We start from the raw sequence: 115,343 nt of genomic DNA, 5'->3' as shown, positions 1-115,343 counted from the left end.
ATACGCTCGCGAGCGTCCGCAAGGTCGCCTGCCGGACAGCAAGGACCCGACCACCGCACCGGTTGCCATCATCCAGCACGCCGATGTGCGCCGCATGCTGCTGACCCAGAAGGCCTATGTTGAAGGCGCCTTCGACCTGGGGCTGTATGCGGCGCGGCTGTTCGATGACACCACCACCCTGGCCAGCGAGGCCGAGCGCCAGCAGGCCCATGAACTGCTGGACCTGCTGACGCCCATCGTCAAGTCCTGGCCTTCGGAGTTCTGCCTCAAGGCCAACGAGCTGGCGATCCAGATCCTCGGTGGCCACGGCTACACCCGGGAATACCCGGTGGAGCAGTACTACCGCGACAATCGCCTGAATCCGATCCATGAAGGCACCCACGGCATCCAGTCCCTGGACCTGCTGGGGCGCAAGCTGGCGCAGAACGGCGGCGCCGGGCTCAAGCGCCTGATCCGCCTGATCGCCGAGACGGGCGAGCGGGCCCGCGCCCATGCGTCGCTGGATGCCCTGCGCCTGCCTCTGGAGCAACTGGTGACGCGCCTGCAGAGCGTGACCCTGGGTCTGCTGGGCGACCTGGCCAGCGGCAAGGTCACGGCGACCCTGGCCAACTCGGCGCTGTATCTGAAGGCCTTCGGCCACGCGGTGATCGGCTGGCGCTGGCTGGAACAGGCCATCAGGGCCGAGGAAGGACTGGCGCGAGGCCATGCCGGGGACCGGGATTTCTATCACGGCAAACTGCAGGCCGCGCGCTACTTCCTGACCTGGGAAGTGCCGGGCTGCCAGCATGAACTGACCCTGCTGGAAGCACGGGACGCCACCTGCCTGGAGATGCAGGACGCCTGGTTCTGAGGCCGAGGCGGCCTGTCACACCGCAGCGCTATTCGCTGGCAAGCCAGCTCCTAGCAGAAGACTCACTCCACACCTGTGGGAGCCGGCTGCCGGCGCAAGCCTCAGGCCTGGCACAGCGCACAGGCGGTTCGCTGCCAGGCCCGCGCCCCTTCGCTCAGTGCAGCTTGAAACCACCCACCTGGCGCGCCAGGTCTTCGGCCAGGCGCTGCAGGGTCTGGCAATCCTCACGACAGGTGTGCACTTCAGCCGCGGTGGCCCGGGCCAGTTCGGAAATGCCCTGAACATTGCGGTTGATCTCTTCGGTCACCGCCGACTGTTCTTCCGTGGCAGTGGCGACCTGCTGATTCATGTCGCTGATACGCTCCACCTGCCCGGTGATCGCCGTCAGTGAGGCCCCGGTCTGCTGGCTGGACTGAACCCCGGTGCCGGTGGCCGATTGCCCCGCATGCATCGAGGACACGGCGTTCTCCGCCCCCTGCTTGAGGCCCTGGATCATCTGCTGGATCTCATCGGTGGAGGTCTGGGTACGCTGGGCCAGGGTCCGGACTTCATCGGCCACCACCGCAAAGCCACGGCCCATTTCCCCGGCCCGAGCCGCCTCGATGGCAGCGTTGAGGGCCAGCAGGTTGGTCTGTTCGGAAACCCCGCGGATCACCGCCAGCACCTGATCGATGGAGGCCACCTGTTCCGCCAGTTCGCCCACGGCACCGGCGGCCAGAGCGATTTCACCGGACATGCTCTCGATATGCCGAATCGAACCGCCTACCACGTCCTGGGCCTGCTGGGCTTCATCCCGGGCCGCCTGGGAAGCGTCCGCCGCCTGCCCGGCATTGCGCGCAATGTCCTGCACGGTAAGCCCCATCTCATGTACCGCAGTGGCCACCATGTCGGTCATTTCCTGCTGCCGGCCGGAGCGCTCGGCGGTGTTCTCCACCACCGCCGCCACCTGGCTCACTGAGGAACGCAGGCGTTCGGTGGTGGCCAACACCTCACCGATCATGCCGCGCTGGCTGTCGAGAAAACGGTTGAAACCCCGGGCCAGATCCCCCAACTCGTCGGCACGGCTGGCATCCAGGCGCAGGGTCAGGTCGCCACCGCCGCTGCCGATGGCCACCAGTCCTTCGGTCACCTGTCGCACCGGACGTACCAGGCCACGGGCCAGCAGTACAACCAGCAGTAGGCAAACGCCGGCGATGCCCAGGCCGATCAGACTGGTGAGCCAGATCGCCCGGTGCGCCTCGGCGTAAATCTGCGCCTGCGGTACCTCGGCCACCAAGCTCCAGCCAAAGCCGCGCAGCGGCAGGCTCAAGGCCAGGTAGTCTTCGCCGTCACGCTCGAAATGACTGCTGGTCAGCCCCTCGTGTCCCATCAACGCCTCGGCGGCGCTCGCGCCGATCTGCTCGGACAACTGTCGCTTGCCACTGAATTCAGCGTCCGGATGCACCTGGATCAAACCATCGTTGCGCACCAGGAACACCCGGCCACGCTCGCCAAAGCTGTAGTCGTGAATCAGTTGCGACAGCTCGGTCATGCGCAAGCCCAGGCCGGTGACCCCCACCAGCTCACCGTCTTTCTCGACCCGGTAGTTGATGAACAGCGCCAGCTCGCCACTGGCAACATCGACATCGATGTTCAGCACCCGCGGCTTGCCGCTGTCGATAAAGCGATAGAACCAGACATCCTTCGGATTATCCCGACTCAGGGTCCGGTCCAGGCCTTTCTGGTTGTAATAGTGATGGCTGAGCGGGCTGGCCATCATGGTGGTGAAGGCCTGGTTCTCGGCGCGGATGTCTTCCAGGTAGCTGATGAAGCTCTGCGCCCGGGCCGGGTCTTCGCCTGCCGCCAGCCAGTCGCGCAGCATGCCGTTGCCGGCCAGGTCACGGGCGGCGGTCAGAGGTTGGGTCAGAATGCGCTCGATATCGTTGCGCATGGCTTCGATGCTCGAAGGCAGCGCCCTGTCCACCAGGTAGCTCTGGGTCAGGTGATTGATCAGCACCGTGTAGATCGCTACGACCACCAGCAGACTGACCAGCAGGGCCGAACCCATGCTGAGGATCAGTTGCCATTGAATACTGCGTCGCCAGAATTGCATGGAACACCTCTTTCTTATGGTTATAAGAGGCTGAGATACCGCGCCAGCCGCGGGAAGTTGTATACAAACAATGCCTCTGCTTGTCCAACCCATTACCCGTCAGCTGTGTGCACTTCCATCAATTCTGTTGAATGGTCTTGGCGATCACCTCGACGGTGGCGCTCACCTGCTCCTGATAACGCTCAAGCGCCTGGGCGTGCTGCTTTTTCATTTCGATCTGCTGCGAACACAGGTTCATCGCTGCCAGCACCAGCAGGCGCTCGCCAATCAGCGTCGGGTATTTTTTCTTGGTGTCGGCCAGGGCCGCCTTGAGCATCAGCGCGGCGTCCATGAGGGTCTGTTCCTCACCGGCCGGCGCCTTGATCGAGTAATCCTCGCCCAGGATCGAGACCACCTTCACCCCATCGATGTGATGTCTCATGGGTTGGCCGGGCTCGCACTGACGCGCTCAACCAGAGCCTGGATGCGGGCGGCGGTAGCGCCCTGTTTTTCTTCCTGTTCCATGAGGCTCAACTGCAGGCTTTCGTTTTCATCCTTGGCCTGGGCCAGTTGCTCCTTGAGGGTTTCGTTCGTGCCGAGCAGCTCCTGGTTCTGTACCACCAGGTCACTGACCAACTGTTCCAATTGGCTGAGGGATGCTTCCAACATTTTGATCTTCCGGGCTGTTTGCAAAGGGCGCGTACGATAAAGAAAAGTCACCTTGGATACCAGGGATATCCAGGCGCAAGGCCTTGATTTTACTGGCGATGACCCTCACGCGAGAGCTGTTAGAGACTGTCATTCGCGCCTCGGGTTCCTGACGTTCGGTCGGATGCTTCGGACTTTTACGAATTATCCCAACAGGTGATCAGACTTTTCTGAAATCACTCCCGGCGATTCAAGAAGCATTTTTTCAACGCGATAGCACAGGTACTTCCCAGACCCAATCGCGCAAGCCGCGCACATCCGAGGTAGGTTCAATGTCCCTGCGCACCCTGAATATCGCTCCGAGAGCATTCCTCGGCTTTGCCGTGATCGGTTGCTTGATGCTGTTTCTCGGGATCTTCGCTCTGAGTCAAATGAGCAAGATCCGCGCAGCCACCGAACGCATCACCCAGGACACCATTCCCAGCATCAAGAGCGTCGACGATTTCACCCAACTGAGCCTGCGCCTGCGGGTCCAGGCCTACCGGCTGCTGCTCAACCGCGACCCCGAGGAACAGCAAAAGACCCTGGACTCCATCCGCCAGCGCAACCAGAAAATCGATGAAACCCGGGCCCGCTACCAGGAGCTCATCAGCAGCCCGGAGGAGCAGGCCGCTTACGATCAGTACATGGAACTGCTGACCCACCACCGCCAACTGGAAGGCCAGTTGATCGAGCTGTCGCACAACAACCAGCTCGAAAGCATGCAGCAGCTGCTGAACACCGAGCTGATGGCCAGCGCCGAAAAGATCAACGCCCTTCTCAATCAACTGGTGGACATCAACACCCACTACTCCAGCGCCGCCGATCAAGAGGCGGCCGAGCAATACGCCACCGCCTTCAATCTGGTGGTGACGCTGCTGGTAATGGCCACCGCCCTGACCCTGGTGTTCGCCTGGCGGCTGATTCGCAGCATTACCCTGCCGATCGACAACGCCCTGCATGCGGCCGAAGCGATCGCCGAAGGCAACCTGACCCAGCCGATCACCGTGGATGGCCGCGACGAAGCCGGCCGCCTGCTGCAGGCCATGTTGACCATGCAGGAAAAACTGCGGGACACCCTGCAGCGCATTTCCGGTTCCGCCGGCCAACTGGCCTCGGCCGCCGAGGAGCTCAACAGCGTCACCGACGAAAGTGCTCGTGGCCTGACTCGACAGGACAATGAAATCGAGCAGGCGGCTACCGCGGTCAATGAAATGACCAGCGCCGTGGAAGAAGTGGCGCGCAATGCAGTGAGCACTTCCGAAGCTTCGCAAAACGCCACCCAATCCGCCGGGGACGGACGGGACAAGGTGCAAGAAACCGTCTCGGCCATCGAACGCATGACCGGTGACGTGCAAGACACTGCCAGCCTGATCGGCGAGCTGGCCAACGAGTCGAGGGACATCGGCAAGGTACTGGACGTGATTCGCGGCCTGGCCGACCAGACCAACCTGCTGGCCCTCAACGCCGCCATCGAAGCCGCCCGTGCCGGCGAGGCCGGCCGCGGCTTTGCCGTGGTCGCCGACGAAGTCCGTGCCCTGGCGCACCGCACCCAACAGTCCACCAGTGAAATCGAACGCATGATCGGCAGCATCCAGAGCGGCACCGAGCAGGCGGTGGAGTCGATGCGCAACAGCACCGAACGTGCCGATTCGACCCTGAACATCGCCCGCAGCGCCGGCCAGTCCCTGGACACCATCAACAGCGCCATCAACGAAATCAACCAGCGCAACCTGGTCATTGCCAGCGCCGCCGAAGAACAGGCCCAGGTGGCTCGGGAAGTGGATCGCAATCTGGTGAACATCCGCGACCTGTCGGTGCAGTCCACCACGGGTGCCAACCAGACCCGCTCCGCCAGCAGTGAACTGTCGATCCTGGCCGCTGACCTGAACAATCTGGTGACCCGCTTCCAGCTGTAAACGCCCTTCTCCCGGCTCCAGGGCTCTATTACGGGCCTGGGGCCGATGCAGTCAGCCATTGACACTCCCGGCCCGGTGCGTAGCCAAAAGGCTAAATCCACGGCGCGACTCAAGACTTTAGTCGTACGACCGATAAGTCACGGTAGATCAGTCTCAAGCCCCCGCACGGATGCGCCCTTTTTGGTACTCACCATGTCCCTACGCAATATGAATATCGCTCCGCGGGCCTTCCTCGGCTTTGCCATGATCGGCGGCTTGATGCTGATCCTGGGGGTGTTCGCCCTGAACCAGATGAGCAAGATCCGCGGCGCCGCCGAGGACATCACCCAGAACAGCGTGCCGAGCATCAAGAGCCTCGACGAGTTCACCCAGCTGACCCTGCGTCTGCGGGTGCTGTCCTATCGTTTGCTGGTCAACCGTGAACCCGATGTCCAGCAAAAGACCATCGAACTGCTGGACATGCGCAACCAGCAGATCCGCGCCGCCCAGGTCACCTACGAGAAGTTCATCACGAGCCCCGAGGAAAAGACCGCCTACGAGCAGTACGTCCAGTTGCTGACACAGTACCGGCAGATCGAAGAGCGGATGAGGTCCCTGTCCCGCGGCAATCAGGTGGAAGAGCTGCGCAACCTGCTCAACACCGACCTGCTGAACAACTCGGAAGCCATGAACACCGTGCTCAACCGCCTGATGGAGATCAACACCCAGCAGACCGTCGACACCAACCAGCAGGCCGCCGAACAGTACTCCTCGGCCTTCAACCTGGTGGTGGCCCTGCTGGTGCTGGCCACCGGCCTGACCCTGCTGTTCGCCTGGTTGCTGACCCGCAGCATCACCGTACCGATCGCCAACGCCTTGAGCGCCGCCGAAGAAATCGCCGAAGGCAACCTGACCCGGCCGATCAAGGTCGACGGCAATGACGAAGCCGGACGCCTGCTGCGCGCAATGGCCAAGATGCAGGAAAAACTGCGGGACACCCTGCAGCGCATTTCCGGCTCCGCCACCCAACTGGCATCGGCAGCCGAAGAGCTCAATTGCGTCACCGAGGAAAGTGCCCGTGGCCTGACCCAGCAGAACAACGAAATCGAGCAAGCCGCCACCGCAGTCAATGAAATGACCAGCGCCGTGGAAGAAGTGGCACGCAACGCCGTGAGCACCTCGGAAGCCTCGAAGAACGCCACCTCCTCCGCCGGCGACGGTCGCGATCTGGTGCAGGAAACCGTGTCCGCCATCGAGCGCATGAGTTCCGACGTGCAAGGCACCGCCAGCCTGATCGGCGACCTGGCCAACGAGTCGCGGGACATCGGCAAGGTACTGGACGTGATTCGCGGCCTGGCCGACCAGACCAACCTGCTGGCCCTCAACGCCGCCATCGAAGCCGCCCGTGCTGGTGAGGCCGGTCGTGGCTTTGCCGTGGTCGCCGACGAAGTGCGTGCCCTGGCGCACCGCACCCAGCAGTCCACCAGCGAAATCGAACGCATGATCGGCAGCATCCAGAGCGGCACCGAGCACGCCGTGGACTCCATGCGCAACAGCACCGAGCGCGCCGAGTCGACCCTGAACATCGCCCGTGGCGCCGGCCTGTCGCTGGACACCATCAACAGCGCCATCATCGAGATCAACGAACGCAACCTGGTGATCGCCAGCGCCGCCGAAGAACAGGCCCAGGTGGCCCGGGAAGTGGACCGCAACCTGGTGAACATCCGCGACTTGTCGGTGCAGTCGGCCACCGGCGCCAACCAGACCAGTGCAGCCAGCAACGAGCTGTCGCGACTGGCCGTGGACCTCAACAGCATGGTCGCGCGCTTCAGCCTCTGAAGCCGCTCGCCAGCCCCGCAACACGCCGGTAAATCGGCGCCGGAATTCACACCAGAAAAATCCGCCACTGTCATCAAAAGCTTTTTGACAGTGGCGCATTTCAACAGGTTAGAATCGCTGGCACGCAGACTGCATGGTCAGTTTGTGCCCGCCTTTTTCGCTCTGGAGTACTGCCTTTGAATGCGACGACCATCAACAGCCTGTTCTTGATCGGCGCGTTGCTGGTAGGTGCGAGCATTCTGGTGAGCTCACTTTCATCCCGTCTCGGCATCCCGATCCTGGTGATCATCCTCGCCGTGGGCATGAGCGCCGGAGTCGACGGCGGCGGCATCATCTTCAACAACTACCCGACCGCCTACCTGGTGGGCAACCTGGCCCTGGCCGTGATCCTGCTGGACGGCGGCCTGCGCACCCGGGTCGCGAGTTTCCGCGTGGCCCTGTGGCCGGCGCTGTCCCTGGCCACGGTGGGGGTGTTGATCACCACTGGGCTGACCGGCATGGCTGCCGCCTGGCTGTTCGACCTGAACCTGATCCAGGGGCTGCTGATCGGTGCCATCGTCGGCTCCACCGACGCCGCGGCGGTGTTCTCCCTGCTGGGGGGCAAGGGCCTCAACGAGCGGGTCACCGCCACCCTGGAGATTGAGTCCGGCAGTAACGACCCGATGGCGGTGTTTCTCACCGTGACCCTGATCGACATGCTCGCCAAGGGCCACACCGGCTTGCACTGGAGCCTGCTGGGGGACCTGATCCGCGAATTCGGTATCGGCGCGTTAATCGGCCTGGGGGGCGGCTGGCTGATGCTGCAACTGGTCAATCGCATTCATCTGGCCAACGGCCTGTACCCGATCCTGGTGGTGGCCGGCGGTCTGGTGGTGTTCGCCCTGACCAACGCCCTGCACGGTAGCGGTTTCCTCGCCGTGTACCTGTGCGGCCTGGTGATCGGCAACCGCCCGGTGCGCAGCCGCCACGGCATCCTGCACATGCTCGACGGCATGGCCTGGCTGGCACAGATCGGCATGTTCCTGGTGCTGGGGCTGCTGGTCACCCCACACGATCTGCTGCCCATCGCCCTGCCGGCCCTGGGCCTGGCGCTGTGGATGATCCTGTTCGCCCGGCCGCTGTCGGTGCTGGTGGGCCTGGCGCCGTTCAAGGCCTTCCACGGCCGGGAAAAGGCCTTTATCTCCTGGGTCGGCCTGCGTGGCGCGGTGCCGATCATTCTCGCGGTGTTCCCGTTGATGGCCGGGCTGCCCAACGCCCAGCTGTACTTCAACCTGGCGTTCTTTATCGTGCTGATCTCGCTGCTGGTCCAGGGCACCAGCCTGCCGTGGGTGGCCAAGTGGCTCAAGGTCACGGTGCCGCCGGAGCCAGCACCGATTTCCCGGGCGGCCCTGGAGGTTCACGTCACCAGCGAGTGGGAACTGTTCGTCTACCGCCTGGGGGCGGAAAAATGGTGCATCGGCGCCGCCCTGCGGGAGCTGAAAATGCCCGAAGGCACACGGATCGCGGCCCTGTTTCGCGGCCAGCAACTGCTCCATCCGTCGGGTAGTACCGTGCTTGAGGCCGATGACCTGCTGTGCGTGATCGGCCATGAACACAACCTTCCAGCCCTGGGCAAACTCTTCAGCCAGGCGCCGGAGCGCGGGCTGGACCTGCGCTTCTTCGGCGACTTCGTTCTTGAAGGCGACGCCCAGCTGGGCGCGGTGTCGGCGCTCTACGGGCTCAAGCTCGACGGCCAGGACGCGGACATGCCCCTGGGCGCGTTCATCGCCCAGAAGGTCGGCGGTGCACCGGTGGTCGGCGACCAGGTGGAGTGGAACAACACCATCTGGACCGTGGCGGTGATGGACGGGAACAAGATCGGCAAAGTGGGCGTCAGATTCCCCGAAGGAAGTCGCCCCGGCCCCGGCCTCTTCCTCTAAACTGCGGAGCGCGTCAGACCTGGTCGCGACGCGTCCCCCCCCATTTCTAGTTGCTTGACCGACTTCTATGCCTAACTTGCGTAAATTTTTCGCTGTTGCCCTGCTGGGCCTGAGTCTCTCTGTCGGCGCCGCACAGGGCGGCGATCCGCCCAGTGCCGAGTCGGTCCAGCAAAGCCTGGACAAGATCGCCGAACGCAAATTGCCGGAGGCCGATCAGAAGGCCCTGCAGACCCTGCTGCAAAACACCCTGAATCACCTGAACAACAAGCAGGACTACGAGCGGCGCCTCAACGACCTGCGCCAGCAATTGAGCAACGCGCCGCGCCAGACCACGGAAAACCAGCGCGAGCTGGCACGCCTGAAGGCCAGTAAAGTCGTACCGGTGGCCCAGCGCTATGGCTCGCTGGCGGTGTCGCAACTGGAGCAACTGCTGAGCGAACGCACCACCTTGCAAGGCGAGCTGCAAAAGGCCCTGGCCGACGCCAACACCCTGACCATCACCGCCCAGACCCGCCCCGAACGGGCCCAGGCGGAAATCAGCAGCAGCCAGACCCGCATCCTGCAGATCAACGCCGCACTCAAGTCCGGCAAGGACGGCGGCAAGCTGCTCGGCGCCGATCAACGCAATCTGCTGAATGCCGAACTGGCGGCGATCAACGCCCTGATTCCCCTGCGCCGCCAGGAACTGGCGGGCAACAGCCAGTTGCAGGACCTGGGCAGCAGCCAGCATGACCTGCTGATGGAAAAGACCGCGCGCCTGGAGCAGGAAATCCAGGATCTGCAAACCCTGATCAACCAGAAGCGCCTGGCCCAGTCCCAGGAAACCGTGACCCAGCAGTCCATCGAGGCGCAGAAGGCCGGCAGCAGCAGCCTGCTGACCACCGAAAGCGCCACCAACCTCAAGCTCTCCGACTACCTGCTCAAGAGCACCGACCGCCTCAACGAACTGACCCAGCAGAACCTGCAGACCCGACAGCAACTGGACAGCGTGACCCAAAGCGACGCGGCCCTGGACGAGCAGATCAACGTGCTCAAGGGCAGCCTGCTGCTGTCGAAGATTCTCTACAAGCAGAAACAGGCCTTGCCACGCCTGAAGCTGGATCGCGACCTGGCGGACGAAATCGCCGATATCCGCCTTTATCAATTCGAGGTCAACCAGCAGCGCGAATTGCTGGGCAGCCCCAGCACCTACGTCGACAACCTGCTCAAGAGCCAGCCGCCGGAGCAGGTCACGCCGCAACTGCGCCGGACCCTGATCGAGCTGGCCATGACCCGCGTCGATCTGCTGGAGCGCCTGAACCGCGAGCTCAGCGCCCTGCTCAATGAATCCATCACCCTGCAACTGAACCAGAAACAACTGTTGAGCACGTCCCAGAGCCTGCGGGCGACCCTCGACGAGCAGATGTTCTGGATTCCCAGCAACAAGCCTCTGGACGCCGAGTGGCTGCAGGACGTCCCTCAGCGCCTGGAGAAACAGATCACCACCCTGCCCTGGGCCTCCAGCCTCAGTGAGCTGACCGACGGTCTGGCGCAGCGGCCGCTGCTGTTCCTGCCCCTGGCGCTGCTGATCGGCGCCCTGCTGTGGCGGCGCAAGAACCTCTATGCGCGCCTGAACAAGGTGCACAAGGACATCGGCCACTTCAAACGCGACAGCCAGTGGCACACGCCCCTGGCGATCCTGGTGAACATTCTTCTGGCGATGCCGGTCACCCTGGCCCTGGCGCTGTGCGGCTATGCCCTGCAGATCGATGCCCGGGGGCAGAACGCCAACCTCGGTGCGGCGCTGCTGCAGATCGCCCAGGCCTGGCTGGTGTTCTACACCGCCTATCGGATACTCGCCCCCGGCGGCGTGGCCGAACTGCATTTCCGCTGGGAAAAACCCCAGGTGGAATTCCTCCAGGGCTGGGTCCGGCGCCTGGGGCTGGTGGTCCTGGCGCTGGTGGCCGTGGTGGCGGTGGCCGAGCACCAGCCCGCAGCCCTGGCCGATGACGTGCTCGGCATCGCCGTGGTGCTGACCTGCTACGGGCTGATGGCCTGGCTGCTGAGCCGCCTGTTGCTGAGCAGCCCGGCCCACGAGAATGCCTCGTTGTTCCGCAAGGCGTTGGGCCTGCTATTCACCCTGCTGCCAATCGCCTTGTTCATCGCCGTGTGCTTCGGCTACTACTACACCGCGCTGAAGCTCAGCGACCGCCTGATCAACACCCTGTACCTGCTGATGTTCTGGCTGGTGATCGAGGCTACCTTCGTCCGCGGACTCGGCGTTGCAGCACGGCGCCTGGCCTACCAGCGGGCCCTGAGCAAACGCCAGGCGGCCAAGGAAGCCGGGGAAAGCGGCGACGCGGTGGTCGAAGAGCCGACCATGGACATCGAGAAGGTCAACGAACAATCCCTGCGCCTGATCCGCCTGGCCCTGCTGGGCGGCTTCATCGCCGCGCTGTACTGGGTCTGGTCGGACCTGATCACGGTGTTCTCCTACCTGGACAACATCACCCTCTACGAATACACCAGCGGCACCGGCGCCAACATGAGCATGGTGCCCATCAGCATCGGCGACGTGATCGGTGCGCTGATCATTGTCGGCATCACCCTAGCCCTGGCGCGCAACCTGCCAGGCCTCTTGGAAGTGCTGGTGCTGTCCAAGCTGAATCTGGCCCAGGGCAGCGCCTACGCCACCACCACCCTGCTGTCCTACGCCATTGCCGGAATAGGTTTCGTCTCGACCCTGGCCACCCTCGGCGTCAGTTGGGACAAGCTGCAGTGGCTGGTGGCGGCCTTGTCGGTGGGTTTGGGTTTCGGCATGCAGGCGATCTTCGCCAACTTCATCTCCGGCATCATCATCCTGTTCGAGCGGCCGGTGCGCATCGGCGACACCATCACCATCGGCAACCTGTCGGGCACGGTGAGCAAGATCCGCATCCGCGCCACCACCATCACCGACTTCGACCGCAAGGACATCATCGTCCCCAACCAGACCTTCATCACCGGGCAACTGATCAACTGGTCGCTGACCGACACCGTGACCCGGGTGACCCTCAAGCTCGGCGTCGACTACGGCTCGGACCTGGACCTGGTCAAGGAGCTGCTGCTCAAGGCCGCCCGGGACAACCCGCGGGTGCTCAAGGAACCGGAGCCTCAGGTGTACTTCCTCAACTTCGGTGAAAGCACCCTGGACCACGAACTGCGCATGCACGTGCGCGAGCTGGGGGACCGCAACCCGGTGGTGGACGAGGTCAACCGCTTCATCAACCGCGAGTTCAAGAAGCAGCACATCAACATCTCGTTCCGGCAGATGGAGGTCTACCTGAAAAACCTCCACGGCCAGGAATACAAGATGGTGCCCATCGAGCCGGAGGCCAAGACCATCGTCCCGGTGCCCGGGGGCAAGCCGCTGCAGGAACCGCCGCCCGGCAAACTCGACTAAGGCCCCTATCCCTAGCAGAATGCTCGGACATTCTGCTGGGAGATGGCCGTTGAAAGCCCTCGACGAACTGACCTTCGACAACCGCTTCGCCCGCCTGGGCGACGCCTTCTCGACCCACGTACTGCCCGAACCCCTCGACAACCCCAGGCTGATGGCCGCCAGCCCGGCGGCCATGGCGCTGCTGGACCTGGACCCGGCCGTGGCCGAAAGCCCGGTGTTCGCCGAACTGTTCGGCGGGCACAAGCTGTGGGCCGAGGCCGAGCCCCGGGCCATGGTCTATTCCGGGCATCAGTTCGGTTCCTACAACCCGCAACTGGGGGACGGTCGCGGACTGCTACTGGGCGAGGTCTACAACCAGGCGGGAGAACACTGGGACCTGCACCTGAAGGGCGCCGGGCAGACGCCGTATTCCCGCATGGGCGATGGACGTGCCGTATTGCGCTCGTCGATCCGTGAATTCCTCGCCTCCGAGGCCCTGCATGCCCTGGGCATCCCCAGCAGCCGCGCCCTGTGCGTGATCGGCTCGGACACCCCGGTATGGCGCGAGAAACAGGAGCGCGGGGCGATGGTCCTGCGCCTGGCGCCGAGCCATGTCCGCTTCGGGCATTTCGAGTACTTCTACTACACCAAGAAACCCGAACAGCAGAAGCAGTTGGGAGAGCATGTGCTGGCCCTGCATTTCCCCGAGTGCCTGGAGCAGCCTGAACCCTATCTGGCGATGTTCCGCGAGATCGTCGAACGCAACGCCGAACTGATCGCCAAATGGCAGGCCTACGGTTTCTGCCACGGGGTGATGAACACCGACAACATGTCGATCCTGGGCATCACCTTCGACTTCGGCCCGTTCGCCTTTCTCGATGATTTCGACGCCCACTTCATCTGCAACCACTCCGATGACCAGGGCCGCTACTCCTTCAGCAACCAGGTGCCCGTCGGCCAGTGGAACCTCAGCGCCCTGGCCCAGGCCCTGACGCCATTCATCAGCGTCGAGGCGCTGCGTGAGGCCCTGGGCCTGTTCCTGCCGCTGTACCAGGCCCATTACCTGGACCTGATGCGTCGGCGCCTGGGCTTCACTCAGGCCGAGGACGACGACCAGAAGCTGGTGGAACGCCTGCTGCAACTGATGCAGAACAGCGGCGTCGACTACAGCCTGTTCTTCCGCCGCCTGGGGGAGCAAGCGCCGGACCAGGCGCTGGCCCGGCTGCGGGACGATTTCGTCGACCGCGACGGCTTCGATGCCTGGGCCGAGCAATATCGGCAACGGGTCGCCCGCGATCCGCTCCAGGGCCAGGACCTGCGCCGGGAGCGCATGCACGCGGTCAACCCGCTGTACATCCTGCGCAACTATCTGGCGCAGAAGGCCATCGACGCCGCCGAGTCAGGCGATTACTCGGAGGTGCGTCGCCTGCATCAGGTGCTGAGCCGGCCTTTTGAGGAGCAAGAGGGCATGCAAGGGTATGCCGAACGTCCGCCAGAGTGGGGCAAGCACCTGGAAATCAGCTGCTCGTCCTGACTCAGGCGAAGGTCTCCATCGACAGCTTGAAGCGCTCGGCCAGCCAGCGGATCTGCCGCAGGTTGAGCTGGCGCTTGCCGCTGAGCACTTCCGAGACCACCGACTGCGCGCCCACCCCGGGCAGGTCGCTTTGAGTCAGGCCATGTTCACGCATCAACGAACGTAGAACCTCCACTGCGCTGACCGCCGGCATCGGATGGTGCTCTTCGTCGTAGGCCTCGATCCAGTCACCCATGATGTCCACCAGCGAAGCCAGTGGGTGCGATTCGTCTTCGCCCATGATGTCCAACAGCTCATCGAGTGCCAGGGCCAGCGCGTCGTAATCGGCCTCGCTCTTGGGTTTGCGCAATATGGGCGCAACGAACGGCCAGTGCTCCGCCGCTTGCTTAACCTGAAGACTCATTGTGATTCCTCCTTCCACAGCCCCTTGTCGTATTCGCCGTGATCCAGCACATGCCTGATACAGAGGCGCTGCCCCCCATAGCGCACGATTGCGATCAGCCTCAGTTTGTTGCCGCCAAGGTCGAAAACATGAAAGCCCCCGACCTTGTCTAGCGCCGGGAACAAGGCCTTCATGTCGGCGAAATCAGCCGGCCTGGCGCCTTTGGCCTTGCGATACCAGGTATCCAGCGCCCGCGCGACTTGCGGCCATTGCTCCTTGGCCTGCCGGATACGTTTTGCGGTGACGATGTGCATGCAATGTCCCTATCGCATAGTGCTATTAACGTTAGATGCGAGCATTAGATATCTCAAGATGCTATATCCGCGGTCAGTCCAGCGGTGCTCACGTGCTTCAAGCCTAGACAGCCAACGAACGGGCTTGCCGAGCAGTGTGTGAGCGATTGCGACGGACTCATGAGCTTCGACCAACGCCTCAGCCGTCGTGCACAAAAACGCCAAACACAAGATTGCGCATGGACCCGTCGACAGCGGATACGGATAATGCGCAACCCTGACTTCCAGTACCTGCAAGGATGCGCATGAACCTGTTCCTGACCCTGGTCGCCGGAGTCTTCACCGCCATTGGCCTGGTGTCGGCGATCATCTACCTGAGCCGCCGCGCCAAGTACCGCATGAACCTGCAGGACCTGCGCCTGCACGGCAAACCGCACCGCACCATCACCCAGGTCGAACTGGACGAACTGGCCAAACAGACCGCCAGCCTGCAGCGAATCCAGGGCCGCGGCGGCATGTCTTACCAGCCGGTCAGCGACCACGTCTACCTGATTGGCGGCGGCGCCGGGAGCGACAGCATCGAGCTGCAGTCCCAGACGCTGAAGCACATGTCGATCGGCGGCATCCCCGTGGAATTCCCCTACCCGATGGAAAATTTCCTGACCACCAAGAACCAGGCCGAAGTGGTGATCGCCAAGAAGTTCGCCGTGGTCATCGCCCTCAACGGGCATCGCCTGGCCCAATGACACACAGAAGGCCTGGCTGCCACTTTCACCGCTCGCCCCTGCCACTAACCCCGTCGATGCCCTGCAAGAGTCCACCATGAAAACTCGCTACCTGCTGCTGTTACCCCTGCTGCTCTGGCTGACCGGGTGCAAGGAAGACTTCGCCACCCTGCACTTCCAGGACTCGGTGCGCTCCGATCCCAAGGCCGGCCCGCAATTCTCCGACCAGTTGGTGCACGAGGCGTACAAGCAGAGTATTTACACGGCGCTCAGCGCCCAGGGCCTGGACCCGGATGCCATCGCCCTGGAGCGCGACAAGGAGGATGACAAAGTGATCCACCTGCGCCTGCTGGACTACTCCCTGAGCCCGGAACAACGGGGCCGCCTCAAGGCCGTCTTCGAGCAGGTCACCCGCGCGCGCAATGCCAGTTCCATGAACCTGCACCTGGAGTTGGACAACGCCCAGGCCAGCGTTACCCCATCCGGCCCCAGCGGCCTGCCGCACAGCATCGATGCCACCCTCAAGTTCGACCCGACGTTCGAGATGCTGCTGGACCGCAGCTACGACGACAGCCTGCGCGCCATCGTCAACCGCAGCGAAATCGAAGGCCCGGTCAGTTGCAAGATCACCGCACACCTGACAATGCCCACGCGCTTGAAATTGATCGGCTACGAAGCCCTTGAACAGGACAACAGCGAGCGCGGCCTGATCTCCTTGCTGACCCGCAGCGGCAGCATCGCCAAGGTACCGCTCAAGGTGCATTTCGATGACCCGGACCTGAACCGGCACATGCAGCAAAAAACCATCCAGGCCTGGCCTTCCAGCTCGAAAAGCACCCAGCCCGCGCCGGTGCCCCTTGACGAATTCGCCATCGTCATCGGCTCCATCGGTGTCCAGACCCTGACCTCAGCCCTGCCCTTCGACACCCGCAAGGACGAGCTGCAAGCGCTGTGCGATCAAAAGATGCAGGCCCTGGGTCGGCCATTCACCTTTCAAATAGGCCGGACCCTGGATCGCTTGACCCGCGTCGACTACCGCTAAGCGCCATTGCGTAACAAGGACCTCCATTGAACCGACGCCTCTACACCGCAGCCCTGCTGCTGATGCTGCTGACCGGCTGCAAGCAGACCTACCTCACCCTGCACTTCCAGGACACCGTGGGTAACCCCAAGCAGGCCCAGATCGTGCCGTACTTCGCCGAAACCATCACTCAGATGGCCGCCGGGATCGGCATCGAGCCTGACCAGATCGGCCTGGAGATGGACCGCAAGGACGACAAGACCCTACATATCAGCCTGGACAGCGCCGTGCCCGAAACCCAGCGCCAACGCCTGCAGGAGCTGTTCAGCGAGATTGTCGAGGCGCGCGCAGCCGGCACCTTCGAAGCCGTTCTGGAGATCGCCCCGGAAATCGGGAAATACACCAACCCCGAGTACCGCAAAAGAGCCATGGCCTTGCCGCGGCGCTTCTCGCTGGCGCTGGAGCCGGTGAAATACGCCGATGTGCTGTTTCATTACTCGATGGAGGAATTGATCAGCGGCAAGCTCTCGGCCACCGGCACGCCCAACGAGGCGTTTTGCCAATACCAGGCCACCCTCCAGGCACCGGGCATGCCGTTCAGCCAGATGGGCAGCAAGGCCGGGAGCGGACCAGGGGATTACAACGTGTATCTGGAGTGGAAAGACAACAAGCGCGAACCGGCGCAGTTCTTGTTCGGCAACATCAGGTTCGCCAACCCCACGCTCAACCAGATGCTGTTCGACAACCGCATCCAACTGTCCGCGATCAAGACCTCCTGGGGCACGCGAGTGGATCGCCGGGCCGACCGCGTCGGCTTCAGTGTCGGTTCCCTGGGCTTGCAGTACCACGAGGATGGAGAGATTTCTCCGTTGCAACACATAGGCTTCATGGGCAAGTGCGAGGGCATGGCCATGGACCTGGGCCGGCCCTTTACCTTTTACATCGGCCGCTCCATGGATCGTCTGGTCAGCGTCGAGCTGGCCCCGCCCAGCACGTGAAGCCATGGCGGCGCCGACTTGATATTCACCCTGGGCGCCGCCATTTAAGGCGCTCTACCCTGTTTGCGGAGCCCAACCATGTCCGAGCCACTGCTGATTCCCTGCCCGCACTGCAACGGTCTGAACCGTATCCCCGGCGAGCGCCTGGGCGATCAGCCCAAGTGCGGGCGCTGCAAGGGTGAGGTGTTGCTGAGCCAACCCTTTGACTTGCAACAGGGCGACTACGCCAGCCAGATCAAGGGCGACCTGCCGTTGCTGGTGGATGTGTGGGCTGACTGGTGCGGACCGTGCAAATCCTTTGCGCCGATCTTTGCGCAGGCCGCCGCGCAACTGAGTGGCAAGTGCCGGCTGGCCAAGCTGGACAGTGAAGCCAACCCTCAGCTCTCGGGGCAATTGGGCATTCGCTCGATTCCCAGCCTGATCCTGTTCAAGAACGGCCGGGAAGTGGCCCGCCAGAGCGGCGCCCTGCCCTTGCCGCAACTCTTGGGCTGGTTGCGCAGCCAGGGCATCTGAACACGCCCTGACAGGAGACTTGCACTCCTGCCACCGCGGCGCCGAGTTCAGGCGTTTTCCAGCAGGTTGTGCAGATCGACGAATTGCTGGGTCAGCTTGTGTCGCGAATCGAGATAGATCAGCGGCAGGCTGGCCTGGTGGGATTCACGCATGCGCACCGAGCTGGCCAGGTACACCGGCAGCACCGGCAACCCCTCGCTGATCAGTTCGTCGAGCATCTGTTGCGGCAGGCTGGCCCGCGCCTGGAACTGATTGACCACGATCCCCTCGACCTGCAGGTCCTCGTTGTGGTCTTCCTTCAACTCTTCGATCTCCGCCAGCAGGCCATACAGCGCCTGACGGGAAAAGCTGTCGCAGTCGAAAGGAATCAATACCCGATCAGCGGCGATCAACGCCGAAACCGCATAGAAATTCAGGGCCGGCGGGGTGTCGAGATAGATCCGGTCATAGTCCTCGGCCAATTCGTCCAACAACTTACGCAGCTTGTTGATCTTGTGCTTGGCCTCAAGCTTGGGCTGCAGATCCGCCAACTCGGCGGTGGCGGTCACCACATGCAGGTTGTCGAACGGCGTCTCGTAGATATCCACCTGGTTCTTTTTCGAGAAGGGCCCGGAAGACAGGGTCTGCTTGAAGAAATCGGCAATGCCCATGGGAATGTCATCGCCGGTCAGGCCGGTGAGGTACTGGGTCGAGTTGGCCTGGGCATCCAGATCCACCAGCAAGGTGCGATACCCCTCGCTGGCGCTGACCGCCGCCAGATTGCAGGCAATACTGGACTTGCCCACGCCACCTTTCTGATTGAACACCACTCGCCGCATGTCTAAACCTCCGTGTATCAAAGATCACCGAGTGTAGTAGTCCTGCGCGCCCGTTAGCTACCTCGGCAACACAAGAGTTTCCCAACCTCCGCCACCCCTGGAACAGGCGACGCAAAGCCTCGGCGCCGAGGGATCGGGGCGCAAAGGAAACTCGATAGTGGCAAATAGACACCCATGATCGCGGCAGATTCGACGCTTTTGCGACCAACAGCCCAAGCAGCATTTGCTACAAGCCAGTCGCACCGGGATAATGCGCGCCACTGACGCCTTCGCGTCATCCAGGTCAATCGCCAATCGAAGCGATACACCGCGTCAAGGAAGCCCGCAGGGGCGGGATGAAATCAAGTGATCAAGTTCAACATCGCTCAATGGCGTGCATGGGCCCCTGGGCTCGAAAGCGTGGACGCCTGGCAGGCCTGGAGCCGTCAGCCGACCCTGCCCGAGAGCAGCGATGCCGCTCCCGATGTGTCTTTTCTGCCCGCCATGCAGCGCCGCCGTCTCAGTCGCCTGGCGCGCATGGCTTTCAGCGTTGGCTGGCCCCTGGCCGAAGGCCTCGAGCAATTGCCGCTGGTGTTCATTTCCCGGCACGGCGAAACCCCGCGAACCTTCGAGATCCTCAGCGACCTGGCCGCCGAGCAGCCGCTGTCGCCCACCCAGTTCAGCCTCTCGGTGCACAACGCGGTGATCGGCCTGTGGTCGATCATGCGCGGCGAAACCAGTGAAATGACTGCCCTGGCCGCCGCCGGCGACGGCCTGGAACACGGCCTGCTGGAAGCCGCCACCCTGCTGGCGGACGGCGCTCCCCATGTACTGCTGGTGATCACCGAGGAACAGCCGCCCGAGGCCTACGCCAGCTGGATCGACGACGTGCCGTTTCCCTATGCCCTGGGCCTGTTGCTGACCCCAGGCGACGACTGGCAACTGTCCCTGGACAGCCACGACGGTCAAATCCCCAAGACCCAGTGGCCCCATGCCCTGAACCTGCTGCGAACCCTGCTCGGCTCGCAGACCTTTTGCCAACATGCCTGGATGAATCGTGTATGGACCTGGCAACGCAACCACTGAGCGCCAAGGGCCGCAATGCCTACTACTGGCGCCTGCTGGCCACCGGTCTGAGCTTTGCACTGTTCGGAATAGGTGGTTTGTGCCTGCGCCTGGTGATTTTCCCGCTCCTGGCCTGCCTGCCCGGCGACGCCGCGAGCCATAGCCGGCGCGCACGCCGGACCGTCAGTCGGCTGTTCTGGCTGTTCATCCGTTTCATGGCCAAGAGCGGCGTGCTCACCTACGAAGTCCAGGGCGCCCACCTGCTCGGCCGTCCGGGGCAGATGATCATTGCCAATCACCCGTCGCTGATCGACGTGGTGTTCCTGATCGGCCTGGTGCGCGATGCCAACTGCGTGGTGAAGCAAAGCCTGTGGGACAACCCCTTCACCCGCAGCCCGGTGCGCGCCACCCAGTACATCAGCAACGACGGCAGCATGGACATGCTCGACAGCGCCTCCGGGGCGCTGCAAGCAGGCCAGACCCTGATCGTCTTTCCCGAAGGCACCCGTACCCAGCCGGGCGCCGCTCCCGCCTTTCATCGGGGGGCCGCGGCGATTGCCCTGCGGGGTGCGAAAATCATTACCCCGGTGGTGATCAAGGTCAGCCCCACCACCCTGACCAAGGCCGAGCCCTGGTATCGCATTCCGCAACGCCGTGTGCACTTCAGTTTTCACGTCGGTGCCGATATAGACCCACAGACCTTTGCCGCCCAAGGCCCCGCGCCTCAGGCGTCGCGCAAGCTCAATGAGCACTTGCACCACTATTTCATCAAGGAGCTCGCCAGAGATGAGCGATACACACCCGGATCTGATGCTTGAAATCAAACTGCTGATCATCGACGCCCTGGGCCTCGAAGACATCAGTGCCCAGGACATCGGCAACGATCAGACCCTGTTCGGCGAAGGCCTCGGCCTGGACTCGGTGGACGCCCTGGAACTGGGGCTGGCGATCCAGAAAAAGTACGGCATCAAGATCGATGCCGACGCCAAGGACACCCGCAACCACTTCAGTAACGTGGCGAGCCTTGCGGCGTTCGTCACTGCAAAACAGGCAGCTTGAGAACCGACCATGCAAACCCGTGACGACATCTTCAACACCCTGCGCGATGCCCTGGTCGAACTCTTCGAGCTTGAGCCTGACAGCATCAGCCTGGATTCCAACCTGTACCAGGACCTGGAAATCGACAGCATCGACGCCGTCGACCTGATCGACCACATCAAGCGTCAGACCGGCAAGAAAATCGCCGCCGAGGAATTCAAGTCGGTGCGTACCGTCAATGACGTGGTCGAGGCGGTCTACCGTCTGGTCCAGCCGGCCGCATGAGCCGGCTGATCGGCCTGGGCTTGTTGCTGGCCGGCCTGCTTTACCCCTTTGCGGTGTATTTCGGTATGGAGCACTTCGCTCCGTGGCAATTCGGCCTGCTGCTGGGCGGCCTGTGGCTGGCCCGGGCACTGACCGGGGAACGTCGTCCCGGCAGCTTGTGGATGGCAGCCGCGGCGCTCGTCTTCTGCCTGCTGCTGGCGTGGTTCGACCACCCGGCGCTGCTGCGCTGGTACCCGGTGCTGATCAGCAGCTTCATGCTCGGCCTGTTCGGCCTGAGCCTGAAGTACGGCCCGCCGGTGGCGGAGCGCCTGGCGCGCCTTGGCGAGCCGGACCTGCCGGAAAAAGCCATACGTTATACCCGCCAGGTGACCATCGCCTGGAGTGTGTTTTTCCTTTGTAACGGAGTAATCGCCGCGGCCCTGACCCTCTGGGCACCGCTGAGCTGGTGGACGTTGTACAACGGCCTGATCGCCTACGGGCTGATGGGTTTGCTGTTTGCCATTGAGTGGCTTTTACGACAACGGGTACGAGGCCGTAGATGAACTGGATTGCCCTTGAGCGGCTATTGCTCAGGACCCAAGCACCGCGGGTGGTCAGCGCCCATCCCGATATCCACCTGGAAGGCTTGCAGACCCGGGCCCTGGGCTTGGCCGCGGCCTTGCAAGCGCGCGGCGTGCGACGCCTGGCGCTGCACCTGGAAGATGCCGTCGACCTGGCCGTAGCCCTGCTGGGTGCCTGGCGCGCCGGGGTCAGTGTGTTGCTGCCCGCCGACCTGCAGGCCCAGACCCGCCAGCGCTGGGCGACGGACGTCGACCTGTGGCTGACCGACCAGGACCCGCCCTTGCAGCCACTGCAGGCTGCGCCGCTGGAACCGGCGGAGCTGGACCTGGACGCCTGCCAACTGAGCCTGTGCACCTCAGGCTCCAGCGGCGAACCCAAGCGCATCGAGAAAAACCTGCGCCAGCTGGCCAACGAGGTCAGCGCCCTGGAACAGCTCTGGGGCACCGACCTGGGCCCGGCCTGGATCATCGGCAGCGTCGCCACCCAGCACATCTATGGCCTGCTGTTCCGCGTGCTCTGGCCGCTGTGCGCCGGGCGTCCCTTCGTGCGCCGTCAATTGCCGTTCCCCGAAGACCTGCAACGGGCCAGCCGCGAATGCCCGGCATTCGCCTGGGTGGCCAGCCCGGCCCTGCTCAAGCGCATGGGCGACAACCTCGACTGGCCGGCCCTGAGCCCGGTGCGCCGGGTGTTCTCCTCCGGCGGCGCCTTGCCTGCCGAGGCCGCCAGCGGGCTGCAACAGCGCCTGCAGCAATGGCCGACGGAGATCCTCGGCAGTTCGGAAACCGGTGGTATCGCCTGGCGCCAAGGGCCAGAGCTGTGGCAGCCCTTTGCCGAGGTGCACCTGAGCCAGGACAGCGACGGCGCACTGCTGATCGCCTCGCCCTACCTGCCGCCCGGGCATGTCGAACACACGGCCGATGCCGCGCGCATCGCCGCCGACGGCCGTTTCGAGCTGTTGGGCCGCCTGGACCGCATCGTCAAGCTGGAAGAAAAACGCATCTCCCTGCCCATGCTCGAACAGGCCCTGGAGCAGCACGACTGGGTCGCGGAAGCACGCCTGGGGGTGATTGAAGACAACCGCGCCTACCTTGGCGCCCTGCTGGTACTCAGTGAGTCCGGCCTGCATGCCCTGCGCAACCAGGGCCGACGCCACCTGACCCAGGCCCTGCGCCAGCACCTGGCCGGGCATTGCGAAGCCCTGGCCCTGCCCCGGCGCTGGCGCCTGCTGCGGCAGATGCCCCTGAACAACCAGGGCAAGCTGCCCCAGGCCGAAGTGCAGGCCCTGCTGCTGGCGCCACGCCCACAAGCCCCGGAAGTGCTGGAGCAAGTGCAGCACGCCGACGAATGGCAACTGCAACTGGCAATTCCACCAGACCTGGCCTACTTCAGCGGGCACTTCCCCGCCACACCGGTGCTGCCGGGGGTGGTGCAAGTGGACTGGGCCCTGGCCCTGGGTCAGCAGTTGCTCGATCTGCCGGGCCGCTTCGCCGGCATGGAAGTGCTGAAGTTCCAGCAACTGGTGCGCCCCGGCGACTGCATCCAGCTCAACCTGCGCTTCGACGTCCAGCGCCAGAAACTGTATTTCGCCTTCCTGAATGACGGCGCCCCCTGCTCCAGCGGGCGGATCATCCTGGAGGCCAGCTGTGGATAACGCTTCCCACTTCGCGGTTGTAGGCGCTGGCTTGCCAGCCAAGGGTTCAGCGCCGACCCACAAGCCCTGCGCCGTCATTCCGGTCTACAACCATGAAACTGCCGTGCCCGCCGTGGTCGACGCGCTCCTGGCCCGGGGCCTGCCCTGCGTATTGGTGGACGACGCCAGCAGCCCGGCCTGTGCGGCGGTGCTGGAACAACTGGCCGAGCGCGAGCAGGTATTCCTGATTCGCCTGGCCATCAACCAGGGCAAGGGCGGCGCGGTCATGGCCGGCCTGCGCGAAGCCGCTCAGTTGGGCTTCAGCCACGCCTTGCAGGTCGATGCCGACGGCCAGCACGACCTGGCGGATGTGGATCACTTCATCCAACGCTCACAGGCCCATCCCGAGGCGCTGATCTGCGGTTATCCGCAGTACGACGCCAGCGTGCCCAAGGGGCGCCTGTACGCCCGCTACCTGACTCACGTCTGGGTCTGGATCAACAGCCTGTCGCTGCAGATCCCGGACTCCATGTGTGGCTTCCGGGTCTATCCCCTGCCCGCCACGTTGGCCCTGCTGGACTCGGTGCAACTGGGGCGGCGCATGGACTTCGACCCGGAGATCCTGGTGCGCCTGTCCTGGCGCAACCAGCCCATGCACTGGCTGCCGACCCGGGTGCACTACCCCCAGGACGGCCTGTCGCACTTTCGCCTGTTCCACGACAACGCGCTGATTTCCAAGATGCACGCCAAGCTGTTCTTCGGCATGTTGCTGCGCCTGCCGCTGATTCTCTGGCGCCGGTGGCGTTCATGAGCCTGGAGCAACCCAAGGAGCCCGGCAGCGAACACTGGGCCGGCCATCAGGAGCGCGGCAGCTTCTGGCTGATGAAGCTCACCGCCTTCGGTGTACGAGTGCTGGGGCGCCGGGTGCTGAGCCCGGTGCTGTACGCCATAGTCTTCTACTTCTTCCTGTTCGGCCGCCGCGCCCGCCGCAGCATCTGGCAGTACCAGCAGCGCCTGGCCCAATGGAGCGGGCGCGACGAATTGCGCCCCAGCCACTGGCGGGTGTTCGGCCAGTTCATGGCCTTTGCCGATGCCCTACTGGACAAGCTCGATGTGTGGAACGGCAAGTTGCGCATCGAACAGATCGAAATCGTCGACCCGGCGCAGCTGCGCCATCAGCTGCGCGGGGAACGCGGACAGCTGCTGGTGGGCGCGCACCTGGGCAACCTGGAAGTCTGCCGGGCCCTGGCCGAGCTGGGCGAGCAAGTGACCATGAACGTGCTGGTGCACACCAAGCACGCCGAACGCTTCAACCGCCTGCTGGGCGAGGCCGGGGCCAGCAACCTGCGACTGATCCAGGTCAGCGAGCTGGACCCGGCGATCATGCTGCAACTGAGCCAGCGCCTGGATCGCGGCGAGTGGCTGGCGATTGCCGGCGACCGCGTACCGCTGCACGGCGGGCGCAACGTGCGGGTGGATTTCCTCGGCCATCAGGCCGCTTTTCCCCAGGGCCCCTGGCTGCTGGCCGGGCTGCTCAAGTGCCCGGTCAACCTGCTGCTGTGCCTGAAACAGCAGGGCCGCTACCAGGTGATCCTCGAGCCCTTCGCCGAGGCCGTGCAGTGGAAGCGCAATGACCGCCAGCAGGTGATCGCCCAGTGGACCGCCCGCTACGCCGAGCGCCTGGGCCAGTACTGCCTGCAGGCACCGCAACAATGGTTCAACTTTTACCCATTCTGGAAGACCGATGACGACCTCGACCCATGAGCCGGTAACCTTCGGCGAACACCCCCTGCGCATCGAAGACGTGCTGGCCCTGGCCAACCGCCAGGTGCCGACCCGCCTGCAAGACGACGCCGCCTGGCGCCAGCGGATTGCCAAGGGTGCGCAGTTCCTCGACTCCCTGCTGGACAAGGAAGGGGTGATCTACGGCGTGACCACCGGCTACGGCGACTCCTGCGTGGTGGCAGTGCCGCTGCAGCATGTCGAGGCCCTGCCGCGTCATCTGTACACCTTCCACGGCTGCGGCCTGGGCAAGCTGCTGGACGCCCAGGCCACCCGCGCTGTATTGGCCGCACGCCTGCAGTCGCTGTGCCACGGGGTTTCCGGGGTCCGAGTGGAACTGCTGGAGCGCCTGCAGGCCTTCCTCGACCAGGACATCCTGCCGCTGATCCCGGAAGAGGGCTCGGTGGGCGCCAGCGGCGACCTGACGCCGCTGTCCTACGTGGCGGCCACCCTGTCCGGCGAACGCGAGGTGCTGTTCCGCGGCGAGCGTCGTGAGTCCGCCGACGTGCACCGCGAGCTGGGCTGGGAGCCCCTGGTGCTGCGGCCCAAGGAAGCCCTGGCGCTGATGAACGGCACCGCAGTGATGACCGGGCTGGCCTGCCTGGCCTTTGCCCGGGCCGATTACCTGCTGCACCTGGCCACCCGCATCACCGCCCTCAACGTGGTGGCCCTGCAAGGCAATCCGGAGCACTTCGACGAACGCCTGTTCGCCGCCAAGCCGCACCCGGGGCAGATGCAAGTGGCCGCGTGGCTGCGCCAGGACCTGGCCATCGACGCACCGACCGCGCCCCTGCACCGCCTGCAGGACCGTTACTCGCTGCGCTGCGCGCCCCATGTGCTCGGCGTGCTGGCCGACAGCCTGAACTGGCTGCGGGGCTTTATCGAAACGGAACTCAACAGCGCCAACGACAACCCGATCATCGACGCCGAGGCCGAACGCGTGCTGCACGGTGGGCACTTTTATGGCGGGCATATCGCCTTCGCCATGGACAGCCTGAAGAACCTGGTGGCCAACGTCGCCGACCTGCTGGACCGGCAGTTGGCGCTGCTGGTGGACGTGCGCTACAACCACGGCCTGCCGAGCAACCTGTCCGGCGCCAGCGCCGAACGCGCCATGCTCAATCACGGGTTCAAGGCGGTGCAGATCGGCGCCAGCGCCTGGACTGCCGAAGCCCTGAAAAACACCCTGCCGGCCAGCGTGTTCTCCCGTTCTACCGAGTGCCACAACCAGGACAAGGTGAGCATGGGCACCATCGCCGCCCGCGACGCGATCCGCGTGCTGGAGCTCACCGAGCAAGTGGCCGCCGCCACCTTGATCGCAGCCAACCAGGGCGTCTGGCTGCGCCGCCAGGAAGCCGACGCCCGGCCGTTGCCGCCGGCCCTGGATGCCATGCACCAGCAACTGGCCGCAGACTTCCCACCGGTGATCGAGGACCGCGCCCTGGAGCGCGAGCTGCGCCTGTGCCTGCAACGTATCGCCGAACAACACTGGAGGCTGCATGCGCAGTAAGGGAGTGATCCACGCCGACACCCAGGTCCAGGTGCCGTTCTTCGACGTCGACACCATGCATGTCGTCTGGCACGGGCACTACGTCAAGTACCTGGAAGTCGCCCGCTGCGCCCTGCTGGACAAGCTCGGCCACAACTACAACCAGATGCTCGAATCCGGCTACGCCTGGCCGGTGATCGACCTGCAACTGCGCTACGTGCGCGGCGCGGTGTTCGGCCAGACCCTGAACGTGCGCGCCAGCCTGGTGGAATGGGAGAACCGCCTGAAGATCAACTACCTGATCACCGACCTGGCCAGTGGCGAGCGCCTGACCCGCGCCAGCTCGGTGCAGGTGGCCGTGGAGATCGCCAGCCGGGAGATGCAACTGGCCTCGCCCAAAGTCTTCACCGACGCCGTTGCCAGGGCCCTGCCATGAGGGTAGGAGCGAGCTTGCTCGCGAAGATCGTGGGTCTGTCGGCCAATTGCATGATGCCAGGCACCCTGGTGCGGCGGTTCGCGAGCAAGCTCGCTCCTGCGCTACTGGTGTTGCTGGTGATACCGGGGTTGGCCCAGGCCTTCGATCTGCAACAACTGAGCGACCAGCTGTCGCGGCCGGAGGTGATCCACGGTCGCTTCATCCAGGAAAAACACCTGCGCGCCCTGCCCCAGCCTTTGACCAGCAAGGGCCACTTCGTCCTGGCGAAAAACCATGGCCTGCTGTGGCTGCTGCAGACCCCGTTGCAGCAGGACTACCGCATCACCGCCGCCGGCATTGCCCGGCGCGATGCCGGCGGCTGGCAGATGCTTCCGGGCAAGAGTGCCGGTGCCGAACAGAACCGCCTGTTCCTCGCCGTGCTGCAAGGCGACAGCAGTGGCCTGCAGCGTGACTTCGAACTCAAGCTGCAAGGCAGCGCGCAGAACTGGCAGTTGCAACTGATCCCCCGCTCCCTGCTGCTGAAACAGATCTTCAACCAGATCAACATCGACGGCGGCGAGCTGGTGCAACGCATCGAACTGCTGGAAGCCCAGGGCGACCGTACCTTGCTGATCATGCAGGACAGCAGCAGTGCCCAACCCTTGAGTGAAGCGGAGCAACATGACTTTGCCGAGTGAACGCTGGCTGCCGCGATCCTTCCTGATCCTGCTGGCCCTGGTGCTGGCCTTGGGCGCCTGGCAATGGCGCCACGGTGCGCCCCTGTCCGCCAACCTGATGGAACTGGTGCCCGGCACCGCCCCGGACGCCCTGGAGCTGCTGGCCGAACAGCGCATGCAGGAACCGCTGAACCGGGAAATCCTGGTGCTGGTGGGGCATGCCGAGCGCGAAAAAGCCGTGGCCATGGCCCGGCAACTGGCCGAGCAATGGCAGGCCAGCGGGCTGTTCGAGAAGGTCCAGTGGAACCTGCAGGCCGACCTGCCGGCCTTGCGCAAGCAACTGCTGCAAGGCCGCCTGGCCATGCTCTCGGCCCCTGACCGCGAGCAGTTGATCAACCAGCCCCAGGCGTTCATCGAGCAGCGCGTGCAAAGCCTCTTCGACCCCTTTGCCGGCTTCTCCCTGGTGCCGAGCCAGAATGACTGGCTGGGCCTGACCGGACGTATTCAGAACAGCCAGCCGCAACACGGCGCGGTGCAATTGGACATCGGCAGCGGCGCCCTGGTGGCCGACGCCGATGGCAAACAATGGGTACTCCTGCGGGCCCGCACCAACGGCAATGCCTTCGACATGCAATTGCCCTTGCAGGTGGCCGAACTGCTGGACCACAGCCGCGAACAGGCCGGCCACAGCGATGTACAGCTGCTGGCCGCCAGCGGCTTGCTGTACGCCGCCAACGGCCAGCAGCAGGCCAGCCGGGAAATCACCTGGGTCGGCGGAGGCGCCACCCTGGGCATCCTCTTGCTGCTGCTCCTGGCCTTCCGCCGCTGGCGCGCCTTGCTGGCCTTCGTCCCGGTGCTGGTGGGCATGCTGTTCGGCGCCGTGGCCTGCGTCGCGCTGTTCGGGCGCATGCACGTCATGACCCTAGTGCTGGGCTCAAGCCTGATTGGCGTGGCCGTCGACTACCCCCTGCATTACCTGTCCAAGAGCTGGAGCCTGAAACCCTGGCGCAGCTGGCCGGCCCTGCGCCTGACCCTGCCCGGGCTGAGCCTGAGCCTGATCACCAGTTGCATCGGCTACCTGGCCCTGGCCTGGACCCCATTCCCGGCGCTGACCCAGATCGCCGTGTTCTCCGCCGCCGGCCTGCTGGGGGCCTACCTGTCGGCGGTGTGCCTGCTGCCGGCCCTGCTCAAGGGCGTCGAACTGCGTCCGGCGCAATGGCCGCTGCGGGTCGCCGAAGCCTTGCTCGGGGTGCGTGCCGCGCTGCTCAAGCGTGTGCCGAGCCCGGCGTTGCTGGCCCTGTTGGCGCTGTTCTGCGCCGCTGGTTTGTGGCAGCTCGAGAGCAAGAACGACATTCGCCAATGGGTCGGCGCACCGCCGCAACTGATGCAAGAGGCCCAGGCCATTGCGCGGATCACCGGCTATCAACCCACCAGCCAGTTCTTCCTGGTGCGCGCGACCGATCAGCAGCAATTGCTGGAACGCCTGCGCGCCCTGGACCTGCGCCTGCAACAACTGGTGAGCCTGGGCAAGCTCAAGGGCTACCTGTCCCTGGACCAACTGGTGAGCCAACCCGCCGAGCAGCAACAAGTGCGCGAGGCCCTCAAGCAACTGCCGGGCGTCTGGCAGCCGCTGCTGGCGCTGGGGGTGCCCCTGCCGGCCCTGCAAGCGGAGTTGAAACAACTGCAGGACCTGCCCGTGGCCGACATTGATACCGCGCTCATCGGCCCCCTGGCCGAGCCTTATCGCCCGTTGTGGCTGGGCAGCAACGCCAGCGGCGTAGCGGCCATGGTCAGCCTGCAAGGCCTGAACGACGCTGCCCTGCTGCGGGTCCAGGCCGATGACCTGCCAGGGGTGCAACTGGTGGATCGCCTGGGCGAGCTGAACCGCGTGTTCGCCGCAACCCAGGTCAGCGCCGCCGAACTCAAGCTGGCGTCCTGCGTGCTGATCGTGCTGCTGCTGATCCTGCCCTTCGGTTTCGGTGGCGCCTTGCGCCTGGTGGCCCTGCCGCTGCTGGCAGCCTTATGCAGCCTGGCCAGCCTCGGCTGGCTGGGCCAGCCGCTGACCCTGTTCAGCCTGTTCGGCCTGCTGCTGGTGACGGCCATCAGCGTCGACTACGCGATCCTCATGCGCGAGCAGATCGGTGGCGCCGCCGTGAGCCTGCTGGGCACCTTGCTGGCGGCCCTGACCACCTGGCTGTCGTTCGGTCTGCTGGCGGTGTCCAGCACCCCGGCGGTGAGCAACTTCGGTCTGGCGGTGAGCCTGGGGCTGGCCTTCAGCTTTATCCTCGCGCCCTGGGCCGGCCACACGCCGCATCCGACGCCAGCCGCAGAGAACCCGCCATGCTGATCCTGCTGTTCTGGCTGCTGGCCCTGGCCCTGTTCGCCCTGGCCACCTACATCGGGCGCCACCTGGGCCTGATTCCGATTGTCAGCCAACTGCTGCTGGCGACCTTCGGCCTGCCGTTACTGATGCTGCTGTGGATCGAGCCGCACTGGCAGCTGGGCGGCGCGCAGCTGGTATCGCCGCAATGGCTCAAGTTCCTCTACGGCCTGAGCTTCGCCCTGCTGCTGGGGCACATCCTCAGTGATGTGATCGACCTGCGCCTGGACCGTCAGAGCCTGAAGATCGCCGTGCCGAGCTTCTGCATTCCCTTTGCCTGTGGCCTGGCCACGGCCTTCTGGCTGCTGCCGGCACAACCCTGGATCAGTTCCCTGGCGGTGGGCCTGCTGTTCGCCATTACCGCAATCCCGGTGCTTTACCTGTACCTGCGACACATCCAGTACCCGCCCGCCGCTACCCGGCGCCTGGTGCAGACCGCGATCCTCATCGACCTGACCTGCTGGACCCTGTTCGCCCTGGCCCAGGGCAGCCTGCAGGTGAGCAGCCTGCTGCTGCCCCTGGCGGGCGCCTGCCTGCCCCTGGTGCTGCGGGTCCTCGGCCTGCGCCAGCCCCTGCTGCACAGCCTGGGGTTCTTCGGCCTGCTGGTGCTGGCCGAGCACTACAAGCTCAATGCGCTGATCTTTGGCATCGGCTACCTGTTGTGCATGGCCGCCCTCAAGCTGCCGCTGGTGCTGCCGTTAAAGGCTGCCTGGATGAACCGCTTGCAGACCTTGGTTGCCATTCCGCTGATCCTCACGTTCGGCATCGTGCAGATCAACGTGCACAGCGCCATGGACAGCCTCGGCTGGGTGCAACTGACGGCGCTGCTGTTGCTGCCGATTGCCAGCAAGCTGCTGGGCAACTGGCTGGGCCTGAGCTGGGCCGGCGCCTCTTTCGAGGGCGCCAGCCGCTGGCGGGAAAGCCTGCTGCTGAACATTCGCGGCTTGAGCGAGATCGTCTTTCTCAACCTGCTGCTGCAACAACAGTTGATCAGCCCGGCGCTGTACTTCGCGCTGATGCTCATGGGCCTGATCGCCACCCTGCTGCCGGCCCTGGCCGGGATGCACCGAACGCCTGCGGCCGCGGTAAACGCGGCCCCCCTGAACCTGAACATCGCCGAACCGGCAAGGAGCCCCAGTGCCAACAGTTGAAATGCAACGTCGCCAGGTCGTGGTGATTGGTGCCGGCCCCTCGGGGGCCATCGCGGCCGCGCTGCTCAAGCGCCAGGGCCACGACGTGCTGATCGTCGAGCGGCAACATTTCCCGCGTTTCTCCATCGGTGAAAGCCTGCTGTCCCACTGCCTGGATTTCGTCGAGGAAGCCGGCATGCTGGAGGCAGTGCAAGCCGCCGGTTTCCAGCTCAAGAACGGCGCAGCCTTCGCCTGGGGCGAGCACTACAGCGCCTTCGATTTTGGTGACACCTTCAGTAACGGCAAGCCCACCACCTTCCAGGTGCAGCGCGCCGACTTCGACAAGCTGCTGGCCGACCAGGCCGCCCTGCAAGGGGTCGAGATCCGCTACGGCGAAGAGATTGTCGCCGTAGACGTGGAACGGCCGTTGCCGCAGCTCGACTGCCGCCGTGAAGACGGCAGCCAGTACCGCATCGAAGCCGACTTCATCCTCGACGCCAGCGGCTACGGCCGGGTCCTGCCACGCCTGCTGGAACTGGAGGCACCGTCGAACTTCCCGGTGCGCCGGGCGGTGTTCACCCATGTCGAGGATCGCATCGACTGCGAGCATTTCGACCGCAACAAGATCCTTATCACCACCCACCCGGAACACCGCGACATCTGGTTCTGGAGCATCCCCTTCAGCAACGGCCGCTGCTCGGTGGGCGTGGTGGCCGCCGACGAACACTTCGCCGGGCGCGATGGCGACCTGGACGCCTGCTTGCGCGGCTTCATCAACGAAACCCCGAGCCTGGCCAAAGTCCTGGAAAACGCCGAGTGGGACACCCCGGCGCGGACCATCGGCGGCTACTCGGCCAACGTCACCACCCTGCACGGCCCGGGCTTCGCCCTGCTGGGCAATGCCGCGGAATTCCTCGACCCGGTGTTCTCCTCCGGCGTGACCATCGCCATGCGTTCATCGAGCATGGCCGCCGCGGTGCTGCACCGTCAGTTGCAAGGCCAGAGCGTCGATTGGCAGAGCGAGTTCGCCGAACCGCTCAAGCGTGGCGTCGACACCTTCCGCTGTTACGTCGAAGGCTGGTACGCCGGCACTTTCCAGGACGTGATCTACCACCCGGGCAGCTCGCCGGAAATCCGCCGCATGATCAGCTCGATCCTCGCCGGCTACGCCTGGGATGAGCGCAACCCCTTCGTCAGCGAGCCCAAGCGCCGGCTCAAGGCCCTGTCGCAAGTCTGTGCGAGGGAGGTGGCATGAGCGAGCAAAGCGGCCAATACCTGAGCCCCAGCTACGTCGAGGAAACCCGCTTCGGCTTCTGGTTCCTGCGCAGCCACACCTGGCAGCACCATGTGCTGCGGGTGGCGATCAACGACCTGCGCTCGCTGTTCGACGGCGAGCCGCCCGCCCATCCGGTGCTGCTGGATGCCGGCTGCGGCCAGGGCAAGTCGTTCCAGTACCTGCGCCAGGTGTTCGCTCCGCAGCGCCTGATCGGCCTCGACGCCGACCCCCACAGCCTCGAGCTCAGCGCCGAGGAAGCCCGGCGCCAGCAACTGCAGGTGGAACTGATCGGCAGCGACTGCGCGACCCTGGAGCTGGCGGACGCCAGCGTCGACCTGTTGTTCTGCCACCAGACCTTCCATCACCTGGTGGAGCAGGAAAAGGCCCTGGCCGAGTTCTACCGGGTGCTCAAGCCGGGAGGCTACCTGCTGTTCGCCGAATCCACCGAGGCCTACATCGATACCTGGGTGATCCGCTGGCTGTTCCGCCATCCGATGCATGTACAGAAAAGCGCCGCCGAGTATCTGCAGATGATTCGTCGGCAGGGCTTTGAGTTCGGCCCGCAGAACGTGTCTTATCCTTACCTGTGGTGGAGCCGCGCCAAAGACTTCGGCCTGTTGGAGCGCCTCGGCCTGCGCCAGCCGCCGCCGGTGGGCCAGCGCGAGGAAACCCTGGTCAATGTGGTGGCCCGCAAGCCCCTGAATCCCCCGGTCGCCGAGGAAGGTCTGCCCGCATGATCCGCGCTCTGCTGCTCGGTTGTGTCCTGTTGCTGAGCGCTTGCGTCAGTCAGGCTCCGCTGCCCGAGCGCACGCCTTCCCTGGTGTTGCCGTTGCAGTTGCATGTGCAGCGCCAGGCGGATGGCCAACGCCAGGACTGGCTGCTGGTGATCCAGGCTGAAGGCGCGGACCTGCGCTGGTCGCTGATGGACCCATTGGGCATTCCCCAGGCCCGTCAGCGCCTGGTGCATGGCCAGTGGCAGGCCGATGGCCTGCTGCCCCCCAACCCGGAGGCCCGGGAGCTGTTCGCAGCGCTGCTGTTCGCCCTCACACCCGAGGCGGAACTGGCCGCCAACTACCCGGGCGCTCGTCAGCAAGGCGCCCAACGTACCCTCGGCCCACGCTGGCGGATTGACTATCAACAACTTCTGGATTTCGAGTTGAACCTGCCTCAAGGCCCGCACTACCACATCACTGCACTGAGTACCGAGGCCACCCCATGACGGCCTACCTCAATGCCCTCGGGGTGATTTGCGCCCTGGGCCGCAATCGCCAGGAAGTCGCCCGCAGCCTGTTTGCCGGCGACTGTTCAGGCATGCGCGACGAAAGCCACTGGGTGCCCGAGCGCACCTTGCCGGTGGCGGCGGTGCGCGGTCCACTGGCCCCCATGCCCAGTGGCTTCCAGGCGCAAAACAGCCGCAACAACCAATTGCTGCTGGAGGCCACGCTGCAGATCGAGGACGACATCCGCCAGGCGATCCAACGCTATGGCCGTGGCCGCATCGGTATCGTCCTGGGCACCAGCACCTCGGGCATCGACGAAGCCAGTCGCGGCATTGCCCGTTATCTGCAGGACCGGCAATTCCCGGCGGATTACGACTACCGCCAGCAGGAGCTCAGCGCGCCGGCAAACTTCCTCGCCGACTGGCTGCAACTGTGCGGCCCGGCCTATGTGATTTCCACCGCCTGCACCTCCAGCGCCCGGGCCCTGATCAGCGCCCGGCGCCTGCTGGACCTGGGCCTGTGCGACGCGGTGCTGTGCGGCGGGGTCGACAGCCTGTGCCAGCTCACCCTGAACGGTTTCACCGCCCTGGAGGCGGTGTCCGCTCAGCGCTGCAATCCGTTTTCCCGCCACCGCGACGGCATCAACATCGGTGAAGCGGCGGTGCTGTTCCTGATGAGCAAGGAACCGGGCCGTGACTCGCCCATTGCCCTGCTGGGCGGCGGTGCCAGTTCCGATGCCTACCATATTTCCGCCCCGGCCCCCGACGGTCGAGGAGCCTTGCAGGCCATGAAACTGGCCCTGCACAGTGCCGGCTTGCAGCCACAACAGATCGGCTACCTGAACCTGCACGGCACCGCCACCCAGCACAACGACGCCATGGAGAGCCTGGCGGTGGCCCAACTGTTCCCCGAAGGCGTGCCCTGCTCATCGACCAAGCCCATGAGCGGCCACACCCTGGGGGCCGCTGGTGCCCTGGAGGCCGCGTTCTGCTGGCTCAGCCTGAGCGCCGAGAACCCCGCCCAGGCACTGCCGCCGCACCTCTGGGACGCCCAGGCCGACCCGGCCCTGCCGGCACTGCGCTGGGTCACCCCGGCCGACCGCCTGGACCCGCATGCCCCGCGCCGCCTGATGAGCAACTCCTTCGCCTTCGGCGGCAACAACGTCAGCCTGATTATCGGAGACGCCCCATGATTGACTGGCCGCTCGCCGAGTTGCTGCCCCATGCCGGGGACATGATCCTCATCGATCAGGTCCTGGCTTTTGATGAAGAACAGATCCGCACTCGCCTCCAAGTTCGCCCCGGCGGCCTGTTCAACCGCGCCGATGGCAGCCTGCCGGCCTGGGTCGGCATCGAACTGATGGCCCAGAGCGTCGCCGCCTACGCCGGTTGCCGCGCCCGCCAGCAGGGCTTGCCGGTGGAGCTGGGTTTTCTTCTGGGCACCCGTAAATTCGAGTGCAACGTTGAACATTTCCCCGTCGGCAGCACCCTGGAGATCCACGCCCTGCGCTCCCTCGAAGACGACAACGGCATGGGCGTGTTCGAGTGCCACCTCAGCGGCCCCGGCATTGCCGCCAGCGCGCGCCTGAATGTGTTCCGTCCGCCCCAGGCCGCCGACTATCTGCATGAAACACCTGCCTCTTCTACAGGAACCCCGTCATGACTGACTCCGTACTGGTCACCGGCTCCAGCCGTGGCATCGGCCGTGCCATCGCCCTGCGTCTGGCCCAGGCTGGCTATGACCTGGTGCTGCATTGCCGCAGCGGCCGCAGCGAAGCCGAAGCCGTCAAGGGCGAAGTCGAGGCCCTGGGCCGCAGCGCCCGCATCCTGCAATTCGACGTGTCGGACCGAGCGGCCTGCAAGGCCGCGCTGGAAGCCGACGTTGAGACTCATGGCGCCTATTACGGCGTGGTGCTCAATGCCGGGCTGACTCGCGACGGCGCCTTTCCGGCCCTCAGCGAAGAGGACTGGGATCAGGTGCTGCGCACCAATCTCGACGGTTTCTACAACGTCCTGCACCCGGTGATGATGCCGATGATCCGCCGCCGCGCCGCCGGGCGCATTGTCTGCATCACCTCGGTGTCGGGGCTGATCGGCAACCGTGGCCAGGTCAACTACAGCGCTTCCAAGGCCGGGTTGATCGGCGCCGCCAAAGCCCTGGCCATCGAGCTGGGCAAGCGCAAGATCACTGTCAACTGCGTGGCCCCGGGCCTGATCGACACCGCCATGCTCGACGAGAACGTGCCGGTGGACGAGCTGATGAAGATGATCCCCGCCCAGCGCATGGGCACCCCGGAAGAAGTCGCCGGCGCGGTGAACTTCCTGATGTCCGCCGAGGCCGCCTACATCACCCGCCAGGTGCTGGCGGTGAACGGGGGCCTGTGCTGATGAAACGCGTGGTCGTCACCGGCATGGCCGGCATCACCTCCCTGGGCAGCGACTGGGCCAGCATCGCCGAGCGCTTCGCCGCCAACCGCAGCGGCATCCGGCGCATGGACGAGTGGGACAGGTTCAGCGAACTCAATACCCGCCTGGCCGGCCCTATCGACGACTTCCAGGTGCCCGGCCACTGGACCCGCAAGCAACTGCGCAGCATGGGCCGGGTTTCGCGCCTGGCCGTGGGCGCCGCCGAGCAGGCCCTGGCCGACGCCGGGCTGCTGGGCGACCCGTCGATCAAGGACGGGCGCATGGGCGTGGCCTGCGGTTCTTCCACCGGCAGCACCGACGAGATCAAGGCCTTCGGCAACATGCTGCTGAATTCGGTGGCCGAAGGGCTCAACGCCAACTCCTACGTGCGCATGATGCCCCACACCACCGCGGCCAATATCAGCATCTTCTTCGGCCTCACCGGGCGCCTGATTCCCACCTCCAGCGCCTGCACCAGCGGCAGCCAGGGCATCGGCTACGCCTATGAAGCGATCAAGTTCGGGCGTCTGCCGCTGATGCTTGCTGGCGGTGCCGAAGAGTTGTGCCCCACCGAGGCCATGGTGTTCGACGCGCTGTATGCCACCAGCCTGAAAAACGATGCGCCCCACACCAGCCCGCGGCCCTACGACACCGACCGCGACGGTCTGGTGATTGGTGAGGGCGGCGGCATGCTGGTGCTCGAAGAACTGGAACATGCCCTGGCCCGCGGCGCGCGCATTCACGCGGAAATCGTCGGCTTCGGCAGCAACGCCGACGGCCAGCACACCACCCGTCCCGAGCAGAGCACCATGCGCCGGGCCATGGAGCTGGCGCTGGAGGATGCGGCCCTGTTCCCGGCGGCCATCGGCTACGTCAACGGCCATGGCACGGCCACCGAACAGGGCGATATCGCCGAGACCCAGGCCACCAGCAGCCTGTTCGGCAATCGCATGCCCATCAGCTCGCAGAAGAGCTTTCTCGGCCACACCCTGGGCGCCTGCGGCGCGCTGGAATCCTGGTTCAGCATCGAGATGCTCAACCGCGACCTGTACGTGCACACCTGCAACCTGGATCAGGTCGACCCGCGCTGCGGCGAGCTGGACTACCTGCAGGGCGGTTTCCGGGCCATGAGCCACGAATACGTGATGAACAACAACTTTGCCTTTGGCGGCGTCAACACCTCGTTGATCTTCCGCCGCTGGTCCTGATGCCTCACCTCACTGGAGAAATGGAATGTCTTCCCTGTTTCGCGCCACCCTCATCGTCCTCGCCCTGCTGAGCGTCACCGCCTGCACCAGCAAGCGCATGTACACCCCCAACCGAGTGATCCCGGCCACCATCCAGGCCGACCAGGAGCAGGTCAAACAGGCGATCCTGAAGAACCTGGTGGCCCGCAAGTGGACCGTGCAGCGCATCAGCCCGGAGCTGATCCAGGCCGAGATCACCGTGCGTGAGCAGTTCCACGCCGAGATCGATATCCAGTACTCCGCCAGCTACTACAAGATCGTCTACCGCGACAGCCGCGACCTGGATTACAAGGACGGCAAGATCCACAAGAACTACATCCGCTGGGTACGCCTGCTGGACAAGGGCATCCTGCGCGAGCTGCGGGACAACCAGAACGAGCGGACCGCGCAACAGCTGTCCGACGCCGCGGCCAAGAGCTTCCCGGCCGCGCAATGAGCCTCTCCCTGTGACCCCGGTCACAGGGCTGCTTCACCCCCTTTAATGTCATGGAGAATGCGATGCGTTTGAAGACACTGGCGGCCACCGCCACCCTGCTGCTGTGCACCCTGCCCGGCATCAGCCAGGCCCGCGATACCACCCTGTTCCTGCCTTTCGACAAGGTGGTGGCCGAGGCCATCAGCACCGGCAAGATCGATGGCAGCGTGAAGTTCTACCTGGCGGGCAACAAGCCGGCCGGCAAGGTCAGTGTGCTGAGCCCGGGCGCCGTGACCAACAAGAAGACCAATGCCTTCGGCAAGGCCGACCAGGTGGCCTGCGAGTGGGCCTTGCAGTCGGCGCTGATCACCCTGCATGAAGCGGCGAAGAAAGTCGGCGCCAACGCCGTGACCGACATCGCCAGTTTCTACAAGAGCCGTGAGCGCAAGGACGCCACCACCTATGAGTGCCATGCTGGCGCCATCATGGCTGGTGTCGCACTGCGCGGGGATCTGTCCAAGGTCCAGTGAGCTGCGGCTGACAATGAAAAGGGCGCCCCACACAGCCTGGTGGGGCGCCCTTTTTGTTTCCGGGATTTTTTCGGGAGCCCGGCCAGCGCCGTCTACACTCGCAACAGCAGGCCGGGCCACCGTCGCCTGCGGGAGCCAAGCGCTGCGACTGGACCTGGGCCGGCGCGACGCTAGCTCTTCTTTCACGTCCGTCAAGGAGCCGACCATGCAAGTGAAAGCGCTGATTGCCCTGGCCCTGCTAGCCGTCCTGAGCCCCACCAGCCAGGCCACCAACCTGATGTACATGCCCTTCGAAAAAGTCGTGGCCGACGCCGAGCGCGCCGGGCGCCTGGATGGCAGCGTGAGCTTCCACCTGGCCGGCAACCCGCTGCCACCGGTGCTCCAGGTGCGGCTCACCGAAGTGACCACCCACAAGAAGACCAATGCCTCCAACAAGAGCGATATCGCCGCCTGCGAGTGGGCGTTGCAGTCGGCGCTGATCACCCTGCAAGCCGCAGCCAAGCGGGTCGGCGCCAACGCGGTGACCAACATCGTCAGCTACTACAAGCGCCACGTACGCAAGGACCTCAACACCTACGAATGCCGCGCCGGGGTGCTGATGGCGGGCGTCGCCCTGCGCGGCGACCTGGTCATCCTGCAGCCCCCGGTGCGCCCCAACAGCCCCTCAGGACGTGGCCCCGGTCTTGCGCGTCAGTAGCTCGACAAAGGCCTTGGCCATGGGCGAGGCCTGGTCCTTGCGCTGTACCAGCCACACCGCCGACATGGCCTCCGGGTCCAGCAGCCGACGATAGACCACGCCGTCGATGCGCATGCGCTGGTAGGACGCCGGCAGTACCGAGACCCCCAGCCCCGCTGCGACCAGGCCGATGATGGTCATGGCTTCACCCGCCTCCTGGGCGAAATGCGGGGTAAACCCGGCCTCCCGGGACAGGCTCAGCAACTGGGCATACAGGCCGCTGCCATAGCTGCGGGGGAAGAACACAAAAGGCTCCTGGGCCAGCGCCGCCAGGTGCAAGCCCTCTTCACTGCCGCTGGCCAGCGGATGCTTGGCGCTGAGCACCGCCACCAGCGGCTCGCGCAGCAGCTCCACCACCGACAAGGAGTCCGGCAAGGGCAAAGGCCGCATGATGCCCACCTGGATCGTCTGGTCCACCAAGGCTTCGGCCACCTGGGTGCTGCTCATTTCCTTGAGCTTGAGGTGCACCGCGGGAAAGCGCTGGCGAAAGGCAAAGATGGCCTGGGGAATGGTCGAGTTGAAGGGGGCTGACGAGGTGAAGCCGATCTTCAGTTCGCCCAGTTCGCCCAACTGCGCGCGCCGGGCCACGTCTGCCGCCTTGTCCACCTGAGCCAGCACCAGGCGCGCCTCTTCGAGGAACAGGCGCCCGGCCTCGCTAAGCTCGACCCGACGATTGGTACGCTCGAACAGCCGGGCGCCCACCTCCTGCTCCAGGGCCTGGATCTGCTGGCTCAGCGGTGGCTGGGAGATACCCAGCACCTGGGCCGCGCGGCCGAAGTGCAGCTCTTCGGCGACGGCGATGAAGTAGCGCAAGTGACGCAATTCCATGGGCGATTCCATTGAGTCGTTAAAGCTATCAAACAGGTCGAACAATATATTGGAAATGATCATTAGCCAGCTATATGCTTTTTTCCATTGCCTGACCGGCTGCGTCCCCCCGAGGTCCCCGTGAAAACCGCTGTTGCCCCCCTTGCCCACACCCTCGCCGCTACGCCCCTGGACGAGGTGGTCGCCCAACTCAACGAGGTCTACATCGAGAAAGGCACACCGCTGTTCATGCGCACGGTGCTGGCGCTGTTCTCCGGGGGCTTTGCCACCTTCGCCCTGCTGTACTGCGTGCAACCGATGATGCCGCTGCTGTCCCGGGAGTTTTCCATCAATGCGGCCCAGAGCAGCCTGATTCTCTCGGTGTCGACGGGCATGCTGGCCATCGGTCTGCTGATCACCGGGCCCATTTCCGACCGCATCGGCCGCAAGCCGGTGATGGTAGCGGCCTTGCTCGCCGCCGCCCTGTGCACCATCGCCAGCGCACTGATGCCCAGCTGGCACGCAGTGCTGGTGATGCGGGCGCTGGTGGGGCTGTCCCTGAGCGGGCTGGCAGCGGTGGCCATGACCTACCTCAGCGAAGAGATTCACCCCCAGCACATCGGCCTGGCCATGGGCCTGTACATCGGCGGCAATGCCATTGGCGGCATGAGCGGGCGACTGATCACCGGGGTGCTGATCGACTTCGTCAGCTGGCACACAGCGATGCTGGTGATCGGCGGCCTGGCATTGATCGCCGCCGCGGTGTTCTGGCGCATCCTTCCCGAGTCGCGCAACTTCCGCCCCCGCTCGCTGCACCCACGCAGCCTGCTGGACGGCTTTACCATGCACTTTCGCGACGCCGGCCTGCCCTGGCTGTTTCTTGAAGGTTTCCTGCTGATGGGGGCCTTCGTCACCCTGTTCAACTACATCGGCTACCGCCTGCTGGCCGATCCCTATCAGCTGAGCCAGGCCTGGGTCGGGATGCTGTCGGTGGTCTACCTCTCGGGGATCTACAGCTCGGCGAAGATCGGCGCCCTGGCGGACCAACTGGGCCGACGCCGAGTGCTCTGGGCCACCATCGTGCTGATGCTGGCGGGGATCGCCCTGACCCTGCTGACGCCGCTGTCCCTGGTGCTGATCGGCATGCTGCTGTTCACCTTCGGCTTCTTCGGTGCCCACTCGGTGGCCAGCAGCTGGATCGGCCGCCGGGCCACCAAGGCCAAGGGCCAGGCCTCATCGCTGTACCTGTTCAGCTACTACGCCGGTTCGAGCATTGCCGGCACCGCTGGCGGGGTGTTCTGGCACCTGGCGGGGTGGAACGGCATCGGCCTGTTCATCAGTGCGCTGTTGCTAGGCGCGTTACTGATCGCCATGAAGCTCGCAAAACTTCCCCCTCTGACCCGCAGCGAAGCGGCCTGAGCGCGCCAAACCTTCAGCAACGAAAACGCCCGGCATTGCAGGCTGTGTGAAAACTACTGCGTTTGGCAATACTGCGTTAAAAACAGGCTCGGAATGCTCATTTACAGCCAGTAAACTCCGCTTCCTCGCCTGTTTTTGCCTTGTCTTGCCTTCACTCGTGACGTTTTCACACAGCCTGCATTGGCCGGGCGTTTTTGATGGGGTGGCGCTTACACGTGGTATTGCGCCGACAACTCGTGCACCGCTTCCAGGAAAGCACCGGCATGCTCCGGCTTCACTTCCGGGGTGATGCCGTGACCCAGGTTGAACACGTGGCCGCTGCCGGTGCCGTAGCTGGCGAGGATGCGCGCGACTTCGCTGCGGATCGCCTGCGGATTGGCGTAGAGCACGGTAGGGTCCATGTTGCCTTGCAGGGAAACCTTGCTGCCGACACGTCGACGGGCTTCGCCAATGTCGCAGGTCCAGTCCAGGCCCAGGGCGTCGGCGCCAGCATCGGCAATGCTTTCCAGCCACAGGCCGCCGCCCTTGGTGAACAGGATCACCGGCACCTTGCGCCCCTCGTGCTCGCGGATCAGGCCGCTGACGATCTTGCGCATGTAAGCCAGGGAGAATTCCTGATAGGCCGCCGACGAAAGGCTGCCGCCCCAGCTGTCGAAAATCTGCACCGCCTGGGCACCGGCCAGGATCTGCCCGTTGAGGTAGGAAGTGACCGACTGCGCCAGCTTGTCCAGCAGCAGGTGCATGGCTTGCGGGTTGTCGTAGAGCATGGCCTTGGACTTGCGGAAGTCTTTCGACGAACCGCCTTCGACCATGTAGGTGGCCAGGGTCCAGGGGCTGCCGGCAAAACCGATCAGCGGCACGCGGCCATTGAGTTCGCGACGAATGGTGCTGACCGCGTCCATCACGTAGCCCAGGTCCTTTTGCGGATCGGGGATCGGCAGGGCTTCGATGTCGGCCAGGGTGCTGACCACTTTCTTGAAGCGCGGGCCTTCACCGGTCTCGAAGTACAGGCCTTGGCCCATGGCGTCGGGGATGGTGAGGATGTCGGAGAAGAGGATCGCCGCATCCAGCTGTGGATAGCGGTCCAGAGGCTGCAGCGTGACTTCGCAGGCGAACGCCGGGTTCATGCACAGGCTCATGAAGTCACCGGCATTGGCACGGCTGGCGCGGTATTCAGGCAGGTAGCGCCCGGCTTGCCGCATCATCCACACCGGGGTGACATCTACGGGTTGCTTGAGCAGGGCACGAAGGAAACGGTCGTTCTTCAGGGCAGTCATGTCGGCATCCGGAAAAAAAGTGGGGGCATTTTCTCAGAGCGCGACACAAAAGGCACGGCAAGAGCCGTGCCTTTTATGTATCAGGTCAATTTGTCGCGGACTACAAGCAGTTGTTTATGCGTCGCGAGCGAAGGCAAGGCAAGGCGAAAACAGACGAGGAAGCGGAGTTGACTGCTGTCAATGAGCATTCCGAGTCTGTTTCTGCGTAGCGCCGCAGGCGTGCAGCGCGCAGCATTGCCGAGCGCAGCAGCTTAAACGCCCAGGTAGTCGAGGATGCCTTCGGCGGCGTTACGCCCTTCGAAGATCGCCGTCACCACGAGATCGGAACCGCGGACCATGTCGCCACCGGCAAAGATTTTCGGGTTGCTGGTCTGGTGCTTGTACTGGCCTTGCTCCGGCGCCACGACGCGGCCCTGGCTGTCGGTCTGGATGCTGAACTGCTCGAACCACGGCGCCGGGCTCGGGCGGAAACCGAAGGCGATGACCACGGCGTCGGCCGGGATGATCTCTTCGGAGCCGGGAATCGGCTCGGGGCTGCGGCGGCCACGGGCATCCGGTTCGCCGAGACGGGTCTCGACCACCTTCACGCCTTCGACCTTGTCTTCACCGACGATGGCGATCGGCTGGCGGTTGTAGAGGAACTTCACGCCTTCTTCCTTGGCGTTCTTCACCTCTTTGCGCGAGCCGGGCATGTTGGCTTCGTCACGGCGGTAGGCGCAGGTCACCGACTTGGCGCCCTGGCGAATCGAAGTGCGGTTGCAGTCCATCGCGGTGTCGCCACCGCCCAGTACCACCACCTTCTTGCCCTTCATGTCGACAAAGTCTTCCGGCGACTTTTCAAAGCCCAGGTTGCGGTTGACGTTGGCGATCAGGAAATCCAGGGCGTCGTACACACCCGGCAGGTCCTCACCGGCAAAGCCGCCCTTCATGTAGGTGTAGGTGCCCATGCCCATGAACACCGCATCGTATTCGGCAAGCAGTTGCTCCATGGTCACGTCCTTGCCCACCTCGGTGTTGAGGCGGAACTCGATGCCCATGCCGCTGAAGACTTCGCGACGATTGCTCAGCACGGTCTTTTCCAGCTTGAACTCGGGAATGCCGAAGGTCAGCAGACCGCCGATTTCCGGGTTCTTGTCGAACACCACCGGGGTCACGCCGCCACGCACCAGCACGTCGGCACAGCCCAGGCCCGCCGGGCCCGCACCGATGATCGCCACGCGCTTGCCAGTGGGCTTGACCTTGGACATGTCCGGGCGCCAGCCCATGGCGAAGGCGGTGTCGGTGATGTACTTCTCCACCGAGCCGATGGTCACCGCACCAAAGCCGTCGTTGAGGGTGCAGGCACCCTCGCACAGCCGGTCCTGGGGGCACACCCGGCCGCAGACTTCCGGCAGGGTGTTGGTCTGGTGCGACAGCTCGGCGGCGGCGAGGATGTTGCCCTCGGCCACCAGCTTGAGCCAGTTGGGAATGAAGTTGTGCACCGGGCACTTCCATTCGCAGTACGGGTTGCCGCAACCCAGGCAGCGGTGGGCCTGGTCGGCCGACTGCTGGGGTTTGAAGGGTTCGTAGATCTCCACGAACTCTTTCTTGCGTTGACGCAACAGTTTCTTCTTCGGGTCTTTGCGCCCGACCTCGATGAACTGGAAGTCGTTATTGAGACGTTCGGCCATGTTCAGGAACCTCTTTACGACAGCCTCAAGCGACGAGCTTCAAGCTGCAAGACAATCACATTAAGTCGGCACACCGCGCACGAGCTTCAAGCTTGCCGCTTGAGGCTCGTAGTCTGCAGCTGCGTTACTGCGGATTCGCACGAGTACTGGAGAGCAGAGACTTCAAGCTCGCCGCCTTGGGCTTGACCAGCCAGAAGCGACGCAAGTAGTCGTCGAGGTTCTCAGCGAGGTTACGACCCCATTCGCTGTCGGTTTCCTCGACATACTCGTTCAGCACACGCTGCAGGTGGCTGCGATAGGCTTCCATCGCTTCGCCGCTGATCCGCTGGATTTCCACCAGTTCGTGGTTGACCCGGTCAACGAAAGTGTTGTCCTGGTCGAGCACGTAGGCGAATCCGCCGGTCATGCCTGAGCCGAAGTTGTAACCGGTCTTGCCCAGGACGCAGACAAAGCCACCGGTCATGTACTCGCAGCAGTGATCGCCAGTGCCTTCCACCACGGTGTGGGCACCGGAGTTACGCACGGCGAAACGCTCGCCCGCGGTGCCGGCGGCGAACAGCTTGCCGCCAGTGGCGCCATACAGGCAGGTGTTGCCGATAATCGCGCTGTCCTGAGTCTTGTAGACGCTGCCCTTGGGCGGAACGATCACCAGCTTGCCGCCGGTCATGCCCTTGCCCACGTAGTCGTTGGCATCGCCTTCCAGGTAGAGGTTCAGGCCCCCGGCGTTCCACACGCCGAAGCTCTGCCCCGCAGTGCCCTTGAAGCGGAACGTGATCGGTGCCTGGGCCATACCCTGGTTGCCGTGCAGCTTGGCAATTTCACCGGAGATCCGCGCACCGATGGAACGGTCGCAGTTGCAGATATCCAGGGCGAAGTCGGCACCGCTCTTGTCGTTGATCGCCGAACGCGCCATCTCGACCATTTTCTCGGCCAGCAGGCCCTTGTCGAAAGGAGGGTTGCGGTCCACCTGGCAGAACTGCGGTTTGTCCACCGGGATATGGTCGCTGCCCAGCAACGGGGTCAGATCCAGGTGGTGCTGCTTGGCGGTCTGGCCTTCGAGGATTTCCAACAGATCGGTACGACCGATCAGTTCCTCCAGGGAGCGCACGCCGAGCTTGGCCAGCCACTCACGGGTTTCCTCGGCGACGTAGGTGAAGAAGTTCACCACCATGTCGACGGTGCCGATGTAGTGATCCTTGCGCAGCTTCTCGTTCTGCGTCGCCACGCCAGTGGCGCAGTTGTTCAGGTGGCAGATGCGCAAGTACTTGCAGCCCAGGGCGATCATCGGCGCGGTGCCGAAGCCGAAGCTTTCAGCGCCGAGGATGGCCGCCTTGATCACGTCGAGGCCGGTTTTCAGGCCGCCGTCGGTCTGCACCCGGACCTTGCCGCGCAGGTCGTTGCCGCGCAGGGTCTGGTGGGTTTCCGCCAGGCCCAGTTCCCACGGCGCACCGGCGTACTTGATCGAGGTCAGCGGCGAAGCGCCGGTGCCACCGTCGTAGCCGGAGATGGTGATCAGGTCGGCATAGGCCTTGGCCACACCGGCAGCGATGGTGCCGACACCGGCTTCCGCCACCAGCTTCACCGAAACCAGGGCCTGAGGGTTGACCTGCTTGAGGTCGAAGATCAGCTGCGACAGGTCTTCGATGGAGTAGATGTCGTGGTGCGGCGGTGGCGAGATCAGGGTCACGCCGGGCACGGCGTAACGCAGCTTGGCGATCAGGCCGTTGACCTTGCCGCCGGGCAGTTGGCCGCCTTCGCCGGGCTTGGCGCCCTGGGCCACCTTGATCTGCAGCACTTCGGCGTTGACCAGGTATTCCGGGGTCACACCGAACCGGCCAGTGGCCACTTGCTTGATCTTGGAGCTCTTGATGGTGCCGTAGCGCGCCGGATCTTCGCCGCCTTCACCGGAGTTGGAACGCGCACCGAGGCGGTTCATGGCTTCGGCCAGGGCTTCGTGGGCCTCGGGGGACAAGGCGCCCAGGGAAATGCCCGCGGAGTCGAAGCGCTTGAGGATCGACTCCAGGGGCTCGACTTCGCTGATGTCCATCGGCGTGTCCAGGGTCTTCACCTGGAACAGGTCACGGATCATCGACACCGGGCGGTTGTCCACCAGCGCGGTGTATTCCTTGAACTTGGCGTAGTCGCCCTGCTGCACGGCGGCTTGCAGGGTGTTGACCACGTCCGGGTTGTAGGCGTGGTATTCGCCGCCGTGGACGAACTTCAGCAGGCCGCCTTGCTGGATCGGCTTGCGCGGGCTCCAGGCTTCGGCCGCCAGGGCTTTCTGCTCGGCTTCGATGTCGACGAAACGTGCGCCCTTGATCCGGCTCGGCACGCCACGGAAGCTCAGGTTGCAAACTTCCTCGGACAGGCCGATGGCTTCGAACAGCTGCGCGCCACGGTAGGAGGCGATGGTGGAGATGCCCATCTTCGACAGGATCTTCAACAGGCCCTTGGTGATGCCCTTGCGGTAGTTCTTGAACACCTCGTAGAGGTCGCCCAGCACTTCGCCGGTACGGATCAGGTCCCCCAGCACTTCATAGGCCAGGAACGGATAGACCGCCGAAGCACCAAAACCGATCAGCACCGCAAAGTGGTGCGGATCGCGGGCGGTGGCGGTTTCCACCAGGATGTTGGAGTCGCAACGCAGGCCTTTTTCGGTCAGGCGATGGTGCACCGCGCCCGTGGCAAGGGAGGCGTGGATCGGCAGCTTGCCCGGCGCGATATGACGGTCGCTGAGGACGATCTGGGTGCGGCCGGCGCGCGCGGCTTCTTCAGCCTGGTCGGCGACATTGCGGATTGCCGCTTCCAGACCGACGCTCTCGTCGTAGTTGAGGTCGATGACCTGGCGCTCGAAGCCCGGGCGATCGAGGTTCATCAGCGAACGCCACTTGGCCGGGGAGATCACTGGCGAGCTGAGGATCACCCGCGAAGCGTGCTCAGGCGACTCCTGGAAGATGTTGCGCTCGGCGCCGAGACAGATCTCCAGGGACATGACGATGGCTTCGCGCAGCGGGTCGATCGGCGGGTTGGTGACCTGGGCGAACTGCTGGCGGAAGTAGTCGTAAGGAGTACGCACGCGCTGGGACAGCACCGCCATCGGCGTGTCATCGCCCATGGAGCCCACCGCCTCGTAGCCCTGTTCGCCCAGCGGACGCAGCACCTGGTCACGCTCTTCGAAGGTGACCTGGTACATCTTCATGTACTGCTTGAGCTGGTCGACATCGTAGAAGGCCGAACCGTGGTCGTTGTCTTCCATGGTGGCCTGGATGCGCAGAGCGTTCTTGCGCAGCCATTGCTTGTATGGATGACGGGATTTCAAGCGGTTGTCGATGGCGTCAGTGTCGAGGATCTGCCCGGTTTCGGTGTCCACGGCAAAGATCTGCCCTGGCCCCACACGGCCCTTGGCGATCACGTCCTCGGGCTGGTAGTTCCACACGCCGATTTCCGAAGCCAGGGTGATGAAGCCGTTCTTGGTGGTGACCCAGCGCGCCGGGCGCAGGCCATTGCGGTCCAGCAGGCAGACGGCGTAGCGACCGTCGGTCATGACCACACCGGCCGGGCCGTCCCACGGCTCCATGTGCATGGAGTTGTATTCGTAGAACGCGCGCAGGTCGGCGTCCATGGTCTCGACGTTCTGCCACGCTGGCGGAATGATCATGCGCACGCCGCGGAACAGGTCGATGCCGCCGGTGACCATCAGCTCCAGCATGTTGTCCATGCTCGAAGAGTCGGAGCCCACGCGGTTGACCAGAGGGCCGAGCTCTTCCAGGTCCGGGATCAGGTCGTTGGCGAACTTGGTACGCCGGGCCACGGCCCAGTTGCGGTTGCCGGTGATGGTGTTGATCTCGCCGTTGTGGGCGAGGAAGCGGAATGGCTGGGCCAGCGGCCATTTCGGCAGCGTGTTGGTGGAGAAGCGCTGGTGGAACACGCAGATCGCGGTTTGCAGGCGCGGATCACCCAGGTCCGGATAGAAGGCGGCGAGGTCCGCCGGCATCATCAGGCCTTTATAAATGATGGTCTTGTGGGAAAAGCTGCAGATGTAGTGATCGGTGTCGGCGGCGTTGGCCACCGAGGAGCGACGACGGGAACTGAACAGCTTGATGGCAAAGTCCTGGTCGCTCAGACCCTGGCCGCCGATGAACACTTGTTCGATCTGTGGCAGGCGCTCCAGGGCCAGACGCCCGAGCACACTGGTATCGATCGGTACTTTGCGCCAGCCCACCAGCTGCAGGCCGGCGGCCAGGATCTCGCGGTTCATGTTTTCGCGAGCGGCTTCGGCTTTCACCGGGTCCTGGTTGAAGAACACCATGCCCACTGCATATTGCTTGGGCAGTTCGACGCCGAAATGCTCCGTGGCGACGGCGCGCAGGAACAGGTCGGGCTTTTGCATCAGCAGACCGCAACCGTCGCCGGTCTTGCCGTCCGCGTTGATCCCACCGCGGTGGGTCATGCAGGTCAGGGCCTCAATGGCCGTTTTCAACAGGGTATGACTGGGTTCGCCCTGCATATGGGCTATCAGGCCGAAACCACAGTTATCCTTAAACTCATCTGGTTGGTACAGACCTGCTTTCATAGACACTTTCTCACCAGGCTGCCTCTTATCGAGACAAATTTCTTTTCAATTCAACCACTTACCGTCCACGCCGAACGTACGCCAGCTTTGCGGGGGCAAAAGGGAGGTCATTGTACACACCGACACAAAGCCCCACAAATTTGACGACGATCTGTCGCAAATTCATGTCGCATTTATGAACGTTTTAAAGCGATATGCTGTGCTAGTCAAAAAGTTTTGCTTTTGACTGCCGCGACTCAAAAACTACTGTGACGCAGACACCACAAGGCACGCGGCCGGTAAGGCAGCATGCCGATGCGGAAATTTGAGGTTGCCGGGAGAGGCGGCCTGGGTAAGGCCGCCGAATCTTCAGCGAGTTGTTGCCAGTTCTTGTTGAACGCTAGCGACAGTGCGAGGCCAAGGTTTACCAGCCTGAACCTTCGCTGGCAAGGATTTGATGGCGCTGACCGCTGCATCGCGGCTTGCGAAGTTGCCGTAGGTGATCACATACAGCGGCTTGCCGTTGAGGACTTTCTTGAAGTAGCGGTATTCACCGCCCTGTTCCTTAACAAAATTCTGCGCGGCGGCTTCCGAGCTGGTGCCGAGAATCTGCACCACGTAGTTGCCTGGCGCTTGTCCGGCGTACCAACTGCCACCGGCAGCCTTGGCTACAGTGACCGGCTTTTCCGCTGGCTTGGCGGCCGGAGCCGGCTTGGCAGCAACCGGTTTCTCTACCGGCTTGGGCGCAGGGGTCGGCTTGGCGGTGGCGACCTGGGTCGGGGCCGGAGTCGGAGTCGGTGCAGGGCTGGCCACTGCACCAGCAGGCGGCGCGGTGGTGGTCACGGTTGGCGGAACGGCACTGGAGCCTTCCACAGGAACCCCATCGTCGCCCTCGGTGATACCGCCTGCAGCTTCAGCCAGAGGACCGCGCATGACCGGTTGCGACTGGCCGACCAACGGCAGCGGCATCGGCTGAGACGAGCCGGCAAATTCCACCGATGGACTGCCATTGGCATTCGGTGTCGGTGTCTGCCCGAGGGGCAGTTGCGCTTGCTCGCTGGCCGGAGCCCCGGTGGTTGGCGCCTTGCTGCGACCCGGCATCAACCAGGCTGCAGCCACGGCCACAACCACTACAGCGGAAATGGCCAATACGTGTTTCTTCGGCATGTTGAACCCCATACTTGGACGCTTGACCGCGGAGCGGCTGGCGATCATGGCTTCGATCATTGCATCCCTGGCGACCTGGTTGATGTTGCCCGGCCAGCCATCGGAGCTTTCGTGAATATCACTGATCTGATCTGCGGAGAAAAGTTCGATGCCCTGACCCGCACCCTCGAGGCGCTGAGCCAGATATTCACGGGTTTCCTCTTCGGTGTATGGCTGCAATTCGATGACGTGGAAGCGCTCTTCCTCGGTGCTCAACTGATCCAGGGACGCGATCAGCGACGACTCGCCGAACAGGAATACATGAGGGCGACCTTCCGGAGCGCCCGCCGCCAGGGCCAGCAGGGCCTCAAGTGCAGACTCGTCAAGCTGCTCGGCATCATCCACCAGCAGGTAGACTTCCTGACCGGTCAGGGCCAGTTGCACCACTTGGGCGAGGATTGCGCCGATCTCGGCCTGGGCCACGTTCAAGGCCTGGGCTACCTGGTGCAACACTCCGGCAGCATCGCTGGCGCCACGGGCGGAAACCACCACGCTTTGCACCGATTGCTTGTTGGTACTGGCGACCAGAGCCTGACGCAACAGCGTCTTGCCACTGCCCTGAGGGCCGGTGACTACCAGCAGCAGCTGACTGTAACGTGCCAGGTGATGCAACTGCCCCAGCACAGGCTTGCGTTGGGCAGGAAAGAATTTGAAGCCAGGGACCCGGGGAGCGAAAGGATCATGGCTCAACTGGTAATGGCCGAGGAAAGCCTCGTCGGCGTGCAAACTAGTCATCGGGATCTTATTAACCTTTAAGCTGAGCCAGGGCGCGGTAATCCGCTCCCAGCGTGGCCTGTAAAATCTCTTTCGGATAATCGTCGGTCACTACGGCTTCGCCCATGCGGCGCAACAGCACCAGACGCAAACGACCGTCGATCACTTTCTTGTCAATTGCCATATGTTCGAGGAAGTCCGCTTCGGTCATCTCTTCAGGCGGGATGACCGGCAAGCCCGCGCGCTGGAACAGACGAATACCGCGGTCACGCTCCTGGCTGGTGATCCAGCCCAGGCGCGCGGACATTTCCAAGGCCATTACGGTGCCAGCAGCTACCGCCTCACCATGCAGCCAGACACCGTAGCCCATATGAGTCTCGATCGCATGGCCGAAGGTATGGCCCAGGTTGAGGGTGGCACGCACCCCCGATTCACGCTCGTCGGCACCGACCACCGCAGCCTTGGCCGCGCAGGAGCGTTCGATGGCATAGGTCAGCGCCTGCTGGTCCAGGGACCGCAGGCGATCGACATTCTCTTCCAGCCAGGTCAGGAACGGCTCGTCGCAGATCAGGCCGTACTTGATCACTTCCGCCAGGCCCGCCGACAGTTCACGGTTCGGCAGGGTATTGAGGCTGGTGGTATCGATCAGCACCACGTTCGGCTGATAGAAAGCGCCAACCATGTTCTTGCCCAGGGGGTGGTTGATGCCCGTCTTGCCACCCACCGAGGAGTCCACCTGGGACAACAGGGTGGTAGGAATCTGGATAAAGTCCACGCCGCGCTGATAGCAGGCGGCGGCAAAGCCGGCCATGTCGCCGATCACTCCGCCGCCGAGGGCAATGATGGTGGTCCGACGGTCGTGGCGCGCAGTGAGCAGGCCGTCGAAGATCAGTTGCAGGGTTTCCCAGTTCTTGTAGGCCTCGCCATCGGGCAGGACCACCGAAATCACCGAAAACTGCGCCAGACTGCGGGTCAAACGCTCAAGGTACAGCGGCGCAACGGTCGCATTGGAAATGATCGCCACTTGCCGCCCGGCGATATGGGGCACCAGCAGCTCGGGCCGGTCCAACAGTCCTTCACCAATGTGAATCGGGTAGCTGCGCTCGCCTAGATCGACCTTAAGTGTCTGCATGTGTCCCCACAGTGAAGATGGAAGCAGGCGTTGTGCCTTGTATTGACGATGGGCCTCGTCTGGTCTTCTGACGCTGCCCGATAGCTCTGCGCCACACCTTGGCGGTCGTGGCGCGACGCCGAGAATAGCGCATTTCGCTCGACGCATTAACGGGGTGGCAGCTGCTGCAGGCGCTCGAGTATGTCCAGCACCACCATTCGTGGCGGCCGCTCATCGGTTTCCACCACCAGGTCGGCGATTTCCCGATAAAGCGGATCACGGATTTCCAACAGGTCGCGCAGGGTCTTGGCCGGATCGGCGGTGCGCAGCAAGGGACGATTGCGGTCCCGGGCGGTGCGCCCTACCTGCTGTTCCACCGAAGCGTGCAGATAGACCACTCGTCCACCGGCATGCAGCGCCCGACGATTGGCTTCGCGCATCACCGCACCACCGCCGGTAGCCAGGACCACGCCGTCGGTGCCACAGAGCTCGGCGATCATCGCCTGCTCACGATCGCGAAAGCCCGGCTCGCCTTCTTTATCGAAGATCCACGGAATATTCGCGCCTGTACGCAGTTCAATTTCCTTATCGGAATCTTTGAATGGCAGGCGCAGCTCTTTGGCCAGTAAGCGGCCTATGGTGCTTTTTCCAGCCCCCATCGGCCCAACAAGAATCAAATTTCGCACAGAATCAACGACTCACAGCAATCGCCTGGTTGTTCATGATACGCGGAGTGAGAAATACCAGCAGCTCGGATTTTTTCTCCGACACCACGTCACGCCGGAAAAGGCGGCCAAGATACGGCACATCGCCAAGAAATGGCACTTTATCTACAACCTTGCTTTGGGTATTGGAGAAAACCCCACCGATGACGATGGTCTCGCCATCAGTGACCAGGACCTTGGCATTGACCTCGTTCTTCTTGATCGGCGGCACATCCTGAACCTTGTTCAGGTAATCCGGCTCATCCTTGGTGACCTTGACGTCCATGATGATGCGGTTGTCCGGGGTGATCTGCGGCGTCACCTCAAGAGACAGCGAGGCCTCCTTGAACGACACTGAAGTGGCGCCACTGGAACTGGCTTCCTGGTAGGGAATTTCGGTGCCCTTGAGAATCCTCGCGGTTTCCTTGTCGGAAGTGACCACCTTGGGCTGGGACACGATTTCACCATTGCCGGTCTTCTCCATGGCGGTCAGCTCCAGGTCCAGCAGCACGCTGTCAGTGATGTAGGCAACGCCGATGCCCGAGGTGTTGGCCGTGACACCCAGATCGACGAAGGGCGAATTGCTGCCACTGCTGCCCGGGGTGCCGATGGTCGAAGAGCCTTTGGCGCCGCTCTGCACCCCGGAAGCATTCCAGTTGCCCCTGTTTTGCACCGAGCCGCCCCAGCGCACGCCCAGGCTCTTGTCGTAGTCGATGTTGGCCTCGACGATTCGCGCCTCGATCATCACCTGACGCACCGGGACGTCCAGCTGAATGACCATGCGCCGCAGCTCATCGAGGCGCTCCTGGGTCTGGTAGGCAATGATGTTGTTGGTGCGCTCATCCACGGTGATGGAGCCACGTTCGCCAACCTTCTCCTCGGTACCGGTCACGGACTGGAACAGCCTGGCGATATCCGCAGCCCTGGCGTAATTGACCTGCAGCAGATCCCGGCGCAAGGGCGCCAGGTTTTCCAACTGCGTCTGCAACTCCAGCTCCTGGCGCTCGCGGGCCGCGATCTCATCCGCCGGAGCCACCAGCAAAACGTTCCCGACCTTGCGCTTATCCAGCCCCTTGGTCTTGAGTACCAGATCCAGAGCCTGGTCCCAGGGCACGCTCTGCAAGCGCAAGGTGATATTGCCTTGCACGGTATCACTGGCCACCAGATTGAGCCCGGTGAAATCGGCGATCAGTTGCAGCACCGCGCGCACCTCGATGTCCTGGAAATTCAGCGAAAGCCTTTCACCGGGCAGACGCGTTGCGCCCTCACCTGAAACCCCAATGTTTTCCGGCTCAAGCGGGGGGCTGCTGGCAAATCGATTGTGCTCTTCAGAGGCGAAGGCCCTGAGCGCGGTGGCGCCAACCAGCGATGCCAGCAGCACTATCCATAGCGCCACACCGAAGGCTGAAACAGTCCTGTTCATTTTGCAGATTCCACTTAAGAGTGTTTTTTCAGAGACAGTGTTCGCGGCCGCTCCTGCCAGGCTCCCGCTCCATCGGCGACAATTTCCACCACGTCCACCCGGGACTCGCTGATGGCCACGATCCGGCCCTCGTTTCGCCCCAGGTAATCACCGACCTGCAAGGGAAAGACACCGCCTGCGCTGCGCAACAGCGCAAAGCGGCCGGAGGCACGGGACAGAGTCCCGACCATTTGCAACTGCTCGATATCGAAGCCCTCAAGATGTTGCCGGACCCGCCGCGAATTGGGCCGGACAGCACTCGCGCCCTGTCGAGCAGTGATCTGCTCGACTCTTTGGGGTGGCTGAAATGGGCTGCGCAGCGCGCTGGCGCCATAAGTGACCGAGGGGTAGTAGCGCATGACCGGAGGCGGATCAATCGCCCCCGGTGATTGCAGGTGCACCTCACTCATGTAGGCATCCAGGTCGGCAAAGTCAGCGCCACCTTCACATCCCAGCAGTGCCATACAGAAACAACCGAATACCCAGCAACGCGAACCGATCATGAGTGAGGCTCCCGACTGTCATACCTGTAGGTCCGCGCCTCGATGCTCATGCGCAGTTGTGTGGAATTGCCCCTGTCCACGGGCTTGATCTGAAAATCATGCAAGGTGACGACTCTCGGCAGACCGGCGACGCCACTGACGAAAGTCGCCAGGTCGTGATAGGCACCAGTGACCGCGATCTGAATTGGCAGCTCGACATAAAACTCCCGGACCACCTCCGGTTGCAGCTTGATCTCCTCGAACACCAGGCTGCTGTCCTGCCCCATGCGACTGATGTCTTCCAGCAGTCCTGGGACCTCGGTCTCGCTGGGCAACTGGCGCACCACCAGAGAGAAGCTGTCCTGCAGGGCCCCAAGCTGCTCACGGTAGCGCTCAAGATTGGCGACCTTTCCAGCTTTGTCAGCGAACTGCAGCTTGAATCGATGCTCCTCCTGGCGCAGTTGCCCCAGCGTCTCCAGATGCGGACTCAGGTAAAAGCTATAGCCCGCCACCTGGGGCAGTAGCAGAAGCAAGACCGCCAGCAGCGCCTTGATCGGCCCGGGCCAGCAACCGAGGTTGCTCAGTTCCAGCTCCCGTAGATCGGTACTACGCAACTGCGCCAACCAATGCCCCAGGCTCATCGCGGGGCCTCCTGCGGCAGCAAGGGCATCCACCCAACGTTGAGCCGAAACAGATTGCCCAACCCCTGATCCGCCGCCACAACATGCTTCACCTCGGTCAGACTGGGTGCGGCAAACCCCTCGGCGGACTGCAGATTGCGCATCAACTCGGACACCCGCTGATTGGACTCCGCGGCCCCACTAATGCTCAGGCTCTGCCCCAGCAGACCCACCTCGGTAAAGTACAAGCCAGCGGGCAGGCTGCGGGCCAATTGCTGGAAAATCCGCACACTGGCCGAGCGGCTGCCTTGCAGGTCCTCAATGACCCCCATGCGCTCCACCAGTTGCTGACGCTGGACCTTGAGTTGGTGAATGGTGGCAATTTGGTTATCCAGGCCAGCCGTCGCCTGCCTCAGATATTGGTTGCGAGCCTGTTGCCGACCGATCAGCCGGTCGATGCAGGCATCGGCCAGGAGCACAAGCCCTACACCCAGCACCAGCATTGCCGCCAATGCCTGGAGGAAACGTCGGCGGCGCAACGCTCGTGCGGCCTCGCGCCAGGGAAGAAGGTTGATGCCAGCCATCAATCAAACCCTCGCAGGGCCAGACCGCAGGCACGCAGCAGGTACGGCGCCTGTTCAGCAAGCGCTCGGGCATCCACATGGGGAGCAATGGACATGCTGACGAACGGATCGGCGATGACTGTGACGACTCCCACTTGTTCTGCTAGCCGACCATCAAGACCGGTCAAGCGGCTGCCGTCACCGGCCAGCAGCAACCGCTCAACAGGCTGTTGTTGCGGCGATTCGGCAAACAGTCGCAAGGAACGATGCGCCTGCTGCAACAACACTTGCTCGAACGGCCGCAGCGTGTCCTCGGCACAACCTTGGGGCAAACAGCCCTGGCGCTCGGCCAGCAACGCCTGATCCAGGGTCAGCGCGTAGCGGCGCTCCAACGCCTGGGTCAGCTGTCGACTGCCAAACAACTGCTCCCGGCTGTAGATGATTCGCTGGCCGTGCATCACGCAGAACGTGGTCATATCCGCACCTATGTCCAACAGCGCCACGGCCAAGGGCGATGCAGACGGCAACGACTCCGTCAGCATTGCCAGACAACGCTGCAGGGCAAGGGGCGCGGTATCCACCACCCTTGGCGTCAGGCCTGCCAGGTTCATTGGCGCTTCCAGGGCTTCGACATCCTCGTTGCGACAGGCCACCAGCAGCACCTGAACCCGCTGGGGATCACCGGGCACGGCGCCCTGGACCTCGAAATCAATGGCCACGTCCTCAAGGGGATAAGGAATGTACTGGGCCGCCTCCAGCTGGAGCTGATGTTCCAGCTCATCGTCGCCGAGCCCGGCCGGCATCTCGATCAGCTTGCTGATCACTGCCTCGCCCGACACCGCCACAGCCACATCCCGGCGACGGCTGCCGCTCTTGAGCCAGGCCCGGGACAACACCCTGGCCAGCGCCTCGGGATCGGTCCCGAACGGGTCCGAAGCCAGGTCTTCCCTGGCATAAGCCTCGACTCGATAGCTGCGCCGCTGGTGACTCAGAGCCAGAAGCGTGACCGATGTCGCACTGATGTCGATCCCCAGCAGGGAACCCGACTTTTTGCTGAAGAGTCCAAGCACGATCATTTCCCTATGACTATCCGTAACTTACGAACTTCCTGAGCTCAATTGCACTCGTTCGCCACGTCTTGACAGACGGGCAAATGACGCTCTCGGCGGAAAATGCTTATAATGCGCAGCGTTTTTTTTCCGCTTTCCTGCTGCGTAGGTCGGTCCCTGAATACCTTGAATGCCCTGACGCCTAATTCATTCCTTTCTCTGGAAATCCAAAAGCCTTGATTCGTCTGCTGAAGTTTTTCGGGTGGTCCATCGTCGCTGTGTTCTGCGGGCTGCTTCTCGCCCTCTCCGGTGCGTTTCTCTATCTTAGTCCCGGCCTTCCCTCGGTTGAGGCCTTGAGAAGTATCCAGTTGCAGATTCCTCTGCGGGTGTACAGCAGCGACGGCAAGTTGATCGCAGAATTTGGCGAAATGCGCCGTACCCCTATACGTTTCGCCGAAATTCCCCCCAACTTCATCAATGCGTTACTAAGTGCTGAAGACGACAACTTCGCTAACCATTACGGAGTTGACCCCAGCAGCCTGATGCGCGCTGCGACCCAATTGGTCAAAAGCGGACACATCCAGTCCGGCGGCAGCACCATCACCATGCAGGTGGCGAAAAACTTCTTCCTCAGCAGCGAGCGCAGCTTCTCGCGCAAGACCACCGAAATCCTCCTGGCCCTGCAGATCGAGCGGCAGTTGACCAAGGACGAGATCCTCGAGCTGTACGTCAACAAGATCTATCTGGGCAACCGCGCCTATGGCATCGAAGCTGCGGCCCAGGTGTATTACGGCAAGTCCATTCGCGACGTGAGCCTGGCGCAGATGGCGATGATCGCCGGCCTGCCCAAGGCCCCATCGCGCTTCAACCCCCTGGCCAACCCGGCGCGCAGCAAGGAGCGTCGTGACTGGATCCTGGGGCGCATGTACAAGCTCGGCAAGATCACTGAAGCGGCCTACACCGAAGCCATCAACGAGCCGCTCAACGCCAGCTATCACGTGCCGACACCGGAAGTGAGCGCGCCGTACATCGCCGAGATGGCCCGTGCCGAGATGGTTGGCCGCTATGGCAGCGACGCTTATACCGAAGGTTTCCGAGTCACCACCACGGTGCCCAGCGATCTGCAGGAAATGGCCAACACCGCGGTCCATGAAGGCTTGATGACCTACGACCAGCGCCACGGCTATCGCGGGCCCGAGTCCCGCCTGCCAGGCAAGACTCAGGCGGCCTGGGCCACCGAACTGACCAAGCAGCGGACCATCAGCGGCCTGGAACCGGCGATCGTCACCCAGGTCGAGAAGAACGGCGTACAAGTGCTGACTCGCAACGGCGAGGAGCACGTGGCCTGGGACACCATGAAATGGGCCCGGCCGTTCCTCAACACCAACAGCATGGGCGCCGTCCCTCGCCAGCCGGCGGACGTGGCTCAGGTCGGCGACCTGATTCGCGTACAGCGTCAGGCGGACAATTCGCTGAAGTTCAGCCAGATCCCGGTCGCCCAAGGCGCCTTGGTGACCCTGGACCCGAAAAACGGCGCGATCCGTGCGCTGGTGGGGGGCTTTGCCTTCGAGCAGAGCAACTACAACCGTGCGATGCAGGCCAAGCGCCAACCCGGCTCGAGCTTCAAGCCGTTCGTCTATAGCGCAGCCCTGGACAATGGCTACACCGCGGCCAGCCTGGTCAATGACGCCCCGATCGTGTTTGTCGATGAGTACCTGGACAAGGTCTGGCGTCCGAAGAACGACACCAACACCTTCCTCGGCCCGATCCGCATGCGTGAAGCGTTGTACAAGTCGCGCAACCTGGTATCGATCCGCCTGCTACAGAGCATGGGTGTGGACCACACCATCGACTACATCAGCAAGTTCGGCTTCAACAAGCAGGACCTGCCGCGCAACCTGTCCCTGGCACTGGGCACCGCGACTCTGACGCCCATGGAGATCGCCACTGGCTGGAGCACCTTTGCCAACGGCGGCTACAAGATCACCCCATACATCATCGACAAGATCGAAAGCCGCAACGGCGAGATGCTGTTCAGCGCCAACCCGCCCAGCGTCCCCACCGGGGATACCACCAGCAGCGGCATTGCGGCGCCGGAACACAGCTTCACGGTCAATACCGTGGCGGGCGAAAATCCGATCCAGGCCCCCGTGCAGACCCCCGCGGTCGCCGAGCGGATCATCGACGGGCGCACCACCTACATCCTCAACAGCATGCTCCAGGACGTGATCAAGCTGGGCACCGGACGTCGGGCCCTGTCCCTGGGCCGTACGGACCTGGCCGGCAAGACCGGTACTACCAACGAATCCAAGGACGCTTGGTTCTCCGGCTACAACGCTGACTACGTGACCACCGTGTGGACCGGCTTTGACCAGCCGGAAAGCCTGGGACGCCGTGAGTACGGCGGTACTGTGGCTCTGCCGATCTGGATTAACTTCATGGGCGCCGCCCTCAAGGACAAGCCGGCGCACACCCAGGCTGAGCCGGAAGGCATCCTCAGCCTGCGGGTCGACCCGGTCAGCGGCCGCGCGGCTACCCCAGGCACACCGAATGCCTATTTCGAGCTGTTCAAGAGCGAAGACACTCCGCCCTCAGTCAACGAGCTGGGCAATGGGGTCGCTCCGGGCAGCCCGTTGCCGGCGGACGAGGCGGCACCGATCGATCTGTTCTAAGCCTGCAGGAGCCGGCTGGCCAGCGAAGGTCGATGGGTGTCTTACCTGGTTTACCGGCCTCTTCGCGGGCAAGCCCGCTCCTACGGCAAGGCCATGACAGGGTACAAAGCGCCCACAAAAAAGCCCCGGCTCGCGAGAGCCGGGGCTTTTTGCATGACGCTACAACAGCTTAGCCGTTGAACACATCATCCACGCTTTTGAGCGGGTAGTTCTTCGGATACGGCAGGGTCGCAACGCCGGTCTCGATGGCAGCCTTGGCCACGGCATCGGAGATCACGGTGATCAGGCGGGCATCCATTGGCTTCGGAATGATGTACTCACGACCGAATTCCAGCTTGATGCCGCCGTAGGCGTCGCACACTTCCTGAGGCACTGGCAGCTTGGCCAGTTCACGCAGGGCGTTGGCTGCAGCGATCTTCATTTCTTCGTTGATACGCTTGGCGCGAACGTCCAGGGCACCACGGAAGATGAACGGGAAGCCCAGAACGTTGTTCACCTGGTTCGGGTAGTCCGAACGGCCAGTGGCCATGATCACGTCATCACGGGTGGCGTGAGCCAGCTCTGGAGCGATTTCCGGATCAGGGTTCGAGCAGGCGAACACGATCGGGTTCGGCGCCATGGACTTCAGGCCTTCAGCGCTCAGCAGGTTCGGACCGGACAGACCCACGAACACGTCGGCACCTTGCAGGGCATCGGCCAGGGTGCGCTTGTCGGTCGCGTGGGCAAACACGGCCTTGTACTGATTCAGGTCGTCACGGCCGGAGTGGATCACACCGGTACGGTCAACCATGAAGATGTTCTCGATCTGCGCACCCATGCTCACCAGCAGTTTCATGCAGGAGATGGCGGCAGCACCGGCACCCAGGCAGACGATCTTGGCGTCGGACAGGGTTTTGCCAGCGATTTCCAGGGCGTTGATCATGCCGGCTGCGGTCACGATCGCGGTGCCGTGCTGGTCATCGTGGAAGACCGGAATGTCGCACTGCTCGATCAGAGCGCGCTCGATCTCAAAGCACTCTGGGGCCTTGATGTCTTCCAGGTTGATGCCACCGAAGGTGATGGAGATGCGCTTGACGGTGTCGATGAAGGCTTGCGGGCTTTCGGAGTCGACTTCGATGTCGAATACATCGATGCCGGCGAAACGCTTGAACAGTACGCCCTTGCCTTCCATCACAGGCTTGGAGGCCAGTGGGCCGAGGTTACCCAGGCCGAGAATCGCGGTGCCATCGGAAATGACGGCAACCAGGTTGCCTTTGCCGGTGTACTTGTAGGCCAGTTCCGGATCGCGAGCGATTTCGCGTACCGGTTCGGCTACGCCGGGGCTGTAGGCCAGCGCCAGATCACGAGCGGTAGCAGTGGCCTTGGTGAGCTCGACACTCAGCTTTCCTGGACGAGGATTGGCATGATATTCGAGAGCGGCAGTTTTCAAATCAGACATGTGGGCATTCCGCTTTTTACTGTTGGACAGACGGACCGCCGAGGATACGCGTGTCGCATAGTCCCTACAAGACTGCCCAGTCACCCCTGTCAAGGCCTGTAGCGTACGACTTTGGGCCAAGAGCCACGGTGCACAAGGCTTTCAACTGTTCACAATCCAATTAAAAAATGTCTACAATTTTTCTTTATCAGAGACGTCTGACCATGGAAGTGTCGGTCACTGACAACATCCAGCGCACCCCGCCCGATGTGGAACCCTCTCGACGGGAGCGCTCCACCACCCAGCCGCGAGCCTCGATTCGCTGCCCCGAAAGCCCCTTGAGCCAGCGACGATCAAAACGCTCCAGGACATTGGGTGCAATGCGCAATACAACCGCGCCCCGCAATGTGATCCAAACACCCCCGCGATTGCGCTGCACCTTGCTCACACGCCCCTCAAGCACAACAAAACCCGAACCGCGAATCTGCTCCGCTTTCAGTACAGGTGAACGCCGCCAGAGCCCCAGCCCGGCTCGGCGCGCATGTTTTTCAGCGGCTTGCTGACAAGCCACCAGGGCGACGTTCGGCGCCAGTGCAATCTGGTAGGCCAGCCCTTCAGCGATCAAGCGCGCCTCAAAGTTGATGCCATTTGCACCATAGACATGAGCCAGGGTCCGGCCATAGCGATCACGCCGCTCACGCCCGGGCAACAAACCGACTCGACCACCGCTCTGCGTCACCAATTGCTGCAAGCGTTGCCGCGCCGCCACCGCGAAAGGCTCGGCCGACCGCCCCTTACCGGCCAGCTCCGGCGCATTGAGGCCGATCATGCGTACGCTGCGGCCATCCTTGAGGCGCAGCGTGTCGCCATCCACCACCCGCTGCACGGTTGCAGGAATCAGTCCCTTCGGTACCGGGCAAAACGCCTGAGCGGTGGTCAGCCAAATCGCAGACACAAAAAAGGCGCCCACTAGGGACGCCTTTTTCATCAGCGAGGAAAGTCGGTAACGGCTTTCCAGAACGATCAGCCTCAGGCCTTTTTCGTTGCGCCGAAAGCACCGAAGCGCGACTTGAACTTGTCGACACGACCGCCAACGTCCAGAGTCTTTTGCTTACCGGTGTAGAACGGGTGGCACTCGTTGCACACGTCCAGGCTCAGAGGCTTGGCCAGGGTGGAGCGAGTTTCGATGACGTTACCGCAGCTGCAAGTGGCGGTAATGGCTTCGTATACTGGATGGATATCGGCTTTCATGGTGTATTCCTCAGGCTAGCGTGCCGCCACCCAACACTATTGTTGAATACCGCACGAATTAGGGCGCGAATTCTACCAGACCCCGTCAATCGCGCAAGAGATCCTGACTGCACTCCATCAGAAAAACCCCGAGCAGCCTTGACAGCACCCGGTTTGCCGTTCCGTGAGCGACGACAGCCGTCCCGGTACAGCTCAAAGCTCGCAGGAACCGGAGCCGTACACGCTTGTGCAGGACACTCCAGAGCGCCTCTGTTAGGCTCCGGGGCTTATTTACTGTCCGCTCAACGAGATCTTCCCGCGTGCCCGACGCCATCCTGCGCCTCGCCCTGCCTTCGCCCCTGCGCCGCTTGTTCGACTACCGTGCACCCGCCGGCGTGCTGCGCGCCCAGCTGCATCCGGGCATGCGCCTGCGGGTGCCGTTCGGCCGTCGGGAAATGATCGGCATTCTGGTGGAAGTGGCGGATCACAGCGAAGTCCCGGCCGAGAAACTCAAGCCGGCGCTGGCCTTGCTGGACCCCACCCCGCCACTGCCACCCGCCCTGTTCAAGCTGTGCCTGTGGACCGCCCAGTATTATCAGCACAGCCTGGGCGACACCCTGAGCTGGGCGCTGCCGGTGCTACTGCGCCAGGGAGAGCTGGCCGAGGCCCGCCAGGAGCGCTTCTGGTCGATTGCCCCTGGCGCCCGCCTTGATGACCCACGCATCGCCCGTGCCCCGCGCCAGCGTGAAGCCCTGGCAACCCTGGCCCAGCATCCCCATGGCGTGCCCCATGCATTGCTGAGCAAGCTGATGCTGAGCAAGGACAGCCTGGATCTGCTTCTGGCCAAGGACCTGGTGCAGGTGGAAGTACGCAAGCACGCTCCGGGCGTGCGCCACGAACACTGGCTGGCCCAACCCGAGTTGCCGCTCAACAGCGAGCAGCGCGCCGCCTACGAGGCCATCCGCGCCGGGTTCGACAGTTATCACGCCTTTCTCCTGGCTGGCGTCACCGGCAGCGGCAAGACCGAGGTCTACCTGCAGTTGATCCGCGAGACCCTGGAAGCCGGCAAGCAGGCGCTGGTGCTGATCCCGGAGATCAACCTGGGGCCGCAAACCCTGGCGCGCTTCGAACAGCGCTTCAACGCCCGCATCGCCCTGCTGCACTCGGCGGTCAATGATCGGGAACGCCTGGACGCCTGGCTCGCGGCCCGCGATGGCGAAGCCGATATCATCATCGGCACCCGCTCGGCCCTGTTCACCCCGATGAAAAATCCCGGGCTGATCATCATCGACGAGGAGCACGATGGCTCCTATAAACAGCAGGAAGGCCTGCGCTACCACGCCCGGGACCTGGCACTGGTGCGGGCACGCCAGGAAAACATCCCGATTGTTCTGGGCTCGGCCACCCCATCCCTGGAAAGCCTGCACAACGCCTACACCGGTCGCTATGGCCTGCTGCGCCTGAACGAGCGGGCCGGTGGCGCCAAACAGCCACGCTTCCTGCGCCTGGATGTGAAGAGTCGCCCCTTGGACAGCGGTATTTCAGGCCCCATGCAACAAGCCATCGGTCAGACCCTGGCCGCCGGGCAGCAAGTGCTGGTGTTTCTCAACCGCCGGGGCTTCGCCCCGACCCTGCTCTGCCACGACTGCGGCTGGATGTCCGAATGCCAGCGCTGCGACGCCCGCATGACCGTGCACCAGCGCTCCGGCGAGTTGCGCTGCCACCATTGTGGCCACGTCGAGCGCGTGCCCCGGCACTGCCCGCAATGCGGCAAGGTCGACCTGCGCCCCGTGGGCGCCGGAACCGAGCGGGCGGAAGAACGCCTGGGAATACTCTTCCCCGACTACCCGGTACTACGGGTGGACCGCGACAGCACCTCACGCAAGGATGCGATGAACCAACTGTTCGCCACCATCCAGAAAGGTCATCCGTGCATCCTGGTGGGCACCCAGATGCTGGCCAAGGGGCACCACTTCCCCCGGGTCACCCTGGTATCGATCCTCGATGCCGACGGCGGCCTGTTCTCCGGCGACTTCCGTGCCAGCGAGCGCATGGCGCAACTGATCGTCCAGGTGGCCGGGCGCGCGGGACGCGCCGAAGAACCGGGCAAGGTGATCATCCAGACTCACCTCGCCGACCACCCGCTACTGGTGCAACTGACCGAACAGGGCTACTTCGCCTTTGCCGAGCAGGCCCTGAGCGAGCGCCGCGCCGCCGGCCTGCCACCCTTCGCCCATCTGGCGCTGCTGCGGGCCGAAGCCCACAAGCCAGGCCAGGCCGAAGGTTTTCTGGACGAAGCCTGCGGCGAAGCCGAGCGCTTGCTGACGGAACAGAACCTGGGCGGCATCGAACTGTTGGGCCCGGTGCCGGCGCCGATGGAGCGGCGCGCCGGACGTTACCGTGCGCAATTGCTGCTACAGGCCAACGCCCGGGCACCGCTGCACCGGCTACTCAGCAGCTGGCTGCTGGTGCTGGAGCAGATGCCCAGCGGGCGCCAGGTGCGCTGGTCGCTGGATGTGGACCCGGTGGATTTGTATTGATCAACATCGCGCCTTTGCGAGCAGGCCGGCTCCCACGATAGATAGCCACCCACCCACAAGAGCAGGCTCGCCCGCGGACGGGACCCAGTAGCCACCACCGATCCCTCAGCAGCCCTCTATAGTTGGCAAGCCCGCTTCAGCAACGGATAATGCCCAGTTTTTCCACCCGCGCACCAAAGCGCCGCCGCGCCAGCGGTCGAACGAGAAGACCATGAAAGACACCATTCGCCAGCTCATCCAGCAAGCCATCACCCAACTCGTCACCGAAGGTGTGTTGCCAGAAGGCCTGACGCCGGCGATCCAGGTCGAAAACACTCGCGACAAGACCCACGGTGACTTCGCCAGCAATATCGCCATGATGCTGGCCAAGCCCGCCGGCATGAAGCCTCGCGACCTGGCGGAAAAAATCATTGCCGCATTGCCGGCCCATGAAGACCTGAGCAAGGCAGAAATCGCCGGCCCGGGCTTCATCAACTTCTTCCAGAACACCCAGGCCCTGGCCGCGCGCCTGGACGCCGCCCTCGGCGACGAACGCCTGGGCGTGCGCAAGGCCAGCCCGGCACAACGCACCGTGGTCGACATGTCGGCGCCAAATCTGGCCAAAGAGATGCACGTCGGCCATCTGCGCTCCACCATCATCGGCGATGGCGTGGCACGAGTCCTGGAGTTCCTCGGCGACACCGTGATCCGCCAGAACCACGTCGGCGACTGGGGCACCCAGTTCGGCATGCTGATGGCGTACCTGGAAGAAAACCCGATTACCAGCGACGAGCTGTCGGACCTGGAGAACTTCTACCGCGCCGCCAAGCAGCGCTTCGACGAATCCGAAGCCTTTGCCGACCGTGCCCGCAGCCTGGTGGTCAAGCTGCAAGCCGGCGATCCGGACTGCCTGGAGCTGTGGACCAAGTTCAAGGACATCTCCCTGTCCCATTGCCAGAAGATCTACGAGCTGCTGAACGTCAAGCTGACCATGGCCGACGTCATGGGCGAGAGCGCCTATAACGACGACCTGATCAATGTGGTCAACGACCTCAAGGCCAAGGGCATGCTGGTGGAGAGCAACGGCGCCCAATGCGTGTTCCTCGACGAGTTCAAGAACGCCGAAGGCGAGCCGCTGCCAGTGATCATCGTCAAGGCCGACGGCGGCTACCTCTACGCCACCACCGACCTGGCCGCCGTGCGCTACCGCAGTGGCAAGCTCAAGGCTGATCGCGCCCTGTACTTCGTCGACCAGCGCCAGGCCCTGCACTTCCAGCAAGTGTTCGCCGTCGCCCGCAAGGCCGGCTTCGTGACCCATCCGATGGAGATGGAACACATGGGCTTTGGCACCATGAACGGCGCTGACGGCCGTCCGTTCAAGACCCGCGACGGCGGCACCGTAAAACTCATCGACCTGCTGACCGAAGCCGAAGAACGCGCCTACGCCCTGGTCAAAGAGAAAAACCCGCAACTGCCGGAAGCCGACCTGCGCAGCATCGCCAAGGTAGTGGGCATCGACTCGGTGAAATACGCCGACCTGTCCAAGCACCGCACCAGCGACTACAGCTTCAACTTCGACCTGATGCTCAACTTCGAAGGCAACACCGCCCCTTACCTGTTGTACGCCTACACCCGCGCCGCCGGTGTGTTCCGCAAGCTGGGCAAGGACTTCAGCGAAGTCGGTGGCCAGATCGAACTGCACGCGGCCCAGGAACTGGAGCTGGCGGCCAAGCTGGCGCAGTTCGGCGAGATCCTCAACAACGTCGCCGACAAGGGCACGCCGCACATCCTCTGCACCTACCTGTACGACGTGGCCGGGCTGTTCTCCAGCTTCTACGAGAACTGCCCGATCCTGGCGGCCGAGACGCCGACGCAGATGCATAGCCGCCTGCGCCTCACCGAACTGACCCGTCGCACCCTCAAGCAAGGTCTGGAACTGCTGGGCCTCAAAGTCCTGGAGCAAATGTAAGTTGGCTGCCAAGAAAAAACCTGCACCCAAGCGTGGCGCCAGCCGTTACCAGGCCCCGGCCAAGAAGCCGATTCCGGGCTGGTTGTGGCTGGCCATCGGCCTGACCATTGGCGCCTTCATCGTATTCCTGATGAAGCTCGAACCAGGCAAGGGCGGCGACAGCGTCAAGCGCGAGAAGATCGAACAGCAGAAAGCCAGCAAGATCGCCGAGGCCAACAAGACCCCGCCGAGCCCGCAGCAACCGGTGAAGCCCAAGTACGACTTCTATACCCTGTTGCCGGAATCGGAAGTGATAGTGCCGCCCGAGGCCGTGCCGGAGAAAACCCTGCCGACGCCGCAAGTGCCACCGGTGCCCACCACCCCGGTGACCCCGGCGGAGGCGGCGAAGATCGACACCGCCCGGGCCCAGGCGGCCCTGGCCGGCATCACCCCACCGCCCGCGCCACCGGTGGCCAAGGCGGCGCCGGTGACCAAGTTCTTCCTCCAGGCCGGCTCGTTCCGCAAGCAGGCCGATGCCGACAAGGTTCGGGCGCAGATCATCCTGCTGGGCCAGTCGGTGGCGGTGGAATCCGGCACGGTGAAGGACGAAACCTGGTACCGGGTATTGGTGGGGCCGTTCAGCAACCGTGAACAACTGACCGTGGCCCAGAAACAACTGGCCGGCGCCGGCTTCAGCAACCTGCTGTTACAACAGCGCCAGAGCCGCTAAGCCGACGGCTACCCGATTGATCGCGAACAAGCCCACTCCTGCACAACGCGCGGTAGGAGCGGGCTTGCCCGCGAAGCTCTTGCAGCTTGCAACAAAGACCGCCGGTCCCCCGCTACAGCCTCCAGTTGAAAAACGCTCAGCCACCCCCATATGAGTTTCCATCAGGGCACTTTCGCCCCGCTGTGTGGAGACTTCCCCTTGACCACCATCGTTTCAGTCCGCCGCCACGGCAAAGTCGTCATGGGCGGCGACGGCCAGGTATCTCTCGGCAACACCGTGATGAAAGGCAACGCGAAAAAAGTCCGTCGCCTGTACCACGGCCAGGTGATCGCCGGTTTTGCCGGGGCCACCGCTGACGCCTTCACCCTGTTCGAACGCTTCGAAGGCCAGCTGGAGAAACATCAGGGTCACTTGGTGCGAGCTGCTGTTGAACTGGCCAAGGAATGGCGCACCGATCGCTCCCTGAGCCGCCTGGAAGCCATGCTGGCTGTCGCCAACAAGGACGCTTCCTTGATCATCACCGGCAACGGCGACGTGGTTGAGCCCGAAGACGGCCTGATCGCCATGGGTTCCGGTGGCGCCTACGCCCAGGCCGCAGCCAGCGCCTTGCTGAAGAAGACCGACCTGTCGGCCCGTGAAATCGTCGAGACCGCCCTGGGCATCGCCGGCGACATCTGTGTATTCACCAACCACACTCAAACCATCGAGGAGCAGGATCTCGCGGAATAAGCCTGTTACGGCGCTCGCGCCACGGCATTCATTCTTGCTTGAGGACCGCCAATTACTATGTCCATGACACCCCGCGAAATCGTCCACGAACTCAACCGCCATATCATCGGCCAGGACGATGCCAAGCGCGCCGTCGCTATCGCTCTGCGTAACCGCTGGCGCCGCATGCAGCTACCGGCCGAGCTGCGCGTTGAAGTAACCCCCAAGAACATCCTGATGATCGGCCCGACCGGTGTCGGCAAGACCGAAATCGCCCGGCGCCTGGCCAAACTGGCCAATGCCCCCTTTATCAAGGTCGAAGCCACTAAATTCACCGAGGTCGGCTATGTCGGCCGCGACGTTGAATCGATCATTCGTGACCTGGCCGACGCGGCGATCAAGATGTTCCGCGAGCAGGAGATGATCCGGGTTCGCCACCGCGCCGAAGACGCCGCCGAAGAACGCATCCTCGATGCCCTGCTGCCACCGGCACGCACCGGTTTTGGCGGCGATGAAGCGCCGGCCCAGGACTCCAACACCCGCCAGCTGTTCCGCAAGCGCCTGCGCGAAGGCCAACTGGACGACAAGGAAATCGAGATCGAAGTGGCGGAAGTCAGCGGTGTCGACATCTCTGCGCCACCGGGCATGGAAGAAATGACCAACCAGCTGCAAAGCCTGTTCGCCAACATGGGCAAGGGCAAGCGCAAGAGCCGCAAGCTCAAGGTCAAGGAAGCGCTGAAACTGGTGCGCGACGAAGAAGCCAGCCGCCTGGTCAACGATGAGGAACTCAAAGCCAAGGCCCTGGAGGCCGTCGAGCAGCATGGCATCGTGTTCATCGACGAGATCGACAAGGTGGCCAAGCGCGGCAATTCCGGCGGCGTCGACGTGTCCCGCGAAGGTGTACAGCGCGACCTGCTGCCGCTGATCGAGGGCTGCACCGTCAACACCAAGCTGGGCATGGTCAAGACCGACCACATCCTGTTCATTGCCTCCGGCGCCTTCCACCTGAGCAAGCCCAGCGATCTGGTGCCAGAGCTGCAAGGCCGCCTGCCGATCCGTGTGGAGCTCAAGGCACTGTCGCCGGAAGACTTCGAGCGCATCCTCAGCGAGCCCCATGCTTCGCTGACCGAGCAGTATCGAGAGCTGCTGAAGACCGAGGGCCTGAATATCGAGTTCCTGCCCGACGGCATCAAGCGCCTGGCGGAGATTGCCTGGCAGGTCAACGAGAAGACCGAAAACATCGGTGCCCGTCGCCTGCACACCCTGCTCGAGCGCCTGCTGGAAGAGGTATCGTTCAGCGCCGGTGACCTGGCCAGCGCTCATAACGAAGAGCCGATCCGCATCGATGCTGCCTACGTCAACAGCCACCTGGGCGAATTGGCGCAGAACGAAGACCTGTCCCGTTATATCCTGTAAGCCTTCACTACCCACGTAGGAGCCGGCCTGTCGGCGATAGGGCCAAACCCGATCGCCGGCAGGCCGGCTGCTACCGGAAGGACTACAGGTCATGAGCAAACTCCCTACCGGCATCAACCTGCATAAAGCCTCGAAAACCCTGACCCTGACCTATGGGCCAGACGAGGTCTATCAGCTGCCCGCAGAATTCCTGCGGGTGCACTCCCCCTCCGCCGAGGTCCAGGGCCACGGCAAACCCATCCTCCAGTTCGGCAAGCTAGGCGTGGGCCTGAGCAAGGTTGAACCGGCTGGCCAGTACGCACTGAAATTGACCTTCGATGATGGCCATGACAGCGGATTGTTCACCTGGGAATACCTGTATCAGTTGGCGCTGCGCCAGGACGATCTGTGGAACGATTATCTGGCGGAGCTCAAAGCCGCCGGAAAAACCCGCGACCCGAATCAGTCCGTCATCAAGCTGATGCTCTAACTCAAGCCTCCGACTGTTTAGAGGGCATTTTCTAATTCCATCTGTTTGAATGCTGGGCTGTATGGCCAATGAATGGCCTGCTTGCGAAAAAAATTAAACTCGGGTAACCAATGGAGCTGGCAAGTTCCCTGCAGAGTTTTGCGAGCCTGTAAGGCAGCGGTGCGCAATTAACGGTCACCCGAGCAGTAGTACCTGGCATCGTGCTGTGTGACTGCACAGCAGGTCCGGTACTCGTCTCAGGACAATGGAGCGTCGTAGATGAGTAACAAGAATAACGATGACCTGAAACGCCAAGCCTCGGAAAACACCCTGGGGCTCAATCCGGTCATCGGCTTGCGTAGAAAGGATCTGCTTACCTCTGCTCGAATGGTGCTTGCCCAGGCCATCAAACAACCCATCCACAGCGTCAAGCACGTTGCGCATTTCGGCCTCGAACTGAAGAACGTGATGTTCGGCAAGTCGACGCTGCAACCGGAGAGCGACGACCGTCGCTTCAACGATCCGGCCTGGAGCCAGAACCCGCTGTACAAACGCTACCTGCAAACCTATCTGGCATGGCGCAAAGAGCTCCACGACTGGATCGGCGACAGCAGCCTGTCGGAACAGGACATCAGCCGCGGCCACTTCGTGATCAACCTGATGACCGAGGCCATGGCCCCGACCAACAGCGCGGCCAACCCTGCCGCAGTCAAACGCTTCTTCGAAACCGGCGGCAAGAGCCTGCTCGACGGCCTGTCCCACCTGGCCAAGGACCTGGTGCACAACGGCGGCATGCCCAGCCAGGTGAATATGGACGCCTTCGAAGTCGGCAAGAACCTGGGCACCAGCGAAGGGGCTGTGGTGTTTCGCAACGATGTCCTGGAACTGATCCAGTACCGGCCAATAACCGAGCAGGTGCATGAACGCCCACTGCTGGTGGTGCCGCCGCAGATCAACAAGTTCTATGTCTTCGACCTCAGCCCGGACAAGAGCCTGGCGCGGTTCTGCCTGCGCAACAATGTGCAGACCTTCATCGTCAGCTGGCGCAACCCCACCAAGGCACAGCGGGAATGGGGCCTGTCCACCTATATCGAGGCCCTGAAAGAGGCCGTCGACGTGGTAACCGCGATCACCGGCAGCAAAGACGTGAACATGCTCGGTGCCTGCTCCGGCGGCATCACCTGCACGGCCTTGCTGGGCCACTATGCAGCGCTGGGGGAGAAGAAGGTCAATGCCCTGACCCTGCTGGTCAGCGTGCTCGACACCACCCTGGATACCCAGGTAGCCCTGTTCGTCGACGAGCAGACTCTGGAAGCGGCCAAGCGCCACTCCTATCAGGCCGGTGTCCTCGAAGGCCGGGACATGGCCAAGGTGTTCGCCTGGATGCGCCCCAACGATCTGATCTGGAACTACTGGGTCAACAACTACCTGCTGGGCAATGAGCCGCCGGTGTTCGACATCCTGTTCTGGAACAACGACACCACCCGCCTGCCTGCCGCGTTCCACGGCGACCTGATCGAGATGTTCAAGAACAATCCGCTGATCCGCCCCAATGCACTGGAAGTGTGCGGGACGCCGATCGACCTGAAGCAGGTCACGGCCGACATTTTCTCCCTGGCCGGCACCAACGATCACATCACCCCGTGGAAGTCCTGCTACAAGTCGGCACAACTGTTCGGCGGCAATGTGGAGTTCGTGCTGTCCAGCAGCGGTCATATCCAGAGCATCCTCAATCCGCCAGGCAACCCGAAAGCGCGTTACATGACCAGCAGCGATATCCCTGCCTGTCCCGATCAGTGGCAGGAAAACTCGGTCAAGCACACCGACTCCTGGTGGTTGCACTGGCAAGCCTGGCAAGCCGAGCGCTCAGGCGAACTGAAAGCCGCACCCAGTGTTCTGGGCAACAAGAAATACCCAGCCGCCGAGGCTGCGCCGGGGACCTACGTCCACGAACGTTGAGCCCAGGTAGTAAACGACGCGGCGCCAGGAGGTGCCGCCAAGCCCTATTCTTGGTACGAGGCCTGGCCTCAGGAAATCCGGAGGACGCCCGGGAAGGCGCCTCCAATGGTTCAATTCACAGGGCTACGGCATGCCACACTCTTTCATCTTCCGTACCGTTGATCTGGACGGCCAGACCATCCGCACTGCGGTACGCCCCGGCAAGCCTCACTTGACGCCGCTGCTGATCTTCAACGGTATCGGTGCCAACCTGGAGCTGGTGTTCCCCTTCGTCCAAGCCCTGGACCCGGACCTGGAGGTCATTGCCTTCGACGTCCCGGGAGTTGGCGGTTCCTCGACCCCAAGCCGGCCTTATCGTTTCCCGGGCCTGGCCAAGCTGACCGCACGCATGCTCGATTACCTGGACTATGGCCAGGTCAACGCGGTGGGCGTTTCATGGGGCGGGGCCCTGGCCCAGCAATTCGCCTACGACTACCCGGAGCGCTGCAAGAAGCTGGTGCTGGCAGCCACCGCCGCCGGCGCTTTCATGGTCCCCGGCAAGCCCAAAGTGCTGTGGATGATGGCCAGTCCGCGGCGCTACGTGCAGCCCTCCCACGTAATGCGCATCGCCCCGCTGATCTACGGTGGCTCCTTCCGCCGCGACCCGAACCTGGCCGCTGAACACGCGGCCAAGGTGCGCTCGGCCGGCAAGCTGGGCTATTACTGGCAGCTGTTCGCCGGCCTGGGCTGGACCAGCATTCACTGGCTGCACAAGATCCGCCAGCCGACCCTGGTGCTGGCCGGTGATGACGATCCGCTGATCCCCTTGGTCAACATGCGTATGCTGGCCTGGCGAATTCCCAACGCCCAACTGCACATCATCGATGACGGCCACCTGTTCCTGATCACCCGGGCCGAGGCCGTTGCCCCCATCATCATGAAGTTCCTCCAGGAGGAACGACAAAGGGCAGTGATGCATCCGCATCCCCAGCCTTTGCGTCCCGTGAAGTAAAAGATACCTGTCGACAGGATCGTCGCGCGCAAGAAGGGCCAGGACCGACTATGTTGTCTGTCTTGGATTGGTCTGCTTGTTAGTGGTTTGACGAAGGAGTGTTGACTCATGCAAGACAAACCTGCGCAGGGCTCGCTGCCCTCCCCCGCAGCCTATATCAACGCACAGAGTGCGATCACCGGTCTGCGCGGCCGGGATCTGCTTTCCACGTTGCGCAGCCTCGCGGCCCACAGTCTACGTAATCCGTTGCACAGCGCCCGTCATACCTTAGCGCTGGGCGGCCAGCTGGGACGCGTGCTGCTGGGGGAAACCCTGCACAAACCCAACCCCAAGGACAACCGTTTCGCCGACCCGGCCTGGACCCTCAACCCTTTTTACAAACGGGGTCTGCAGGCTTACCTGAGCTGGCAGAAGCAAGTCCGGAACTGGATCGACGACAGCACAATGAGCGAGGACGACCGGGCCCGGGCGCACTTTGCCTTTTCCCTGCTCAATGACGCCGTGGCACCCTCCAACACCCTGCTCAACCCACTGGCCCTCAAGGAGATTTTCAACACCGGTGGCAACAGCGTGGTGCGCGGCATCAGCAACCTGGTGGATGACCTGCTGCACAACAACGGATTGCCCAGCCAGGTGACCAAACACGCCTTCGAAGTCGGCCGAAACCTGGCCGTAACCCCGGGTTCGGTGGTGTTTCGCAATGAATTGCTGGAACTGATCCAGTACAGCCCCATGAGCGAAAAACAGTACGCCAAGCCAGTGCTGATCGTGCCGCCACAGATCAACAAGTACTACATTTTCGACCTCAGCCCGGCCAACAGCTTCGTTCAGTACGCGCTGAAGAACGGCCTGCAGGTGTTCATGATCAGCTGGCGCAACCCGGACGTGCGCCATCGCGAATGGGGCCTGTCGAGCTATGTGGAAGCAGCCGAAGAGGCACTGAATGTCGCTCGCGCCATTACCGGCAGTCGGGAAGTCAATCTGGTGGGCGCCTGCGCCGGCGGCCTGACCATCGCCGCCCTGCAAGGCCACCTGCAGGCCAAGCGGCAACTGCGCCGGGTCGCCAGCGCCACCTACCTGGTGAGTCTGCTGGACAGCCAGCTGGACAGCCCGGCCACCTTGTTTGCCGATGAGAAAACCCTGGAGGCAGCCAAGCGTCGCTCCTACCAGCAAGGGGTGCTGGACGGCCGCGACATGGCCAAGGTGTTTGCCTGGATGCGCCCCAACGACCTGATCTGGAACTACTGGGTCAACAACTACCTGCTGGGCAAGGAGCCGCCGGTCTTCGACATCCTGTACTGGAACAACGACAGCACCCGCTTGCCCGCCGCCTTGCACGGCGACCTGCTGGACTTCTTCAAGCACAACCCGCTGAGCCACGAGGGTGGACTGGAAGTCTGCGGCACACCGATCGACTTGCAGAAGGTCACGGTGGACAGCTTCAGCGTGGCCGGGATCAACGACCACATCACGCCCTGGGACGCGGTGTACCGCTCGACCCTGCTGCTGGGAGGCGAGAAACGTTTTGTACTGTCCAACAGCGGGCACGTGCAGAGCATCCTCAACCCACCAAGCAACCCCAAGGCCAACTACGTGGAGAACCACAAGCTCAGCAGCGACCCTCGAGCCTGGTACTACGACGCCAAACACGTCGACGGTAGTTGGTGGAGCCAATGGCTGACCTGGGTTCAGGAACACTCCGGAGCGCAGCGGGAAACCCTGACCACTCTGGGCAACCAGAACTACCCACCGATGGAGGCTGCTCCAGGCACCTACGTGCGCGTGCGCTGAAGACACTTTGCACCACGACTCCGCCGCTGGAGTCGTACCCCTCAATGGACCGACAAGAAGTCAGGATGAAGACCCGCGACCGGATACTCGAATGTGCCCTGCAACTGTTCAACCAGAAGGGCGAGCCCAATGTCTCCACCATGGAGGTGGCCAATGAAATGGGGATCAGCCCCGGCAACCTCTACTACCACTTCCATGGCAAGGAACCTCTGGTGCTCGGCTTGTTCGAGCGTTTCCAGAACGAGCTGACACCGCTGCTGGACCCTCCGTCCGATGCCCAACTGGCGCCGGAAGACTATTGGTTGTTCCTACACTTGATTGTCGAGCGCCTGGCCCACTACCGCTTTCTGTTCCAGGACCTCTCCAACCTTGCGGGACGCCTGCCGAAACTGGCCAAAGGCATTCGCAATCTGCTCAACGCCCTCAAGCGCACCCTGGCTTCCCTGCTGGCTCGGCTCAAGGCCCTAGGCCAACTGGTCAGCGGCACCCAAGCCCTGGGCCAACTGGTGGAACAGATCACCATGACCTTGCTGTTCTCACTGGATTACCAACGGATTCTCGATCGCGAAGGGGAAGTGCGCCTGGTGGTCTACCAGATCATGATGCTGGTGGCGCCGCACCTGCTGCCACCGGCAAAACTGGCCACGGAACAGATGGCCCGGCGTTACCTGGATGAACAGGGGTAGCCGATGGCTCCCCAATAAAAAACGCCCGACCTTCGCAGGCCGGGCGTTTTTTGTGTGCCTGATGTAATCAGGACTGGCTGCTTGGCGTCACTGGAGTTGGCGCTGCAGTCGGAGTTACAGCCGGGCCAGGTGCTGCAGCGGAATTCGCCGAGTTGGCCGAGGCCACTGGTGCCGCAGTTGCAGGCTTGGCTGCTGCAGCGGGCTTGGCTGCTACAGGCTTCTTGGCTACAGGCTTTTTCGCCACGGCCGGCTTCGCAGCGGGTTTGGCGGCGGCTTTCACCGCTGGCTTGGCAGCGGGTTTGGCCGCTGGCTTGGCGGCAACGGGCTTGGCAACGGGCTTGGCGGCGGGTTTGGTTGCCGGTTTGGCGGCCGCTGTTTTCGCTGCTGGCTTGGCGGCAGGTTTTGCGGCGGCCTTGACTGCCGGTTTGGCGGCAGGCTTGGCCAGTGGTTTGGCAGCAGGTTTTGCCGCCGGTTTGGCGGCAGCGGTCTTGGCCGCAACCGGCGCGACCTTGGCACCTGTGAGTTTCTCGATCTGCTTGGTCAGGGTATCGACCTTGTCGTGCAGCGCCTTGACCTCATTGCGGCTCGGTACGCCCAGACGCGAGATGGCACTGTTCAAACGCTTGTCGAAAGCGCCTTCCAGTTCATCCCACTTGCCCAGGGCGCGGTCCTTGACGTCGCTGATGCGCGACTTGGCGGAACTTGCGGAGTCTTTGGCAGCATCCACTTTCTTGCCAACTACGCTCTTGGTCAGTTTCTCGGCTTTCTCACCGTCCTTGACCAGTGTCTCGAAAAGCTTGCTGCCGTCAGAGTCGATTTTCGAGTACACGCCTAAACCAGCAAGCCAAATTTTACGGGAGTACTCTTCGACTTTCCCGATCCACGAGCTGCCTTCTTTTTCAGTATTCTTTTTACCAGCCATCCCGTTCTCCTTAATGTTTACGCGCGACACGTTCGAGCAACGCCGTCAGCTCATCGAGCTTAGCAGAGAGTGTCTCAACGTCATGTTTAGACGGAATGCCGATACGATTCAAGGCACTGGCGACGCGCGTGTCAAAAGCCTTCTCGACTTTATCCAGTTGCACTTCGACTTTGCCTTTAAGAGTGCTGACATCCCCTTTAACGCTATCAATCTGACTGTTGGCCGCTTCAAGTTGTTCAGTGACAACTTTTTTGCCTTTCTTTTCAACGGATTGACCAGCCTTGATCAACTCCTGGAAGTAGTCGCTGCCCTCCTGGCCAACTTTGGCGTAGGCACCCAGGCCTGCCAGCCAGATCTTGCGGGCATAGGATTTGACTTCGCTCAGAGCAGTTGATTGAACATCAACTTTTTTCTTCAGAATTACTTTGGCCATGGTGCACCTCACGCGCAGAAGGTTTGAGGAACTGCCCTCGGAAAGAGGACCTGAGGCACAACCTAAAGAGAAAAATTAGAATCGGCACCCTAACGAATGTCATCAAATCATGTAGGAGCCTGCTGGCCGGCGATGCGCTTTGCCTGGCACCGTTGCAGTGCCTGCGATGCGCCGACAAGCCGGCTCCTGCGGGTGGACTCAGGTCAGGGCCTTGTCCAGGGCCTTTTCGATTTCCGACTTGATGGTGCCGCTCATGGCGGACATCAACAGCCCCAGTTCCACATCGATACGGATCGATTCTTCGCCCACATGCACCGCGCCTTTGACGCCTGAGCGCTTGAGATTCAGGGTATCCCCTGCCCATTGCGGCTCCAGGCCATACTGATCGGCGAGTTTCTGCGCCAGTTTGTCAGCCTTTTCACGGGCCACCTGCTTACCCAGGCCATGGGCACGTTCAACACTAATACGGGCCATTGAAGGACTCCTGCTGTTTCGGGACTTGCCTGAAGCATCTTGACCCTGAGTGCGTCAAAACGTCCCGGCGGATCGCTATCTTACATTCAGCCTTGCCAAGACAAAGACCGCCACCGGCATTAGAATGTCGCGCATTCTCTTTTGGTGACAGCGATATGACTGATCAGCGCAAAGGCAGCGATGCCGAACCCACCACGCACTTCGGCTTCAAGAACGTTCCTGAAAGCCAGAAGGCGGAAAAAGTCGCAGAAGTGTTCCACTCGGTAGCGGCCAAGTACGACCTGATGAATGACGTACTGTCCGGCGGCATGCACCGTTTGTGGAAACGCTTCACCATCGAGCTGTCGGGCGTACGCGCCGGCAATCGCGTACTGGACATCGCGGGCGGCACTGGCGACCTGACCAAGCGCTTCTCCCACCTGGTAGGCCCTACTGGCCAAGTGGTACTGGCCGACATCAACGAGTCCATGCTCAAGGTCGGTCGCGACCGCCTGCTGGACCTGGGTGTGGCCGGCAACGTCGAATTCGTCCAGGCCGATGCGGAAAAACTGCCCTTCCCGGACAACCATTTCGACTGCGTGACCATCGCCTTCGGCCTGCGCAACGTCACCCATAAAGAAGACGCCCTGCGCTCCATGCTGCGAGTGCTCAAGCCCGGCGGCCGGCTGTTGGTGCTGGAGTTCTCCAAGCCGACCAACGCGCTGATGTCCAAGGTCTACGACGCCTATTCGTTCGCCTTCATGCCCCTGGCCGGCAAGCTGATCACCAACGACTCGGAGAGCTATCGCTACCTGGCCGAATCGATCCGCATGCACCCCAACCAGGAAACCCTGAAGTCGATGATGGTCGAGGCCGGTTTCGACCGCGTGACCTATCACAACATGACCGCAGGCATCGTCGCCCTGCACCGCGGCATCAAGCCCTGATGTTGCTCAGCGGCTTGCTCGCCAGCGTCGAGACCGGCATCAATCGGGTGTTGCGTCTGGACAGTACGGCCCTGCCGCGCCTGCAGCACCTCAATGGCAAGGTGATCGCAGTGGATTGCCGCAACCCGGCATTGCAGCTGTTCATCCTGCCCAGCGACGAAGGCCTGATGCTGGCCTCCCAGTGGGCTGCGGACCCTGACTGCACCCTCCGTGCACCGGCTTCAAGCCTGATGCGCCTGGCACTGAGCAAGGACAAGACCGCGATCCTGCACAGCCCCGAAGTAGAGCTGGAAGGCGACAGCGGCGTGCTGCTGGACCTGGCGGCCATCCTCCAGGACCTGGAGCTGGACTGGGAATACGAACTGTCCCGGTGGCTGGGCCCCGTGGCCACCCAACTGTTCAGTGGCCATGTGCGCAGCCGCGCCCGCTGGTATCAGCAAGGATTTGCCAGCCTGAATCAGAACCTCGCCGAATTCCTCGCCGAAGAATCGCGCACCCTGGTGGGCCAGCGCGAAGCCGAAGCGCGCTTTCGTGAGCTGGATCAGGCCAAACTCGACCTGGAACGTCTCGAGGCGCGCTTCGAGCGCCTTTCCCGCTCCCTTGACCCAAGCGATAACGCATGAAGCTGCTTGCCGTCCGCCGTCTGTTGCGCATCCAGCGCGTCGTGATCCGTTACCGCCTCGATGACCTGCTGTTTGCCCTGCCTCTGCCCTGGTTTCTCCTGGCCCTGCGCTTCGCCCTGCCCTGGCGCTGGTTCCCGCGCAAGCCGCTGGAACTGAGCAGCGGTGCCCGGCTGCGCCTGGCGCTGCAGGACCTGGGGCCGATCTTCATCAAGTTCGGGCAGATCCTCTCCACCCGCCGCGACCTGCTGCCGGAAGACATCGCCGACGAACTGATGCTGCTGCAGGACCGGGTGCCACCGTTCGATTCACAGAAATCCGTGGCCCTGATCGAAGAGCAACTGGGCAAAAAGATCAGCGACGTGTTCAGCCGCTTCGACATCGAGCCGCTGGCCTCGGCCTCGGTGGCCCAGGTCCACGCCGCCAAGCTCAAGACCGGTGAAGAAGTGGTGGTCAAGGTGATCCGCCCCGGGCTCAAGCCAATCATCGCCCAAGACCTGGCGTGGCTGTTCATTCTCGCCCGCGCCGCGGAAAAGCTTTCGGCCGACGCGCGCCTGCTGCACCCGGTGGAAGTGGTCAGCGACTACGAGAAAACCATCTACGACGAGCTCGACCTGCTGCGCGAGGCGGCCAACGCCAGCCAGCTCAAGCGCAACTTCGAAGGCTCGCCGCTGCTGTATGTGCCCCAGGTCTACTGGGACTGGTGCCGGCCGAAAGTGCTGGTGATGGAGCGCATCTACGGCATCCAGGTGACCGATCTGGCAACCCTGGCCGACCAGCGCACCGACATGAAGATGCTCGCCGAGCGCGGTGTGGAGATCTTCTTCACCCAGGTGTTCCGCGACAGTTTCTTCCACGCCGACATGCACCCGGGCAACATCTTCGTCAGCACCGTGCAGCCCTGGAGCCCGCAGTACATTGCCATCGACTGCGGCATCGTCGGCAGCCTGACCCCGGAAGACCAGGACTACCTGGCGCGCAACCTGTTCGCCTTCTTCAAGCGCGACTACCGCCGCGTGGCCCAGTTGCACATTGATTCCGGCTGGGTCCCGGCGGAAACCAAGCTCAACGAATTCGAGGCGGCGATCCGCACCGTGTGCGAGCCGATCTTCGAAAAGCCGTTGAAGGACATTTCCTTTGGCCAGGTACTGATGCGCCTGTTCCAGACCGCCCGGCGCTTCAACATGGAAGTGCAGCCGCAGCTGGTGCTGCTGCAGAAGACCCTGCTCAACATCGAGGGCCTGGGCCGTCAGCTGTACCCGGACCTGGACCTGTGGAACACCGCGCAACCTTTCCTCGAACGCTGGATGCGCGAACGGGTCAGTCCGAAAGCCGTGTTCGGCAATATCCACAACCAGATCGAACAGCTCCCCCACCTGGCCAACATGACCCGCGACCTGCTGGAACGCATGTCGCAGCCCCATGCCGCCAACCCTCCGGCACCCTGGCACAAGCGCAAAGACGACTGGTTCCTGCGCCTGCTGGGCACCGCCCATCTGGGTGGCGGCGCCGTTCTGGCCGCCGGTGGTCCGCTGCATGAGCTGGGCCACTGGCCTGCCGGCATCATGATTGCGGTGGGTTTGTATCTGATCGTTCGCCGATAGCCAGTGGCGCGACCTGCTGGCAAACTGTCGAAATCGCCGAGGCGTCACCAGCGGGTTGAGCCCGGTTGTCGGAGTCGAAAATGAAAGATTGGCTGGACCAGATCAAATGGGATGCGCACGGCCTGGTGCCGGCCATCGCCCAGGATCACAAGACCGGGCGCGTACTGATGATGGCCTGGATGAACCGCGAGGCCCTGAGCCTGACCGCTGCCGAGAACCGCGCCATCTATTGGTCACGTTCCCGTGGCAAGCTATGGCGCAAGGGCGAAGAGTCCGGGCACGTGCAGAAGCTGCATGAAATGCGCCTGGACTGCGACGCTGACGTGATCATCCTGATGGTCGAGCAGATCGGCGACATTGCCTGTCACACCGGCCGCCACAGCTGTTTCTACCGCGTCTACGAAGACGGCGAGTGGAAAACCGTCGAACCGGTCCTCAAGGACCCGCACGCGATTTATTCTGCAGGACACTGACATGAGCGATACCCTCACCCGTCTGGCCCAAGTGCTGGAAGAGCGTAAAGACGCCGCAGCCGACAGCTCCTATGTGGCCAGCCTGTATCACAAGGGGCTGAACAAGATTCTGGAAAAAGTCGGTGAAGAATCGGTGGAAACCATCATCGCCGCCAAGGACGCCGCCATCAGCGGTGACTGCAGCGATGTGATCTATGAAACCGCAGACCTGTGGTTCCATACCCTGGTCATGCTGGCGCAGTTGGGTCAGCACCCCCAGGCCGTGCTCGATGAACTGGATCGCCGCTTCGGTCTGTCTGGACACGCCGAGAAAGCCTCGCGTCCGTCCGCCTGAACAACTTTCTAAGAGGAAACGCAGCATGGGCATTTTTGACTGGAAACACTGGGTCGTCATCCTGGTGGTCGTGGTACTGGTATTTGGCACCAAGAAGCTCAAGAACCTGGGCACCGACGTTGGCGAATCGATCAAGGGCTTTCGCAAGGCCATGAACGACGACGAAAAGCCCGCCGAGCCCGTAGTACCCCCAGCGGCACAGCCCGTGCCACCGGTTCAGCCACAACAAAGCGCTCCGCTGAACCAGCCGCACACCATCGATGTGCAGGCACAAAAAGTCGAAGAGCCGACCCGCAAAGACTCGTGAGCACTGACTAATGTTTGGTATCAGCTTCTCTGAACTGCTGCTGGTGGGCCTGGTGGCCCTGCTGGTGCTCGGCCCCGAGCGCCTGCCTGGCGCGGCGCGTACCGCCGGCCTGTGGGTCGGGCGCCTGAAGCGCAGCTTCAACGCGATAAAACAGGAAGTTGAACGTGAAATCGGGGCCGACGAAATCCGCCGGCAACTGCACAACGAGCACATTCTGTCCCTGGAGCAGGAAGCGCGGAAGATCCTCGCTCCGACCCAGCAGCAACCGACTCCGGTCGAACCGATTGCCGAGCAGACGATTCACTCGCCAAGCTCTGCGCCGGTAGCTGGAACGGCCCCGGTGAACGAAGCGCCGCTGCCAACGACTCCGATTGCCGAGCCTGCGGCCCCGGTGGCGACACCCGCCACCACGGCCCCCCACGACCCCACTTTGCCGCCGCGAGCCCCATGAGCGATATCCCAGAGAACGACCAACACATGCCGCTGGTGTCGCACCTCACCGAGCTGCGTACCCGCCTGCTGCGCTGCGTAGCGGCGATCTTCATCATCTTCGCCGGGTTGTTCGCCTTCACCCAGCAGATCTACACCATCGTCTCCACGCCACTGCGCCAGTACCTGCCGGTGGGTGCGACGATGATCGCCACCGACGTCGCCTCGCCATTTCTCACCCCGCTGAAACTGACCATGATGGTCTCGCTGTTCCTGGCGATCCCGGTGATCCTGCATCAGATCTGGGGCTTTATCGCCCCCGGGCTGTACAAGCATGAGAAGCGCATCGCCGTACCGCTGTTGGTGTCGAGCATCCTGCTGTTCTACATCGGCATGGCCTTCGCCTACTTCCTGGTGTTTCCGCTGATCTTCAAGTTCTTCGCTGCCGCCACCCCGGCCGGCGTGGAGATGATGACCGACATCACCAGCTACCTCGATTTCGTCATGACCCTGTTCTTCGCCTTCGGCGTGGCTTTCGAAATCCCGGTGGCGGTGGTGCTGCTGGTGTGGATCGGCGTGGTCAACGTGGCCTACCTGAGGAAGATCCGGCCTTACGTGATCATTGGCTGCTTTGTGGTGGGCATGATTCTCACCCCGCCGGATATCTTCTCCCAGACCCTGCTGGCCGTGCCCATGTGGCTGCTGTTCGAAGTTGGCGTGCTGTTTGGCGGGCTGATCAGCAAGCGCGGCGACCACCCGGACGATGCCCCGGCTGACGATCACAACGACCAGCCGCCAGCGACCCAAGCGTGAACCTGCTGCTTCTGGAAGAGGCCGACTTCATCGCGGCCGACCTGGTGGTGCTGCGCGACCGGCGCCTGACCCATATGCAAGAAGTGCATCGGGTAGCGGTAGGCGACAGCCTGCGGGTCGGGCGTATCGGCGGGCTGATGGGTTCAGCCCGGGTGCTGCGCCTGGAAGCCACCGAAGCCGAGCTGCAAATCACCCTGGACCAGCCCCCCCCGGCCAAGCTGCCGCTGACCATGGTGCTGGCCCTGCCACGCCCGAAGATGCTTCGTCGAGTGCTGCAGACCGTCGCCGCCATGGGCGTGCCACGGCTGGTGCTGGTCAACAGCTACCGGGTGGAAAAGAGCTTCTGGCAAACCCCGTTCCTGGAACCCGGTGCCATTCGTGAACAGCTGATTCTCGGCCTGGAGCAGGCTCGCGACAGCGTGCTACCTGAAGTGGTCATCGAAAAACGCTTCAAGCCCTTCGTCGAGGATCGCCTGCCGGCCCTCAGCGCAGGCACCCTGGGCCTGGTGGGCCACCCCGGCCAGTACCCGCCCTGCCCCCGCGGCCTGGATGAACCGGTCACCCTGGCCATCGGCCCCGAAGGTGGCTGGATCCCCTACGAGATCGATCTGTTGGCCAAGGCCGGCCTGCAACCGGTGCAATTGGGTGAACGCATCCTGCGGGTCGAAACCGCCGTCACAGCCCTCCTCTCTCGCCTGTTTTGAGCAAAGGCTCCGTGCCAGCCGGAGCTTTCACCCGCAATATCAATTAGCCATCTACCTACAGAATCCACCGCTCCCGCCGATAGCCTATGGTTAAGCCCATCTTGCTAAAAGGGAGTTCGCAGCATGTACCGTTGGCTAGCCAGGAACCTGGGAAATGTAAGCGTCAGCCGCAAACTCGGTATCGGCTTCGGCCTGGTACTGCTTCTGACCCTGTTGATCACCGCCACTGGCTGGACCGGCCTGGGCCGAGTGATCGACCGTGGCGACAAACTCGGCAACATCTCCACGCTCTATGGCATGACCAAAGACCTGCGCATCGCCCGTCTCAACTACGAGATGCACCATGGCGAGCAAGGCCCGGCCGCCGTCAACGACATACTCAAACAACTCGACGAAGGTCTGCGGGCCGCCCGTGTGCAACTGCAGCAACCTGAAAGCATTGCCATGCTGGATCAGCAACTGAGCGCCGTGGCCGAGTACCAGAAAGCCTTTGCCGACATGACCCGCGCCACTACCAGCCGCGAGGCCGCCCGGGCCCAGCTCGGCGCCAGTGCCGACAATGCCGTGGCCCGTGTGACCGAGGTCGAGAAGTCGCTGCTGCAAGGCGACAGCGTGGCTCAGTTCAACAGCGTCATCGACCTCTCCAAACTGATCCAGCAGGCACGCTTCCAGGTGCGTGGCTACACCTATAGCGCCAAGCCGGCAGCCAAACAGCCGGCTCTGGATGCCATCGATAACGCGCTGAACAACCTCACCAGCCTGCCGACCCGCCTGCCGGAGCAGCACATTGCCAACCTGCAGCAGGCCAGCGACTCGCTTAAAGCTTACCGAGCGGCCGTCAGCAACTTCAGCGACGCCGAAGAGGCCAGTGCCGCGGCCCTCCTGCGCATGGCTGCCCAGGGCGACCGGCTGATGACACTGAGCAACCAATTGACCAGCGTACAGACCGCCAAGCGTGACAGCGATGCCAGCCAGGCCAAGAGCACCCTGCTGATTGCCACGGTACTGGCGTTGGTGTTTGGCCTGATTGCCTCGTGGGCCATCACTCGACAGATCATCCAGCCGCTGCAACAGACCCTCAAGGCCGCCGAACGCGTGGCTGCCGGCGATCTCAGCCAGAACCTGGCAGTGGATCGCCACGATGAACTTGGCCAACTGCAGAAAGCCATGCAACGCATGACCCTCGGCTTGCGGGAACTGATCGGTGGCATCAGCGACGGCGTGACCCAGATCGCCAGCGCCGCCGAACAGTTATCGGCCGTCACCGAGCAGACCAGCGCCGGGGTCAACAGCCAGAAGGTGGAAACCGACCAGGTGGCCACGGCCATGAACGAAATGGCCGCCACGGTGCAGGAAGTCGCGCGCAATGCCGAAGAAGCCTCAGAGGCCGCTGTAGCCGCCGATCAGCAGGCCCGCGAGGGTGATCGCGTGGTGAACGAGGCCATTGCCCAGATCGAGCGCCTGGCCAGCGAGGTAGGCCACTCCACCGAAGCCATGGGCCACCTCAAGCAGGAAAGTGACAAGATCGGCAGCGTACTGGATGTCATCAAGTCGGTGGCCCAGCAGACCAACCTGCTGGCCCTCAACGCCGCCATCGAAGCGGCCCGGGCCGGTGAAGCCGGACGTGGTTTCGCCGTGGTTGCCGACGAAGTGCGCAGTCTTGCCCAGCGCACCCAGCAATCCACCGAAGAGATTGCCGAGCTGATCGTCGGCCTGCAAAGCGGCACCCAGCAAGTGGCCAGCACCCTGGACACCAGCCGCAGTCTCACCGACAGCAGCGTTGAACTGACCCGCCGGGCCGGGGGGTCGCTGGAGAACATCACCCGCACCGTGTCGGCCATCCAGGCGATGAACCAGCAGATCGCCGCGGCAGCCGAGCAGCAGAGCGCGGTAGCGGAAGAGATCAACCGCAGCGTGTTGAATGTGCGTGATGTGTCTGAACAGACTTCATCGGCCAGCGAAGAAACCGCGGCCTCCAGCGCCGAGCTGGCGCGGCTGGGGATTCACCTGCAAAGCCTGGTGGGGCGCTTCCGGGTCTGACCCGCTTCGCCGGTAATTCGGCTCCTGCATCCCCTGCAGGAGCCGAATTACCGGCGAAAGCCTCACAGCACCTGACGCAGGAAAGCCTGGGCCCGAGGGTCTTTCGGCGCAGCGAAGAACACCTCCGGCGCCGCATCTTCCAGCAGCTTGCCGTGATCGAAAAACAGCACCCGATCCGCCACTTCCCGGGCAAAACCCATCTCGTGAGTGACGCAAACCATGGTCATGCCTTCCAGGGCCAGGGTCTTCATCACATCCAGCACCTCGCCGACCATTTCCGGGTCCAGGGCCGAGGTTGGCTCATCGAACAGCATGACCTTGGGCTCCATCGCCAGGGCCCGGGCAATCGCCACCCGCTGCTGCTGACCGCCGGAAAGCCGCGAAGGAAACTCGTGGGCCTTCTGTGCGATACCGACTTTCTCCAGCAACGCCAGGGCCTTGGCCTCGCGCTCCTGCTTGCCCCGCTTGCGCACCACCTTCTGCGCCAGACAGAGGTTTTCCAGCACGGTCATGTGGGGGAACAGGTTGAAATGCTGGAACACCATGCCGACTTCCCGGCGATAGGCGTTCACATCGGTCTTTGGATCGGCCAGTTGCAGGCCGTCGATGCTCACCGAACCCGAGTCGAACTCTTCCAGGCCATTGAGGCAACGCAGGAAGGTCGACTTGCCGGAACCGGACGGACCGATCACCACCAGCACTTCGCCCTTGGCCACCTGGGTGGTGACGTTATCCACCGCACGCACCACCTGGCCGCGGGTGTCGAAGACTTTTACCAGATCGCGGACTTCAATCACTTTGCGCGAGCCTCCGCTCAAGCCGACTGGCCATCTTCGACAGCGGCAGGTTGATCAACAAATACAGGCCCGCCACACAGAACAGGATCTCGAACGGCGAGAACGAGGTGGTAATGACTTCCCGGCCGCTCTTGAGCAGCTCGGTAATGGCGATCACCGACACCAGCGAAGTGTCCTTGACCAGGCTGATGAACTGCCCGGCCAGGGGCGGCAGCACTCGTTTGAACGCCTGAGGCAGCACCACGTGACGCATCGACTGGCCGGCGCTGAGCCCCAGGGAACGGGCCGCTTCGTTCTGCCCGCGGGTGATGGATTGCACCCCGGCACGGACGATTTCCGCCACATAAGCCCCGGTAAACAGCGACAACGCAGCGATCCCGGCGAACTCCCGGGACAGGTTGAGCACCGTGCCGATGAAGAAATAGAAAATGAAGATCTGCACCAGCAGCGGCGTCCCCCGCACCAGCTCGACATAAATCGTCGACAGGTCGCGCAGGGTCGGGTTGCTGGACAGCCGGCACAGGCCGGTGCCAAGGCCGATGAGCAGGCCCAATACGCCAGACACCACCGACAGCCACAAGGTGGTCCACAAGCCCCACAACAGGGGGCCCGCCGCCCAATGCCGGGTCACGCCAATCACGTCGCCTTCGGCCACGTCATCGCCGCTAGCCACCTGCAGGCTGCCTTCATCGACACTCAGATGCTGCTCGGCACCCGAGTCACCGCGCAGGGTGACTTGAGCCTTGCCGCCCTGGCGCACAACCTCGGCGACGGTGGAGATCTCCGCCGCCCGCTGGGATTCTTCGGCCTGGTAAACGAAGTATTGGGGGACACGGTTCCAGCGCCATTCGTAGGACATCAGCGAGGTGGCGTAGTAGAGAGCGCCGGCCAGGCCGATCAGCACCAGCACGGTCAATACATGCCAGGGCCATTGGGCTTTTTTCTGTTTCATTGCTGTGCAGGTTCCGGAGTGGGTATTGCGAAATCAGACGCTTTCGCCGGCCAGCCGGCGCCTACACATGCCCCGTAGGAGCCGGCTGGCCGGCGAAGGAGAACGGTGCGCGGTCACTGAAACGACCCGCACCGCCCAAGCAGCGTTACTCCATGTCCTTGAGCCACTCGGTGCTCTTGAACCACTTGTCATGGATGCGATCGTAGGTGCCGTCTTCGCGGATCTGGTGCAGGAAGTTGTTGATGAAGTTGATGCTGTCGTAGTCACCCTTCTTCAGGCCGAAGGCCAGAGGCTCGTAGGTGAACGGCTTGTCGAGGAACGTCAGCTTGCCGTTGCCCACCTTGTTCACCGCCACCACGTTGTACGGGGCGTCGTAGATAAAGGCGTCGGCCTTGCCGTTGACCACGTCCAGCACCGCTTCCTGCTCGTTGTCGTAGCCGTGGTACTTGGCCTTGGCGATCAGCTTCTTGGCGACCATTTCCCCAGTGGTGCCCAGCTTGGAGGTGATGCGGTAGTCGGCGCTGTTCAGATCCTTGTAGGACTTGATGGTGCCTTCCAGGTCTTTGCGGATCAGCAGGGTCTGGCCGACCACGATGAAGGGCTCGCTGAAGTTCAGGCGCAGGTTGCGTTCCTGGGTCAGGGTCATGCCGCTGCCGATCATGTCGAACTTGTCGGTGAGCAGCGCCGGGATAATGCCGTCGTAGCCAGTGGAAACCAACTCCAGCTTGACTCCCATGGACTTGACCATGGCCTTGAGCAGGTCGACTTCGAAACCGATGATTTCGCCGCGCTTGTTGGTCATCTCGAACGGCATGTAGGTCGGGTCCATGCCGACCTTCAGCGTACCGCGCTTGACCGCGTCATCGATGGCGCCGGCGTGGGCGGTAGTGACCGCCAGCATGGCGGCGGCGCCTGCCAGCAGCAGCGAAAGATACTTCTTCATCTCAAGTCCCCTGAAGCCATTTTATTGTGGTGTCTGCACGCGGCGGGCCTGGAATGAAAATCTTGGGATATCAAGCCATTGTCGATCACGCACAGAAATTTGCGGGAGCGATGCTAACGCACTCGGCCGTTTGCACAAGGATTTTTGTTGTTACAAAGGGGGGATACGGGGCTATTGGCCGCGCAAAGCAAAACGCCCTTGAGTGGAGGCTCAAGGGCGTTGGCTTCAGGCCGGTTGCGGTGCCGCCATCAGCGGCTGCAATGGCAGCAGCGGCGCATGGGGATCAGCATCCACCGACTGGCGCCAGGCATCCAGCCAATCGCTGTGGCCCTCGCTCCAGACTTGCTGGTGCAAGCGTCCCAGGGCCACCGGATCGCTCAACAGCGCCAGGCGCTCGCTGTTGTTCAAGGCCGCCGGGCCGACTTTCAGGGCATGGCGCACCCGCTCCTGGCGCAGCCACTCGATCGGCTCGGCCTGGGTGTGGCGGGAGGTGGCCAGGGCACAGGCCAGAGCGTTCTGCTGCGGGTCGACAACGGCGCGGATAAAGCCGTCGTTGAGCGCATGCCAGCGGTTCTCGTGGGTGTACTGATCGGTGGCCAGCAGCGCCTGGGGCGGAGCGTATTCCTCGGGAATCAGGAACAGGCTCTCGTCACGGGACTTCAGGCCCAGACCGACACGACTGGAGATCACCGACACCGGGATCGACAGCATCAGCGAACCGACAATCGGCACCAGCCACCAGAGGAAGCTGGGGTTCAGCCAGATCACCAGCAAGGCCCAGCAGAAGCCCAGCAGGGTCTGCGGACCGTGGCGGCGCACGGCTTCGCTCCATGGCGTGGAGTCGTCGTCACGTTGCGGCGAGTTCCAGGTCGCGGCCCAACCGAGGAACGCGGCCAGGACGAAACGGGTGTGGAAAATCATCCGCACCGGCGCCAGCAGCATGGAGAACAGCATCTCCAGAAGCATCGACAGGGTCACCTTGAACTTGCCGCCGAACTCTTTCGCACCCTTGGCCCAGATCAGGATGATGCTCAACAGCTTGGGCAAGAACAGCAGCACGATAGTCGTGGAGAACAGCGCGATGGCTTTGTCCGGGTGCCACTGCGGCCACAGCGGATACAGCTGCCGCGGTTCAAGGAAGTACTGCGGCTCCATCAGGGTATTGACCGCCAGCAGAGCCGTGGACAGCACCAGGAAGAAGAACCACAACGGCGCCGACAGGTAGGACATCACCCCGGTGAGGAACACCGCGCGGTGCACCGGGTGCATGCCCTTGACCAGGAACAGGCGGAAGTTCATCAGGTTGCCGTGGCACCAGCGCCGGTCACGCTTGAGTTCGTCCAGCAGGTTCGGCGGCAGCTCTTCGTAACTGCCAGGCAGATCGTAGGCAATCCACACGCCCCAGCCGGCACGGCGCATCAGTGCGGCTTCGACGAAGTCGTGGGACAGGATCGCACCGGCGAAGGCACCTTTACCGGGCAACGGCGCCAGGGCGCAGTGCTCGATGAACGGCTTCATGCGGATGATCGCGTTGTGGCCCCAGTAGTGCGACTCGCCCAACTGCCAGAAGTGCAGGCCGGCAGTGAACAGCGGACCATAGACCCGGGTGGCGAACTGCTGCATGCGCGCATACAGCGTGTCCATGCCCGAGGCCCGCGGCGCGGTCTGGATGATCCCCGCATCCGGCGTGGCTTCCATCAGGCGCACCAGGCTGGTCAGGCATTCGCCGCTCATCACGCTGTCGGCGTCGAGCACCACCATGTACTTGTAGTCGCCGCCCCAGCGACGGCAGAAGTCGTCGAGGTTGCCACTCTTGCGCTTCACCCGGCGCCGGCGGCGGCGATAGAAGATCTTGCCGAAGCCCTTGGCTTCCCGGCAGACATCCAGCCAGGCCTGCTGCTCGGCGACGCAGATATCACTGTCGTTGCTGTCGCTCAAGACGAAGAAGTCGAAGCGATCCAGATCACCAGTAGCCGCCACCGACTCGAAGGTGGCGCGCAGGCCGGCAAACACCCGCGGCACGTCTTCGTTGCAGATCGGCATCACCAGTGCGGTACGCGCGTCCTTGGGAATCGGCTCGTTGCCGGCGCTGGCCCCGGAAATGCGGTACTTGTCGTGACCGGTCAACAGCTCCAGGAAGCCCATCAACGCAGTCCAGAAACCCGCCGACACCCAGCAGAACAGGATGCCGAAGAGGATCAGGATGCTGGTCTGCAGAGCATAGGGCAGCACTTGCTGCGCGGTCTGCATCAGCGGCTGGTGCATCACCTCTTCCAGGTCGACGAAGGACCAGCCCTGATACGGCATGATGCCTTTCATGTACCAGCCGGCGACGATGGTCTGGCCGAGCATCAGCACCAGCAGGATGTAGCGGCGGATCGAACCCACGGTGCGCCAGCGGGCCGCCGGCAGCACACGCTCGTCCTTCTTCGGCGCCGGCGGGTTGGTGCGCCCGGTCAGGCGCCGCCAGCCGCGCACCAGGATATTGGTGCGCCACGGCTCCGGTACCACCTTGGTGCGGCGGATCGGCGGCGTGGCCTTGAGGCAGACCCGACCTTCGGCGTCGACCGCAAGCATCTCCGCTTCTTCGAGTTCCGCGGCGGTGCTCAGGGACAGACGCTGGCCCACCGATGCCTGGGCGGCATCGGTTGGAGCGTCGAAGGTCGTTGACGACAGACGTTGGTGCAGTTCGCTGAAGGACTGGCAGCCCGCGAGCTCCGCGCGCTGCGCATCCGACATCGGCAAGTGCGCCAGGTACTCGGCAAGAGTCTCTGGCTGTAGTTGAGAGTTACTCATCGGCAGGCAACTGATAGCTCCAGGTCTCGGTCAGGACTTGTTCAGTTTTAACCGGTTCCGGTGTGGCTGGGGCCGCCTCGGCAGCAGGCTGCTTGGCGTCTTTGTGGTCCTTGGCGTTCTTGGCGTCTTTGGCGTCTTTGGCCGGCTTGGCGTCAGCCTGCTTGGCCGCTGCCGCAGCGGCTTCCTTCTCCTTCTTCTCCTGTTGCTTGGCGGCGATCTTGTCGGCCTTGGCAACGGAGGAGTTGGAGTTTGGCGTCGAGGCCTTGGCCGGCTCGGCTACCGGGATGTTGCGCACCAGCGCGGCCCGCATCTCGGTGGCCTTGCTCGCATCCTTGATCTTCATCCGCAGAGTCAGGCGCCAGCCTTTGGTTTCCGGGTTGTAGCGAACGCTGTTTTCCACCAGCTCGGCGTTGTCGCCAACACTGACCTGGCTGCGCACTTCGGCGTTTTCCGGCAATGCCGCCAGGGATGGGCCCTGGAAGTCCACCAGATAGGCAACGCTGCCATCGGGTTGACGAATCAGGTTGGATTGCTTGACGTCACCGGTGGAGCGCAGGGTTTGCTGCACCCAGGCGCTGTCAGGCGAATGCAGGGCGGCTTCGTCGATGGTCCAGTGCATACGGTAGGCGAAGTCCAACGGCTGGCCCGGTTCAGGCTGCTTTTCCGGGCTCCAGAAGGCCACGATGTTGTCGTTGGTTTCGTCCGCAGTCGGGATCTCTACCAGGTCGACGGTGCCTTTGCCCCAGTCGCCCTTGGGCTCGATCCAGGCGCTTGGGCGCTTGTCGTAGCGGTCGTCGAGGTCTTCATAGTGGCTGAAGTCGCGGCCACGCTGCAGCAGGCCGAAACCACGCGGGTTCTCTACCGAGAAGTTGCTCACGGCCAAGTGTTTCGGGTTGTTCAGAGGACGCCAGATCCACTCGCCGTTGCCGGCATGGATCGACAGGCCGCTGGAATCGTGCAGCTCGCGGCGGTAGTTGAGGACTTTCGAGGGCTGGTTGGCGCCGAACAGGTACATGCTGGTCAGCGGGGCCAGGCCCAGCTTGCCCACCTTGTCACGCAGGAACACCCGAGCCTTGACGTCGACGACGGTGTCGGCGCCCGGACGCAGGGTCAGGCGGTAGGCGCCAGTGGCCCGTGGCGAGTCCAGCAGGGCGTAGATCACCAGGTGCTTGTCGGTTGGCTTGGGTTGTTGGATCCAGAACTCGCTGAAACGCGGAAACTCTTCGCCGGACGGCAGGGCGGTGTCGATCGCCAGACCACGAGCGGACAGGCCATAAGTGTGGCCTTTGCCAATGACGCGGAAGTAGCTCGCGCCCAGCATGGTCATGATTTCGTCTTGCTTGTCAGCCTTGTTGATCGGGTACAGCACACGGAAACCGGCATAGCCGAGCTTTTCGGTGGCCTTGGGATCGAACTTGACGTCGCCGAAATCGAAGCGACTCGGGTCGTACTTGATCTCGGAAACAGTGTTGGCGCTGATCTCGTTGATCTTCACCGGCGTGTCGAAGTGCATGCCCTGGTGATAGAACGACAGCTTGAACGGGGTCTTCTGATTGGCCCATTCGGCTTTTTCGCTGAGGAAGCGGATTTTCTGGTAGTCCGCGAACTTCATCTCACGGAACTCGTTCGGCAGGTTACTGCGCGGGGCCTCATACTTTTGCCCGGCCAAGTCTTTGGCCTTGGCCGACACATCATCCAGGTTGAATGCCATGAGTTGACCGGCGCCGAACAGGCAGACCAGCGCAGAGCCCGTCACCAGTGCGTTTCGTAACCGTTTGGCAAACAAGTTTGGTGCATTACAGGGACTAACAATCACGAGCAACCCTCGCCGAAAACAGATCTAAGAACCAACGGCCAGCTATCTATATGCCAGGTTGGCGAGCATTGTTCCGACTCCGATGGGGCTAAATGATTCCCCAAACGGCCGTGGACAAGTCTCTACTAAAGTCAAAATGGACCAACGAACGCTGATCCCCGTAGCGCGCGATTATCTAGTAGCCCGCGTTACAACGCATCAGGGGTAACAAAGTATTTATCGTGAAAAACAGCAGTTTCCGGCTCAAATCGGCGGAAAAAGCTGTTTCAGGCGTTTTCAGGTCTGTAACAGGAAGGTTACCGGGCCATCGTTGACCAGATGCACCTGCATGTCCGCGCCAAAACGCCCTGATGCCACTTTGCCATGCAACTGTTGCGCCTTCGCTATCAGGTAATCAAAAAGCTCTTCGCCAAGGGCCGGTGGTGCAGCCGTGGAAAAGCTTGGGCGCAACCCGCTCTTGGTGTCTGCCGCCAAGGTGAACTGCGACACCAGCAGCAGCCCGCCCTGCACATCCGCCAGGGACAGGTTCATCTTGCCCTCAGCATCGCTGAACACCCGATAGTTAAGCAGCTTGTGCAGGAGTTTGTCGGCGCTGGCCCGAGTGTCCTCGGGCTCTACCGCCACCAGCACCAGCAAGCCCTGGTCCACCGCACCGACTATTTCCCCGGCCACTTCCACCCGCGCGCCGCGCACGCGCTGCAACAGGCCCTTCATGCTTCTTCGGGCGGCAGGTCAAGCAGGCGGCGCGCCATCTGATCAGTGGCGCGTACCAGAGCGTCGGTGATGCCGGGTTCCGAGGCGGCGTGACCGGCGTCGCGTATCACCTGCAGCTCGCTGTTGGGCCAGGCCTGATGTAGCTCCCAGGCGTTGTCCAGGGGGCAGATCACGTCGTAGCGACCGTGGATGATGACCCCGGGCAGATGGGCAATCTTGCCCATGTCGCGGATCAACTGGTCCGGTTCGAGGAACGCGTTGTTGATGAAGTAATGGCATTCGATCCGGGCAATCGACAGCGCCCGCTGCGGCTCGGAGAAGCGGTCCACCACCAGCGGGTTCGGACGCAGGGTCGCGGTGCGCCCTTCCCAACCCGACCAGGCCTTGGCGGCATGCATCTGGGCGATCTGGTCATTGCCGGTCAGGCGCTTGTGGAAGGCGCTAACCAGGTCGTGACGTTCCTCCAGGGGAATCGGTGCCACGTAGTCCTGCCAGTAATCCGGAAACAGGCGGCTGGCGCCGCACTGGTAGTACCACTGGATTTCCTGGGGACGGGCCAGGAAGACGCCCCGCACGATCAGGCCCAGCACCCGATCCGGGTGGGCCTGGGCATAGGCCAGGGCCAGGGTCGATCCCCAGGAGCCACCGAACAACACCCATTTGTCGATGCCCAGGTGCTGGCGAATCCGCTCCAGGTCCGCCACCAGGTCCCAGGTGGTGTTGTTTTCCAGGCTCGCGTGGGGGGTGGAACGCCCGCAACCGCGCTGGTCGAAGGTGACGATGCGGTACAGGTTCGGGTCGAAATAGCAGCGACTCGCCCCATCACAGCCCGCCCCCGGGCCACCGTGAATGAACACCACCGGCAAACCTTCCGGTGAACCACTTTCGTCGACATACAGCACATGGGGCTTGTCGACGGCCAGATCGTGCCGGGCATAGGGTTTGATCTGCGGGTACAAAGTCTGCATTACGCGCTCCGTGGAGGTCGGGTTCATCCCTGCTGGGGACTTCATTTATGCTGCCGTTCGGCATCATAAACCCGAATTACGCAATCAGCATGTCCTTGAAGAAAACAGGGTTGTTCAAGGGATTGCAACGAGTTGCGCAGGGCGCTTGGCGAGCAAGCTCGCCCCTACATAAAGGCGTGCATCCGCAATAGGAGCCAGCTTGCAGGCGCAAGCAATGTCAGCGGTAACGCTCCTGCCCCCAGGCCAGCAGTCCCTGCAGCAATGCCTTGAGCACCACCTGGGTCGGTGCAGCCAGGTCCTCGCGATAGCGGAATGGCTCGAACTCCTCCATATAGGCGCTCTGCGCCAGTTCCAGTTGCACCGCATGAATGTGCTCGGCCGGGTTGCCGTAATGCCGGGTGATATGACCGCCCTTGAAACGACCATTGAGCACATGGGTGTAATCGCCGTGGGCGGCGCAGATGCTCTCCAGACGGCCGGCCAGTTGCGGATCGCAGCTGGCGCCGTTGAAGGTGCCGAGGTTGAAGTCCGGCAGCTTGCCCTCGAACAGATGAGGGATCAGCGAACGGATGGAGTGGGCATCGAACAGCAAGGCATAGCCGAACTCGGCCTTGAGCCGTGCCAGCTCCCCCTGCAGGGTGCGGTGATAGGGCCCCCAGACTTGCTCCAGGTACTGTTGCCGCTCTTCTTTGGACGGCGCCTGCCCTTCAACGAACAACGGCTCGCCATCGAACAGCGTCGCCGGGTACAGCCCGGTGGTAGCACCGACGTACAGCGGCTTGTCATCGGACGGCCGATTCAGGTCGATGACGAAACGCGAGTATTCGGCCGCCAGGGTGCTGGCTCCCAGCTCCTCGGCGAACTGATACAGCCGCGGAATATGCCAGTCGGTGTCCGGCAGGCTTTGCGCCTGTGGAACCAGCCCGGCCATCACTGCCGGGGTCAAGCGCGTACCGGCGTGGGGCATGCTGATCAGCAGGGGCACCCGGCCTTGTTTGAATGTCAGAACCTTATCCACAACCTGTCTCCTAAACAGTCACTTCAACGCCGTGTCGCACGACGCGTTTTTCCAGGTCGCCGCCCAGCCAGTAAGCCAGGTCGGCGGGACGATCGATCTGCCAGGCGACAAAGTCCGCCACCTTACCCACCTCCAGTGAACCATGGGTCTGCTCCATGCCCAGGGCCTGGGCCGCGTGCAGGGTGACCCCGGCCAACGCCTCTTCCGGCGTCAACCGCAAACAGGTGCAGGCCATGTTCAGCATCAGGCGCAGCGACAACGCCGGCGAAGTCCCGGGATTGAGATCGCTGGCCACGGCAATCTTCACCCCGTGCTTGCGCAGGGCTTCCATCGGCGGCAACTGGGTTTCCCGGAGGAAATAGAAAGCCCCCGGCAACAGCACTGCCACGGTTCCCGAAGCCGCCATGGCCATGGCATCGTCCTCGGTCATGAACTCCAGGTGATCGGCGGACAGCGCCCGGTAGCGCGCCGCCAGGCTCGAGCCATGCAAGGACGACAATTGTTCGGCATGCAGTTTCACCGGCAGGCCGAGCTTCTGCGCGGCAATGAATACCCGCTCCACCTGCGCCGGGGAGAACGCCAGGTACTCACAGAAGGCATCCACCGCATCCACCAGCCCCTCGGCCGCCAGGGCCGGGAGCATCTCGCTGCAGATGTGCTCGATGTAGTCGTCGCTGCGCTGGGCATATTCCGGCGGCAGAGCGTGAGCCGCCAGGCAGGTGCTGCGCACACTGACCGGCAACTCCTCGCCAAGACGGCGGATCACCCGCAGCATCTTGCGCTCGCTGGCCAGGTCCAGGCCGTAGCCGGACTTGATTTCGACGCTGGTGACACCGTCGCGCAACAGGCTCAGCAGACGCTTGCGAGCGCTGACGAACAGCTCCTCTTCAGTGGCCGCGCGGGTCGCCCTCACGGTGCTGGCGATACCACCACCGGCCGCGGCGATCTCAGCGTAGCTCACGCCCTGCAGGCGCTGCTCGAACTCGCCGCTGCGGTTGCCGCCGAACACCGTATGGGTGTGGCAATCGATCAGGCCCGGAGTCACCCAGGCGCCGCCCAGGTCCTGGACCTGGTGGTCATCGGCGACCGGCGCCTGCTGGCGCCGACCAATCCACTCGATGTGCGCCCCTGACGTCACGATAGCCGCGTCCTCGATGATCGAGTAAGTGCCCTGGGCCATGCTGGCGACGTTGCAGTGTTGCCAAAGAGTTCTCATCCAAGGCCTCCGTTAATGATCAGTAGGTAAAGAAGAATCGACGCGGATCTGCTGAGCCTGTCCCGCCGCCGGCTTGACCCACAGCATATAGGCCACCACCAGCAGAATGATCCACACCACGCCCACCATCAGCGCCGCTTGAGTTTTCGGGAAATAGCCCAGCACGCCGAAGATGAACAGCATGAAGGCAATCGCCGCTGCCGGCGCCCAAGGCCAGAACGGCACCTTGAACTGCAACCGGGCCACTTGCTCGGCGGTCATGGAGCGGCGCATCGCCACATGGGTCAACAGAATCATCAGCCACACCCAGACCGTGGCGAAGGTTGCCAGGGAAGCGATCAGCAGGAAGATGTTTTCCGGGATCAGGTAGTTCAGCACCACGCCACCCAACAGCGTCACGGCCATCACCACCACGGTCATCCACGGCACGCCGGCCTTGGAAATCTGGGCAAAGCCCTTGGGCGCCTGCCCTTGCTGGGCCAGGCCGTACATCATGCGCCCGGCACCAAAGATATCGCTGTTGATCGCCGACACCGCCGCCGAAATCACCACGATATTAAGGATGGTGGCCGCCGAGCTGATGCCCAGGCTGTCGAAGATCTGCACGAAGGGGCTGCCCTGGGTGCCGATCTGCGGCCAGGGGAAAATCGACATCAGCACGAACAGGGTCAGCACATAGAACAGTAGGATGCGCAGCGGCACCGCGTTGATCGCCTTGGGGATGACCCGCTGCGGGTCCTTGGCCTCACCGGCGGTGACACCGATGATCTCGATGCCGCCAAAGGCAAACATCACCACCGCAAAGGAGGCGATCACCCCGCTGATGCCATTGGGCATGAAGCCGCCATGGGCCCAGAGGTTGCTGGCGCCGGTGGCCTGCTCGGTGAGCGCGCTGCCAATGCCGAACAGCATGATGCCGAAACCACCGAGGATCATGGCGATGATCGCCCCGACCTTGAGCAGCGACAGCCAGAACTCCATCTCGCCGAAAACCTTGACGCTGCACAGGTTCAACCCGCCGATGAGCAGGACGATGCCCAGCACCCAGATCCAGCGTGCCACCTCGGGAAACCAGAAACCCATATAGATGCCAAAGGCGGTGACGTCTGCCAGGCAGACGATGAGCATCTCGAACGCGTAGGTCCAGCCCAGGATAAAGCCCGGCAAGGGCCCCAGGTACTGGCTGGCGTACTGCCCGAAGGAGCCGGACACCGGGTTGTGCACGGCCATCTCCCCCAGGGCGCGCATCACCATGAACACCGCTGCACCACCAATCAGGTAGGCCAGCAGCACCGCCGGGCCGGCCATCTGGATGGCGGAAGCCGAGCCGTAGAACAATCCGGTGCCAATGGCCGATCCCAAGGCCATGAAGCGTATATGGCGGGCTGTCAGCCCCCGACGTAATCCTGTTTCTTGCGATTGCATGTCATCGTCCCTTTTATTGTTATCGGACAAGTGCGTTCCGCGCAGAAGCGCGGGGCGGCAGAAACGGGCGCTCCGCGCCCGTTTAGCAGGTACAGCGAACCAACAGGGGCCACCGATCTCGGCCGAGCGCGGAGTCATCTGGCGGCCCGGCGTGCATTACAGGCTCGGCAACAACTGGGCTGGCAGCAGCCCATTCAGGCAGCGCGAAGCCAACAACTCGCTGGCCGCGTTGATATCCGGAGCAAAGAAACGGTCCTTCTCGTAGTACGCCACCTTCTCGCGCAGGGTGGCGCGGGCTTTTTCCAGGGTCGGCGAGGTTTTCAGGCCTTCGCGCAGGTCCAGGCCCTGACAGGCCGCCAGCCATTCCACGGCCAGCACACCGCGGGTGTTCTCGGCCATTTCCCACAAGCGCTTGCCGGCGGCCGGCGCCATGGAAACGTGGTCTTCCTGGTTGGCGGAAGTGGGAATGCTGTCCACCGAGTGCGGGTGGGCCAGGGCCTTGTTCTCGCTGGCCAGGGCCGCAGCGGTCACCTGGGCAATCATGAAGCCGGAGTTGACCCCGCCATTGGCCACCAGGAACGGCGGCAGCTGGGACATGTGCTTGTCCATCATCAGCGAGATACGGCGCTCGCTCAGGGACGCAATCTCGGCGATGGCCAGGGCCATGTTGTCGGCCGCCATGGCCACGGGTTCGGCGTGGAAGTTGCCACCGGAAATCACATCGCCTTCGGCAGCGAACACCAGTGGGTTATCGGACACCGCGTTGGCTTCGACCACCAGCACTTCGGCGGCCTGGCGGAACTGAGTCAAGCAGGCGCCCATCACTTGCGGCTGGCAACGCAGGGAGTACGGGTCCTGGACCTTGTCGCAGTTCTGGTGCGAGGCGGACACCTCGGTGCTGTCCCCCAGCAAGGCGCGATAGGCCGCAGCGGTGTCAATCTGCCCGCGCTGACCGCGAGCGGCGTGAATCCGTGGGTCGAACGGCGAGCGCGAACCCAGCACCGCTTCCACCGTCAGGCCGCCGCACACCAGAGCACCGGCAAACAGGTCTTCGCCTTCGAACAGCCCGCGCAAGGCGAACGCGGTGGACACCTGGGTGCCGTTGAGCAGCGCCAGGCCTTCCTTGGCGGCCAGGGTCAGCGGCTTGAGGCCGGCGACTTCCAGGGCCGCGGTCGCTTCCAGCCACTGGCCCTTGTAGCGCGCCTTGCCCTCACCCAGCAGCACCAGGGACATGTGGGCCAAAGGCGCCAGGTCGCCGGAAGCGCCCACCGAGCCCTTGAGCGGAATATGCGGATAGACCTCGGCGTTGATCAGGGCGATCAGGGCATCGATCACCTGACGGCGGATGCCGGAGAAACCGCGGCTCAGGCTGTTGACCTTGAGCACCATGATCAGGCGCACCAGATCGTCGCTGATGGGCTCGCCCACGCCAGCGGCATGGGACAGCACCAGGGAGCGCTGCAGGTTTTCCAGGTCGGCGCTGGCGATGCGGGTCGAAGCCAGCAGGCCAAAACCGGTGTTGATCCCGTAGGCGGTGCGGTTCTCGGCGAGAATCTGCTCGACACAAGCGACGCTGGCGTCGATCTGCGCCGAGGCGCTGTCATCCAGGGTCAGGGTCAGCGGCTGCTGATAGATGGCCCGCAGTTGGGCCAGGGTCAGTTGGCCGGGAATCAGGTTAAGCGCAGTCACATTCATGCTCCTTTTGAGAGTTTTGTAATAACTACCAGTCGCTCCGGAAGCTTCCGTTATCCGTCGTCATTCGCGGTTTTGCACGAGTGACGCCTTGGCACGCTGGTGATGGAAAAAACGGTTCATTGCACCTTGGAAAAGCGTTTGTGCAGCAGCAAAGGGTCCTTGAGCAGGGCCGCAGCGCTGGCAATGTCCGGCGCCAGCCAGCGGTCCTGGTCATAGGCCGGGACCCGCTCGCGCAGCAGGCACCAGGCGATACCGGTGCCGGTGCCGAAACGCTGCTCCTTGAGAAACTCGAAGGCCTGGGCCGCCAGCAGGTACTCGATGGCCAGGATCTGGGTGCAGTTCTCCAGCACCTGATGCAGCTTCAGGGCGGCATTGGTGCCCAGGCTCAGGTGGTCTTCCTGCAGGCCCGAAGTCACGTAGTTGTCCAGCACCGCCGGCTGGGCCAGCTGACGGTTCTGTGCGCACAGCGAGGCGGCCACGTATTGCACGATCATCATTCCAGAGTTGACCCCGGGCTCGCTGACCAGGAACGCCGGCAAGCCACTGACATGGGGGTTGATCAAGCGGTCCAGGCGACGTTCGGCAATGGAGCCGATCTCGGCCATGGCGATGGCCAGCAGGTCCGCCGCCAGCGCCACCGATTGCCCGTGGGGGTTGGCCTGGGACACCACTCGATAGTGCTCCGGGGTGCCCAGCAGCAACGGATTGTCGGTCGCGCCATTGAGCTCGGTTTCCACTTGTTTGACCGCATGGGCCAGTTGATCCCGGGCGGCGCCATGCACCTGGGGAATGGAACGGATACTCAAGGCGTCCTGGGTGCGGATGCCGCGGCTGGCGGCGATGACTTCACTGCCATCGAGCAAGGCCCGCAGATTGCTGCCCACCACCTGCATGCCGGGGTGCGCCTTGAGGGCAATGATCTGGGCATCGAAGGCGTCGATCTGGCCCCGCTGGGCTTCGAAGCTCATGGCGCCGATGACGTCGGCCCACTGCAACAGGCGACTGGCATCGGCCAGGGCCAGGCAACTCAGGCCCGTCATGCACGGCGTGCCGTTGACCAGGCACAAGCCATCCTTGGCCCCCAGTTGCACCGGCTGCAGCCCTTCTTCGGCCAGGGCCTGTTCGGCGCTGACAATACGACCGCGATAGCTGACCTGACCGACGCCAAGCAAGGCGATGCCAATGTGGGCCATGTGGGTCAGGTAACCCACCGAGCCCTGGGACGGCACCTGTGGAGTGATGCCGCGATTGAGCAGGGTCAGCAGCGCCTCGACCACTTGCCGGTGGATGCCGGATTTGCCGTGGCTGTAGTTGATGATGGCGGCGCAAAGGATCGCCCGGGTCTGCTCATCGGCCAGCGCCGGCCCGACACCGCAGGCATGGCTGAGCAAGGTGTTGCGCGACAGCTGGCTGAGTTGCTCACCGGCCAGCACCACGTTGCACAAGGCGCCCAGGCCCGTGCTGATGCCATAGGCCCGTTCGCCACTGTCCACCACCTGGCGGACGATGGCCTGGGCATTGTCGATACGCGCCCAGGCCTGGGCCGAAAGCGCCAGCTGCGCGCCATGACGGGCGACAGCGACAACATCCTGCCAACCCAGAGGGGCGTCGGCGATAACGATTTTTTCAGCCTGGGACATCGGGGACCTCTTCTTGCAAACCTTGGGTTGTCTGCCGCTTTGCCGGACCTTTGGCCGGCAAGCCGGCTCCTACACGGTGGCGGCGCGGCGCTGGACGAAACGATCGACGTACTCATCCGCCGGCGAATGCAGGATCTCCTTCGGCGTACCCACCTGGATCAGGCGGCCGTCCTTGAGGATCGCGATGCGGTTGCCGATGCGTACCGCCTCGTCCAGATCGTGGGTGATGAAGACAATGGTCTTGTGCAGGGTCTTCTGCAGCTCCAGCAGCTGGTCCTGCATCTCGGCGCGGATCAACGGGTCCAGGGCGCTGAAGGCTTCATCCATGAGGATGATGTCGGTGTCCGCGGCCAGGGCCCGGGCCAGGCCGACCCGTTGGCGCATGCCGCCGGACAGCTGGTGCGGGTACTTCTTCTCGTAACCCTTGAGGCCCACGGTGTTGATCCAGTGCAGGGCCCGCTCGGCGCACAGCGACTTGCTCTCGCCACGCACCTTGAGGCCGTAGGCGACGTTGTCCTGAACATTGCGGTGGGGCAGCAGGCCGAAGCTCTGGAACACCATGCTGATCTTGTGCCGGCGGAATTGGCGCAAGGCTTCCATGTCGTATTGCAGGATGTCTTCGCCATCCACCAGGATCGCCCCGCTGGTGGGGTCGATCAGGCGGTTGAAGTGGCGCACCAGGGTCGACTTGCCGGAACCGGACAGGCCCATGATGACGAAGATCTCACCGGTGCCGATGCTCAGGGACAGATCATTGACCCCCACCACGCAGCCGGTCTGGGCCAGTACCTGATCCTTGCTCTGGCCCTGGCGGATCATCGCCAGGGCGTCAGAGGGGCGGTTGCCGAATACCTTGAAGACGTTCCTGACTTCGATCTTGCTCACGGCAGCGCTGCTCATTTGCTCACCTCATGACGTGGACGACCGTAGGCCTGGGTAATGCGGTCGATCACCACCGCCAGAATCACGATCGCCAACCCCGCTTCCAGGCCGCGCCCGACGTTGAGGGTCTGGATTCCCACCAGCACATCCTCGCCCAGGCCGCGGGCCCCGATCATCGAGGCGATCACCACCATCGACAGGGCCATCATGGTGGTCTGGTTGATCCCCGCCATGATGCTTGGCAGGGCCAGAGGCAGTTGCACGCCGAACAGCTGTTGCCAGCGGTTGGCGCCGAAGGCGTTGATCGCCTCCATCACTTCACCGTCCACCTGGCGGATGCCCAGGTCGGTGAGACGAATCAGCGGCGGTGCGGCGTAGATCACCGTGGCGAAGATCGCCGGCACCTTGCCCAGGCCGAACAGCATCAGCACCGGGATCAGGTACACGAAGCTGGGCATGGTCTGCATGATGTCCAGCAGCGGCATCAATACCGAACGCAAGCGGTTGCTGCGAGCCGAGAGAATCCCCAGGGGAATGCCGATCAGCACCGAGATCACGGTCGCCACCAGCATCAGCGCCAGGGTCTGCATCAGCTTGTCCCACAGGCCGACGGCGCCCACCAGGAACAGCAGGCCGACAATCACCGCCGTGGTCAGCAGCTTGCGGGTGGAGTGCCAGGCAATGCCGCCGACAATCGCCAGCATCAGCCACCAGGGCGCCATGCGCAGCAGGCCTTCAAGGTTGACGATGGCCCACAACAAGGTGTCGGAAATGTGCCGGAACACATCACCGTAATTGGTCACCAGGGAGTCGACCCAGCCGTTGACCCAGTCGGCGATGGAAAAGGTGAAGCTTTCTGGAAACATAAGAAACTCTCGATCAAAGGAGGTTGTGGTCCAGCCTCCGACGGCTCTTGTGAACCGTCGGAAAAGCCCGACCTACAAGGCCGCGTCGATTTTCCTGGCAGCGTCGTCGCTGACCCATGGGTGCCAGACTTCAGGATGTTCCTTGAGGAAGAGTTTCGCCAGTTTCGGCGACTCGATGCGTTCGCGGGTCATGCGCGCCAGATTCTGGTTGAGCAGGTCGATGGGCAGGTTGGCCTTGGCCAGTACCGCCACCAGTTCAGGAGCTTCGTCATGGAAGGTCTTGGACAGGCCGACCTTGATGCTCACGCTCTTGTCGACGCCGGGTTTTTCCTCCAGCTTGACCAGATCCACCTGGCCCATGAGCGGGGTCGGCGACCAGTAGTAGAAGAGAATCGGTTCGCCACGCTTGTAGCTCGACAACACCGCCGCATCCAGGGCCGGGCCGGTGCCCGGGCGGAAGTTGGTGTAGCGGCTTTCCAGGCCGTAGCTCTTGAGCATCTCGCTGTTGTCCAGCTCACAGGTCCAACCGGCCGGGCAGTTGTAGAAGCGGCCCTTGCTCGGTTCTTCCGGGTCTTTGAACACGCTGGCGTACTGGCCCAGGTCGGCGATGTTTTTCAGGTTTGGCGCCTTGGCTTCGAGCTTGCGCTTGGCGTCGCCCTCGATCACATAGCGCGGCACGTACCAGCCTTCGACGGCTCCCACCACCGGCGCGCCGACGCCCACCACCTTGCCGGCCTTCTCGGCCTTGTTCCACACCTCGCTGCGGCCCACCCACTCTTCGGCGAAGACCTGGATGTCATTGCTGCCCAGGGCGTTCTCCATGGTGATGGAGTTGCCCGGCAGGCTATCGGTCTTGCAGTCGTAGCCCTTCTCCAGGACGAACTGCAGGACGTCGGTCAGCAACATGCCGCTTTCCCAATTCAGGCCGGCGAACTTCACCGGTTTGCCCGACTCGCACCAGCCGGCCGCCTGGGCGCCGGAAGCGGCCAGCAAGCCCATGGACAGCAACGTGGTCAGCAGGGTCTTATGCATTTTCATTGTGTGACGCTCCTAATCATGAGTTGGCTTACGGCAGTTAAGAGGCATCCAGCCCTGTCCACGTCCCGTCAAGACTCACACCGCTGCAGCGCGACGGGCCTGACTCAGCTTTTGTTCGTTGGGCGCGTCCTGCTCTACCGGCAGGATCAGGTGCTCGGGCACCGCGCCATGCCACTTCTTCGCGCAGACGTAGTACAACGCCGCGGGTACCACCAGGCCGATGATCCAGGAGATATCGGTATCGCCCAGACTCGCCACCAGGGGGCCGGTATAGAAGTGGGTGGAAATGAACGGCATCTGGATCAGCACGCCGAACACATAAATAGTGATGCCCATGGCATTCCAGCGCCCGTAGCGGCCGTCCGGATTGGACAGCGCCGGGATGTCATAGCGCTCTTTGGTGATGCAGTAGAAATCCACCAGGTTGATCGCGCTCCAGGGCGTGAAGAACGCCAGCAGGAACAGGATGAAAGACTTGAATGCGCCGAGGAACGAGTGCTGGCCCAGCAGCGCGATCAGGGTCGCGGCACCGACAATCAGCAACACCGCGATCAACCGCTGCAAGCGCGTCACTTTCAGCTCGCCGCGAAAGCCGCTGATGATGGTGGCGATACACATGAAGCTGCCGTAGGAGTTCAGCGTCGAGATGGTCACCTTGCCGAAGGCGATGCTGAAATAGAGCAACGCCGCTATGGCGCCGCTGCCGCCCAGGCCGACGATGTAGGCCACTTCACGACCGGCGAACTGGCCCTGGGACAAGGCCGCGGCGAACACCCCGAGCACCATCGCCACCTGGGCACCGATCACCGAACCGGCACCCGCGGCGAGGAAGGTCTTCAATGGCGACGTCTTGCTCGGCAGGTAGCGCGAATAGTCGGCGACATAAGGACCGAACGCGATCTGCCAGGATGCGGCCAACGACACCGCCAGGAGGAAGCTGCTCCAGCTGAAGTGCCGAATCGCCAGCAAGGCGCTGACGTCGGTCTGGCTCAGCAGCCGGCTGAACAGGTAGAAAAAGGCGATCACGCCGATCACGCTGGCAACCCGGCCGATGTAGTGAATCACCCGATAGCCAAGCACCGTGACCAGCACAATCACGCTGGCGAAGATCAGGATGCCGATGCTGTCACTGACGCCGAACATCTGGCCCAGCGCCTGCCCGGAAAGCACCGTGCCGGTTGCGGTGAAACCCAGGTACATCAGGCACACCAGCACCATCGGAATGGCCGCGCCATAGACCCCGAACTGCACCCGGCTGGAAATCATCTGCGGCAGGCCGAGCTTCGGTCCTTGCGCCGCATGCAGCGCCATCACTGCGCCACCCAGCAGTTGCCCGATCAACAGCCCGATCAACGACCAGAACACATCACCGCCCAACACCACCGCCAGAGCGCCGGTGACGATGGCCGTGATCTGCAGGTTGGCACCCAGCCACAGGGTGAACTGGCTCAGTAGACGACCGTGTCTTTCCGCTTCCGGGATGTAGTCGATCGAACGCCTTTCGATCAACGGCTTGCTGCTTGCACGATCATTCGCTAAGGCCATGGACGTCAAACCTCTATGGGCACTGCAGACGATTTCCACTGTAGGAGCGAGCTTGCTCGCGAGGTGGTGCAGCTGATGCACCGTGGTGCTTGCTTCGCCAGCAAGCTGGCTCCTACAGGGAGAGTGGGGTGAACCGGTACTCCGGTTACTTGCCGGTGATCATCGGCAGGTTCAGGCCCTGTTCCTTGGCGCAGTCGATGGCGATCTGGTAGCCGGCGTCGGCATGACGCATGACCCCGGTGGCCGGATCGTTGTGCAGCACCCGGGCAATCCGCTCGGCCGCTTCGTCGGTACCGTCGCAGACGATGACCATCCCCGAATGCTGGGAGAAACCCATGCCGACACCGCCACCGTGGTGCAGGGAAACCCAGGTCGCACCGCTGGCAGTGTTCAACAGGGCGTTGAGCAGCGGCCAGTCGGACACGGCGTCGGAGCCGTCCTGCATGGATTCGGTTTCACGGTTCGGGCTGGCCACCGAGCCGGAATCCAGGTGGTCGCGACCGATGACGATCGGCGCCGACAGCTCGCCGCTGCGGACCATTTCGTTGAACGCCAGGCCGAGCTTGGCGCGCTGGCCCAGGCCGACCCAGCAGATCCGCGCCGGCAGGCCCTGGAAGCTGATGCGCTCGCGGGCCATGTCCAGCCAGTTGTGCAGGTGGGCATCGTCAGGGATCAGTTCCTTGACCTTGGCGTCGGTCTTGTAGATGTCCTGCGGATCGCCAGACAGCGCCGCCCAGCGGAATGGACCAACGCCACGGCAGAACAGCGGACGGATGTAGGCGGGCACGAAACCCGGGAAGTCGAACGCGTTTTCCACGCCCTCTTCCTGGGCCATCTGGCGGACGTTGTTGCCGTAGTCGAAGGTCGGGACGCCCATCTTCTGGAAGGCCAGCATGGCTTTGACGTGCTCGGCCATGGACTGCTTGGCGGCCTTAATCACGGCAGCGGGCTCAGTCTTGGCGCGGTCGCGGTACTGCTCCCAGGTCCAGCCCTTGGGCAGGTAGCCGTTGAGCGGGTCGTGGGCGCTGGTCTGGTCGGTGACCATGTCCGGACGCACACCACGGCGTACCAGTTCCGGCAGGATTTCTGCGGCGTTGCCACACAGGGCGATGGAGATCGCGCGGCCTTCGGCGGTGTATTTCTTGATGCGTGCCAGGGCGTCGTCCAGGTCGGTGGCCTGCTCGTCGACGTAGCGGGTCTTGAGGCGGAAGTCGATGCTGGTCTGCTGGCACTCGATGTTCAGCGAGCAGGCCCCGGCCAGGGTCGCGGCCAGCGGCTGCGCGCCGCCCATGCCACCCAGGCCGGCGGTCAGGACCCAGCGGCCCTTGAGGTTGGAGTCGTAATGCTGGCGACCGGCTTCAACGAAGGTTTCATAAGTGCCTTGGACGATGCCCTGGCTACCGATGTAGATCCAGCTGCCGGCGGTCATCTGGCCGTACATGGCCAGGCCCTTGGCGTCCAGTTCATTGAAGTGCTCCCAACTGGCCCAGTGCGGCACCAGGTTGGAGTTGGCGATCAGCACCCGCGGTGCGTTGCTGTGGGTCTTGAACACGCCCACCGGTTTGCCGGACTGCACCAGCAGGGTCTCGTCGTCATTCAGTTGGGTCAGGGCTTCGACGATCTTGTCATAGCACTCCCAGTTGCGCGCGGCGCGGCCAATGCCACCGTAGACCACCAGTTCCTTGGGATTCTCTGCAACTTCCGGGTCGAGGTTGTTCATCAGCATGCGCAGCGGCGCTTCGGTCAGCCAGCTCTTGGCGGTCAGCTTGTTGCCACGTGCAGCGCGGATTTCGACGTTGCGGAATTGGGTGGGTTTGCTGTCAGTCACGGAAAAACTCCTCGGCGATGAGTCCAAGGTGCGAAGAGGATTCCATCGACTCTTACGCACACATATTTACTTGTACATACAAGCATATGCAATCAAGCGGCCAACTCGCTTGAGATGTACCTGAAAAACCTTGAGAGCAAACCGCAAGCCTTGCTGGACAAGGCTTTCAAAATGGCGAGAATTTTCCAGAAGAGATTTTTGGCCGCAGCGAAGCTGTTACCAAAACCCGGTTTTGCGCTGTGCTGGGGCGTTCGGTAACAAACTGGTGCGCGAGAGAAACAGCAATTGCAGAGAGATGTGCGCCAGTTCTGCACGGCAGGTGCGGGCTGGGGTTCCGGCGCAGCGAGGGAACGAATAGAAGCCGGTAGCAGGCCGTATCCCGGCCTGCGTCCAGCCACAATGATCAGATGGCGGTGAGTTCGATGACGCAGCAGCGTCCATCGGTGGCGATTTCCATAACCCCGGCATTGTCATCCAGGCGCAGGCAGTCATAACACCCCAATGCCTGCACCGGGATGCTGCCCGTGTCCACCCAGGTCTGCTCGGCGACACTGAACACCAGCACGGTGTGCGCCTGGGTGAAGAAGCGTTGCTGACCATCGAACCACTGCAAGCGGGCGACGTAACGCTCAGGGCAATAGATCAGGTTGAAATCGCGGATCGCGCCCTCCAGCAGGGTGCAATTCACCTGGCTGGCACCGCTGAAGGCAAAGGGGTCCAGGGGCAGCAAGGGCCGTACCTCTTCGCCATCGACCGTCAGTTGCATGCCCGCACCCTGCAGCACGGTGATGATCCGCTGATAACCGGCAAAGCTGGAAAAGCCGCCGGATTCGCCGATATCGGCAATCGACAAGCGCCAGCCAAAACCTTCCAGGCCAGTGCCGGCGTCACGGGTGATTTCTTCGGTGCTGCCGCCGCCGTTTTTCCATGGCATGCGCGGGTAGTCGGCGGCGCGTAACAGAGTGGACTGGATCATTTATGAAAACGCCCTTCCAGACGATGACGGGAACCGGGGTGGATCAAGCGGGCGGCGGTCACCGGCTGGCGCCCGGACCAGGTGCGACGCCGAATCAACAGGCACGGCTCGCCACGCTCGATCTGCAGCAGCTCGCACTCTTCGGGCTCGGCGAGAATCGCCTCCACCACATGCTCGCCCTCGGTCAGGGGGGCGACCTGGGACAGATAGGCGTAAGGGGTTTGCAGGGTGAAGTCCTGCTTGAGGTACTCCGGCGCCACCAGGGCGTTGACGAAGCGATCCTCTATCTGCACCGGGATGTCGTTCTCGAAATGCACGATCAGCGAGTGGAAGACTCGCTGCCCTTCGCGCATGTCCAGGGCCAGGGCGCGCTCCGAACCGGCAGCCTCTTCGCCCAGGGTGACGACCCGGCAGGTGTGGCGATGACCGCGGGAGGCGATCTCGTCGGCAATGTTGTGCACTTCGAACAAGGCCGATTGGCTCTTGGGTTCGGCGACGAAGGTCCCCACGCCCTGCATGCGAACCAGCATGCCCTCAGCGGTCATCTCACGCAGTGCGCGGTTGATGGTCATGCGGCTGAAACCCAGCTGATTGACCAGCTCGCTTTCCGAGGGAACGCGGTAATGCGGCGGCCAGTTTCCGCTCTCGATCTGCTGGGTGATCATCTGTTTGACGCGGGCATACAAGGGCGCCGGACTATCGCCCAGATGGGCAGCCAGCGGCGATTTGGCAGGCGGAGTCGGCACGGGAAATCCTTGTTGAGCAAAAAAGGTGACTAGCTTGCCGGAGTTTACCGAGCAGGCAAACGTCTGTATATGTATATACAAATAACACACGATGGGGTGCTTGAACCATGTCCGCCTTCTTCGCCGAACGCGCGCTGCTGCCTGATGGATGGGCCAACCATGTACGTCTTGAAGTCAGTGCCGACGGCCTGCTGACTCACATCCAGGCCAACGCCAGTGCAGAAGGTGCAGAACAGCTCAAGGGCCCGCTGCTACCCGGCATGCCCAACCTGCATTCCCACGCGTTCCAGCGAGCCATGGCCGGGCTGGCGGAAGTGGCCGGCAACCCCAACGACAGCTTCTGGACCTGGCGCGACCTGATGTACCGCCTGGTGGGCAAGATCAGCCCTGAACAGTTGGAGATCATCGCCCGCCAGCTGTACATCGAAATGCTCAAGGCCGGCTACACCTCAGTGGCGGAATTCCACTATGTGCATCACGACACGGACGGCCAGCCCTACGCCGACCCTGCCGAGCTGTCCCAACGCATCAGCCAGGCGGCCGCGGCCAGTGGCATCGGCCTGACCCTGCTACCCGTGCTCTACAGCCATTCGGGATTCGGCGGCCAGGCCCCCAATGACGGCCAACGCCGCTTTATCAACAGCACGGAAAACTACCTCCAACTGCAACAGCGCTTGCAGCCCCTGCTGGCGCAACAGGCCAACCAGCAGTTGGGCCTGTGCTTTCACTCGTTGCGCGCGGTCACGCCACAGCAGATCAGCGAAGTCCTGGCCGCCAGCGACCGCCAATGCCCCGTTCACATCCACATCGCCGAACAGCAGAAGGAAGTCGACGACTGCCTGGCGTGGAGCGGACGCCGCCCGCTGCAATGGTTGCATGAGAACGTCGCAGTGGATCAACGCTGGTGCCTGGTCCACGCCACTCACGCCGATCCGGAAGAAGTCAGCCTCATGGCCAAAAGCCGGGCCATTGCCGGCCTGTGCCTGACCACCGAGGCCAACCTGGGCGACGGTATCTTCCCGGCGGTGGACTTCCTCGCCCAGGGCGGACGCCTGGGCATCGGCTCCGACAGCCACGTGTCTTTGAGCGTGGTGGAAGAACTGCGCTGGCTGGAGTACGGCCAACGCCTGCGGGACCAGCGTCGCAACCGTCTGTACCGCGCGGACCAGCCCATGGTTGGCCGCACTTTGTACGATGCCGCGCTCGCTGGCGGCGCTCAGGCGCTGGGGCAACCCATAGGTACATTGGCCGTGGGCAAGCGCGCCGATTGGCTGGTGCTGGATGGCAACGACCCTTACCTGGCCACCGCGGATGGCGACGGGATTCTCAACCGTTGGTTGTTTGCCGGCGGCGACCGCCAGGTCCGGGATGTGATGGTGGGTGGTCAGTGGGTTGTGCGTAACGGACGTCACGCCGCCGAAGAAGACAGTAGCCGGGCCTTCACCCAAGTCCTGCGCGAGCTGCTCAACTGACCCCAAGTTCGTAGGAGCCGACGTGCTGGCGAAAGCATTCTCACGAACGCCTTCGCCGGCCAGCCGGCTGCTACAGGGGATGAATCTATTTCGAGGTCTTGGCCATGGCCGAGTCCGACACCCGCCAGATCAGTCGCGTGGTGTCGTAGCCCTGCTGACGCGCCTTGCTCAGCAACTCTTCACGCACCGTCTCATTGACCTCCTTGGTCCGCGACAGCAACCACAGGTAACGGCGGTTGGGATTGCCGACAATCGCGGTCTTGTAGTCATCGCTGACATACAGCACCCAGTAGTCGCCCTTGGTCGCCCCCGGCAGCAGCCGCGAGAACCAGTTATCGAACTCGACCCACAGCTTGTCGGTCTTGCCCGGCACCTGAGGCGTTGCCGTACCACGAGCCTCCTCCCACTTCCACTCCGGGGTCAGGCAGCGGTTGAGCACCGCCACGTTGCCCTCCGGCAACAGGGTGTAGCGGGCCTCGGATTGCGCACAGTTACGCTGGAAATACATCGGCAACCGCGCCAGCTCGTACCAGGTCCCCTGGTAACGCTTGAGATCGACGTGGTTGACGGTCTTGGGCGCCAGCGAATCGTCCCGGGACGTGGCGCAGCCGGCCAAGAGCAGGCCGACCAGAAGAGTGAAAACAAAACGCATCATTATTTTTCTCCCGTGGGCCCGAAGCCCCGGTTTTTTTACTTCAGGCCTTGCCCGGAAAACATCAGAACCTTGTCACCGGCATACTGCACGCTGATAAAGCTGTTCTTGTCGCCCCAGGTGCAGCTGGACATGCCCAGCGCGCCCGAACAGTCAGTCGGCTTGCCCAGGAGTTGTTCAACCTCGGCCTTGGGCATGCCCGCCGAGAGCTTGGAATAGTTTTCCTGATTGACCTTGCTGCACGCAGCCAGCAGCACGCAGAACGACAACAGAGCGAGAGAACGCAGGGACATGGTGAACTCCTGGACGAAAGGGGGAAGGCCTGTCAGCCAACCAGAAGCTTAGAAGAGAAAACCCCCTTCTGGTTCCCCGCTCGGCCGGGTATTTCTTGCCCGCTGCTCCGGGCATTTTCCCGGTAAATCAAACACCTTTTCGCCTTGCCCTGCTGTTCGTCGGTTTTTCTCCACGAGGCCTCATCTTCAGTAATAGCCAGTCGACATAACTGCAGCGCAAAGCCCTCCACTGTGGCAAATTGACGCCCCTCGTTGACCAGCCCATCGCGGTAGTTCACTTAATGACCAGCAATATGAAATTCAGCCACAAGATCCTGCTTGCCGCCGCCCTTGTGGTGGCCGTCGCGTTCGCCTGTTTTATTCTGTTCAATGACTACCGACAGCGTGAGGCCCTGCGCAGCAGCACCGAGTCCACCATGCAGGAACTGGGCAGCCTGACCACCAGCAATATCCAGACCTGGCTGGAAAGCCGCATCCAGCTCCTGCAGTCTCTGGCCCAGCAGATCGCCGTGGACGGCAACGGCGCCGAGAGCCTGAAACGCAGCGTCGGCCTGCCCGCCTATACCAGCAACTTCCAGCTCAGTTACTTCGGCGGCCAGGACGGCGTGATGTTTTCGGTGCCGGCCGGCAATCGCGCCGCCGACTACGACCCCCGCGCCCGCGGCTGGTACAAGGCGGCCACCGGCGCGCAACGGACCATCGTCACCGAACCCTACATCGCCGCTTCATCCGGCAAACTGGTGATCACCGTGGCCACCCCGGTGCAGCATCAGAACCAGATGATCGGCGTGGCCGGCGCCGATATCGACCTGTCGAGCATCAGCGCCATCATCAACTCGCTGAACTTCGGCGGTCACGGCCAGGCCTTCATCGTCAGCGCCGACGGCAAGATCCTCATCCACCCCGACAGCAAACTGGTGCTCAAGAGCCTCGCCGAAGCCTATCCCGCAGGTGCCCCGAGCATCAGCCCCGGCCTGAAAGAAGTGCAACTGAACGGCAAGACCCAGTTCATCTCCTTCACCCACGTCAACGGCGTGCCCTCGGCCGACTGGTACGTGGCCCTGGTCCTGGACAAGGACACCGCCTTCGCCGTGCTCAGTGAATTTCGCACCTCGGCGATCATCGCCATGCTGATCGCGGTGGTGATCATCATCAGCCTGCTGGGCATGCTGATCCGCATCCTGATGCAGCCGCTGCACGTGATGGGCCGGGCCATGCACGACATCGCCGAAGGCGAAGGCGACCTGACCAAACGCCTGGTGATCCATGGCCACGACGAATTCGGCACCCTGGGGGTGTCGTTCAACCGTTTCGTCGAACGCATCCACAGTTCGATCCGCGAAGTGTCCTCGGCCACCGGTCAGGTCAATGAAGTGGCCCTGCGCGTAGTCGCCGCCTCCAACTCGTCGATGTTCAACTCCGACCAACAGGCTTCGCGCACCAGCAGCGTGGCCGCAGCCATCAACCAACTGGGCGCCGCTGCCCAGGAAATCGCCCAGAACGCCGCCCTCGCCTCGCAGCACTCCAGCGAGGCCCGCAGCCTGGCGCAAGACGGCCAGCAAGTGGTGGATCAGACCATCGCCGCCATGCATCAGCTGTCGGCAAAGATCAGCAGCTCCTGCGACAACATCGAGACCCTCAACAGCAACACGGTGAACATCGGGCAGATCCTCGAAGTCATCACCAGCATTTCTCAGCAGACCAACCTGCTGGCCCTCAACGCCGCCATCGAAGCGGCTCGCGCCGGTGAGGCCGGACGCGGTTTCGCGGTGGTAGCGGACGAGGTGCGTAACCTCGCCCACCGCACCCAGGATTCGGCGCAGCAAGTGCAGAAAATGATCGAGGAGCTGCAAGTGGGCGCCCGTGAAGCGGTGGGCACCATGACCGAGAGTCAGCGTGAGAGCGAAAGCAGCGTCGGCATCGCCAACCAGGCCGGCGAACGCCTGGGCAGCGTGACCCAGCGCATCGGCGAAATCGACGGCATGAACCAGTCGGTGGCCACCGCCACCGAGGAGCAGACCGCGGTGGTGGAGTCGATCAACGTCGACATCACCGAAATCAACACCCTGAATCAGGAAGGGGTGGAAAACCTGCAAGCCACCCTGCGCGCCTGCGCCGACCTGGAACAACAGGCCAAGCGCCTGCAGCACCTGGTGGGCAGCTTCCGTATCTGAGGAGCAGCTTCGCCGGCAAGCCGGCTCCTACCACTCTTCCGTAGGAGCCGGCTTGCCGGTCAAAGCGCGCTTAAAAACGCGAACCAGGCTCGCGCAGGAAAGCCAGTTCCTCGGCAGTGGACTCACGACCGAGGATGGCGTTGCGATGGGGAAAGCGCCCGAAGCGGGCAATGATTTTCTGGTGCCGTTCGGCGTAGTCCAACTGATCGGCGAACACCGGGCGATCGTCCTCCGGTTGTTCGTCGTGCAGGGCAGCAAAGCGGGAAACCCCTTCGTTCTGCACCGCCAGATGCTCGCAATGCTCGAACACCAGGTAGATGAAGCAGCGCTGCATGGCCGGCAGGCGCCGGTCAAAATCCGCGGCAATGCCTTGCGCCACCAGTGCCTGGGCACGGGTATCGCCGGAGAACGCCTTGGGCGTATCGCGATAGATCATCCGCGGCAACTGATCGAGCAACAGCACCAGGGCCAGCCAACCTTGGGGACTTTGCGTCCACTCGGTCAATCCGCCAGCCAGTGCCTGCTCCACCAGACCACCAAAGCGCTGGCGCGCTTCGAGGTCCTGGCTGTCGCGTTTGCCAAACCACAGCCCGCCCTTGGCAGCGACCACCTCTGCCGGCTTTTCGGCTGAACCGAACCACCAATCAAGCAGAGGCTGCCAGGACTGGGTCATGTCTTATTCCTTGTGGTAGCCCGTCACACGAGCCACTTCTTCCTTGGAACCAAGGAATACGGCAACACGCTGGTGCAGGCCTTCAGGCTGAATGTCGAGGATACGCTGGCGACCGTCGGTAGAAGAACCGCCAGCCTGTTCGATGAGGAAGGACATCGGATTGGCTTCGTACATCAGCCGCAGTTTGCCCGGCTTCTCCGGCTCGCGGCTGTCGCGTGGGTACATGAACAGGCCGCCACGGGTCAGGATACGGTGCACGTCGGCGACCATGGCCGCGACCCAGCGCATGTTGTAGTTCTTTTTCAGTGGCCCGGTGTCGCCGGCCAGCAGCTCACTCACGTAGCGCTTGACCGGGGCTTCCCAGTGACGCTCGTTGGACATGTTGATGGCGAATTCCTGGGTGGATTCCGGGATCTTGATGTCTTCGTGGGTCAGCACGAAGCTGCCCATTTCACGGTCCAGGGTGAAGCCCTTGACGCCATGCCCCAGGGTCAGGATCAGCATGGTCTGCGGGCCGTAGATGGCGTAACCGGCAGCAACCTGCTGGGTGCCCGGCTGAAGGAAGGCCTTTTCGTTCAAGGCTTCGTTCTGGCTCAGGTACTCGTTCGGGCAACGCAGCACCGAGAAGATGGTGCCAACGGGCGCGTTGATATCGATGTTCGACGAACCGTCCAGCGGGTCGAATACCAGCAGGTAGGCACCTTTCGGGTATTTACCGGGGATCTGGTAGGCATTGTCCATTTCCTCGGACGCCATGCCGGCCAGGTGACCGCCCCATTC

Annotated in this window: 104 protein-coding genes and 5 pseudogenes (2 of these 109 running past the window's edge); 60 read left to right on the top strand and 49 right to left on the bottom strand. The window is 63.0% G+C overall.

Translation table 11 applies throughout. From position 1 onward, the window contains the following. A protein-coding gene (locus Q8O96_RS20345; RefSeq protein ID WP_207166970.1) for an acyl-CoA dehydrogenase crosses the window boundary here: on the top strand, positions 1-850 show its end. The gene continues 953 nt to the left of window position 1, outside the view; 850 of the gene's 1,803 nt are visible here — the last part of the coding sequence; its start codon lies off the left edge, out of view; it ends in the stop codon at positions 848-850. Positions 851-1,004: 154 nt separating this feature from the next. Here Q8O96_RS20345 and Q8O96_RS31335 read toward each other — a convergent pair whose 3' ends face one another. The 4 genes and pseudogenes from Q8O96_RS31335 to Q8O96_RS20330 form a co-directional block, all read right to left on the bottom strand. Beyond that, positions 1,005-1,736: a methyl-accepting chemotaxis protein gene (locus Q8O96_RS31335; RefSeq protein ID WP_371826196.1), complete on the bottom strand. Its 732-nt coding sequence runs from the start codon at positions 1,734-1,736 to the stop codon at positions 1,005-1,007. A 135-nt stretch (positions 1,737-1,871) separates the two neighbouring features. Further along, positions 1,872-2,897: pseudogene (locus tag Q8O96_RS31330) on the bottom strand (cache domain-containing protein); the annotation flags it as partial. A gap of 163 nt (positions 2,898-3,060) precedes the next feature. Then, on the bottom strand, positions 3,061-3,363 hold the full coding sequence (locus tag Q8O96_RS20335; RefSeq protein WP_102862843.1) for a cell division protein ZapA: 303 nt from the start codon (positions 3,361-3,363) through the stop codon (positions 3,061-3,063). After that, positions 3,360-3,590 (bottom strand): hypothetical protein, encoded by a 231-nt coding sequence (locus tag Q8O96_RS20330; RefSeq protein ID WP_102862842.1) that lies wholly within the window; start codon positions 3,588-3,590, stop codon positions 3,360-3,362. Before Q8O96_RS20330 ends, Q8O96_RS20335 begins: the two co-directional genes overlap by 4 nt. Before the next feature lie 311 nt (positions 3,591-3,901). On the opposite strand from Q8O96_RS20330, the gene Q8O96_RS20325 reads away from it, so the two are divergent. From Q8O96_RS20325 to selO, 6 genes and pseudogenes are all read left to right on the top strand, one after another. Further along, on the top strand, positions 3,902-5,527 hold the full coding sequence (locus Q8O96_RS20325) for a methyl-accepting chemotaxis protein (protein ID WP_102862841.1): 1,626 nt from the start codon (positions 3,902-3,904) through the stop codon (positions 5,525-5,527). A 45-nt stretch (positions 5,528-5,572) separates the two neighbouring features. Next, a pseudogene (locus Q8O96_RS31325) lies at positions 5,573-6,442 on the top strand (MCP four helix bundle domain-containing protein); the annotation flags it as partial. A 30-nt stretch (positions 6,443-6,472) separates the two neighbouring features. After that, entirely contained in the window at positions 6,473-7,345 is an 873-nt protein-coding gene (locus tag Q8O96_RS31320; RefSeq protein WP_371826195.1) for a methyl-accepting chemotaxis protein, read from the top strand. A 176-nt stretch (positions 7,346-7,521) separates the two neighbouring features. Then, a complete protein-coding gene (locus Q8O96_RS20315; RefSeq protein WP_102862839.1) occupies positions 7,522-9,264 on the top strand; it encodes a potassium/proton antiporter in 1,743 nt (580 codons plus the stop codon). 67 nt (positions 9,265-9,331) lie between these two features. Beyond that, positions 9,332-12,685, top strand: a complete 3,354-nt coding sequence (gene mscK, locus Q8O96_RS20310; protein ID WP_305949298.1) for a mechanosensitive channel MscK — start codon at positions 9,332-9,334, stop codon at positions 12,683-12,685. Between the two features lie 49 nt (positions 12,686-12,734). Further along, on the top strand, positions 12,735-14,198 hold the full coding sequence (gene selO / locus Q8O96_RS20305) for a protein adenylyltransferase SelO (protein ID WP_305949297.1): 1,464 nt from the start codon (positions 12,735-12,737) through the stop codon (positions 14,196-14,198). A gap of 1 nt (position 14,199) precedes the next feature. Here the strand turns inward: selO and Q8O96_RS20300 are convergent, their stop codons facing one another. Further along, positions 14,200-14,601 (bottom strand): type II toxin-antitoxin system HigA family antitoxin, encoded by a 402-nt coding sequence (locus Q8O96_RS20300; RefSeq protein WP_102862836.1) that lies wholly within the window; start codon positions 14,599-14,601, stop codon positions 14,200-14,202. After that, positions 14,598-14,894: a type II toxin-antitoxin system HigB family toxin gene (locus Q8O96_RS20295; RefSeq protein WP_102862835.1), complete on the bottom strand. Its 297-nt coding sequence runs from the start codon at positions 14,892-14,894 to the stop codon at positions 14,598-14,600. Before Q8O96_RS20295 ends, Q8O96_RS20300 begins: the two co-directional genes overlap by 4 nt. A gap of 284 nt (positions 14,895-15,178) precedes the next feature. On the opposite strand from Q8O96_RS20295, the gene Q8O96_RS20290 reads away from it, so the two are divergent. The 4 genes from Q8O96_RS20290 to trxC all read left to right on the top strand — a co-directional run bounded on the left by Q8O96_RS20290 (position 15,179) and on the right by trxC (position 18,130). Then, positions 15,179-15,619 carry an IgaA/UmoB family intracellular growth attenuator gene (locus tag Q8O96_RS20290; protein WP_115581454.1) on the top strand — a complete coding sequence of 147 codons (441 nt, stop codon included), beginning with the start codon at positions 15,179-15,181 and terminating at the stop codon, positions 15,617-15,619. Between the two features lie 76 nt (positions 15,620-15,695). Continuing rightward, complete coding sequence (locus Q8O96_RS20285; RefSeq protein WP_305949296.1) at positions 15,696-16,640, top strand: hypothetical protein; 945 nt, start codon at positions 15,696-15,698, stop codon at positions 16,638-16,640. 26 nt (positions 16,641-16,666) lie between these two features. Beyond that, complete coding sequence (locus tag Q8O96_RS20280; protein WP_250329925.1) at positions 16,667-17,617, top strand: hypothetical protein; 951 nt, start codon at positions 16,667-16,669, stop codon at positions 17,615-17,617. A 78-nt stretch (positions 17,618-17,695) separates the two neighbouring features. Continuing rightward, positions 17,696-18,130, top strand: a complete 435-nt coding sequence (gene trxC / locus Q8O96_RS20275) for a thioredoxin TrxC (RefSeq protein WP_305949295.1) — start codon at positions 17,696-17,698, stop codon at positions 18,128-18,130. A gap of 47 nt (positions 18,131-18,177) precedes the next feature. On the opposite strand, the gene Q8O96_RS20270 is transcribed toward trxC, so the two are convergent. Then, on the bottom strand, positions 18,178-18,948 hold the full coding sequence (locus Q8O96_RS20270) for a ParA family protein (RefSeq protein ID WP_102862830.1): 771 nt from the start codon (positions 18,946-18,948) through the stop codon (positions 18,178-18,180). Positions 18,949-19,293: 345 nt separating this feature from the next. Between Q8O96_RS20270 and Q8O96_RS20265 the strand changes: the two genes are divergently transcribed. From Q8O96_RS20265 to Q8O96_RS20155, 23 genes are all read left to right on the top strand, one after another. Then, positions 19,294-20,013: a beta-ketoacyl synthase chain length factor gene (locus tag Q8O96_RS20265; protein ID WP_102862829.1), complete on the top strand. Its 720-nt coding sequence runs from the start codon at positions 19,294-19,296 to the stop codon at positions 20,011-20,013. Then, positions 19,989-20,810 carry a 1-acyl-sn-glycerol-3-phosphate acyltransferase gene (locus Q8O96_RS20260; RefSeq protein WP_102862828.1) on the top strand — a complete coding sequence of 274 codons (822 nt, stop codon included), beginning with the start codon at positions 19,989-19,991 and terminating at the stop codon, positions 20,808-20,810. The genes Q8O96_RS20265 and Q8O96_RS20260 overlap by 25 nt, the downstream gene beginning before the upstream one ends. Then, complete coding sequence (locus tag Q8O96_RS20255; RefSeq protein WP_011058851.1) at positions 20,779-21,051, top strand: phosphopantetheine-binding protein; 273 nt, start codon at positions 20,779-20,781, stop codon at positions 21,049-21,051. The genes Q8O96_RS20260 and Q8O96_RS20255 overlap by 32 nt, the downstream gene beginning before the upstream one ends. 9 nt (positions 21,052-21,060) lie before the next feature. After that, a complete protein-coding gene (locus tag Q8O96_RS20250; protein WP_016962653.1) occupies positions 21,061-21,315 on the top strand; it encodes an acyl carrier protein in 255 nt (84 codons plus the stop codon). Beyond that, positions 21,312-21,857, top strand: coding sequence for a hypothetical protein (locus Q8O96_RS20245; RefSeq protein ID WP_102862827.1), 546 nt, complete (start codon positions 21,312-21,314; stop codon positions 21,855-21,857). Before Q8O96_RS20250 ends, Q8O96_RS20245 begins: the two co-directional genes overlap by 4 nt. After that, a complete protein-coding gene (locus Q8O96_RS20240) occupies positions 21,854-23,527 on the top strand; it encodes an AMP-binding protein (RefSeq protein ID WP_115581451.1) in 1,674 nt (557 codons plus the stop codon). Before Q8O96_RS20245 ends, Q8O96_RS20240 begins: the two co-directional genes overlap by 4 nt. Positions 23,528-23,558: 31 nt before the next feature. After that, the gene (locus Q8O96_RS20235) at positions 23,559-24,317 is read left to right on the top strand and encodes a glycosyltransferase family 2 protein (protein ID WP_102863060.1); all 759 of its coding nucleotides are present in this window, start codon (positions 23,559-23,561) and stop codon (positions 24,315-24,317) included. Continuing rightward, positions 24,314-25,270, top strand: a complete 957-nt coding sequence (locus Q8O96_RS20230; protein WP_102882067.1) for a glycosyl transferase — start codon at positions 24,314-24,316, stop codon at positions 25,268-25,270. Before Q8O96_RS20235 ends, Q8O96_RS20230 begins: the two co-directional genes overlap by 4 nt. Further along, positions 25,251-26,798: a histidine ammonia-lyase gene (hutH, locus tag Q8O96_RS20225; protein WP_305949294.1), complete on the top strand. Its 1,548-nt coding sequence runs from the start codon at positions 25,251-25,253 to the stop codon at positions 26,796-26,798. Before Q8O96_RS20230 ends, hutH (Q8O96_RS20225) begins: the two co-directional genes overlap by 20 nt. After that, entirely contained in the window at positions 26,788-27,213 is a 426-nt protein-coding gene (locus tag Q8O96_RS20220) for a thioesterase family protein (protein WP_102862823.1), read from the top strand. Before hutH (Q8O96_RS20225) ends, Q8O96_RS20220 begins: the two co-directional genes overlap by 11 nt. Next, complete coding sequence (locus tag Q8O96_RS20215) at positions 27,210-27,890, top strand: outer membrane lipoprotein carrier protein LolA (RefSeq protein ID WP_102862822.1); 681 nt, start codon at positions 27,210-27,212, stop codon at positions 27,888-27,890. Before Q8O96_RS20220 ends, Q8O96_RS20215 begins: the two co-directional genes overlap by 4 nt. Then, a complete protein-coding gene (locus Q8O96_RS20210; RefSeq protein WP_305949293.1) occupies positions 27,874-30,216 on the top strand; it encodes an MMPL family transporter in 2,343 nt (780 codons plus the stop codon). The genes Q8O96_RS20215 and Q8O96_RS20210 overlap by 17 nt, the downstream gene beginning before the upstream one ends. Continuing rightward, positions 30,210-31,400, top strand: a complete 1,191-nt coding sequence (locus tag Q8O96_RS20205) for a sodium:proton antiporter (RefSeq protein ID WP_305949292.1) — start codon at positions 30,210-30,212, stop codon at positions 31,398-31,400. The genes Q8O96_RS20210 and Q8O96_RS20205 overlap by 7 nt, the downstream gene beginning before the upstream one ends. Further along, a complete protein-coding gene (locus Q8O96_RS20200; protein ID WP_305949291.1) occupies positions 31,387-32,634 on the top strand; it encodes an NAD(P)/FAD-dependent oxidoreductase in 1,248 nt (415 codons plus the stop codon). The genes Q8O96_RS20205 and Q8O96_RS20200 overlap by 14 nt, the downstream gene beginning before the upstream one ends. Next, complete coding sequence (locus tag Q8O96_RS20195) at positions 32,631-33,392, top strand: class I SAM-dependent methyltransferase (protein WP_305949290.1); 762 nt, start codon at positions 32,631-32,633, stop codon at positions 33,390-33,392. Before Q8O96_RS20200 ends, Q8O96_RS20195 begins: the two co-directional genes overlap by 4 nt. Further along, positions 33,389-33,874 (top strand): DUF3261 domain-containing protein, encoded by a 486-nt coding sequence (locus Q8O96_RS20190; protein ID WP_102862817.1) that lies wholly within the window; start codon positions 33,389-33,391, stop codon positions 33,872-33,874. Before Q8O96_RS20195 ends, Q8O96_RS20190 begins: the two co-directional genes overlap by 4 nt. Further along, a complete protein-coding gene (locus tag Q8O96_RS20185) occupies positions 33,871-35,067 on the top strand; it encodes a beta-ketoacyl-[acyl-carrier-protein] synthase family protein (RefSeq protein WP_102862816.1) in 1,197 nt (398 codons plus the stop codon). The genes Q8O96_RS20190 and Q8O96_RS20185 overlap by 4 nt, the downstream gene beginning before the upstream one ends. Further along, a complete protein-coding gene (locus Q8O96_RS20180) occupies positions 35,064-35,537 on the top strand; it encodes a hotdog family protein (protein WP_102862815.1) in 474 nt (157 codons plus the stop codon). The genes Q8O96_RS20185 and Q8O96_RS20180 overlap by 4 nt, the downstream gene beginning before the upstream one ends. Beyond that, positions 35,534-36,262, top strand: a complete 729-nt coding sequence (gene fabG, locus Q8O96_RS20175; protein ID WP_102862814.1) for a 3-oxoacyl-ACP reductase FabG — start codon at positions 35,534-35,536, stop codon at positions 36,260-36,262. Before Q8O96_RS20180 ends, fabG begins: the two co-directional genes overlap by 4 nt. Continuing rightward, positions 36,262-37,488 (top strand): beta-ketoacyl-ACP synthase, encoded by a 1,227-nt coding sequence (locus tag Q8O96_RS20170; RefSeq protein WP_102862813.1) that lies wholly within the window; start codon positions 36,262-36,264, stop codon positions 37,486-37,488. The genes fabG and Q8O96_RS20170 overlap by 1 nt, the downstream gene beginning before the upstream one ends. A 25-nt stretch (positions 37,489-37,513) precedes the next feature. Then, positions 37,514-37,963 (top strand): hypothetical protein, encoded by a 450-nt coding sequence (locus Q8O96_RS20165; RefSeq protein ID WP_102882076.1) that lies wholly within the window; start codon positions 37,514-37,516, stop codon positions 37,961-37,963. Between the two features lie 62 nt (positions 37,964-38,025). Further along, complete coding sequence (locus Q8O96_RS20160; protein WP_102862811.1) at positions 38,026-38,472, top strand: excinuclease; 447 nt, start codon at positions 38,026-38,028, stop codon at positions 38,470-38,472. 205 nt (positions 38,473-38,677) lie between these two features. Beyond that, a complete protein-coding gene (locus tag Q8O96_RS20155; RefSeq protein WP_102862810.1) occupies positions 38,678-39,169 on the top strand; it encodes an excinuclease in 492 nt (163 codons plus the stop codon). On the opposite strand, the gene Q8O96_RS20150 is transcribed toward Q8O96_RS20155, so the two are convergent. After that, positions 39,137-40,036: a LysR family transcriptional regulator gene (locus tag Q8O96_RS20150; protein WP_110651282.1), complete on the bottom strand. Its 900-nt coding sequence runs from the start codon at positions 40,034-40,036 to the stop codon at positions 39,137-39,139. The two genes, Q8O96_RS20155 and Q8O96_RS20150, sit on opposite strands and share 33 nt — an antisense overlap. Before the next feature lie 168 nt (positions 40,037-40,204). Here Q8O96_RS20150 and Q8O96_RS20145 point away from each other — a divergent pair, with 168 nt between their 5' ends. Next, positions 40,205-41,434: an MFS transporter gene (locus Q8O96_RS20145; protein ID WP_371826194.1), complete on the top strand. Its 1,230-nt coding sequence runs from the start codon at positions 40,205-40,207 to the stop codon at positions 41,432-41,434. A 209-nt stretch (positions 41,435-41,643) separates the two neighbouring features. Here Q8O96_RS20145 and hemE read toward each other — a convergent pair whose 3' ends face one another. From hemE to pilM, 11 genes and pseudogenes are all read right to left on the bottom strand, one after another. Continuing rightward, positions 41,644-42,711 (bottom strand): uroporphyrinogen decarboxylase, encoded by a 1,068-nt coding sequence (gene hemE / locus Q8O96_RS20140; protein ID WP_102862808.1) that lies wholly within the window; start codon positions 42,709-42,711, stop codon positions 41,644-41,646. A gap of 251 nt (positions 42,712-42,962) precedes the next feature. Beyond that, entirely contained in the window at positions 42,963-44,381 is a 1,419-nt protein-coding gene (locus Q8O96_RS20135) for an FAD-dependent oxidoreductase (RefSeq protein WP_102862807.1), read from the bottom strand. Positions 44,382-44,505: 124 nt separating this feature from the next. Continuing rightward, positions 44,506-48,954: a glutamate synthase large subunit gene (gltB, locus tag Q8O96_RS20130; protein WP_305949289.1), complete on the bottom strand. Its 4,449-nt coding sequence runs from the start codon at positions 48,952-48,954 to the stop codon at positions 44,506-44,508. 348 nt (positions 48,955-49,302) lie between these two features. After that, the gene (locus Q8O96_RS20125) at positions 49,303-50,874 is read right to left on the bottom strand and encodes an AAA family ATPase (RefSeq protein WP_102862805.1); all 1,572 of its coding nucleotides are present in this window, start codon (positions 50,872-50,874) and stop codon (positions 49,303-49,305) included. Between the two features lie 10 nt (positions 50,875-50,884). Beyond that, entirely contained in the window at positions 50,885-51,985 is a 1,101-nt protein-coding gene (aroB, locus tag Q8O96_RS20120; RefSeq protein ID WP_102862804.1) for a 3-dehydroquinate synthase, read from the bottom strand. A 146-nt stretch (positions 51,986-52,131) separates the two neighbouring features. Then, positions 52,132-52,650 carry a shikimate kinase AroK gene (aroK, locus tag Q8O96_RS20115; protein ID WP_011058824.1) on the bottom strand — a complete coding sequence of 173 codons (519 nt, stop codon included), beginning with the start codon at positions 52,648-52,650 and terminating at the stop codon, positions 52,132-52,134. A gap of 4 nt (positions 52,651-52,654) precedes the next feature. Then, positions 52,655-53,914 (bottom strand): annotated as a pseudogene (locus tag Q8O96_RS20110) (type IV pilus secretin PilQ); the annotation flags it as partial. Between the two features lie 191 nt (positions 53,915-54,105). Then, positions 54,106-54,633, bottom strand: coding sequence for a pilus assembly protein PilP (locus Q8O96_RS20105; RefSeq protein WP_371826190.1), 528 nt, complete (start codon positions 54,631-54,633; stop codon positions 54,106-54,108). After that, the gene (locus tag Q8O96_RS20100; RefSeq protein WP_102862801.1) at positions 54,630-55,253 is read right to left on the bottom strand and encodes a type 4a pilus biogenesis protein PilO; all 624 of its coding nucleotides are present in this window, start codon (positions 55,251-55,253) and stop codon (positions 54,630-54,632) included. Before Q8O96_RS20100 ends, Q8O96_RS20105 begins: the two co-directional genes overlap by 4 nt. Beyond that, complete coding sequence (locus Q8O96_RS20095) at positions 55,250-55,816, bottom strand: PilN domain-containing protein (RefSeq protein WP_102862800.1); 567 nt, start codon at positions 55,814-55,816, stop codon at positions 55,250-55,252. The genes Q8O96_RS20100 and Q8O96_RS20095 overlap by 4 nt, the downstream gene beginning before the upstream one ends. Then, positions 55,816-56,865: a type IV pilus assembly protein PilM gene (gene pilM, locus Q8O96_RS20090; RefSeq protein ID WP_305949287.1), complete on the bottom strand. Its 1,050-nt coding sequence runs from the start codon at positions 56,863-56,865 to the stop codon at positions 55,816-55,818. Before pilM ends, Q8O96_RS20095 begins: the two co-directional genes overlap by 1 nt. Before the next feature lie 218 nt (positions 56,866-57,083). Here pilM and Q8O96_RS20085 point away from each other — a divergent pair, with 218 nt between their 5' ends. Continuing rightward, on the top strand, positions 57,084-59,516 hold the full coding sequence (locus tag Q8O96_RS20085) for a penicillin-binding protein 1A (RefSeq protein ID WP_205413509.1): 2,433 nt from the start codon (positions 57,084-57,086) through the stop codon (positions 59,514-59,516). Positions 59,517-59,685: 169 nt separating this feature from the next. Here the strand turns inward: Q8O96_RS20085 and Q8O96_RS20080 are convergent, their stop codons facing one another. The 3 genes from Q8O96_RS20080 to rpmE all read right to left on the bottom strand — a co-directional run bounded on the left by Q8O96_RS20080 (position 59,686) and on the right by rpmE (position 62,184). After that, positions 59,686-60,954, bottom strand: a complete 1,269-nt coding sequence (locus Q8O96_RS20080) for a malic enzyme-like NAD(P)-binding protein (RefSeq protein WP_102862798.1) — start codon at positions 60,952-60,954, stop codon at positions 59,686-59,688. 187 nt (positions 60,955-61,141) lie between these two features. Then, complete coding sequence (locus tag Q8O96_RS20075) at positions 61,142-61,921, bottom strand: thermonuclease family protein (RefSeq protein ID WP_102862797.1); 780 nt, start codon at positions 61,919-61,921, stop codon at positions 61,142-61,144. A gap of 41 nt (positions 61,922-61,962) precedes the next feature. Continuing rightward, positions 61,963-62,184 (bottom strand): 50S ribosomal protein L31, encoded by a 222-nt coding sequence (gene rpmE, locus Q8O96_RS20070; protein ID WP_011058815.1) that lies wholly within the window; start codon positions 62,182-62,184, stop codon positions 61,963-61,965. Between the two features lie 299 nt (positions 62,185-62,483). Between rpmE and Q8O96_RS20065 the strand changes: the two genes are divergently transcribed. The 10 genes from Q8O96_RS20065 to Q8O96_RS20020 all read left to right on the top strand — a co-directional run bounded on the left by Q8O96_RS20065 (position 62,484) and on the right by Q8O96_RS20020 (position 75,359). Next, a complete protein-coding gene (locus Q8O96_RS20065) occupies positions 62,484-64,703 on the top strand; it encodes a primosomal protein N' (RefSeq protein ID WP_213664603.1) in 2,220 nt (739 codons plus the stop codon). Between the two features lie 211 nt (positions 64,704-64,914). Further along, positions 64,915-66,651 (top strand): arginine--tRNA ligase, encoded by a 1,737-nt coding sequence (gene argS / locus Q8O96_RS20060; RefSeq protein ID WP_102882089.1) that lies wholly within the window; start codon positions 64,915-64,917, stop codon positions 66,649-66,651. A gap of 1 nt (position 66,652) precedes the next feature. Then, the gene (locus Q8O96_RS20055) at positions 66,653-67,360 is read left to right on the top strand and encodes an SPOR domain-containing protein (protein WP_016962745.1); all 708 of its coding nucleotides are present in this window, start codon (positions 66,653-66,655) and stop codon (positions 67,358-67,360) included. Between the two features lie 198 nt (positions 67,361-67,558). After that, positions 67,559-68,089 (top strand): ATP-dependent protease subunit HslV, encoded by a 531-nt coding sequence (gene hslV / locus Q8O96_RS20050; RefSeq protein ID WP_003186641.1) that lies wholly within the window; start codon positions 67,559-67,561, stop codon positions 68,087-68,089. A 57-nt stretch (positions 68,090-68,146) separates the two neighbouring features. After that, positions 68,147-69,484: an ATP-dependent protease ATPase subunit HslU gene (gene hslU / locus Q8O96_RS20045; RefSeq protein ID WP_102862794.1), complete on the top strand. Its 1,338-nt coding sequence runs from the start codon at positions 68,147-68,149 to the stop codon at positions 69,482-69,484. Between the two features lie 91 nt (positions 69,485-69,575). Continuing rightward, positions 69,576-69,953 (top strand): gamma-butyrobetaine hydroxylase-like domain-containing protein, encoded by a 378-nt coding sequence (locus tag Q8O96_RS20040; protein WP_102862793.1) that lies wholly within the window; start codon positions 69,576-69,578, stop codon positions 69,951-69,953. Between the two features lie 258 nt (positions 69,954-70,211). Next, positions 70,212-71,891: a class II poly(R)-hydroxyalkanoic acid synthase gene (gene phaC / locus Q8O96_RS20035; RefSeq protein WP_102862792.1), complete on the top strand. Its 1,680-nt coding sequence runs from the start codon at positions 70,212-70,214 to the stop codon at positions 71,889-71,891. 130 nt (positions 71,892-72,021) lie between these two features. Then, positions 72,022-72,882, top strand: coding sequence for a poly(3-hydroxyalkanoate) depolymerase (phaZ, locus tag Q8O96_RS20030; protein ID WP_102862791.1), 861 nt, complete (start codon positions 72,022-72,024; stop codon positions 72,880-72,882). Between the two features lie 108 nt (positions 72,883-72,990). Next, complete coding sequence (gene phaC / locus Q8O96_RS20025) at positions 72,991-74,673, top strand: class II poly(R)-hydroxyalkanoic acid synthase (protein ID WP_102862790.1); 1,683 nt, start codon at positions 72,991-72,993, stop codon at positions 74,671-74,673. A 65-nt stretch (positions 74,674-74,738) separates the two neighbouring features. Beyond that, entirely contained in the window at positions 74,739-75,359 is a 621-nt protein-coding gene (locus Q8O96_RS20020) for a TetR/AcrR family transcriptional regulator (protein WP_305949359.1), read from the top strand. Positions 75,360-75,426: 67 nt separating this feature from the next. On the opposite strand, the gene Q8O96_RS20015 is transcribed toward Q8O96_RS20020, so the two are convergent. From Q8O96_RS20015 to Q8O96_RS20005, 3 genes are all read right to left on the bottom strand, one after another. After that, complete coding sequence (locus tag Q8O96_RS20015; protein WP_305949286.1) at positions 75,427-76,281, bottom strand: phasin family protein; 855 nt, start codon at positions 76,279-76,281, stop codon at positions 75,427-75,429. 10 nt (positions 76,282-76,291) lie between these two features. Then, positions 76,292-76,714 (bottom strand): phasin family protein, encoded by a 423-nt coding sequence (locus Q8O96_RS20010; RefSeq protein WP_102862787.1) that lies wholly within the window; start codon positions 76,712-76,714, stop codon positions 76,292-76,294. 198 nt (positions 76,715-76,912) lie between these two features. Beyond that, positions 76,913-77,188: a polyhydroxyalkanoic acid system family protein gene (locus Q8O96_RS20005; RefSeq protein WP_102862786.1), complete on the bottom strand. Its 276-nt coding sequence runs from the start codon at positions 77,186-77,188 to the stop codon at positions 76,913-76,915. Positions 77,189-77,343: 155 nt separating this feature from the next. Between Q8O96_RS20005 and ubiE the strand changes: the two genes are divergently transcribed. From ubiE to Q8O96_RS31310, 11 genes and pseudogenes are all read left to right on the top strand, one after another. After that, positions 77,344-78,114, top strand: coding sequence for a bifunctional demethylmenaquinone methyltransferase/2-methoxy-6-polyprenyl-1,4-benzoquinol methylase UbiE (gene ubiE / locus Q8O96_RS20000; RefSeq protein WP_011058802.1), 771 nt, complete (start codon positions 77,344-77,346; stop codon positions 78,112-78,114). Beyond that, positions 78,114-78,737, top strand: coding sequence for an SCP2 domain-containing protein (locus tag Q8O96_RS19995; protein WP_102882093.1), 624 nt, complete (start codon positions 78,114-78,116; stop codon positions 78,735-78,737). The genes ubiE and Q8O96_RS19995 overlap by 1 nt, the downstream gene beginning before the upstream one ends. Continuing rightward, positions 78,734-80,338, top strand: coding sequence for a ubiquinone biosynthesis regulatory protein kinase UbiB (gene ubiB / locus Q8O96_RS19990; protein ID WP_305949285.1), 1,605 nt, complete (start codon positions 78,734-78,736; stop codon positions 80,336-80,338). The genes Q8O96_RS19995 and ubiB overlap by 4 nt, the downstream gene beginning before the upstream one ends. 80 nt (positions 80,339-80,418) lie before the next feature. Then, entirely contained in the window at positions 80,419-80,811 is a 393-nt protein-coding gene (gene hisI / locus Q8O96_RS19985) for a phosphoribosyl-AMP cyclohydrolase (RefSeq protein WP_102862783.1), read from the top strand. Between the two features lies 1 nt (position 80,812). Continuing rightward, entirely contained in the window at positions 80,813-81,145 is a 333-nt protein-coding gene (locus Q8O96_RS19980) for a phosphoribosyl-ATP diphosphatase (RefSeq protein ID WP_011058798.1), read from the top strand. Positions 81,146-81,170: 25 nt separating this feature from the next. Then, the gene (locus Q8O96_RS19975; RefSeq protein WP_102862782.1) at positions 81,171-81,452 is read left to right on the top strand and encodes a twin-arginine translocase TatA/TatE family subunit; all 282 of its coding nucleotides are present in this window, start codon (positions 81,171-81,173) and stop codon (positions 81,450-81,452) included. 10 nt (positions 81,453-81,462) lie between these two features. Beyond that, positions 81,463-81,903 carry a Sec-independent protein translocase protein TatB gene (gene tatB, locus Q8O96_RS19970; RefSeq protein ID WP_305949284.1) on the top strand — a complete coding sequence of 147 codons (441 nt, stop codon included), beginning with the start codon at positions 81,463-81,465 and terminating at the stop codon, positions 81,901-81,903. Continuing rightward, entirely contained in the window at positions 81,900-82,694 is a 795-nt protein-coding gene (tatC, locus tag Q8O96_RS19965) for a twin-arginine translocase subunit TatC (RefSeq protein WP_102862780.1), read from the top strand. The genes tatB and tatC overlap by 4 nt, the downstream gene beginning before the upstream one ends. Then, a complete protein-coding gene (locus Q8O96_RS19960; protein ID WP_102862779.1) occupies positions 82,691-83,398 on the top strand; it encodes a 16S rRNA (uracil(1498)-N(3))-methyltransferase in 708 nt (235 codons plus the stop codon). Before tatC ends, Q8O96_RS19960 begins: the two co-directional genes overlap by 4 nt. Positions 83,399-83,521: 123 nt before the next feature. Further along, positions 83,522-84,580 (top strand): annotated as a pseudogene (locus Q8O96_RS31315) (methyl-accepting chemotaxis protein); the annotation flags it as partial. Further along, positions 84,566-85,438: a methyl-accepting chemotaxis protein gene (locus Q8O96_RS31310; RefSeq protein ID WP_371826193.1), complete on the top strand. Its 873-nt coding sequence runs from the start codon at positions 84,566-84,568 to the stop codon at positions 85,436-85,438. The pseudogene Q8O96_RS31315 and the gene Q8O96_RS31310, both read left to right, overlap by 15 nt. Positions 85,439-85,500: 62 nt before the next feature. Here the strand turns inward: Q8O96_RS31310 and Q8O96_RS19950 are convergent, their stop codons facing one another. The 19 genes from Q8O96_RS19950 to hutC all read right to left on the bottom strand — a co-directional run bounded on the left by Q8O96_RS19950 (position 85,501) and on the right by hutC (position 109,299). Further along, positions 85,501-86,235, bottom strand: coding sequence for an amino acid ABC transporter ATP-binding protein (locus Q8O96_RS19950; RefSeq protein WP_102862777.1), 735 nt, complete (start codon positions 86,233-86,235; stop codon positions 85,501-85,503). Next, positions 86,228-87,187 (bottom strand): amino acid ABC transporter permease, encoded by a 960-nt coding sequence (locus Q8O96_RS19945; RefSeq protein WP_102862776.1) that lies wholly within the window; start codon positions 87,185-87,187, stop codon positions 86,228-86,230. Before Q8O96_RS19945 ends, Q8O96_RS19950 begins: the two co-directional genes overlap by 8 nt. 145 nt (positions 87,188-87,332) lie before the next feature. Beyond that, complete coding sequence (locus Q8O96_RS19940; protein WP_305949283.1) at positions 87,333-88,130, bottom strand: transporter substrate-binding domain-containing protein; 798 nt, start codon at positions 88,128-88,130, stop codon at positions 87,333-87,335. Between the two features lie 225 nt (positions 88,131-88,355). Beyond that, complete coding sequence (mdoH, locus tag Q8O96_RS19935; RefSeq protein ID WP_102862774.1) at positions 88,356-90,926, bottom strand: glucans biosynthesis glucosyltransferase MdoH; 2,571 nt, start codon at positions 90,924-90,926, stop codon at positions 88,356-88,358. Next, the gene (locus tag Q8O96_RS19930) at positions 90,919-92,742 is read right to left on the bottom strand and encodes a glucan biosynthesis protein G (RefSeq protein ID WP_115582461.1); all 1,824 of its coding nucleotides are present in this window, start codon (positions 92,740-92,742) and stop codon (positions 90,919-90,921) included. Before Q8O96_RS19930 ends, mdoH begins: the two co-directional genes overlap by 8 nt. A 276-nt stretch (positions 92,743-93,018) precedes the next feature. After that, positions 93,019-93,456, bottom strand: a complete 438-nt coding sequence (gene dtd, locus Q8O96_RS19925) for a D-aminoacyl-tRNA deacylase (RefSeq protein WP_102862773.1) — start codon at positions 93,454-93,456, stop codon at positions 93,019-93,021. Further along, the gene (gene pip, locus Q8O96_RS19920; protein WP_102862772.1) at positions 93,453-94,424 is read right to left on the bottom strand and encodes a prolyl aminopeptidase; all 972 of its coding nucleotides are present in this window, start codon (positions 94,422-94,424) and stop codon (positions 93,453-93,455) included. Before pip ends, dtd begins: the two co-directional genes overlap by 4 nt. Positions 94,425-94,641: 217 nt before the next feature. After that, positions 94,642-95,442 carry an N-formylglutamate deformylase gene (hutG, locus tag Q8O96_RS19915; RefSeq protein ID WP_102862771.1) on the bottom strand — a complete coding sequence of 267 codons (801 nt, stop codon included), beginning with the start codon at positions 95,440-95,442 and terminating at the stop codon, positions 94,642-94,644. Positions 95,443-95,452: 10 nt separating this feature from the next. Beyond that, on the bottom strand, positions 95,453-96,658 hold the full coding sequence (hutI, locus tag Q8O96_RS19910) for an imidazolonepropionase (protein WP_102862770.1): 1,206 nt from the start codon (positions 96,656-96,658) through the stop codon (positions 95,453-95,455). A 12-nt stretch (positions 96,659-96,670) separates the two neighbouring features. Next, the gene (locus Q8O96_RS19905; protein WP_102862769.1) at positions 96,671-98,083 is read right to left on the bottom strand and encodes an amino acid permease; all 1,413 of its coding nucleotides are present in this window, start codon (positions 98,081-98,083) and stop codon (positions 96,671-96,673) included. 156 nt (positions 98,084-98,239) lie between these two features. Next, entirely contained in the window at positions 98,240-99,778 is a 1,539-nt protein-coding gene (gene hutH, locus Q8O96_RS19900; RefSeq protein WP_102862768.1) for a histidine ammonia-lyase, read from the bottom strand. A 116-nt stretch (positions 99,779-99,894) separates the two neighbouring features. Next, positions 99,895-101,418, bottom strand: coding sequence for a histidine ammonia-lyase (hutH, locus tag Q8O96_RS19895; protein WP_305949282.1), 1,524 nt, complete (start codon positions 101,416-101,418; stop codon positions 99,895-99,897). Between the two features lie 69 nt (positions 101,419-101,487). Then, complete coding sequence (locus Q8O96_RS19890; RefSeq protein ID WP_102862766.1) at positions 101,488-102,318, bottom strand: glycine betaine/L-proline ABC transporter ATP-binding protein; 831 nt, start codon at positions 102,316-102,318, stop codon at positions 101,488-101,490. Then, on the bottom strand, positions 102,315-103,166 hold the full coding sequence (locus tag Q8O96_RS19885; protein ID WP_102862765.1) for a proline/glycine betaine ABC transporter permease: 852 nt from the start codon (positions 103,164-103,166) through the stop codon (positions 102,315-102,317). Before Q8O96_RS19885 ends, Q8O96_RS19890 begins: the two co-directional genes overlap by 4 nt. Positions 103,167-103,238: 72 nt before the next feature. Continuing rightward, positions 103,239-104,204 (bottom strand): ABC transporter substrate-binding protein, encoded by a 966-nt coding sequence (locus Q8O96_RS19880; protein ID WP_102862764.1) that lies wholly within the window; start codon positions 104,202-104,204, stop codon positions 103,239-103,241. A 75-nt stretch (positions 104,205-104,279) separates the two neighbouring features. Continuing rightward, positions 104,280-105,749, bottom strand: a complete 1,470-nt coding sequence (locus Q8O96_RS19875) for a cytosine permease (protein ID WP_207166947.1) — start codon at positions 105,747-105,749, stop codon at positions 104,280-104,282. 145 nt (positions 105,750-105,894) lie between these two features. Beyond that, positions 105,895-107,577: a urocanate hydratase gene (gene hutU / locus Q8O96_RS19870; protein ID WP_305949281.1), complete on the bottom strand. Its 1,683-nt coding sequence runs from the start codon at positions 107,575-107,577 to the stop codon at positions 105,895-105,897. Between the two features lie 403 nt (positions 107,578-107,980). Continuing rightward, positions 107,981-108,553 carry a HutD family protein gene (locus Q8O96_RS19865; protein WP_305949280.1) on the bottom strand — a complete coding sequence of 191 codons (573 nt, stop codon included), beginning with the start codon at positions 108,551-108,553 and terminating at the stop codon, positions 107,981-107,983. Then, positions 108,550-109,299 (bottom strand): histidine utilization repressor, encoded by a 750-nt coding sequence (gene hutC / locus Q8O96_RS19860; RefSeq protein ID WP_102862760.1) that lies wholly within the window; start codon positions 109,297-109,299, stop codon positions 108,550-108,552. Before hutC ends, Q8O96_RS19865 begins: the two co-directional genes overlap by 4 nt. 107 nt (positions 109,300-109,406) lie before the next feature. On the opposite strand from hutC, the gene Q8O96_RS19855 reads away from it, so the two are divergent. Next, positions 109,407-110,771, top strand: coding sequence for a formimidoylglutamate deiminase (locus Q8O96_RS19855; RefSeq protein WP_207166946.1), 1,365 nt, complete (start codon positions 109,407-109,409; stop codon positions 110,769-110,771). Positions 110,772-110,856: 85 nt separating this feature from the next. Here the strand turns inward: Q8O96_RS19855 and Q8O96_RS19850 are convergent, their stop codons facing one another. From Q8O96_RS19850 to Q8O96_RS19840, 3 genes are read right to left on the bottom strand one after another with little or no spacing between them, the layout of a single operon-like run. Further along, a complete protein-coding gene (locus Q8O96_RS19850; protein ID WP_102862758.1) occupies positions 110,857-111,426 on the bottom strand; it encodes a lipocalin family protein in 570 nt (189 codons plus the stop codon). A 35-nt stretch (positions 111,427-111,461) separates the two neighbouring features. Beyond that, entirely contained in the window at positions 111,462-111,716 is a 255-nt protein-coding gene (locus tag Q8O96_RS19845; RefSeq protein ID WP_011058771.1) for a hypothetical protein, read from the bottom strand. A 32-nt stretch (positions 111,717-111,748) separates the two neighbouring features. Further along, positions 111,749-111,994 (bottom strand): hypothetical protein, encoded by a 246-nt coding sequence (locus Q8O96_RS19840; RefSeq protein WP_102862757.1) that lies wholly within the window; start codon positions 111,992-111,994, stop codon positions 111,749-111,751. 3 nt (positions 111,995-111,997) lie between these two features. On the opposite strand from Q8O96_RS19840, the pseudogene Q8O96_RS31305 reads away from it, so the two are divergent. Both Q8O96_RS31305 and Q8O96_RS31300 read left to right on the top strand, forming a co-directional pair. Beyond that, positions 111,998-113,032, top strand: a pseudogene (locus tag Q8O96_RS31305) (cache and HAMP domain-containing protein); the annotation flags it as partial. A gap of 93 nt (positions 113,033-113,125) precedes the next feature. Then, positions 113,126-113,890, top strand: a complete 765-nt coding sequence (locus Q8O96_RS31300) for a methyl-accepting chemotaxis protein (protein WP_371826192.1) — start codon at positions 113,126-113,128, stop codon at positions 113,888-113,890. 70 nt (positions 113,891-113,960) lie between these two features. On the opposite strand, the gene Q8O96_RS19830 is transcribed toward Q8O96_RS31300, so the two are convergent. Continuing rightward, entirely contained in the window at positions 113,961-114,563 is a 603-nt protein-coding gene (locus tag Q8O96_RS19830; protein ID WP_250329910.1) for a DUF924 family protein, read from the bottom strand. A gap of 3 nt (positions 114,564-114,566) precedes the next feature. Continuing rightward, positions 114,567-115,343, bottom strand: partial view of a class 1 fructose-bisphosphatase gene (locus Q8O96_RS19825; protein ID WP_102862754.1) — the 3' portion only. Its footprint extends 234 nt past the window's final position; the window shows 777 of its 1,011 coding nt (coding positions 235-1,011); its start codon lies beyond the right edge, outside the window — the gene reads right to left on this strand; the stop codon is at positions 114,567-114,569.

Source organism: Pseudomonas sp. LPH60 (assembly GCF_030718165.1).
Taxonomy (GTDB): Bacteria; Pseudomonadota; Gammaproteobacteria; order Pseudomonadales; family Pseudomonadaceae; genus Aquipseudomonas; species Aquipseudomonas danubii.
Note: the sequence above shows the minus strand (reverse complement) of the source record. Positions and strands in the feature narration are given on the sequence as shown.

Bases quoted from the DNA above. Each gene is read 5' to 3' on its own strand.
- Q8O96_RS20335 (WP_102862843.1), bottom strand. From the start codon at position 3,363: ATGAGACATCACATCGATGGGGTGAAGGTGGTCTCGATCCTGGGCGAG.
- Q8O96_RS19940 (WP_305949283.1), bottom strand. From the start codon at position 88,130: ATGAAGAAGTATCTTTCGCTGCTGCTGGCAGGCGCCGCCGCCATGCTG.
- Q8O96_RS20250 (WP_016962653.1), top strand. From the start codon at position 21,061: ATGCAAACCCGTGACGACATCTTCAACACCCTGCGCGATGCCCTGGTC.
- Q8O96_RS20010 (WP_102862787.1), bottom strand. From the start codon at position 76,714: ATGGCCAAAGTAATTCTGAAGAAAAAAGTTGATGTTCAATCAACTGCT.
- Q8O96_RS20005 (WP_102862786.1), bottom strand. From the start codon at position 77,188: ATGGCCCGTATTAGTGTTGAACGTGCCCATGGCCTGGGTAAGCAGGTG.
- phaC (WP_102862792.1), top strand. From the start codon at position 70,212: ATGAGTAACAAGAATAACGATGACCTGAAACGCCAAGCCTCGGAAAAC.
- Q8O96_RS20195 (WP_305949290.1), top strand. From the start codon at position 32,631: ATGAGCGAGCAAAGCGGCCAATACCTGAGCCCCAGCTACGTCGAGGAA.
- pip (WP_102862772.1), bottom strand. From the start codon at position 94,424: ATGCAGACTTTGTACCCGCAGATCAAACCCTATGCCCGGCACGATCTG.
- Q8O96_RS20155 (WP_102862810.1), top strand. From the start codon at position 38,678: ATGCAAGTGAAAGCGCTGATTGCCCTGGCCCTGCTAGCCGTCCTGAGC.
- Q8O96_RS20105 (WP_371826190.1), bottom strand. From the start codon at position 54,633: ATGATCGGTTCGCGTTGCTGGGTATTCGGTTGTTTCTGTATGGCACTG.
- Q8O96_RS20330 (WP_102862842.1), bottom strand. From the start codon at position 3,590: ATGTTGGAAGCATCCCTCAGCCAATTGGAACAGTTGGTCAGTGACCTG.
- Q8O96_RS20205 (WP_305949292.1), top strand. From the start codon at position 30,210: ATGCTGATCCTGCTGTTCTGGCTGCTGGCCCTGGCCCTGTTCGCCCTG.
- aroB (WP_102862804.1), bottom strand. From the start codon at position 51,985: ATGCAGACACTTAAGGTCGATCTAGGCGAGCGCAGCTACCCGATTCAC.
- Q8O96_RS19880 (WP_102862764.1), bottom strand. From the start codon at position 104,204: ATGAAAATGCATAAGACCCTGCTGACCACGTTGCTGTCCATGGGCTTG.
- Q8O96_RS19850 (WP_102862758.1), bottom strand. From the start codon at position 111,426: ATGATGCGTTTTGTTTTCACTCTTCTGGTCGGCCTGCTCTTGGCCGGC.
- mdoH (WP_102862774.1), bottom strand. From the start codon at position 90,926: ATGAGTAACTCTCAACTACAGCCAGAGACTCTTGCCGAGTACCTGGCG.
- Q8O96_RS19845 (WP_011058771.1), bottom strand. From the start codon at position 111,716: ATGTCCCTGCGTTCTCTCGCTCTGTTGTCGTTCTGCGTGCTGCTGGCT.
- Q8O96_RS20075 (WP_102862797.1), bottom strand. From the start codon at position 61,921: ATGAAAAAGGCGTCCCTAGTGGGCGCCTTTTTTGTGTCTGCGATTTGG.
- Q8O96_RS19885 (WP_102862765.1), bottom strand. From the start codon at position 103,166: ATGTTTCCAGAAAGCTTCACCTTTTCCATCGCCGACTGGGTCAACGGC.
- Q8O96_RS19830 (WP_250329910.1), bottom strand. From the start codon at position 114,563: ATGACCCAGTCCTGGCAGCCTCTGCTTGATTGGTGGTTCGGTTCAGCC.
- Q8O96_RS19855 (WP_207166946.1), top strand. From the start codon at position 109,407: ATGTCCGCCTTCTTCGCCGAACGCGCGCTGCTGCCTGATGGATGGGCC.
- Q8O96_RS20160 (WP_102862811.1), top strand. From the start codon at position 38,026: ATGCGTTTGAAGACACTGGCGGCCACCGCCACCCTGCTGCTGTGCACC.
- tatB (WP_305949284.1), top strand. From the start codon at position 81,463: ATGTTTGGTATCAGCTTCTCTGAACTGCTGCTGGTGGGCCTGGTGGCC.
- hutH (WP_305949282.1), bottom strand. From the start codon at position 101,418: ATGTCCCAGGCTGAAAAAATCGTTATCGCCGACGCCCCTCTGGGTTGG.
- Q8O96_RS20270 (WP_102862830.1), bottom strand. From the start codon at position 18,948: ATGCGGCGAGTGGTGTTCAATCAGAAAGGTGGCGTGGGCAAGTCCAGT.
- Q8O96_RS20170 (WP_102862813.1), top strand. From the start codon at position 36,262: ATGAAACGCGTGGTCGTCACCGGCATGGCCGGCATCACCTCCCTGGGC.
- Q8O96_RS19980 (WP_011058798.1), top strand. From the start codon at position 80,813: ATGAGCGATACCCTCACCCGTCTGGCCCAAGTGCTGGAAGAGCGTAAA.
- Q8O96_RS20220 (WP_102862823.1), top strand. From the start codon at position 26,788: ATGCGCAGTAAGGGAGTGATCCACGCCGACACCCAGGTCCAGGTGCCG.
- Q8O96_RS19865 (WP_305949280.1), bottom strand. From the start codon at position 108,553: ATGATCCAGTCCACTCTGTTACGCGCCGCCGACTACCCGCGCATGCCA.
- Q8O96_RS19975 (WP_102862782.1), top strand. From the start codon at position 81,171: ATGGGCATTTTTGACTGGAAACACTGGGTCGTCATCCTGGTGGTCGTG.
- Q8O96_RS20135 (WP_102862807.1), bottom strand. From the start codon at position 44,381: ATGGCCGAACGTCTCAATAACGACTTCCAGTTCATCGAGGTCGGGCGC.
- Q8O96_RS20100 (WP_102862801.1), bottom strand. From the start codon at position 55,253: ATGAGCCTGGGGCATTGGTTGGCGCAGTTGCGTAGTACCGATCTACGG.
- hemE (WP_102862808.1), bottom strand. From the start codon at position 42,711: ATGACTGCCCTGAAGAACGACCGTTTCCTTCGTGCCCTGCTCAAGCAA.
- ubiB (WP_305949285.1), top strand. From the start codon at position 78,734: ATGAAGCTGCTTGCCGTCCGCCGTCTGTTGCGCATCCAGCGCGTCGTG.
- Q8O96_RS20040 (WP_102862793.1), top strand. From the start codon at position 69,576: ATGAGCAAACTCCCTACCGGCATCAACCTGCATAAAGCCTCGAAAACC.
- hutH (WP_102862768.1), bottom strand. From the start codon at position 99,778: ATGAATGTGACTGCGCTTAACCTGATTCCCGGCCAACTGACCCTGGCC.
- argS (WP_102882089.1), top strand. From the start codon at position 64,915: ATGAAAGACACCATTCGCCAGCTCATCCAGCAAGCCATCACCCAACTC.
- Q8O96_RS20260 (WP_102862828.1), top strand. From the start codon at position 19,989: ATGGACCTGGCAACGCAACCACTGAGCGCCAAGGGCCGCAATGCCTAC.
- Q8O96_RS20255 (WP_011058851.1), top strand. From the start codon at position 20,779: ATGAGCGATACACACCCGGATCTGATGCTTGAAATCAAACTGCTGATC.
- Q8O96_RS20095 (WP_102862800.1), bottom strand. From the start codon at position 55,816: ATGGCTGGCATCAACCTTCTTCCCTGGCGCGAGGCCGCACGAGCGTTG.
- dtd (WP_102862773.1), bottom strand. From the start codon at position 93,456: ATGAAGGGCCTGTTGCAGCGCGTGCGCGGCGCGCGGGTGGAAGTGGCC.
- Q8O96_RS20080 (WP_102862798.1), bottom strand. From the start codon at position 60,954: ATGTCTGATTTGAAAACTGCCGCTCTCGAATATCATGCCAATCCTCGT.
- Q8O96_RS31300 (WP_371826192.1), top strand. From the start codon at position 113,126: ATGTTCAACTCCGACCAACAGGCTTCGCGCACCAGCAGCGTGGCCGCA.
- Q8O96_RS20295 (WP_102862835.1), bottom strand. From the start codon at position 14,894: ATGCACATCGTCACCGCAAAACGTATCCGGCAGGCCAAGGAGCAATGG.
- Q8O96_RS20125 (WP_102862805.1), bottom strand. From the start codon at position 50,874: ATGACTAGTTTGCACGCCGACGAGGCTTTCCTCGGCCATTACCAGTTG.
- trxC (WP_305949295.1), top strand. From the start codon at position 17,696: ATGTCCGAGCCACTGCTGATTCCCTGCCCGCACTGCAACGGTCTGAAC.
- fabG (WP_102862814.1), top strand. From the start codon at position 35,534: ATGACTGACTCCGTACTGGTCACCGGCTCCAGCCGTGGCATCGGCCGT.
- tatC (WP_102862780.1), top strand. From the start codon at position 81,900: ATGAGCGATATCCCAGAGAACGACCAACACATGCCGCTGGTGTCGCAC.
- Q8O96_RS19875 (WP_207166947.1), bottom strand. From the start codon at position 105,749: ATGGCCTTAGCGAATGATCGTGCAAGCAGCAAGCCGTTGATCGAAAGG.
- Q8O96_RS19905 (WP_102862769.1), bottom strand. From the start codon at position 98,083: ATGCAATCGCAAGAAACAGGATTACGTCGGGGGCTGACAGCCCGCCAT.
- rpmE (WP_011058815.1), bottom strand. From the start codon at position 62,184: ATGAAAGCCGATATCCATCCAGTATACGAAGCCATTACCGCCACTTGC.
- phaC (WP_102862790.1), top strand. From the start codon at position 72,991: ATGCAAGACAAACCTGCGCAGGGCTCGCTGCCCTCCCCCGCAGCCTAT.
- ubiE (WP_011058802.1), top strand. From the start codon at position 77,344: ATGACTGATCAGCGCAAAGGCAGCGATGCCGAACCCACCACGCACTTC.
- gltB (WP_305949289.1), bottom strand. From the start codon at position 48,954: ATGAAAGCAGGTCTGTACCAACCAGATGAGTTTAAGGATAACTGTGGT.
- Q8O96_RS31335 (WP_371826196.1), bottom strand. From the start codon at position 1,736: ATGGTGGCCACTGCGGTACATGAGATGGGGCTTACCGTGCAGGACATT.
- Q8O96_RS20215 (WP_102862822.1), top strand. From the start codon at position 27,210: ATGAGGGTAGGAGCGAGCTTGCTCGCGAAGATCGTGGGTCTGTCGGCC.
- Q8O96_RS20290 (WP_115581454.1), top strand. From the start codon at position 15,179: ATGAACCTGTTCCTGACCCTGGTCGCCGGAGTCTTCACCGCCATTGGC.
- Q8O96_RS20165 (WP_102882076.1), top strand. From the start codon at position 37,514: ATGTCTTCCCTGTTTCGCGCCACCCTCATCGTCCTCGCCCTGCTGAGC.
- Q8O96_RS20180 (WP_102862815.1), top strand. From the start codon at position 35,064: ATGATTGACTGGCCGCTCGCCGAGTTGCTGCCCCATGCCGGGGACATG.
- Q8O96_RS20015 (WP_305949286.1), bottom strand. From the start codon at position 76,281: ATGGCTGGTAAAAAGAATACTGAAAAAGAAGGCAGCTCGTGGATCGGG.
- Q8O96_RS20300 (WP_102862836.1), bottom strand. From the start codon at position 14,601: ATGAGTCTTCAGGTTAAGCAAGCGGCGGAGCACTGGCCGTTCGTTGCG.
- mscK (WP_305949298.1), top strand. From the start codon at position 9,332: ATGCCTAACTTGCGTAAATTTTTCGCTGTTGCCCTGCTGGGCCTGAGT.
- Q8O96_RS19890 (WP_102862766.1), bottom strand. From the start codon at position 102,318: ATGAGCAGCGCTGCCGTGAGCAAGATCGAAGTCAGGAACGTCTTCAAG.
- hslU (WP_102862794.1), top strand. From the start codon at position 68,147: ATGTCCATGACACCCCGCGAAATCGTCCACGAACTCAACCGCCATATC.
- hutH (WP_305949294.1), top strand. From the start codon at position 25,251: ATGACGACCTCGACCCATGAGCCGGTAACCTTCGGCGAACACCCCCTG.
- Q8O96_RS31310 (WP_371826193.1), top strand. From the start codon at position 84,566: ATGCAACGCATGACCCTCGGCTTGCGGGAACTGATCGGTGGCATCAGC.
- Q8O96_RS19995 (WP_102882093.1), top strand. From the start codon at position 78,114: ATGTTGCTCAGCGGCTTGCTCGCCAGCGTCGAGACCGGCATCAATCGG.
- Q8O96_RS20190 (WP_102862817.1), top strand. From the start codon at position 33,389: ATGATCCGCGCTCTGCTGCTCGGTTGTGTCCTGTTGCTGAGCGCTTGC.
- Q8O96_RS20020 (WP_305949359.1), top strand. From the start codon at position 74,739: ATGAAGACCCGCGACCGGATACTCGAATGTGCCCTGCAACTGTTCAAC.
- Q8O96_RS20285 (WP_305949296.1), top strand. From the start codon at position 15,696: ATGAAAACTCGCTACCTGCTGCTGTTACCCCTGCTGCTCTGGCTGACC.
- Q8O96_RS20240 (WP_115581451.1), top strand. From the start codon at position 21,854: ATGAACTGGATTGCCCTTGAGCGGCTATTGCTCAGGACCCAAGCACCG.
- phaZ (WP_102862791.1), top strand. From the start codon at position 72,022: ATGCCACACTCTTTCATCTTCCGTACCGTTGATCTGGACGGCCAGACC.
- Q8O96_RS20185 (WP_102862816.1), top strand. From the start codon at position 33,871: ATGACGGCCTACCTCAATGCCCTCGGGGTGATTTGCGCCCTGGGCCGC.
- Q8O96_RS20245 (WP_102862827.1), top strand. From the start codon at position 21,312: ATGAGCCGGCTGATCGGCCTGGGCTTGTTGCTGGCCGGCCTGCTTTAC.
- hutI (WP_102862770.1), bottom strand. From the start codon at position 96,658: ATGAGAACTCTTTGGCAACACTGCAACGTCGCCAGCATGGCCCAGGGC.
- Q8O96_RS19945 (WP_102862776.1), bottom strand. From the start codon at position 87,187: ATGAAACAGAAAAAAGCCCAATGGCCCTGGCATGTATTGACCGTGCTG.
- Q8O96_RS20210 (WP_305949293.1), top strand. From the start codon at position 27,874: ATGACTTTGCCGAGTGAACGCTGGCTGCCGCGATCCTTCCTGATCCTG.
- Q8O96_RS20150 (WP_110651282.1), bottom strand. From the start codon at position 40,036: ATGGAATTGCGTCACTTGCGCTACTTCATCGCCGTCGCCGAAGAGCTG.
- Q8O96_RS20325 (WP_102862841.1), top strand. From the start codon at position 3,902: ATGTCCCTGCGCACCCTGAATATCGCTCCGAGAGCATTCCTCGGCTTT.
- Q8O96_RS31320 (WP_371826195.1), top strand. From the start codon at position 6,473: ATGGCCAAGATGCAGGAAAAACTGCGGGACACCCTGCAGCGCATTTCC.
- Q8O96_RS20230 (WP_102882067.1), top strand. From the start codon at position 24,314: ATGAGCCTGGAGCAACCCAAGGAGCCCGGCAGCGAACACTGGGCCGGC.
- hisI (WP_102862783.1), top strand. From the start codon at position 80,419: ATGAAAGATTGGCTGGACCAGATCAAATGGGATGCGCACGGCCTGGTG.